Genomic DNA, 110,294 nt, shown 5'->3' on the forward strand with positions numbered 1-110,294 from the left:
ACAGGCAAAAACAAGTGCACTGTGTTTTCAAAAAATCTACATTATAAACAAAATCAAAGAAATGAAATTCTCAAAAAAGAAATAGAGCTAGCGGCATTAAAAAGAGAGCTCTATATAGATTACCAACCCCAGATAGACTTATCCAATAACACAATAATTGGAATTGAGGCCTTATTACGCTGGGCACACCCCACTCTGGGTTTAATATTACCTACTGAGTTTATTCCTATAGCGGAGCAAGCAGGGTGTATACACACTATCAGTCAATGGTTCATAGAGCAAACATTACTTGATTACTCACAGTTTCAGCAATTAAATTCAAACATTACATTGTCGATAAATGTCTCCCTAAGCCAATTAAATGACGCGAGATTTACTAAAATATTGTGTGATAGTTTATTGCTAAATCATTTAAGCAAGAGCAAAATCATTCTGGATATATCAGAGCGTATGATAGCCCCGCACTTTATTCAAATATCAAAAAAATTAAAACAAATACATCATATCGGAATTAATATAAGCTTGGATAATTTTTGCTGCCCACAAATTTCCCTTCCTGAGTTGCTGTCATTACCACTTGATTATCTCAAAATAGATAAACGATTATTAATAGGCATAGAGGGAAAAGTCAAATTACGTAAATTATTATCGGGAATAATCAATTTAACCAAAGATCTTAATATTAAAATTATTCAAAAGGGTATTGAAACGGCAGAACAGCATGAAGTGATTAAATCTATAGGATGCCAATACGCACAAGGATATTTTTACTGCAAACCTGTTGCTTTAAATGAATTACTGCCACTTATAAAAAAAACTATCCACTAAGTAATTAATAATTAAATCTTATTTTATAGCATCCAACGTAATAATCTTATAAGATTCTAACTGTCTTTTTAAAAGATACTTAGATAATTTATCGTCATAATTAATTTGCTTAAATAATTTATACAATAATCATACATTGCAATGGAAGTGACCTTATGAAGTTTTGCTTTTCCAAACGATCAAATATTTTGAATAGAATGCCTATTTTGAAAATATTTGTGCTTATTTTGTTCTTTAGTAATACAAGCCTTTCAAAAACAATCAATTATCCATGGACCGTTTCCGCCAGTTTAGGCTATGTCAATTACCAATACGTACACGAAGGCGACCACATTACCGCAACAGGTCGGTTTGCAATAGGAAGAGATTTTTTCATGAAAGGCCCTTTATTATTTGGACTCGAATTAGGTTTACAAAGTGGAAACCAGATGCGACTGCAAATGACAGAAGAAGAAGTCGATGCCCTGGGTGGGCTTTTAGTACAAACTACCATAAAACCTATGGTAGATGCGTTAGCTACAATCCGTATTACCCCTGAATTTACCGCACCCTTATTTCTACAACTAAAAGCAGGAACTGCTTACAGACAATGGCAAATGGATAGAGACACGATCAATGACATTTCTCAACTTGCGGGTGAAATAATGGCTGGATGTGGTTATACGATTACTCCGAACGCCAGTATTACCCTATCGTATCAAGGTCTGTTTGGAGACAAACCCAATTTTACTATTGATCTGGATAGTGGCATTGGGCATGTACAAAAGATTCCTGTTCAACATGCCATTTTGTTAGGTATTGTTTTAATGATTTAACTAATTTTCTGATTAAGAACAATTAGCATATTGTAGGAAGTAGAAAATGATACATCGAAATAATATCCTTAATAGCATTTTATTAATCTTATTCACATCACAGATAGTATTTGCTAAAAGTAATCCAGCCTCGCAGGCTTATGTAGATAACAAAGTATCTGAGTTAAAAAATGAATTAACTGATAAAATCAATAGCATCCCCTCTGGACCCCAAGGCCCTAAAGGAGATAAAGGCGAAGCAGGACCTCAGGGCTTGCCAGGACCCAAAGGCGACAGAGGAGAGACAGGACCTCAGGGTTTGCCAGGACCTAAAGGCGACCGAGGTGAAGCAGGACCTCAGGGTTTGCCAGGACCTAAAGGCGACCGAGGTGAAGCAGGACCTCAGGGTTTGCCAGGACCCAAAGGCGACCGAGGTGAAGCAGGACCTCAGGGTTTGCCAGGACCTAAAGGCGACCGAGGTGAAGCAGGACCTCAGGGTTTGCCAGGACCTAAAGGCGACCGAGGTGAAGCAGGACCGCAGGGTTTGCCGGGACCTAAAGGCGACCGAGGTGAAGCAGGACCTCAGGGTTTGCCAGGACCCAAAGGCGACCGAGGTGAAGCAGGACCTCAGGGTTTGCCAGGACCTAAAGGTGACCGAGGAGAGACAGGGCACCAAGGGATACCAGGACCTAAAGGCGAAGCCGGGGATGATGGTCAAGGAGTACCTACTGGAGGTGAAACCGGTCAAGTCCTTGCCAAATCAAATGACCTTGATTTCAACACGATGTGGGTTGATCCGGCAAATTCTGGTATTAAACGGCAATTAGGCGATAAAATTCTTGGCGGTACAGTGATTTATGTCAATGCATTGGGAACCCATGGACTTATAGTGGCAAACTCGGATCAGAATAACTCAAGCACATGGTGGGATGCTCATGACTCCATAACGAACCCCGCCTATTTTGACAATGATGGCAAGTTGTATTCTGACTGGAGATTACCTACTCGCTTTGAATTGAATTTAATTTATATGATGCGTAATGAGTTGGGAAATTTTTTAGAGGGTAATTACTGGAGTTCAATTGAAAAATCATCAGCAAACAGCTGGGTATTTAATTTTAAAACAGGAAAAATTACAGATATTGCTAAAAATAAAACGGCCGCTGTCCGTGCTGTAAGGGTTTTTTAAAGATGGTATAACTCAATGATTGATCAAGGATGAAAATGTTCATAAATTCGTTTTGCCAAGGGCTCGCTGATTCCCTGGACTTTGCAAATTTCTTCGAGTGGCGCTTTAGCCAACTCTCGCAACCCTCCAAAACGCTGAAGCAATGCTTGACGCCGTTTAGCACCAACACCTTCTATACTTTCAAGAGCTGATTCAACGCGTGCTTTCTGTCGTTTCTTCCTATGGGCAGTAATAGCAAAACGATGGGCTTCATCACGAATATGTTGCAAAAGATGAAGTGCTTTGGAGTCCTCTGGCAAAATAAACTCCCTGTTTTCATTAACTAATATCAATTTCTCCCAGCCAGCCTTTCGTGAAGGCCCCTTTGATATACCCAATAGAGTAATATCTTCCACACCCAGAGACGTTAAAACTCTTTTTACAACAGAAACCTGGCCTTTACCTCCATCAATAATCAAAACATCTGGTAATAATTGGGCATCAATCAATCTTTTAAAGCGGCGAGAAATTGCCTGTTCCATTGCCGCATAATCATCCCCTGGAGTAATGCCTTCAATATTAAAACGTCTATATTCACTAGGGCGAGGACCTTCTGTATCAAATACAACACAAGATGCAATCGTTGCTTCACCTTGAGTATGGCTAATATCAAAACATTCCATTCGCTCTATATTTTTATCAAGGGAAAGCAATTGCTTTAACACCTCATATCTTGATCTTATAGTGGTGTGTTTATTGACATATTCTGCTACTGAAATTCGTAAATTGTTCACTGCAAAATCCATCCATCTCGATTTTATTCCTCTTGGATTAACTTGAATCTTGCAAGATTTACCCCGTTGCTGGGATAAAATACACTCTAATGAGCGACTCTCTGTAATCGGCTGATTGGTAATTATCAAATCTGGAATTCTTTCTGATGTATCCAAATAATAAAAACTAATAAAGGCTTCAAAAGTCTGCTGCCATAGTGCATTGGGCTCCAATTCTTCGTTTAATACGGTATAAGGCACTGTTGGGAAGAAGCTTTGACTATTCAGTACCTGCCCTTCACGAATAGTCACACACTGAATACATGCGAAACCAGGACGTACTTCCATTGCAATCACATCAGCGTCACCACGCAACTGGACAACTCCTTGTTGTTCTTGAATCAAGCGCAAGCTTTTTATCTGATCACGTAAAACAGCAGCTTCTTCAAAATTTAATTGACTCACGGCTCTTTTCATTCGTTCAGCAAGTTCATCCAGAATTATCTGGCATTTCCCTTGTAAAAATCTCATGGCATCGTCTACAGACAGCTTGTAGTGTTCAGGAGAAATATAATGAACGCAAGGCGCTGTACAACGTTTTATTTGATATTGTAAACAAGGGCGAGAACGGGTTTTAAAATAGCTGTCCCTACAATTGCGAATTTTAAATACTTTTTGAATTGTTACTATCGTTTCTCTTACAGCAGCAACACCAGGATAGGGGCCAAAAAAATTACCAGAGGGCGGCTTCTTTTTACTGCGGTATAGTTCAATTCTTGGAAAATCTGGATGATTTGATAGATGAATATAAGGATAAGATTTATCATCGCGCAACAAAACATTATACTTAGGCCTCAATGCTTTAATCAAATTACTCTCTAATAATAAGGCCTCCGTTTCTGATCTTGTAACAGAAATTTCTATGGATTTAATTTGGCTTACCAGTGATCGTGTCTTAACTCCTGTATTTTGTTTACTAAAATAACTATTGACTCTTTTTTTAAGATTGGATGCTTTCCCCACATACAGAACAGTACCCTCTTCGTCCAACATGCGGTATATGCCCGGATCACTGGGGAGTTTGGTTAAAAATATAGCGAGTTCAGCGGGAAGCTGTGAGTCATTCATGAAATTAACATCTAATCATCTTGTGATAAATCATTGGGGTGCTCAATAATGCGGTGCTTCATAGCCAAATAAGTAAGCTCCACATCATTTTTAATTCCCAATTTTTCAAACATCCTGTATCGATAACCATTGATAGTTTTACTACTTAAAAATAATCTATCAGCAATGTCTTGTACATTCATGCCGCTTGTGATCATCAACATGACTTGCATTTCTCTTTCAGACAATAAATCAAAGGGGGAATCCTGAGACTCCTGGAGGCTATTAATTGCCATCTTTTGTGCAATCTCGGCACTAAGATATTTCTCACCTTTAGCCACTTTACGAATTGCAGCGGCCATTTCCTCAGCCCCGGATTCTTTAGTAAGATATCCCATAGCACCTAATTGCAATACTCGAGTGGGAAGAGGGTCTGAGCAAATGGCTGTAACGGCTATGACTTTAATATTTGGGTTTGTTTTTTTTAAACGACGTGTCACTTCCCACCCATCTATCCCAGGCATTTTCATGTCTAATAATACAACATCAGGGGAGTGGGTTTTCACATAAGCTAAAGCCTGCTCACCGCTTTCAGCATCTGCAACAACATCAACATCCGACATATCTTCAAGCAATCGTCGAATGCCCATTCTAACCAATGCATGGTCATCAACAATTAATACTTTAATCAAATAATGCTCCTTGACCAACCAGTCAATGAACAAACTGTGTTGGTCGATGTTAACAAGACTCGATAATCATTACAATACATAGTCACTCTAATCCACAATTCCAGCTATCTTACAAAATAATAAATTAACAAGCCCTTATATGAATATTTGGATTATCCGGATCCACATCAAAATACGGTGGAAACTCGCCTAGCTCCCGAGCACGATCCATGAATTTACCCATATCAGAAAGCACAAAATCATATAAGTTTTGATAGCTGTCAATAACGAAATAAACAGGCTGTAACTGATCAATCCGATAAGGCATTCGAAAAGCCACCACTGGATCAAATAAAATTCGAACAGGAATATCACTTTCCACACAATATACTGTTTCACTAATAGAAGATAAAATCCCCCCGCCATAGGCTCTAAGCCCTTTAGGGGTTTTAATCAATCCAAACTCAACAGTAAACCAAAACATCCTTTGCAATAAAGCCCAATCCTGCTCAGGAAAAGTTAATACCTTACATGCATAATCATGAACAAATTCGGCATAGACCCTATCGGTTAACATAGGACAATGACCAAAAAGTTCATGAAAAATGTCAGGTTCTTGAACATAATCCAACTCTTCTTCACTTCGAATAAAAGTCGCCGCAGGAAAATATTTTTCTGCTAATAACTCAAAAAATTCCCGAGCTGAAATTAAAGCAGCAACTGGCGCCACTTGCCATCCCGTTTTGGCTTTTAATCGTTCACTTACTTCGGGCAGTTGTGGAATAGTCCGGGAATTAAGTCCTAGAGTCTGTAATCCAGACAGGAATTCATCACAAGCTCTACCTGGCAACAATTTGAGCTGTCTCTCAAATAAAATATTCCAAATTCTATTCTCTTGTGCCGAATAATCGACTAAACCCCGAGCATCAGGGACATGTGCGACATACCGGCTACTAAACTCCATAATCTCTCCTTCACTCATCTCATTCAAAAATCAATCACTCAGGATAATAATGTTTATTTTCATTTAAGGTTAACTTATAAAGTCAGCGAGAATTTTTACCTAAAAGTTGCTTTATTTTGAGTATACATCCTAATCAAGACACTTTTTTAGATTGGCTTTATTTATAACCCTCTAACTTGTTTTAGTAATTACCTAACAGTAAACTAAATGTCAACATGATGACCGTCATCTTTTTTGGGATGCCCTCTATATTTGACGAACAATGGAAAGCAATGAGTAACTTCCTGATGTGGCAAAAGCTACCTACTGGTGTTTGTGAGGTAACTGGGGCATCATAAAACGATAGCTTAGTCTGTTAAGACTTATATATTAATTATTACTTATTTTACAGATTCTGCTATAGATTTATTACAGAAATTACACATGGAATACATAAAATGACAATAGCTATCCTGGCTACCGGAGATGAAATAATACATGGTGATACTCTAAATACCAATACGCATTATATCGCTCATGCCCTTTGCTCCGAAGGATTACCACTCGGATTGCAAATGGCCTGTAGCGATAAGGAAAATGAGATTATAGATAGCCTGAATTTCCTGACAGAACACCATGATATTCTTATTTTAATTGGTGGACTTGGCCCCACGAAGGATGACATTACTCGCTTTGCTTTGGCTAAATTTACCAAAGAACCTCTTACCCAGCATGTTGAAGCTCTGGATCATATAGAAAAGAAGGCAAACATAGCCAAAATATCACTGAATCAAGGCAATTTGCAGCAATGCCTCTTCCCAGCCAATGCAAAACTTTTCCCTAACCCTTATGGCACAGCCATGGGATGTTCTTACACATGGAAAGGTAAAGTTTTTATTCTATTGCCTGGACCTCCACGAGAATGCCTTCCAATGTTTAATCAGGATGTACTGCCTTTATTATTGCAAACTTCCAGGCATAGCAATAAACAAATTCTGCGCTGGCGAATTTTCGGTTTGGCTGAAAGTGAAATTGCTCAAACCCTTGAAGATGCCTTGGAAGGTCTGGACTGTCAGACTGGATACCGATTGGAAACACCTTATCTGGAGTTTAAGGTTCGCTGCAAAAATGAATTGATTGAAAAGATCAAATCAATAATAGATCCCATTCTAGCTCCACACATTATCTCATCACTCGAAGCCAAAGCGTCTGATCAATTGAGAGAACTGATCTTAAAGAATAATGAACCAATAACTATTATTGATGAGGTTACAGGGGGATTGTTACAATCGATATTAGTAAGACCAGAAAACTATCATTTATTAAATTTTCATAATCTTAATAGAACCAGATTATACTTTCATTTCAGTGGATTAGAAGACTATTGGTCACAACAACCACCTCAAGGCACTAGCAAATTAATCATTCACTACAGCAATCAAATACAAGAGGGCCGAGAAACACATCAGATTCCCTATCGAAGCGCTATGGTAGTGTATTATGCAGCTGAGTGGTTAAGCTTCAGACTCTTTCATCTCATCAATCAATTGCATTAAGGCGTAACAAAGTTCTTGTGTTCCCTTGCCCTCTATGGCGGAAATAGCAAATACTTTGTTCTTCCACTCCAAACCTTTTATTATGGACTGAATTTTTTCTTCTCTTTCCTTTTCATCAGGTAACATATCTATTTTGTTTAAAACTAACCATCTGGGTTTGTTGAGCAGATCTGGATTATATTGACTTAATTCATTAAGAATGGCTTTCGCATCAGCTATGGGATCACTCTCATCCAAAGGTGCAATATCAATAACATGCAGCAGGACACAGGTACGTGAAAGATGTTTTAAAAACCGATGTCCCAATCCTGCCCCTTGAGCAGCGCCTTCTATAAGGCCTGGGATATCTGCCATGACAAAGCTCTTATAAGGAGAAACACGGACAACCCCTAAACCTGGATGTAGAGTTGTAAAAGGATAATCAGCCACCTTGGCTTTTGAACTTGAGACAGCCCTTATTAAAGTAGATTTTCCTGCATTAGGAAGCCCTAACAGTCCTACATCAGCCAAAACTCGAAGCTCCAAGCGCAAATTTCTGGACTCACCTGGACTTCCAGGGGTTGTTTGTCTTGGTGATCGATTCACACTGCTTTTATAACGGGTATTACCCAAACCATGAAAACCTCCCTGAGCAATCAGTATGGGAATACCAGGTTGACTGATATCTGCGAGTAATTCACCTGTATCAGCATCATAAACCATCGTACCAACAGGCACTTTGATGATTAAATCATCTCCTTTTTTCCCAGTACAATTTCCACCCATTCCTGGTTGTCCATTCTCTGCTTTGTATTGACGAGTGTAACGAAAATCAATCAATGTATTTAAGTCGCTGCTTGCTTCAAAATAAATACTGCCCCCATCGCCCCCATCACCTCCGTCGGGACCACCACGGGGAATAAACTTCTCTCTCCTGAAGCTTAAGCAACCATTCCCTCCCTTACCGGCCTCTACTTTAATAAGTGCTTCATCAACGAATTTCATGCCTAACCTTAAGACTAAAATAGATCTTACGCACAAAACTCCAAAATCGGGGCAAAAAATGTTTTAAATAAGGAATTTTAGAATAAACCAAGTGACTACATTAAAAACATTTTTTAACAAAGAGATTGGGATTTTGTACAAGTCTGTAAAAAAAAACCCCGTTACCGGGGTTAAACAAAACGAATTATGATGCCATTGGATAATAGCATTGTTACAGCTTAACTCGCAGCTTCTTCTCGTTGCTCCGGTAATATAGTGACATACTTGCGATTTTTCTCACCCTTGGTAGTAAACTGCACCAAACCTTCTACCAACGCATACAAAGTATGATCTCGACCACAACCAACACCAGGTCCAGGATGAAAACGCGTGCCACGCTGCCTTACAATAATTTCACCAGCATTTACAAATTGACCACCAAAACGTTTCACACCGAGGTACTTTGGATTCGAGTCGCGGCCATTCCGAGTACTACCACCTGCTTTCTTATGAGCCATTGCTATCTCCTCTTATTTACCTATCGCAGTGATTTTAACTTGCGAATAATACTGTCTATGCCCCATTTGTTTCATATGGTGCTTACGTCGACGAAATTTAATAATCTTAACTTTTTTGTGACGGCCATGATCTAGCACTTCGGCCTTTACAGTTGCTTTAGCAACAAAAGGTGTGCCACAAGTCACCTTGTCACCATCCACCAACATTAATACTTCCGAAAATTTTATTTCGTTGCCAACATTTTCAGGCAGCATTTCAATTTTTAAAACGTCACCTTCTTTCACGGTATATTGCTTACCGCCAGTTTTAATTACCGCATACATAACTATTCTCCAATTCGCCTGATTGGCTATCACAATTCCAACAAAGTGCCATATTCTATGAAATTATGACTATTACTTCAAGTTCATTTTAAAATATTGTATACTTCACCACCCTTTACTGATTGACTTAGTGTTTTTGAGGCTTTCGAGTAAATTTTAATCTGGTCGCGGATTAATTAGGAGCTATCGTCATTTTCAATAGCGCCTAGAGGGAACCCTTAAATTTTTGGAGTTTTTATAATGTCAACTATTCAACTAGAAGCACAATCAAGAACGGATATGGGGAAAGGTGCGAGCCGCCGCCTACGTCGTCTTGAAAATAAAGTCCCTGCTGTCATATATGGTGGAAGCAAAAAACCTATGGCCATTCATTTTAGCCATAATAAAGTGATTAAAGCATTGGAAACAGAAAGTATTTACTCCAGTGTTTTTGACATCACAGTAGATGGTAAAGTAGAGCATGTTATTCTGAAAGCCTTGCAACGGCATCCCTACAAACCAATTGTGTTACATATGGATTTACAACGTGTTTCCAGTAAAGACATTCTGGTTAAATTAGTACCCATTCACTTCATAAATGAAGAACAATCTCCTGGAATTAAAGCTGGCGGTATTGTTCAGCATACTATGACTCAAGTTGAAATACGTTGCCAGGCAAAAGATCTGCCTGAATTCATTGAAGTAGATATGTCAAAGGTAGGTATGGACGATGTGGTTCACTTATCGGATTTAAAACTTCCCAAGGGTGTTCAGCTGACGGTGGATGTGACTGATGGCAGTCATGATGCCCCTGTAGTGAGCATACACGCTGCTAAAGTCAGTTCAACTGAACTGGAAGAAACACCTGAAGTTCCAGCATCAGCTGTACCGACTACAGAACAAGGGGAAAGTGCTGAATAAGTACTTCTCTTTATATATGTTTATGCAAATATCCGGAACTCAATCCAGGATATTTGCATAAAATCCAGTGCTAGAATATTCAACACAAACCCGCTTAATTCAATTTTTGATAGAAAATCTATGGCCATTAAACTTATTGTCGGTTTACGCAATCCCGGATCGGCTTATGAACAAACCAGACATAACGCAGGTGCCTGGCTAGTCACCGCCCTGGCTCAAAGACATAATTCGCATTTTAAGATTGACAAAAAGATGCAGGCTGAATTAACTGAAATTGATATTAACAGCCATCCATGCCGACTGGTGCTTCCATTAACTTTTATGAATCATAGTGGCCAAACAACAAGAATAATCAGTCAATTTTATAAGATTGAACCAAGTGAAATATTAATTGTTCATGATGAATTGGATTTACCTGTTGGACGAATCAAATTAAAAACAGGTGGTGGCCATGGTGGGCATAATGGTTTGAGAGACATAACGGCTCAATTGGGAACGGGCGAGTTTCATCGATTACGTATAGGGATAGGTCATCCCGGGCATAAGGATTTAGTCCATCAATACGTACTCAGCAGACCTTCCATGTACGACAGGCAACAAATTTATGATGCAATAGACAGAGGTATAGCGATAATACCTATGGTATTGTCTGGGGATATAGCCCGAGCAATGAATCAAGTAAACGCTTAACAGAATGAGGTATGACTCATGGGATTTAAATGTGGAATAGTAGGATTGCCAAATGTAGGGAAATCGACTCTTTTTAATGCATTAACCAAGGCTGGAATAGAGGCAGCCAATTACCCATTTTGCACCATTGAGCCGAATGTAGGCATCGTCACCGTCCCCGATTCAAGACTGGATACTTTAAGCGACATAGTCAAACCCCAGCAGGTGATTCATGCCACCATGCAATTTGTTGACATTGCAGGATTAGTAAAAGGCGCCTCCAGTGGAGAGGGCTTGGGAAATCAGTTTTTGGCCAATATTAGAGAAACAGATGCTATTGCTCACGTCGTTCGCTGCTTTGACAACTCGGATGTTGTGCATGTGGAAGGGCGAGTTGACCCCTTAAGTGACATAGAAGTAATAAATACAGAATTGGCATTAGCGGATATGGAGACATTGGAAAAATCGCTATTAAAAGTAGGAAAAAACAGCAAAAGTGGAAACAAGGAAGCCATTTTTGAATTAAAAACTCTGGAAAAAATTAAAGCACATCTTGATGCCGGATATCCTGTAAGAACACTTGAACTTACCCTTGAAGAAGAACAGGTAAGCAAACGTCTATTTCTGTTAACGGCCAAACCGGTACTTTATATAGCCAATGTCGATGATAACGGTTATGAGAATAACCCTCTCCTTGATAAAGTCCAGGCCTTAGCTGCTCAGGAACATGCCAGCATAGTAGCTCTTTGCGCAGCAACAGAAGCTGAGTTGGTTGAGCTGGATGAAGAAGACAGGCAGGAGTTTATGGTGGATTTGGGGCTTAGTGAACCTGGATTAAACAAAGTGATCCGAGCCGGGTATGAATTACTGGGATTGCAAACCTACTTCACCGCAGGAGTGAAAGAAGTAAGAGCCTGGACAATACGCAAAGGAGCTACAGCACCTCAGGCTGCCGGGGTAATTCATACTGATTTTGAGAAAGGGTTTATCCGTGCAGAAGTGATTTCTTACGATGATTTTATTCGCTTTGGCGGAGAGCAAGGTGCTAAAGAAGCAGGGAAATTGCGACTTGAAGGCAAGGAATATGTTGTATGTGATGGTGATGTCATGCATTTTCGTTTTAATGTTTAATAATTGGCATTCTGTAACTGGTGATTTATTAAGAGTTGGACTAAAGAGACTCCATCATAGTGATCTTTGGCCAAGTCATTCAAATCAGAAATTGAAATGATTGGCAATCACAAGGAAGTGCGGCTCTTCTCTCCCCCTTGCGCATAAAATAGCCATTGTTTTATTTGCAACAGCTTTTCTTGCATTCCTTATTCTGTCCAAGACTCATGCCCTGACTAACACGAGATTGAGCACAAAAAAGCCTGAATGAACAAAATTCACCTCTTATTTAATCTATAATTGAATTAATAATAGAAATTAGTCCTATTATTTACCGAATGAGAGATTGAGGTAGGTGATGTCATTATTAAAGAAAACAAAAGAGCGGGATTACTCAATCCTGGTGACAACTCAAGACCAGCAAAGAAAGCGTCATTTAATTAGTACTATTTCCATAGAACTTATCATCTTAGGTATTTTATTATTAATAACAAATTTTTATTTACTAAGAGTATGGCTCATAATCAGTATGTTAATCACTGGCATTCTTATTCTGCTCGGAAATTTAATCCTAATAAAAAAGAATTACAACCTGACCTTTTGTGGACACATTTTGAATATTCTTGTGTTGTCTATCATCATTGGAGGCAATCTTATTGTTGGAAATAATACCATGTCTTACCTCGGATGGTTCTATGTTTCTCCTATTATTGCTTTTGCAACCCTTGGCTTAAATGGGTTAATTATCTATGGTCTGCTGGCGATTTGCGCGATGATTCTTTTTGTATTTGAGTTCTATATTCCCATCTATTCCATTTCTCAAGAATACCTATTCCTTCTGGACAATACCAATCACCTCTTTATTTTTGCCCTCATTTTTACTGTCCTTTATCATTTTCTCATTCAAAATTCACAATATGAATTGCTCTTAAAAGAGCAAAATTATTTACTTATCGCCGACAAAGAAAAATTCCATTATCTTTCACATCACGATTCATTAACCAATCTACCCAACCGTTCCTACTTTCATGCTCATCTCCAGACCCTCTTGGAGAATACCGACACGAAAAAGGAAGCGATTACTCTTTATTTTATGGATTTGGATAAATTCAAACCCATCAATGATGAATACGGTCATGAATTTGGTGATCATCTTTTACTTTTAACCAGCAAACGCTTGCAATCCTGCTTTAGAAAAAATGACTTCATAGCCCGGCTGGGAGGCGATGAATTTACTGCGATTATCGTTCATAAGCCCCATGATCAAATTGCTGAAGCTCTAACCCTTAGAGTTGAACAGGAATTTAAACAACCTTTTCTCATCAATGGCCAGACAGTTCATTGCAGTATAAGCGTTGGGTTAGCCAATTACCCACACAATGCAAACAATGCTGAAGACTTGTTAAAATGCGCTGATAAGGCAATGTATGACAATAAAAAGAAAAAATATCAAACGCTTAAACAAACTACTTAGTCAAATTTCCGGGAGTATTATCTGTTTTCATTCTATCATTCTCAGGATTCAGCAATCTCAGGGTAAAATCAGACTTTGATTATATAAAGCAAAATTTGAGTCATTCCCGCGCAAGCAGAAATCCATTTCTGTAGCAAACTATTGTATCTTGCAGGATAGTGCACCCATGCAGGAATGACAAAAATATGCTCAAATTTATAGGGTATCACGGCTCATAATCAACTTAAATTGGTATGATCTTGCCCTGTCAGCAATCTGACATTCACTTGACAATTAACTTTTACAACTTTAGCATTCATTGATTAAACATCTGAGGGTAAATGAATGACTATTGACCGTATACGAGCGCTGGTTAGTGATGATTTTAACGCGGTTAATAATTTAATTATTGATAAAATTCAATCTCAAATTGATTTAATTCATGACTTGTCACAACATATAGTCGAAAGTGGCGGAAAACGTTTACGCCCTTTGGTTGTCCTGTTAGCAAGCAATGCCTGTGGATACAAGGGAAAGGACCACATTTCACTTGCTGCCATGGTTGAGTTTTTCCATACTGCTACCTTGTTACATGATGATGTGATTGACGAATCTACTTTAAGAAGGGGACGACAAACCGCGAATAGCATTTGGGGTAGTAAAGCCAGTGTGCTAGTTGGTGATTACCTCTTTACTCAATCCGTACAATTAATGGTAGAAGTCGGTATCACAGGAATTCTCAATCTACTAGCTGATACTTCACACCAAATTACTTGTGGTGAAGTCAAACAACTGGCCAATCGCCACAATCCTGCCCTTAATCTTGATGACTACTTTGATGTCATAAGAGCCAAAACAGCACTCTTATTTGCTGCTGCTGCCTGCATAGGTCCTATACTCACTAATGCACCTGTTGAGGTTCAAAATAGTTTATACACATACGGCTTACACTTGGGAAATGCCTTTCAATTGATTGATGATGCCTTGGATTATTGCTCAGATGCTGCCACTTTAGGCAAAAATATTGGTGACGATTTAGCCGATGGGAAAGCCACTTTACCACTAATTCATGCGTTACAACATGGAAATGCAACGCAACAACAACAAATAAAAGAAAGTTTAATGAAAGGTAGTCTAAGTTATCTGCCTGAGATTTTAATTGCTATTGAGCAAACGAAAGCCATACCGTTTACAAAACAAATTGCTGCCCAAGAGGTAGATTCGGCGCTATCTGCCCTGGAAATACTGCCAGACTCTGTTTATAAAGAGGCTCTAGTTGATCTGGCCAAATTTGCCTTGGAAAGGAACTATTAACCTGATAATTGCTAATTATACGATCGATTGATAGTAATCCGGAGGGGTGCGGCATTTAAAGCAGGCCGTTTTGCAATTAGACCCTCCTTGACACTTCCTTATTGCACCTTTCCTAACCCATAAATCCAGCATAGGTTGTAATGCGGTCAGATCCAAATGAAACGCCCTGCTCAACTGTTGAGTGCTGACAACCCCTTCCCGATAGATAAAATCACGTATTTGCAGCAGCATTTTGCTTCTCCATACTCAACTCGCTGTAACGAAACACAGCTAAAACAAAAAGCAGGTTCAGTGACATAGCAAAAATCCAGGCCATACTCTGTTGAGGATGCTCCAGGAATTTAGCGCCTTGATAAAAAACAACGGCACTGGCATATGCCACGACAAATGACCAAATAATGGAAGTCCACATAAACCGCCTATTCGCTTCCTGGCGAATTACTGCCATAGTCGATACACAAGGGATATAAAGCAAAACAAAAAGCAAATAAGCATAGGCTCCTACCGCTCCATCAAAACGTTGCGACATAATCCCATAGACGGATTGGGATAACTCACTATCAGCCGCACTGGCGGAAACAGGATTCCACAATGCCGAGCCTAACTCTGATAAATTGGCGGGAATAGACCAAAAAGCGTCTTTGATACCGCCCCAAAAATCAAAATGAGCAGCTGCAATTTCTCCCAAATGACCTACTTGAGCATACAGAGAGTTTAAGGTGCCAACCACCACCTCTTTAGCTAGCATGCCAGTTAATAAGCCGACCGTCGCAGGCCAGTTATCTTGATGAATCCCCATTGGGACAAAGAGTGGAGTAATCCACTGACCTATTATTGATAATAAAGAATCCGTATTGGCTTCTCCGGAGCTAACCCCTCCTCCTAAAGTAATTGCATTTAATCCTCCCAGAATCACGCAAATGGGAATAATAAGCTTACCCGCACGAAAAACAAAAAATCGCAATCGCAAGGAAGTTTCTCTAAGCAATCTTCTGAGTGAGGGCCTATGATATGCGGGTAACTCCAAAATCAATGGGGATGCGTGTCCCTTCAACGTGGTTTTTCGTAAAATAAACCCGGTAAATACGGCCATGAAAATGCCAATTAAATACAACGAAAAAACAACATTATGCCCGCCAGATGGAAAAAAGGCCGCAACAAATACTGCATAAATAGCCAATCGGGCACTGCAAGACATAAATGGACTCATCATCACAGTTAATAATCGATCGCGCTCAGAATCCAGGGTTCGTGCGGCCATAATGGCAGGAACATTACATCCAAAACCTACAATCATGGGTACAAATGATTTTCCAGGCAACCCCATAGCTCGCATCGCTTTGTCCACGACAAAAGCAGCCCTGGCCATATAGCCAGAAGTTTCTAATAAGGACAAAAAGAAAAACATAGCAGCAATGACAGGGATGAAAGTAATAGTGGTATTAATTCCCTTGCCTACCCCATTGGCTACAAGCGCAATTACCCAATTTGGTGCATGGAGTTGTTGCAACAACCAACCACTACCCTGAACGAAGATCGTCTCTGTACTAATGTCAAAAAAATCCTGAAATGCCCCCCCAATGTTAATAGCAAACAAAAACATCAAATACATCATCGCAAAAAAGATAGGCAAAGCTAAAAAACGATGTAAAACGAGCTTATCCAGTTTCGCAGTGAAATGCTCGCTGGCATCACTATTCTTTTTTTGAACCAAGGTGACAATTTCATGAATTTTTTGATAGCGGGCATCCGCCAATAACACATCAAGATTTTGATCTGTTTCTTTAAGCTTTATAAGATTCTCGGCAAGCGTTTTATCTCCTATCAAAGTATCTCCTTCAGCAATCCTGCGAGAGAAATAATAGGCAAGCGAATTGTTATACCCTTCTGAGAGCAAATGATTTTCCAGGTTATCCAAAACATGTTGCGCAACTACGGATAAAGAAAGTTCTAAAGGTTTGCTCTCTTGGGAGCAATGAAGCAATGATTGCTTAAGTGCCGGAATACCAATGTTTTTATGAGCCTGGATTGGAATAACAGAACATCCTAACAAGTCCTCGAGTTTCTTTATATCAATAGAAATACCCCGTTGATCGGCAATATCCATCATGTTAAGCGCTACAATAACGGGCTTACCTAACTCAAAGAGTTGGCTGGTTAAATACAAATGTCTTTCAAGATGACAAGCATCTATAACATTAATGATACAATCGTATTCCAAATCAATAACAGACTGGGCAGCAATTTGCTCATCCTGGCTTATTCCTTCGGCATTCGCAACCAGCGAATAGACGCCTGGCAAATCAGTGATTTCAATTACATGCTCGCCAAATAAAAATTCACCTGTTTTTTTCTCAACAGTTACTCCGGGCCAGTTACCTACTCGTTGATTGGCATGGGTCAAGGCATTGAATAAGGTGGTTTTACCACAATTGGGATTTCCTATTAATAAAGCATGAGTCATAGATGCTCCAACACTAATTGACCGGCTTCATCTTTACGCAAAGTTAAAAATGTTCCTCTTACTTCAATTTCTACTGGACATCCTAATGGCGCCATTCTTACTACAGAAAACTCAACCCCACAAGTAATACCCAAGGATAAAAGCCTGCGTCGATACTGCATATCAGTCGTACCAAAACTGACCAATCGCACTTTATCTCCTTGTTTTAATTCACTAATCTGCATAATATGTAAACAATAAGGTAATTCATTTAATTAATTTTAACACAAACGATATCGAGAATCATTCTCAATTAAGAAATTTTATACCACATTACAGCATTTCCTTTACCAAACGTCGAGGATGACGACTCAAATAATCGACCGATTGCATCTCAATTAGGCGGCTCAACGTTCTTTTAAAGGTTTCCTTCATTTCACCTTTGACGTACAACTCTTCTGCAGGAACATCTGCTGAGATAATGAGCTTAATTCCCCTGTCATACATAACATCTATAAAATGAATAAACATAATCGCTTGTGCCGTGTGGCTCTCGGTAAGCTTATAAACATCACTTAGGAACACAATATCAAATCGGTCAGCGATTTCTAAATAATCCAATTGGCTACGTGGAAAATTACAAATCACATCAAAAGCAAACCAAATGGACCGCGCGCCGTATTTAACATAAGGAATATCCCGATTTTGTACTGTTATAAAACCCTTCCTGTCTTCTTCCCGGCTTATTGCAGCAAACTGTTTTTCCATCGCTTCTTGTGTTCGCTCGTTTAAAGGATAGAAATAAGCTTCTAATAAGGGTTGTCGCCCTAAACGATAATCTCGTTTTTGATTAAGATTCAGAACCTCACAATTCTTTTTAATAATCTCGATAGCTGGGATAAATCGTTCTCTATGCACCCCATTTAAATACAACTCATCCGGGTGAGTGTTCGAAGAAATAACCAAAACAACGCCGTATCGATGCAGTGCCTGTAATAATTCAGCCAAAATCATTGCATAAGCCACATCATGAACTAAAAATTCATCAAAACACAGTAAGCGAATCGATTTGGCCATTTCTTTGGCGATATACAGCAACGGATTTTTTTTACCTTGTAATCGTCTTAATTGAGCGTCAATTTGCTGCATAAAATGATGAAAATGAAATCTGGCCTTTTTTTCTTCATCAATATGCTGATAAAACAAATCCACCAAATAAGTTTTGCCAACTCCTACAGGACCATAGATATAAAGCCCTTTAGTGGGGTGCTTCTTTCTCCAGGGAAACCAAGAGACATTCTTCTGCAAATCCTCAGCAAGCCTTTGCATGTGCTCCAGGATTTCTCTCTGCTGCGGATCTCTGTCTATTTCACCCCTTTGAATGGCGGCTTCATACTGCGCAATCAAATTCATGACAGGCAAACCTGATCACGAACAATACCTATCAATTTTTCTTTTAATATTAATAACTTACCATGAAAAAAATGACCTGTTTCATCAAACTCAATGACCGGCAATACTGGCGATGCTTGCCTGGCGAATTCACTCACCAATTCAAATGGAACCACCTCATCTTCTTTGCCCTGTATAATAAGCCAGGGATGAGGAGCGGGTTCAAATTCTTTGTAATGATAATGATGCACAGGTGGAGCAATCGTGATTAAAAGAGCATGCTCACAACGAGACGCCGTTCTATAAGCCACGTAAGATCCAAAGGAAAAACCCGAAAAAATATTTTTGGCTTGCGGTTGTTCGGAGTGCCATTGCCGGACAAGATGGCACATATCCTCACTCTCCCCAATACCGTTATCATAATGGCCTCCCGATTGCCCTACACCTCTGAAATTAAACCGTACTGAAGGAATACGTAATTCTTTAAAGGCTCTGGCCATCGTAGTAACTACTTTGTTATTCATTGTCCCACCTTGTAATGAATGTGGATGACCAAGAAAAGCGACATAACGAGTATCCGCATTTTCAGGAACAGTCAGTACCGCTTCCAGTGAGCCAACTAATCCCTCAAGCATTAATCCATGCTCTCCTGGGGTATTTAATTTGTCGGTAAATAACATAACAACCCTGCCAATTTAAAGGTAATAACTCTGATCAATATAGATTTAACCAAAAGACTTAGGATATTATAGCAATGGATGCGTTGACCCCCAATAGACCTTTCGTATATCTGGTTTATTTTGTTGGCAGCGACTTTTATTGACCTTCTGAGGAGGACTTGATCCATGAGACAGGTACCTGTATTAGCATCATTCTTATCCATTCCAGGCCAATTTCCCTATTCAGGGAGAGCAGCATGAAAGTACATGATTTTAAGCTAAAAAAACAAGAACAAAGTAAGATTTCCATGCTGACCTGTTATGATTACCCTTCAGCATGCATAATAGCAGAATCAAATATCGATTGTGTTCTAGTGGGTGATTCAGTGGCCATGGCAATACACGGTCATCCTACAACCATCATGGCCACTATTGAAATGATGGAATTACATACCCAAGCAGTCGCTCGGGGTTTAGGTAAACAATTTTTGATTACTGATTTACCTTTTCTAGCGCATAAATCATCTCAAGGACATACAGTAGAAAATGTAAAAAGGCTATTACAGGCTGGAGCTCAAGCAATAAAAATCGAAGGAGCTGATAAAGACACCTGCCAAACTATTTCCCATTTAGTTAATGCTGGAATTCCTGTTATGGGCCATATCGGTTTAACTCCTCAATCCATTCATCAATTAGGCGGTTATAAAGTTCAGGGGAAAAATAACGAACAAGCAGAAACTCTATTAAGGCAAGCTTCCGCTCTGGAACAAGCTGGTTGCTTCGCACTTGTCATTGAGTGTGTTCCACAGGGCTTGGCAAAAACAATCACTGACTCGTTGACTATTCCTACTATAGGAATCGGTGCAGGCCCAGGAACTGATGGGCAAGTCCTGGTCTGGCATGACATGCTGGGTTTACAGACTTCATTTAATCCTAAATTTGTAAAGAAATATTTTAGAGCCAAAGACCATTTTATTGAAGCCTTAAACACTTATGTCCAGCAAGTACAACAAAGGCATTTTCCCGCTAATGAACATTCTTTTTAGGAAAATCATCCATGCAAATTTTTCACAATTTAAATGAGTGGATTCGCTTTAGAAACACCCTGTCCCCTGATTTATCCCTGGGGTTTGCTCCAACTATGGGTAACTTGCATGCCGGGCATGCTTCACTGTTTTTAGCCAGTAGTAAAGAAAATCACTATACTGCCTCCAGTTTGTTTGTTAACCCGACTCAATTTAACAACCCCGATGATTACACTCATTATCCACGCACACTCGATGCTGATCTTGAATTAATGACACAGAATGGGGTTGATTTTTGCATACTTCCCAATGAAGACGAGATCTACGCCGATGGCTATACTTATCAAGTCCAAGAAAGTCAGCTGGGGCAATTGATGGAGGGGAAACACAGACCGGGCCATTTTAACGGAGTCTTGACCATTGTCATGAAACTCTTTAATTTGGTCAAGCCAAACCGCGCCTATTTTGGTGAAAAAGACTACCAACAACTGTTATTAATTCAAGGAATGGTAAGAGCATTGTTCATGAATATTGAAATCAAATCTTGCCCAACAGTAAGAGAAAAAAGTGGCTTAGCCTGCAGCTCACGCAATAACAGGCTTACGCTAAACCAAAGGGAAATCGCAGATAAATTCGCAAAAATTTTTCATCAAAACAAATCCTCTGCCATGATAACCAAAGAATTGGAGGCTCTTGGAATAACTGTAGAATATATTGAAGAATTCCAAGGTAGACGATTTGCGGCAGTAAAAATTGGCGATATCCGCCTCATTGATAATTATTTGATATGATTCAAACCAATTGGTATGTGATTACAGGTGGACCCTCTTCAGGGAAAACCACTTTAATTAATCATTTGGCAGAGTTGGGATATAAAACTGCGCCAGAAATAGCCAGATTTTATATCAACCAACTTCTGTCTCATGAGAAAAAAACTTTGCAGGAAGTAAAGCATGACATCCTTTGGTTACAAAGAAAAATTCTTAATATCATGTTAAGACGAGAAAGAAATCTGCCTAAGGACGACTTAATATTTTTTGACCGAGGCACCCCGGACAGTATCGGCTATTTTCGTTTTCATCATTTAGATGAGGCTCATGTGGTTAGAGCTTGCCAATATTTACGCTATAAAAAAATTTTTTTCTGTCATCCATTGCCTGTTACCCCTGATAGCATAAGGGATGAAGATGATCTGACTGCGAAGAAAATTAGCGATTGCATTTATGATGCCTATGCCGGTCTTAACTATCCTGTCATAGAGCTGCCAGCAATCTCGGTAAAAGAACGCTTGGAAATTATTTTATCACATATTGATGTCTAGAAAGACAAGCTCGCTTTAGGTTTTATGCAAAGCGATTGCTGCTGCAATAACGGCTGCCTTGTGTTGAGGCAAGGCTTTATTCGAATACCTTAACCATTCAGGATGTGCCTCTACTAAACCGGTATTGAATACCCCCTTCTGAAACTCATCCGATTTTATCATTTCCAGATAATAAGGAATGGTAGTTTTTACTCCAAATATGCGCATTTCCTCAAGAGCTCGGTACGCCCGTCTAAGAACAGAGGGCCAATCAAGCGCCCATACGGTCAGTTTGGCACACAAGGAATCATAATCAGGCGGAATTTGGTAACCAGTATAGATTGCGCTATCTGTCCTGACACCAGGTCCTCCGGGCGCGTAATATCGGGTAATCCTTCCAAAACTAGGTAAAAAATCGTTTTGAGGGTCTTCTGCATTAATACGAAATTCGATGGCAAAACCATTGTATTTAATTTGATCTTGAGAGAGGGAAAGACGCTCACCGGCTGCAATTCGAATTTGCTCCTGGACTAAATCAATGCCGGTAATCTGCTCTGTAATTGGATGTTCAACTTGTAAACGAGTGTTCATCTCCATGAAGTAGGGTTGATTCTCTTTATCCAAAATAAATTCAACGGTACCGGCATTGGTGTACCCTACCTCCTTGGCTGCCTTGACTGCATATTCCAAAAGTACTTTACGCGTAGCCTCATCCAGCTGGGGAGAAGGCGCTATTTCAACCAGTTTCTGATGCCGTCTTTGTATTGAACAATCCCGTTCAAATAAATGAAGTACTGTTCCATAATGATCCGCTAAAATTTGTACTTCGATATGACGTGGATTCGCAATGTATTTTTCCATGTAAACATGCGAGTCTCCAAATGATTTTTCCGCTTCAGATTGCACACGAGCAAATTGTTGTTTTATCTGACTGGCATTATGGCATAACCTTATTCCTCTACCACCCCCTCCAAAAGTTGCTTTGAGCATTACAGGATACCCCAGAGTTTCTGCACAGCATAAAGCGTCCTCTACAGTTTCCAAATTCCCTTTGCTTCCTGGTATGGTGGGAACCCCTGCTTTTATCATCGCTTCTCTTGCTGCAATCTTGGAGCCCATTGTGGCTATGACTGGAGCAGAGGGGCCGATAAAAATGATCCCCGCCTTATTGCAATCCTCGGCAAATTCGGCATTTTCAGATAAAAAACCATACCCGGGATGAATGGCTTCACAACCTGCCACCTTGGCACACTCAATAATGCGTCGTCCGTTAAGATAAGCTTCCAGAGGTTTTTTACTCAGGCAGTGAGAATGAGAAGCTCTCTTTACATGCAAGGCAAATCTATCCACCTCACTATGAATAGTGACTGCTGCTATCCCCATCTCCTTGCAAGCGCGTACAATTCGCAGTGCTATCTCACCACGATTGGCCACCAGAATTTTTTTAAACATTAAAAATCTCTTGTAAAAAGAGCTTCATTGCTTGCCATGAACGACGCGCGGCAACCTCATCGTACATGAGTCCTAAATTTTCATCATGTGCTTGAGGATTAGTGAACGCATGTTGTACCTGTCCATACATATGCATTTGCCAATCGACATTAGCTTCTGTCATTTCCTGACAAAAATCATGTACTTGTTCTGGTTTCACCATAGGATCATCATAACCATGCAGCACCAGAATTTTTGCCTTAATTCTTTCTGACGTGAGATTTTCAGGTTTATTAAGCAACCCATGAAAACTTATTGCCCCTCGGATATCCACACCACTCCTGGCTAAATCAAGTGCGCACAACCCGCCAAAACAAAACCCGATAATGGCTATGCGATTGCTATCGACCACTGATATCGATTTAATGGCTTCAAAGGCGGCATGTAATCTTCTCCTAAGCAAAGAACGATCACGATAAAAGGGTTGCATTAATGCCATTTTTTCATCATTGTTAGAACCAATTTGTCCTTGCCCATACATATCCAAAGCAAAACCTATATAACCCATCTCAGCAAGTTGTTTTGCTTTAAGGCAGGCAAACTCGCCTCTTCCGCCCCAATCGTGCGCGACTATTACTGCGGGCCGAGATTGCTTGATTCCCTCTTCATGCGCTAAAAATCCATGCAAATCCAGATCACCATGCTGATAAATATAATTCGATGAATACATAGAATATCTCCTAAATTATTTAAAAATAGTCTAGGGCAATCTCTGTAAAAGTCCAGTAATTACATCAGATTAGAGTAATGCTGTTCTTCGTCTTTGTTTTTTCTGGCTAAATAAAGTAATAGAGCCACCTAATATAATGACCAGGAATTGGATTAGCATGATACTCTAGCACTTTCAGACAATACATGAGTCAGCAAATATCAACGTGCCCACTAATTAACTCAAATTATGGATTTGGTCTAAAATAAAAATAAACTGTGTAAGGAATATTGCCATGATGACTGATTCGCTAATACACATAAGGGATTTGTTACATGCTCAATTTTGCTACCAAATGTTTATTACCCCTATTCATCTTCCTATCGATAAAAAATACAGGGAATTTGCCAAAATGGCCTGTGAATTCATAGAAGGAAGAAGGGATGAAATCATACACAGAGAATATCCTCGCCATCATGTTTTACATCGATTTACCCCTGCAAACAAATCAAATAACAAAAAAATATTGATTACACATGGCTGGATGTCTCGTGCTGCCTATATGGTACGCTTAATCAGGCTTCTTCATAAAGAAGGATATGAAGTCTACGCTATCGATTTTCCTGCTCATGGTGAAGCCAAAGGAATTCAGCTTCCCTGGACTGATGCCATTGCTATTATCAAAGAAACGATTAATCAATTTGGACCTTTTTATGGAGTGATTGGCCATTCTTTTGGTGGTTCTATGATCTTAAATACTTTGAATCTGGCCGGCCAACTTCCAGAATGGCAATTAAATTACAAGCCAGAAAGAGCCATTTTAATTGCATCGCCCACACAAATGCGAACTCCTGTAAATAAAATTGCCAGACGTTTTAAATTAAGCGGGCATGCTTATTTACAACTTCGCCAATTAATCCGCCAACAAGCATCAATCGATCCTGAAAGGATTCGGTTAAGCCATTTTATTTCCCAAGCCCCTGATACCTATTTTCTATGTATCCATGGAGAATTGGATGCCACTATTAACCCCAAAGAATCGATAAATTTTTGCAAAAATTACAAAAATGCCAGCCTGTCTCTTTTACCAGAAGCTGATCATGTGAGTGTATTAATGGATGAGCGTGTTGAACAAATTGCTTTGGATTTTTTAAATCGTTAACAGGGCAGGGTAATTTGATACACATGGATTACGGTTTTACCAAATCCAGATGTATCCATTACAACAGCAGATGTAACTCTTCATGGGGTATGAACATTTTTCTGCGTGTAAGCCTATTTATTTGAGTTGTCTTTCCCGCGGAGGCGGGAATCTATCCATAAAGTTAGCATATAGGTTGATTTTTAGATGGATTGCCGCCTCCGAGGGAAAGACAGAGGAATTTGCTTCAAAATTTTATAATTAACCTTCCATGTATTGACGAATTTTCTTCATGGCATTTTTTTCAAGCTGTCTAACCCGCTCAGCAGAGACACCATATTTTTCCGCCAAATCATGTAACGTGAGTTTTTCTTCAGCAAGCCAGCGTTGTTGTAAAATATCCTGACTGCGTTCATCAAGTTGTTCCATAGCAAACAGTAATTTTTCGCGTCCCTGATCACCAGTATCTTCATTCTCTAACAAGACAGCGGGATCATCGTTCACATTAAACAAATAACGTTCAGGCGCTTTGTAAGCATCATCATTATCATCAACGTCTGGCGCATCATAAGAAGAATCCATAACGTTTAAACGTTGTTCCATGATCAACACGTCTTCTCGACTTACTCCCAAATCTTTGGCGACAGCATCGACTTCTTCATTGCTGAACCAACCCAATCGATTTTTCATTTGGCGCAAATTAAAAAATAATTTACGTTGAGCCTTGGTTGTAGCAACTTTAACGATTCGCCAATTACGCAGTACAAACTCATGAATTTCCGCTTTAATCCAATGAACAGCAAAAGAAACAAGACGTACTCCCATTTTGGGGTCAAAACGTTTCACTGCTTTCATCAAGCCGACGTTACCTTCCTGAATTAAATCACTTAAAGGCAATCCATACCCCAGATAACCACGGGCTACACGAACTACATAGCGCAAATGGGCAAGAACTAATTGTCGAGCGGCTTCTATATCTCCTTCAGAATGAAACCGCTCGGCGTATGCAATTTCCTCTTCCAAAGTCAGCATTGGAATTTGATTTACTCGATGGATATAAGAATCAAGACTACCAACAGGTAGATTCATTGCAGCAAGTTGCAACTGTTGACTCATACTACTTCCTCCGGTCATTAACACTAAAATAGTATTAAAATTTACATCCTATTAGCTGATAGGATTCACCAAAATGAACGCTAAGTTATAAATTTTCAAAAACTGCAAATTAAGTAAAACTTCATAACTTAGCACCCACTTCGTAATGTTTCAGTTTTAGTCATTATTTCAGCAATCCTTGGCATGTTCTATAAATCGTTAAATCTCTTAATAAAGGGGTTTGTACGGTTTTATAAGCACATCCCAAGCTGTCCAAATACTGACCAAAACAAGTGCTTTATCAATACTATTATACATTATTTGTAGGGCTCTATAGAAGCTAACTGTCGTTTAACAGACAATAAGGCTCCAAGCCACCCGAGTATAATAGCAAATAACACAAGTAGCAAGATTTGCCGTAATGATAAACAAGCTAAAGGATAGTGCATTTGATAAACATTAGCCAACTGATTCACTGCAACACCTAAGGTTAGAATAAAAATATTAACCAGAAAAATGGCTAAAAGAGCGCCAGCTACCCCATACCAAACACCAGAATATAAAAAAGGACGAATAATATAGGGATCTGTTGCGCCAATCAGTTTTAAAATTTTAATTTCTTCTTGTCTATTATGAATATCCAAACGCAAGGTATTGCCAATAATAAAGACTACTGCCAAAGCTAATAACGCCATTAAAGCATTCGCTGCCTTGCCAGAAAAGCCTAAGATAGCATGCAATCGATTAATCCATTCCATATCCAGTTTCGCCAGCGCTACTTGCGGAAAAGCCTGAAGTTTTCGAGATAATAAATCTAATTTTGCAGGAGAATCTATAACTAATGCAGGAACTACTTCAATCACTGCAGGCAAAGGATTTTCAGGAAGATACCGCATAATATCCTGCATGCCTTCTTGTTCAGTTAACTCAGATAATCCATCTGCTGCGGATTTAATATTTGCCTGGCCCACTCCTTCCGTAGCACGTACTTTTTCAAGTAACAATGTTTGCTCCGCTTCTGGCAATGAAGGTTTCAAAAAAAGAGAAATATGTCCTCCGCGCTGCCAACGATTGGTCAGTTCACTTAAATTGTCAGTGAATACCCAAAAAAGCGTTGGTAACGCCAAGGCGATAGCAATAACAATGACTGTCATCATAGTTGCCAAAGGTTTACGACAGAAAAGATTCAAACTATTCGTTGCGGCTTGCAAATGATAGGCAAGAAGAGATTGTGATCGTTTTAACACAGCCTTCCTCCTTTCAGCATGACGATGCGGTGTTTCATTCCCGCTATTAAAGCCAAATCATGTGTTGCAATTAATATGCTAACCCCAACCTGATTAAATTGCTCAAAAATTTTCATTATCTCAGAAGAAAGTTTTGGGTCCAGGTTACCGGTAGGTTCATCTGCCAATAATAATGCAGGTTTATGAACTACAGCACGAGCAATACCGACTCGTTGCTGTTCACCAACAGACAGGTGCACTGGTAACATTTTCTCCTTACTCAACAATCCAACCATATCCAAAGCGGCATGTACCCTTTTGGCAATCATGGGATAAGCAACTCCTTGAATTTGCAAAGGCAGGGCAACATTATCAAACACAGTTCGGTCATTCAGCAGCTGAGGTGATTGAAAAGTAATGCCTAACTGGCTGCGATGGGCGGCAACATCTCGCTTTTTAAGATGATTTAATTTCAAACCATTGACTGTTAATTGACCCGATGTCGGCCATTCAAGAAGAGCAATCAACTTGAGCAAGGTGCTTTTGCCAGCGCCTGAATGGCCTGTAAGAAAGGCCATTTCTCCCTTTTGCAAAGAAAAATTAACTTGGCTTAATGCCTCAAAGCCGCCCGGATAACGTTTACTAACCTGGTCAAATGTGATCATCATCGAATATTGCACTAACAAATTGCGCTGCGTCAAAGGGCCTCAAATCTTCAATGCCCTCCCCCACCCCTAAATAACGAAATGGTATCCCCAAATCATTCGCTATAGCAAATAATATCCCGCCTTTGGCTGTTCCATCAAGCTTGGTCATAGTAATTCCAGTTAATTGTACTGCTTCATGAAACTGTTTTGCCTGGGCCAAGGCATTCTGCCCGATACTCGCATCCAATACCAACATGGTTTCATGAGGTGCTTTGGGATCGAGTTTCTGCATCACTCTTTTCACTTTTTTCAACTCTTCCATTAAATTGCTTTGTGTATGCAAACGCCCGGCTGTATCAGCGATTAAAACATCTATTTTTCTCGCTTTGGCAGCCTGAAGGGCATCAAAAATTACTGAGGCACTGTCAGCCCCGGTATGCTGGGCAATAACCGGTATGCTATTTCTTTCGCCCCACACATGCAATTGTTCCACGGCAGCAGCACGAAACGTATCACCAGCAGCTAACATCACTTTCTTTCCCTGTTTTTGGAATTGTTTGGCTAATTTACCAATCGTGGTTGTTTTACCGGCGCCATTGACACCAACCATTAAAATGACAAAAGGAGAACCATCTTCTGTTTCTATGGAAAGCGGTTTCTCTTCTTGACTCAAAATCTTTTGCAAATTTGCCTTTAGAGTCTGATAAACTGCTTCACCATTAGATAGTTGCTTTCTTGCCAGGCCTTCATTTAATTGCTTCAATACTTCTTGCGTGGTATCCAAGCCCAAATCAGCACTAATCAATAAGGTCTCGAGTTCTTCGAGTAACTCCTGGCTGATTTCTTTTTTACCTAATAGCAGCCGACTTATGCCTTCCCCCAATTGATGGCGCGTTTTGCTAAGACCTTTCTTAAAACGAGCAAAAATACTTTCTTTTGGAGAAGGCTCTTTGACAATCGCCTCCCGAGGCTCTTCAAGCCCGGATTCCACGCTGTTTTCGGCATGAGCCTGTTGTTCTTCAGTGTCCAAACTTGACTCGGAATTTTGATTTCGTTTAAACCATTTAATCATTTTAGTGTACAATTCCTTAAAAATATGAAATTCTATCATCTTTTTAGCTTTGAGGTGACATTGTGCACAAATTACTCATTTCTCTTATGATGCTACTCTCATTTCAGGCTTTTAGCCAAGTCCAGGAATATACGTTAAACAATGGCTTAAAAGTTCTGGTGAAAGAAGATCATCGAGCTCCAGTAGTAGTATCCATGATTTGGTATAACGTGGGCTCAGCTGATGAACCTGTAGGCATTACTGGTGTTTCTCATGCCATAGAACACATGATGTTTAAAGGAACCTCAAAATATCCAGTAGGGGTATTTTCTAAAACAATTGCCGCATTGGGAGGGCAGGAAAATGCGTTTACGAACAACGATTATACCGCCTATTATGAAAAACTAGATGCTGCCCATCTGGCTACAAGCTTTGAGTTGGAAGCCGATCGCATGAATAATTTACTGCTTAATAGTGAGGAATTCGCTAAAGAAATTAAAGTCATTCAAGAGGAAAGGCGTTTACGAACGGACAATAACCCGCAGGCACTCGCTTTCGAGCGTTTTCTGGCCACAGCGCACCTCACAGCACCATACAATCACCCGGTTATAGGGTGGATGAATGACTTGAAGCAAATGAAAGTAGAGGATTTAAAAAAATGGTACGAAAATTATTATGCACCAAATAACGCCACCTTGGTAGTAGTAGGTGATGTGAACCCAGAGAAAGTACATGCCTTGGCTCAGCGATATTTCGGTTCAATAGCCAAACGCCCTATAGCAGCCCGTAAACCCCAACAAGAACCCTCAGCACTCGGTAAAAAAATGGTCTACATTAATGCGCCAGCGAAATTGCCATTACTGTTAATTGGCTATACTGTACCTGGAGTAAAAACTGCTAAAAATAACTGGGAGCCATATGCCTTGGAAATTATTGCCGGGATACTCGATGCGGGGGAAAGTGCGCGATTTGCTAAACACCTGGTGCGAGGCAAGCAAGTAGCCACTGGCGCAGAAGCCTATTATAACCTCTATTCAAGGTACCAAAGTCAATTTATTGTCTATGGAGCGCCTAGCCAAGATCATCAAATAAAAGATCTGGAAAAGGCATTAATTGCGGAATTAGATTCCTTAAAGAAAGCGCCTGTTAGCAACCAAGAATTGCAAAGAGTTAAAAATCAAATCATAGCACAAAAAACTTTTGAAAAAGATTCTATTTTTGGCCAGGCCATGGAGCTGGGATTGTTAGAAACAATAGGTCTGGGATGGAAAAATACAGAAACATACACCAAAGCCATCAATGGAATAACCCCAGAGCAAATTCAGCAAGTCGCGCAACGCTATTTTCAGGAAAATAATATGACTGTTGCGGAATTAAAGCCAATCAGGCAAGAAGAGGTAAGACCATGAGTGTTTTAAGAACTTTTATCCTTTCGTTTATTGTAATTTTTTCTCACAACCTATTCGCCAATTCATTCAAAACCGAGAAATGGCAGACTAAAAATGGGGTGCGCGTTATATTTTATCAAGCTATGGAAGTGCCTATGCTTGATATCAGTTTGGCATTTGCTGCCGGCTCTGCCTATGACGGCAAGTATTTTGGTTTAAGCGCATTAACGACCAATTTGATTAATCAGGGTAATTCCGGTAAAGACGCAACGACTATTGCGGAAGCTTTAGCGGACACCGGGGCACAATTCAATGCGGAAACGAGCAGGGATATGGTTGTCCTTAGCCTGAGAACCCTTACCAGCAAAGAAGCTTTGGAACAATCTACAAAAACCTTTAGCCAAATTATCAGTCATCCTGATTTTCCTAAAGAAGCCTTCGCAAGAGAAAAAGATCAACTTCTCATGGCTGTTGAGCAAACAGAAGAATCTCCAGATGATGTAGCCATCCAAAACTTTTTTAAAACCTTATATCAAGAACATCCTTATGCTCATCCTGTTCATGGGACAATTGCGTCACTGAATGCTATTAATCAAAATCAAGTCATTGATTTTTATAAAAAATACTATGTTGCTAAAAACGGTATATTAGTCATGGTTGGCGCTATTGACAGTTCTCGAGCCCATCAGTTGGCAGAACAACTAACCCAGGACTTATCTGAAGGAGAGCCAGCACCGACGGTCCCTAAAGCCACACAACTGGCTGATGCAGAAAAAGTTAATGTCCCATTCCCTTCTTCACAAACGATAGTTCGCTTGGGACAAATAGGGATAGATCATCATAATCAAAATTACTTTCCCTTAATGGTTGGGAATTATATTTTAGGCGGAGGAACATTAGTTTCGAGGCTGGGTACTGAAGTAAGAGAAAAGAGAGGTTTAACTTACGGGATCGATAGTCAGTTTGTCCCTATGTTAGGCGAAGGACCTTTTATCATTAGTTTATCAACAAAAAACTCCGAAGCCAGAAACGCGCTGAACATTACCCAGGACACACTGATAAAATTTATCCAAAATGGGCCTAACCGCGAAGAGTTAACTTCAGCAAAACAATACCTGACAGGTAGCTTTCCTCTCTCGCTGGGGAGCAATACCAACATTGCAAACCTCTTGTTAAGAATGGCATTTTACCATTTACCTGATAATTATCTGGACACCTATGTCGCTAAAATTAACGCAGTAACTGATGCTGAAATCAAGCAAGCATTCAAACAACAGGTGAATCCTGAAAAATTACTCCTTGTAACGGTTGGACAGTCTTGAAACAGGTAATACGGATTATTGGAGGATTGTATCGGGGAAAAAAAATTCATTTCCCCGATGTAAATGGTCTAAGACCAACTCCAGACAGAGTTCGGGAAACACTCTTTAATTGGTTAATGAATGATATTAGAAATGCCCGTTGTCTGGATGCTTTTGCGGGTAGTGGGGCATTGGGATTCGAAGCCTACTCCAGAGGGGCATCTCAAGTTGTTTTTATCGAGCAGTCTCCCAAGGCTCATGCCAGTTTGCAAAATACCATTCGTCAATTTGATAGCCCCAACTTACACCTTATAAAAACAGATACGTTAAATTATCTTAAACAAAGCACAGAGCAATTCGATCTGATTTTTTTAGACCCCCCCTATACTCTCAACTATGTTCCTCAATGTCTTGATAGTATCATAGCAAATAACCTTCTTGTTAAAGGAGGGCTTGTCTATGTTGAATCATCAACCCCTGTTGAAGTAAAAACAGAACTTTGGAAACAACTGAAATTAAAACAAGCCGGTCAAGTCATTTATGGATTATTTGAAAAACTCTAGCCAACAATGTCTTGACAACAAGCCTTCCTCCTGTTTCAATCAAACTAATATTTCCAAATGGTAAAGAACATTGAATGAACAACAATAAGATTGTCATAATGTTTATTTTTTCAGCTCTTCTTGCCAGTTGCGCTGGGACAATGAAATTTAAAAAACCACCTATCAATAATCCAAGTGATGATGCGACTATTAAGTTAGCGGAAGCTGCCGTTTCGGTCAGTGATTCAATGCTTGAAATGGCAAAAGTTGAAAAAGTAATTACTCCACCAAGCAAAGACAATACTTTAACTATACCGAATGCTTATAACTTGCAAGCAAGAGCCAGTGTCGATTGGTCTGGTCCTGTTGAAGAGTTGACTGCACGTATAGCAAAAGCAGCACATTTCAGATTTCGTGTTTTAGGACAATCCCCGTCAGTTCCAGTTTTAATCAGCATCAGCACCAAAGATGAGAGTCTGGCGGAGATCCTTAGAGATATTGATTATCAAGCTGGAAAAAAAGCCAGTATTCATGTGTATCCTAACAGTCAGGTTGTAGAATTGCGCTATGCGAAAATTTATTCTTAGTTTATCCATTTTGCTATCAGCTCTCCTGGTAGCCTGTTCTTCTCGTAATCATTATGGGGATACCGGCTCATTGGCAGGGCTTCAAGCCATGGCTGATTCAAAATACACTCGAGCCCAAAAGAAACAGAAAATGGGTAAAATTCGCGAAATGGCCCTCAAGGAAACGGCTCTAAGTGTTGGCGCCCAGGCAGGATTAGCCTGGAGAGCCAAAATAATTGATGAGCAGTTAAACAAACAAGCAAGAAATCTTGATGCAATTTATGATTTTAATTCCCTGGTTTTAGAGCATAATATTTTACCCCCTGTATTGCTTGAGGGAAGGAATACTTTGAACCTTGCCGATGCTCAAAGTATCCGTATTTCAGATCGCACCTATAAAGTCGCAAAACAAGCTCATTTTATTACTACCCCACCTACCTGGCGACAATATTTGTGGATGGATTATGTGAAACCGGAAGCACCCAATGTGACTTTGCTTCCAAAAACCAAAGCTGAAAAAGAAATATGGTGTATCTATACTGAAAGAGGATGGAAAAATGGTATAGATCAGGCAAATACCATTTTGGAAGAAAACATTGCCCGCATTAAAGAAGATTTCGGCGGTATGATTCTTTATAGAAAACTACTGGCTATGAACATGGTATCACCTCCTTATGTTTCTCATACTGACTTGGGCGTAACTGGGGATGGTTCAGAAATTCATATTGATGACAGAGTCTTGCGCATCACGGCTTTACCTGAACTTAATGTCAATAGTGCGGAATGGAGAGCAGCGGTAGCCAAGGATGAAAATGCTCTTGAGCGCTTCAAAAATATGGAAAAACTGGCAAATCAGGCTAAAATTGTTATAACGAACAAATCCTGGCAACCTATTATAGCACCAGTAAGTTAATGTCTATGGATAATATTAATTTAATGCCCGATGAGCCAACTCGCTTTACTCCTGTATTCATGGACAGAATGCTGGAGCATGCAGAAAGCCTGAATGCTTCAGATATTACAATCCAAACTGGAGAACCCATTTTTGCAGAGGTTTATGGAAGACTCCTTAAAATTACAAATCGACGTCTTTCCAATACAGAGTTAGGCGATCTTATTAATTCCATTTATGGTCCGAATGCCACGACACAATTACTTTCCGGTAAGGATATAGACACTCATTATGAGTTTCGTCCTAATCGTGGTGTTCGCTATCGATATAGGGTTAACGCTACTGCCTGCCTGGTTGAAGGTCATGATGCCATTCAGATCACATTAAGAACTATTCCAACCACACCACCCAAACTCAGTACCATGAACCTTCCTGATAATATTATTGAAGCGATTGCGCCTCAAGAAGGAATCGTGTTTATTACAGGCGCTACTGGTTCGGGTAAATCGACATTGTTGGCTTCCATTATACGAGAACTTATTGAAACGTCAGACTCAAACCGTAAAGTATTAACTTACGAATCCCCGATAGAATTCGTCTATGATGAAATTGAAACAATTTCCGCTGTAGTAAGCCAATCAGAGATTCCGAGACACTTACCCAACTTTGCTGATGGAGTAAGAAACGCATTAAGACGAAAACCGAGATTAATTATGGTGGGTGAGTGTCGTGATGCAGAAACCATCAGTGCCGCCCTTGAAGCAGCTTTAACTGGTCACCCTGTCTACACAACCCTGCATACTTCCGGTGTTGCAGAAACGATGCGACGTCTGGTCACATCTTTTAGCGGGGAAGAGCGTTTGGGCAGAACCATCGATATTCTTGAAACGATTAGGCTTTGCATTTGGCAAAAACTGGTTCCTACCGTTGATGAGCGACGAGTAGCTCTCAGGGAATATTTGGTATTCGATGAAGAAGTGAGGGATATTCTGTTGGAGGGCGACCCCAACGAAGTGACTTCAGCCACTCGTAAATTAGTGAGGCAAAAAGGGCAATTAATGACTTGGGACGCAAAAATGAAGTTTGAACAAGGGATTATCAGTGAACGAGTTTACAAATTAATCATTGCCGGAGCCAAAGAATATCAACAATAATCAAAATTAATCTTCTTGTGCTTGTAATAGAAAAATCGTTGATATACCTCATAGCAAAATAATCAAGATCAAGGATTCGATTCATGATGTTTCATAGGAAAAACCTATACCATTATTTTAATTTATTTATTTTGTTAATCAGCCTTTTAGGCTCTTCTCTGAGCTGGGCCTCCGCCAATCAACAAAGCGCTAATTCGCCAACCCTCAACATAAAAATTTTAGGTATCAACGATTTTCATGGTCAAATCAGTAGTGGAAGAACCGTAAAAAATGAGCCTGTTGGCGGGGCAGCTGTTCTGGCTGCCTATCTTAAAGAAGCTCAATTGGGAATGGAAGATCGGGCAATCATCACCATCATGGGTGATTTGGTTGGGGCATCCCCTCCTTCTTCAGGACTGTTGAATGATGAACCCACTATTTTATTCATCAATAGCTTGGGAAATAGTCAATGCAAGCCCGAATCAAGAATGAATCCGCTTTGCAATATCGTTGCCACTGTAGGTAACCATGAGTTTGATAAAGGACAAAAGGCCATGTTCGATTTAATTTATGGTACCAATAATCCACCAACCGATTCATGGATCTCATTACCCAATTATCCAGGCTCCTCTTATCCCTATGTTTCTGCGAATATCGTTGACGCCAAGTCAGAACAACCTCTCTTCCCACCCTACACAATTAAACTGATACAAAATATTCCCGTAGCGTTTATTGGCGCTGTTTTAAAAGATGCGGCAGACTCCATGTTTCCTTCCAATGCAGAGGGGATTAAATTTTTAGATGAAGCAGAAAGCATTAATCATTACATCCCGGAAATTAAAGCGCAAGGAGTCAATATTATCATTGTTCTGATTCATGAGGGTGGAAATCAAACTCCTTATGAGGGAGATACCCAAACTGCCTCAACAGTTGAAGGTCATATTAAAGAAATCGTCCATTCCCTTGGTGATGAAATCGATGTTGTTATGGGAGGACACACCCATCAGTTTCTCAATGCGTTCCTTCCTAATCGCAATGGACACAAGATCCTGGTTACACAAGCGAATAGTTACAGTGCAGCTTTTGCTGAAGTCACACTCGAAATCGATGCCAAAAACCATACAATAAAAAACAAATCAGCCAAAATTATTACAACTTATGCTAATCGATGGCCTGGAACAAATCCGGATACTCAAGCCTTGGAAATTGTTAAATTGGCAGAAGATAAAATTGGGTCAATAATAAGTAGCCATGTAGGCACTGCAGAATATGATCTGCTAAGGAAACAAAATGAAGATGGGGAGTCGAGCTTAGGAAATCTGGTCGCAGATGCTTATAGAACCGTCATGAATACCGATCTGGGCATCACTAATCCCAGCGGACTTCGTGATGATTTAAAAGCAGGAGAAGTGAACTGGGGAAATGTCTATTCTATTTTGCCCTTTTCCAACAGGATAGTCACAATTACCTTAACTGGAAATGATATTTATGACTTGTTAGAGCAACAATGGATGGGGTCTTATATCAATATGCTACAAATTTCCGGGTTTACTTATAGCTATGACTCACATCAACCTTTGGGACATAAAATAATTGAGATTAGGCATCAAAACAAACCATTGGTTAGAGAAAAAATGTATACCATAGCCACTTCAGATTTTTTGGCCAGCGGGAATGGCGTTTTTTCAGTTATGAAAAGAGGAAAAATAATCCATATTGGTCAAAGTGATCATGACACGGTGATTGCTTATATTAAAAGCTTACCTCAACCCTTTCACGCGTCCATTGAGGCAAGGATAAAAGAATTGGAAATTGTATCAAAAACAGGGGTTGGCTAGATGTCATACAGCCCGCCCCCTGTTTTTTATTATTTATTCATTACGTTTGGCTATTATTCTATGCATTCTAATCCAGCACATCGTAGAATTTGTTTTCGCCAAGTCCTCAAGCTCATCATGTAATTGTTCAATTTCCTCTCTTTTAGCTATACCAAGCTCTAAAAGCCGAGGGGTCAAATCATCAAGCGCCATGGAATAGATTAGCTTTTCCTTGTGAGTTCTGAGTAAGGGTTGAAATAAGGAACAATGCTTTATTTCAAAACCACAGGATGAAAACTCTTGCTCTAATCGGTGGGCAACCTGAAAATCCCGATTGCTTTTGCTAAAACATGATTTAGCCCACTGAGTAAACTGGTCATAGGCTAACGAGGAAGGTGAACAAAATGTAGAATCAAATAGAGAAGGTTCTTCACATACAATGAAACCACCAGAATTAAGACAATTTTTCATTTGAAGAATAACAGAACGGGCATCAGCTACATGATGCAAAACCATTCGGCAATATATCAAGTCAAACTTTTCCCCAAGATCTGCAAGATGATTAACATCCCATAACTTGAACCGTATATTGCTGTAGGCTCTGGTTCGTTGTTGGGTATAATCTAATTGATCCGGACTCAAATCCATCGTAAGTAAAGTGCCCTCCGGGCCAATTAATTTGGCTAATTCGAGCGTCATATCACCGGAGCCACACCCTATCTCCAGAGCAGTCATTTTCCTTGGAAGCCCAATCTCAGCAAGCAAATCCAGGCTGTTTTTGGCATACAATTGATGTTGCAGTGAAAGGCGCTCTCTTGCCTTATCATTAGTATTTAAAATGTAAGTGCTGGGCATAATATATCCTTATATTGAATGAAAAAATAATTATTGTTCTTCAAAAAGAGTGTGATTGGATTCTTTTTTCCTTAAAAACTCATTTAAGTATTGGTTTAAGTGTTTTGCCTGCAATTGAAACATCTGGTTTAAATTTTCTTTAGTTGAGCTGCCCATATGCGGTGATAAGACGACATTATCAAGCTGCCTTAAAGCCAAAGGAACCTCTGGCTCATACTGGTATACATCCAAACCAGCACCAGCTATTGCCCTGCGTTGCAAAGCATCGATAAGCGCATTTTGATCCACAATGCTGCCTCGAGCAACATTAATCAAGTATCCTTCTGGCCCTAAATTATCTAAAACCTGCTTGTTAATTATATGTTGTGTTTCAACACCACCGGAACAACAAATGATTAAAAAATCACTAATAGATGCTAAACCTGCTGCAGTTGGGCAATACAAGTAAGGACTATTTTTTTGACTTCGAGCTGTATAAGCAATTTTTAGCCCGAAAGGCTCTGCAAATTGTGCTATTTTTACACCAATTTGGCCAAATCCAACCAATCCCAATTGTTTCCCCAATAAATGATTGCCAAGGAAACGGGGCTTTTGCTCAACCCAATCATTATTTCGAGTATAACGATCATTTAGAATTATTTTTCGAGTCAGTGTTAACAATAAAGCAATTGCAAGTTCTGCTGTATCATGAACACCCGCATTAGGTTGTGAATGGAGAATGATATGATTTTGCTTTAAAAAATGAATATCGATATTGTCCGTTCCTATTCCCAGGTGACTAATAATTTTTAAGTTAGGAAATTGTATTAAAAACGAATGGTCAATCTGATCCCATACCGTTGTGGCTAAAGCCTCAACCTGGGAGTATTCCATTCCTGCAGCCATTTTCCAACCATGGATAATGTTCCAGTCAGGAATCAGCATAGGAGTGATTGGCTTGAGAAATTGATTAGTCAGGTAAACAGATGGCTTCATTAAAATGTCCTATTTTTCAGAATAAAGATTCAATATGTTGCCCATGAACTACAAGCTATTTTCTGGTGATTTAGTATCGTTAACCATTCTTTCTCATCCAGCTGATATGTAAATAAAACCGGGGATAAAGTAAACGTTCTAAAGCAGAGATGTATAGCGATTTTTACAGTTATGATACTATAGTCTTCTACTATTGCATTTGATTATTCCAGGGAGACGTTACCATAGAGAGGAATGCACAGCAATATTTTGAAAGCGCGAAAGAATTGTTCTTGCCAGTAATACCCGTCGAGGAATTTGATGGTTTTATACTTAAATTGGGTAAGAATAACTACCATTTTTGCAAAAATGAAACTCCTTTTAATAACAGCTGCAGTGCCAATATTGCTATTGATAAATATTGCACCTCTAAACTATTGGAAAAAGCCGGTATTCCTGTTCCTAAAGCGATTTCTTTAAACGTTCGTGAATTCCAGCAGAATTTACATAAAGATAAAATTGCACAATTAAACTTTCCCTTGGTCATTAAACCAATAGATGGTTCGCTGGGAATCGGTGTTTTATGTAATATAAAAACATGGGAAGAACTGGAAAATTATTTAACAAAATATTTTTCCTCTTATCAGTGCTTAATAATAGAAGAATTCCACGGAAAACTAAACTCTTACCGCGTATTGGTTTTTAATCAGCGTATCCTTGGCGTAGTACAACGTTATCCAGCCACTGTAACTGGCGATAGGGTACACCCCATACATGAGTTAATTAAACTGGAAAATATAAACAGAAAAAGAATCAATGAAGCCCTAGGTGAAATTACTTTAGATGAGGAAGCACGAATTAAACTTCAAGAGCTTGGGATAACAGAAAATTATATCCCCTCCTTTGGAGAACAAATTGTTTTATGCTATACAAGCAACGCAACAAGAGGTGGCTCCTACGTCACCTTAAGCAAGAAGATGTGCAGACAAAATCGTAAATTATTGCTTCAGGCAGCTAAAGTACTTGATTTGCAATTGGTTGGGATAGATGTGGAATGTTCGGATATCATCAATATTCCTATAGAACAATCAAATGGCGTCATACTGGAAGTGAATCATAAGCCCAGTATTCGAATTCATGAGTTCCCAATGAAAGGGGCTCCTCAAAAAGTAACAAAAAAAATTATGCGCAGTTTTATAAGCCGCCACCCCTGGGCTTATTTTTATTCTATTTACAGCAACCAACCTACCGCTTTTTATGTCCGTAGTTCTATTCTTATTCTCATTATGGGGTTAATTCTTTTAGCTATATGGTAATTTCTCACACCTCAGTCTCATGCTATTGAGCAATTGTTATCTGTTAGTCATCACACGGAGATTGCTCGGTTAGAAATTTATTTCTAAAATCAGAAAGAAATAAATTTAAGGTTGATCTACTTAATAGAACAGCACATTGTTCATGCTCATTTTGCAAGTGGTCTATTAAAGTTTATACTTAATAATAATGAGGTGAAATTATTAATAAGAGGTATTAAATGAATCCTGTATCGATTTTAGATGCCTCATTAAGAGACGGTGGACACAGAACTAATTTTCATTTCAAGGATGATGATTTAAAACAAATACTAGTTCCTCTTGATAATTCGGGTATTGAATACATTGAAATTGGCTACCGCAATGGTTCTCTTCACCCTATTGAAAATATAGGGAGAGCCGGGATGTGCCCTAAAGATTATCTCCTTTATTGTCAATCTCTAATAAAAAAAGCAAAAATCGCAGTGATGGTTCATCCTCACAATGTAAACGAACAGGATCTTTTGGAACTAAAGGATTGTGGTGTGCGATTAATAAGAATATGCATAGCAAAAGATGAATTCGCATACGCCATCCCCCTGATTAAACTGGTTAAGAATTTGAATTTGGAAACCTCAGTGAATATCATCCATATTTCATATTACACAGAGAATGAACTGGATAATTTGATTGAAGAAGTAAGCAAACATAAACCTGATATGATCTATTTTGCTGATTCCAATGGTAGTTTATTTCCCGATAAGATAAATACTCTATATAAAAAATACACTAGTCGATATAAAATTTCTTTTGGATTTCATGCTCATGATAACCTTGGTTTGGCACAAGCCAATGCTCTTGCAGCAGTAAACACAGGGGTTCATTTTATTGATGCTTCACTGGCAGGAATGGGTAAGGGAACTGGTAATCTAAAGACTGAATTTTTTATCGCTTATTTGCATGCGAACAATATAAAAAAATACAATTTGGAAGATGTGTTGACAGCGGCTAACTTTGTAAGATCCGCTTTGAAAATAGGGCAGGAACCCATTGAAATGAATGAATTCATAAGAGGAATTTCTGATCTGTCTACAGCGGATCTCAAAAGCTATAAATCAGGCAACCTCTAGGGAATATGGACATTTCTGATATAGGAATAGAGGGCTGAGACACCTTGATTCCCCAAGATTTCATACTCCTCAAAACAAAGTATTTTTTAGAGTAAAGCTGGAAATTCATAATCCATCCAGGGACAAATCGAGAGTAAAATGGCAAAAAAAAGATTATTGATTATCGGCCCTGTTTCACCTCAAATCTCTAATTTGAGGCTCTTAAGCCAAAATTTATATTTCCTTAATCCTTATTACTCCATTGAGTGCCTTGATCCCCTTGCCACGATGCAAGAGTGTCCCGATGAAGAATATTATGGAATTTGGCAAAATCAATTAAAACAACTCATCAAAATTTATGATGCATTTGTTGGCTTTTCTTTTGGTGGCGTTATCCTTCAACAATGTTTTTCCATATTGAACGGGAGAAAAAAACAAATTATTCTTTTTTCCACACCAACATTTGCCGATTCCTCCTTAAGAGAAAGACTTGAAAAAGTCATCTCGCTCTGTTCTCAAAATAAATTGGAAGAGGCTTTGTCTTCACTCTATCAAGCAGTTTACGCTCCTCATTCCATTCCTGTTACTTCACTGCACTATTTAAATAGGGAACTTGCGATCAAAAGGCTTATTTTTGGCTTAACCAAAGTATTGAAAACAGATTGCGTGTCGATTTTGAAGAATTGTAATGTGAATCACCTTCACTTAATAGGTGAAAAATCACAATTGGTTAATACCAATAACGTAATAGAACCATCATGCGGCCAATTGATTGTAGTTCCAGAAGCAAGTATGAGAGTTCTGGAAAGCAATCCCTCTTTTTGTAAAGAAGTCATATTAAAGGCATTGAATCATGAAACCCATTGACCCCATAACAATTGCTTTATTACCAGGTGACGGCATAGGGATTGAAGTGACTGAAGCTGCGATTCCTGTTTTTGAAGTCCTTGATGTACCTGCAATCTTGAATTATGGTGACATTGGCTGGGAATTTTGGAAAAAAGAAGGCACAGCAATACCCTCCAGAACATGGCAATTGATAGCTTCCTCTGACACCGCATTACTAGGAGCGATTACCAGCAAACCACAACGCGAGGCCAAGCAGGAATTAGGCAAAACACTTAGAAAGAGTAACCCATATTATGTTTCTCCTGTCATTCAATTAAGACAAGGCTTGGATCTCTTTGCTAATGTTCGTCCCTGTTTTTCCATCAATGACCAATCAAAGCCGTTTAATTTTTGCATCATTAGGGAAAATAGCGAAGGACTGTATTGCGGATTTGATTATTTCCCTTTACCAAAAACAATACATAGCTTATTAGCAGAAAGCCAACATTGGCAAACGATCCCAGCTGAAGAAGCAAGTTGTGCATTAAGATTGCAATCAAAATACGGTTTAACTCGTTTATTTGATTTTGCCTTTAATCATGCCATGCAAACTGGCATGCATAGAGTAACTTTGGCAGATAAACCAAATGTTCTTAGAGAAAGTGGCGAATTTGCAAGGAAAATTTTTGAGAATACAGCCCAAAAATACCCGAAAATCCAGGCGGACATACTCAATGTCGATGCCGTTGCATTGTGGTTGATCAAAAGCCCAGAAAAATTTGGAGTCATCGTCGCAGAGAATATGTTCGGTGATATTTTATCCGACGTCGGAGCTGGGGTCATGGGGGGATTAGGCCTTGCGCCTAGTGCCAATATTGGCGATAAAGGCAGTTACTTTGAGCCGGTGCATGGAAGCGGACCAAGAATGAAAAAGAATTGCGCCAATCCATCAGCTATGTTTTTAACGATTAGCATGTTACTGAATCATTTTGGTTATCCTGATCGAGCAAAAATAATAGTTAATGCCGTGACGCAAGTCATAAAAGAAAAGCGTTTTATTACTTATGACCTGGGTGGGCATGCCACTACGACAGATATGGCGAATGCCGTGATTGAACATTGCGAGCGCTTAATGGCTTCTTGTTTATCAACAGAGTTTAATCCTGCCCCTAAACAAAATTTAATTGAGTCTGATACTACGCGCAACTTGCTTCAGCAGTTAATGCATTGTAATTCAGCAGAAATTTCTGATGCCCTGGACGCTTGTGGAATCGAGGGTGGTTTATTGAATATCAAACCGTTATCACCAGGAATGAAAATGGTTGGGCCTGCTTATACTATCCAATATTTACCCAGAGAAAAAAAAGAAGCAGCCTTCCATAATGCCGCAAACTATATTGATAAGGTTCCCAGACATTCGGTAATAGTCATTGACAACAATGGTCAAACTGATTGCACCGTTTGGGGTGACCTGTTAACACATACCGCACTGAGAAATAACATCATGGGCACTGTTGTGCATGGGGCGGTGAGAGACGTCGAATCAATCCGCTCAACAAACTATCCTGTTTTTTGTACAGGAATTTACATGCGCTCTGGTAAGAATCGCGTTTACAAAGCGAATGAACAATGTCCTTTATTCATCAATGCAGTCACAATAAATCCTGGCGACATTATATTTGCTGATGACAATGGAGTCTTGGTGATCCCGAATGATCTCCTTCAGGAGGTAGTGAATAAAGCCCTTGTCATAAAATTAACTGAGGAACGCATTAAAACAGCTATTGAATCAGGCTCCACACTTGAGCAAGCTCGAGAAGATTATTACTATGAACAACCTTGGTTAGGTATTAATAAAAATAGAGAGCCATAGTGTTATCGCTTAAAAAATTGAAATTCATAGACATACACTACCATGCAACGCCTGATCTTTATATTCGTCGCAGAAATGCAATTGAAGCGGGGAGGTTGTATCACTCTTTACATGGTGCGGTCGTTTTAAAAAGCCATATTGGCAGTACTAGTATTCAGGCAACTATTGGGCAAGAAATGGGTTTGCCCATTTTTCCTTCCGTTGTGTTAAATCATATCAATGGAGGAATAAATTATAGAGTAGTTATCCGTGCCTTGAGTGAATGTCAACCTCTTTTTTCGGGTAAAATGATTGTGGATTTCCCAACCATCACAGGCCGTAAACTTCAATCAAAACTATCAAGAGAATTAACTCACGATAATTTAAAACAATATACTCAACAGGTGGAAACATTGTTCGGATCAAAGCAACAGCTACGTAAAGAAGTGATAGATATTTTAAAAATGGCCAGGGACTACCCTATTGTTTTAACTTCAGGTCATGCCTCGAGAGATGAAATTTATAGACTGATTGATGCCTGTAATCAATATGATGTTCCTTCCTTATTATTGAGCCAACCATCGAATCCTTTAACCGGTTTAAAATTTCCAGAACTCAATGAACTGCTTAAAAATGAATGGTTATGGGTGGAGCAAACTGCCTTAACCTTTATTCTTGGGCACCAGGACAAACAAGATTTCTCTCAAGTATTAACTCATCTCCCTCGAGTCATTTACAGCTCAGATTTGGGACAACCCAGCCAAATGGATATTCCAGAGTGGCTGCATTTCTCAAAAAAAATGTTTCATGAATTGGATTTATCTGAAAAACGCAAAGAAGAGTTACTTCTCTCCAATGCCATCGCATTACTCAACTTATAAAATTCCAATAGATCTCTTGCATAACCCTCCTCTTTCATTCTATTCCTGCAGTTCTCATTTACTGCATGTAAACTCCACTTTTCAAAAATTTACGTCTCGCCCAAAAACAAAATAATCAGCTTATGCAAAAGGTCTAATGTCAATAAATCATCAGGACTTACGAAAAACCCCAAGGTCGAGACAAAAAATGTTTTTAATGACCGAATTAAAAACATTTTTAAACAAAGAGATTGGTGTTTATCGTAAGTCCTGATCATGCAAATAAGTCTTGCAAAAACAATTGAGTGCTTTGCCAGGAACGTTGATCCGCTAATTTATTGTAATGCAGCCCCATTTCATCATCATTCGCATTAGGGTCAGTAAAGGAATGGGCTGTTTGGCCATAAACATGGACCTGCCAGTCTACTTTCCTTGCCGTCATTTCCATAGCGAATTGGTTAACTTGCTCAATGGGTACCAAGGGATCATCATAACCATGCAATATCAATACTTTCGCATTTAATGGCTCAGTACTTTCACCATCCAAAGGTGATAATACCCCATGAAAACTGACAACCCCTTTAAGTGGTGCCCCGGAACGTATCAAATCCAATACGCACAACCCACCGAAGCAATAGCCAATAGCAGCCACTTTCTCGCTGTCCACCCCAGGCAATTGAACCACTTTGTTGAAAGCAGCATTAATACGAGTGATTAACTTCCCTCTATTTTGCATGAAAGGGGTCATTAAAGCTCTTTTTCCAACCTTATCCTTACCTAGCTTGGCGTGTCCATACATATCGATAGCAAATCCAATATATCCTATGCTAGCAAGCTGGATCGCTTTGCTACAAGCTCCTTCTCCACGCCCTCCCCAATCATGAGCAACCATGACACAGGGCAATGGTTTTGAGACACTATGTTGATAGGCAATAAAGCCTTTGCACACAGTATCACCATCCTCGTACTCTACTTCCTCAGTAACTAACATATTAATCCTCTTTTTTAAAAGCTGTCCTAAACAGCATTCATACTCACATGTTCAGAACTTGTATATTGAAATGAACTGCCCATAAAAAGAAAGGCTCCTGCGAGCCTTTCTTTTATCGTATTGTTTTAGAATGTTATTCGGGAGGCGGAGTGCTGGTTGGGGTACCACTGTCTGAGCCGCCCAGTTGTTGACCTGTATCTGGTTTGGAACTTGGTCCAGTTTGACTACCACCACTGTTTTTACCTTTCCCTGAAACATCACCCGCATTTTCTGAAATCTTTTTAGCTTGAGGCCCCAAATTGCCAAGCATGGATTGCCCTTTAGCACCCAACTTGTCACCAATAGCTTTCTCAGCTCCATAAGTTTCCTTACCTGCCTCCTGGACTTTACCCTTGGCTTCTTCACCCCATTGCATGGTTTCTTGGCCGAAAGATTCTGGACTACCGCCTATCCATCTCAGCACTTTATCTGGCAAGTGGGCTATCAGCGTAAAGGCTTTTTGTACAATAATCAAATACATGCTGGTATAAATTAAGATGGAGAAGAAGAAAGCATATACTCCGGCCCAACCCGTATACCCACCTTCTAATGCAGTCGATTGATAATCACCCGTCAATTTATCTTTAAAATTATCCCACTGAGATGTATCTGTTTTGAATCCGCCCCATCCTTTTCCTGAAGTATCTTTGCCCTGATCACTTTGAATATAGCTTATCGCATGGTCAAAACCTGCATTCAAAATCCAGACACCTACATAGGACAAGGCAATCGCGGCAATATATCCTATTATCATCAGAGAAGGTCTTAAAAAGACATTCACCAAAATCATAATGGCAAATTCACCTTTACCAAAAGCCTCATTACCTTCTGGATGTGTAACACCCAAGGCGACAATAGGTGCGGCCACCATAGCCTCGATAACGGCTATCAGCCAGGCAAATGATCCAAAAGTAAAAATCATATAAGGTAAAACAGGTATATAATATGCTGTGACAAATCCTATGGATACCATGGTTCCTATCCATGCCATCAACAAAGGCATAGCCATCATAATCAAGGCAAAAATAAAGATACCAAAAAGTGGTATTAGTGAGCTGACCACTGCCATATTCAGCAAAGTTAACCACAAAGTGCCAGAAAAATTAATGTACATGGTTCCCATATTAGCCAATGCTACAATGGGGTTCACTCCAGGTTGCGTAAGAGTTTGAACTCCCACTATGAAAATATCTTTCATACCTTGTAAAGGAATCATTAAAAAGGCCATGACTATAGAATTAATCATTTCCCCGAATATGGCCAGAAAGAAGTTATACACGTATCTGAAAACATAGTTATAAAATAAATCGCCCATCATTCGACCAAGGCAAAACGAGAAGAACAAAATCTTCACCCTGCCGCAATCAAAATCCTGGTGTTTCATGTAATAAAGCGAGGTATCCACTTTAAAATTAATCAGGTTAGCAAAAGTCAACGGCTTTATTCCTGGCTGACCTGGCAATTGAATCATCATGGAATTGTTGACAAATCCATAGACTGTTGAAGACAATGGCCCACCCACAGACTGTCGTTGAGGATTATCACTAAGATCAGGTTGCTTGACCCCATCCTGACCTAAAGCGGGTACGCCATCGATTAGTGACTGGATTTGAACCAGCTTATCGTTCTTGTTTTGAAACCAGGTACACAATAATGCATAGGGAGCCTGACACGTTTTTCCAAAGGGTTTGGTGAGCTGTGTTGGATCAAAACTACTCTTATCGAGACCTGTTCCTGTATCAAATTGGTCAGCAAACTCAGTTGCACTTCCATTGAGTTTTACCAAATCAAAAAAGTAAGAGCCAGCCATGATCCATCCTTTGGCATTGGCTTCTGCAATAAAATCACGGGATTTCTTATCAAATTCTTTAGACGTAGCTTGTCTTATCAGATTGAGAGTAGGCATCATAATGCCATTATAATCACTGATTGCCCCTAAAAATTCTGTGCCATTAAACAATACGCCCGTAGTAGATCCGGTTGAACTGGGTACCGACCCCCATGTTTGGCAAACTTGTTGATACTCAGTACAGGCCTCACCGTTTGCTTTATAAGGAACCCCAAACTGCTGTTTGGCAATATCGGAAAAATCATTTTTTGAATTTCCGGTAGATGAGGTTGTTGAAAAAGCGGGATCATTATTAACCATCACCTGGGCTACCGTTGATAAAGTCACGTACATTTGCTGTATAGCAATCGCGCGAGACAATCGGGCTGTTTGCAATTGAGAAGAAGTTATATTTAAGCTGTTAGCGCCCATGGATGAATTGGATCCAGCCCCTCCTACTGTCACAAGCCCTGCACTGTCATCTTGTTTAGTTGAGTTCAAAGCGGAAATATTATTCCATTTGACTGTGCCGCAAATCCCGTTTAAGAAAGAAAATGTTGAACTTTTATCGAAATTTGGCATGTCCATCTCAAAGGAAGCGGGCTGGTCTGCCGTTATATCTTTAGGCGTGTCATCGTTTTGTTTCTTGACAAAATTCACCGTACTGATGAAATCAGGAATCGCTGTACGGCAAAAAGTATTCATTTCATCAGTAGGATTACCCCCACAAGGTGGACTCTTGCTTTGACTCAAATAAAGATCTCTTTGCGCTTGTAATTGTTTTTGTAAACCCAACATGCAGACTTGGCCACTCAATATAGTTAGCGCTCCCTTTGCAACACCGGAAGACGAAGATCCAGCTGCTTGCAAGCTCTTGGTTGGATCGGCCTGTGCCTGTATTATCACACCACCCCGATTAAGATAACTCAAGGCAGCTTCCCATATTTTATCAGCAGCACCAACGCCTTGCACAATAACCCACATAAAGAATACCTGCATCATACAATAACCAGATGCCTTAGGTATTAACAAAGCCAAGCCGAAGGTGGAGCGAAGAGGGATCCAGATTGAGGACCATTTTTGCCCAAGCATTTGCCCTTCATGGGCCGTGTTCATGGTGGAAACCATAAGGGTATACATGATAATGATGCCACCCAGCGCAAGGACAGCAGAGTTAAAGACAGCAAACATGTTGCCCATTATCTGGCTTCCGGAGCCGTGCAATACCCCATCGACTACACCAAACAAGTTACCTAAAAAAACGACGGACAAGTCACTTGCCGGAGGAGCGAAACTCAAGGCTCCATTTTCAGCCAGTGCAAGCGCAGGAAAAAAGCAAAGGAGGACCGTAATAGCTAATTTATTCATTCTTTCTCACCCAATAACCCTTGCCTGTACCATTCTTTAACAGTACATCCCAATTTACGTTGTTTAATCTGGTAGTACCAAAAATGATAACGAAAGGCCAGTACCAAAGCGATCATCACCACAACCAAGCTTATTATTGTAGCTTTCCATGAACCATATAAAAATTGATAACCCGTATAAATAAATATCATAAAAGCAGCAATAACCATAATTATGCTTAGTCTAAGCAAGGCTTTTTGTTTGATTACCAAGTCAGCCTCACTCAGTTTTAACTTCTTGGCTGCTTCATCAAATGATTCGACATGGGTTGGTTCCTGAGGTATGAATAAACGTTTAATGCCATTCACCAAATACAAGGTTAATGACCTCATTCTGTCCCAATCGAACCATTTACGAACATTGATAATCCTTGTAAAAACTCTTACGATCCTTGATCCCGATTTCTTTTTCATATTTTTTACTTTTTCACAATTTTAAGTAATGGACTTTTATATATCATAATATACTATAGTATTAAGTAGTTGTTTCGTCTATCAACGTATCTCAGTAAAAAAAGAGTAAATAATGCCTGATTTAAGCCATGAAGCCGCCGCAAAGTACTGGTTTGAGTACCTTGACCCCATGATTTACAGGGTTATCACTTTTATGGAAAGTGTGGAAAACTGGACTCTTGATGGCAATCCGGAACTGGAAGAAGCAATGAAACAGTTAGGGCAAGAACTTGATGATATTGAAAAAATTGACTTGGGCTTGTTAGCAGAAGAAGATAAATTTATTCGTATCGTTGGAAATATCAAATCAGGAAGAGGTTTACGTTTGTTACAGGCGATAGACACAGTCCATCCTGGTAGCGCCTCCCGGGTGTTAATCCATGCGGAAGAAACCAGTTTAAGCAGCAATGACCCGGCAGGTTTTTTTCTAAAACGCAATATTGTATTTGAAAGACTAAGGTTATTATCGCGAGTTTTTTGCCAATACCGTCTAAAACTCGTTTTACGAGCACTCGAAGGGGATGAATAATGAAAGTATTACCTAAACTGGCCTTGGCCAATCTGTTTTGTTTTACCACTTTATCTGTTTTTGCTCAACAGGGTTATGACCCATCTGGTCAACAGACAAGCACCAACACGTCCAACCTGGTGACCTACCTGACTAATCTGGGAAAATATTTAGGTTATGATATCACTCAATCCAACAAAGCCCCTAACCCGCCTTATTCGCAATTATTCAATTCCAATGTTGCACAACTCATTCAAAATTACGCCTATAATACCTTTTTGGGAGCTATCCCTGTCGATGCCATGTCCCAGAGCTTAATGAATTTTGTTACCGATAAGGTACAAGGAAATTCATTAATTAATAATTTGGCAAATACTACTTTTAAATATCAAAATTTCAGCGCCCCATCCTCCGGCGCAGATGGGAAAATTACAGCGAACGGTTTAATAGATCAATCAACAGCTAGTGCCCAAACACCCACAACACCTGGCATTTTTTCAGCGCCTCAAATCACAACCTCCGGGACATACTTAAATGACCCAGTCAGTCAGGCAGTATTCAATATTCTGGGCACCCCGGATTACAGTTTTTGTATGGACAATGAACAAAAGAACTGGTTACCCAATTGTAACCTCATGTATCAAAATCTGGTCATGCAAAATGTAATTGGCACTTTGCCGCCAGCACAAACCTCTGGCTCGACGCCTGCTTTTTATTCCTACAAATACAATCAACCGCTTATAAGTCAACTGAACAGTAACTCTTTGATTGCCCCCTTACTGATGGATACCTCTGCGTCACAATCTGGGCAAGATTCTGGATTAACGGCAAAAAGCCAAGCCCAGCAAGCGCTTAATTTTATTAGATACGCAAGCGCTCAAGTCACTCCTCCTTCCTTACCCAAGTTGAGTGCTTACAGTGAGTTATGGAATCAAGCCACTGCAAAACCCAATTCTGCAGGCTATAATGAAGTCCAGCAAAAACAAGCAGCCGCAACATTAAGCAGTTATTTTAATAATTTACGTGTTTACGCAGCGCAAACTTCTGTGGGCGTGAGCAACCTCTACTATATTTTATCCAAAAGGTTACCTCAAAATATGAGTGCAGACCAAAGTAATGCTAATATCACAAGCCAAGCTCTGAATGAATTTAACATGGCTACTCGACGATTATTTGATCCAACCGCCTCCAACACTCCTGGACAACCAAACCAACAATGGATTAAACAAATCAATGATGCATCCCCTGCCACAGTTCAAAAAGAAATAGCGGTATTGCTGGCCGAAATCAATTATCAAATGTATTTGGATAGACAAATACAAGAACGGATATTATTAACCAATAGCATTATGCTATTGCAAAATTTAAAAGCCGCTCAACCTACCGCAGATTTTTCAAGCCAAGGCTCCGCATCTGAGCAATAATACTTAATCACTTTGGCTCCTGGGATTCTAATTCCAGGGGCTCATTGTACCCAGGCTTATTAGCACGCTTAAAAATTTGATAAACAAAATCAATCATTTTTTTCCCTTGCGGTTGATTTTTGTTTAAATAAAACCCTGAACTTAACGTACTGACCAATTGATAATTATTAAAAAAATTTTTTCCATCTAACAAATCTGTTAAATAATCGCCACGTGATTCCATAGGGTAGTAATTGGTGATCACCCAATCAGGCTTCACTTTAGAGTTGAGATAGTCGGCGTAAAGACTTAAATCGTTTTTAAATGGTTTTTGGGTTAAATCGCTATTATTCAAACATTGCGCGTCTATGAATCGAATGTCTTCTCGAGAAAAAAACGGAATAATCCCGCAATCATCCAACAAAACACTGTCGCCTTTTTTTGCTTTTCGATTGAGTAAATCAGCAATATGCATTCTATTTTGAGTGCGCTCATTATACTCTGTCACTGTTTTGGATAAATGATTTAAATCATTCCCTGGCACAAAAAACCAGGTAATAAACAACATCAATACCACAATTGGGTATTCAGGATCCCATCTAAAGGATTTAAAATATTGTATAAATTGATTAAGTCCTAAAACAGGTAATATGGAAAAAAGAGCGAATGGACTTAAAAACAATCTTAAACCATAGGTGACAACTGGATTTGCTTTCCAAAGCAACAAACTATATAAAACAGAAGGCAACCAAAGTAAAACGTGGCGACAATCTTTATTAGCAGATAATAAATAGGGTACCGATAATACAAGTAAGGGTGTGATAAAAAGAAAATAATCAAAATCTACTGCTAAAAATTGCCCATAAGCTATCGCTTTGCAACGATAGCTATTAGGAATCCAATGACCAAAATAAATTAATCTCCAAATAAAATACACAAGATAGGGCAAGATAAAGCAAACAAAAGTAATTGAAACCCATAAGAACAATCTCTTATGATCTTTAAAAATCAGCCCCCGCTGATCTTTCAAATATTGACATCCTATAAAAACAAGCAGAGGAATTATCCAAATGATCCCCTCAAATCGTGTTAAGCACAACAATAACAAGAGAATATTGCTTATTACCCAATGATTGGTTGAGTAAAGGGAAAATCCATTTGGCCATGGCCTGTCATTAACAGTTTGATAACCGAATGCCAAGATAAACTGCCATATCAATGCCAAAGACAGGGCACAGTAAAATAAGGTTTCCAATCCACTGACCGCCCACCAAGCCACTCCTGTATAATGACTAAATAAAAAAACGGGTAATATGGATAACAGAGGACTACAAAAAAGTCTTGCCAATCGATATAAAAACAGTAGCGACAATCCCAAGCTACAACAGGAAATAACCTTCATACTGCTAACTAGAGGTAATTGCAATTTAATGACCAATGCAGCAATCATGAGCCATAAAAAATTGGAATACCCCTCTACTGGAGGCAGAGTCACATGCCAAAATAGCCCTTTCCCACTTACTACCTGTCGCGCGTAATACCAGCTGATGTATGCGTCATCTGTTGTGAAATCCCAAGCTGTATACACGGCGACTATCAGATCGTAAGCGCAATAAATAGCTATTAATAGCACCAGAATTGTTTTTGTTCTTGATAACAGGGAACTCAAAATGTGGTCTGCTCCAGAAAATTTTTTTTATAACCCAATCCACAATAGCAATATCACAAAACATCAACAAGTTCTAAAATCATGATGCCAAAAAAATATCGGGTATGATATGATTTCAACCCAATTTAAAAAAGCTGTATCCTCAATGGAATAATACGGGACTTACAAAAAGCACCAGGAATCTGGAATATTGGGGTAAGGAAATACCAAAATATCATTTCAATGGCAGTAGGCTTCATCCACTACGCTTAAGATGATAGGTCTTGACTTAAGTAACTCCGACTCAACAGTTGGTGCTGATTGATAACTCCAGTATAAAATTCTCAGGATGAGTTAACCATTTAACTCAGCGAGCTATTATGTCCAAACCTTATTTTTTTTATGTCAGCGGAATGAATTGCACCAGTTGCAGCAATGCAATAGAGTCCTTTTTAAGAAACTCAAACTTAATCAAAGTAAATACATTCCATGCGGACATGAGCACAGCAGATCCGAAAAAAATTGTGATATCCCTTTCTGAAGAAAAAGAAAATGAACATGAAAGCAACTGGAACACAATTAAAAAATTAATTGATGAGACGGGGTTTACTTGCGAAAATTACGAGTTCCCCCCGGTTAAAGAACAGAACCCTGCTACCCCTCTCGAAAAAACTCAATCAACACCTCAACAAGAGGCCAGTAAATTATCCGAAATACTTAACAGCGCCAAAAAAATAATCACTTCCCATTGGTTGCTTGGAGGATTGGGTTGTATCACCGGTGTGAGCTTGATGATCCTGACTATGGCCTTAGGAGGATTACCCCTAGCGGTTATGATTCCTTTAGCGGGTTTCAGCATTTTATTAACCATTGCCCTTGGTGCCCAATCTTATTACGAGGCTTGGAAAAAGTTTATCCAGTCTCGCACACTCACAATGGATACATTATTTTCAATTAGCACCATTTCTGTTCTTGCAGTATCAGTTACCTCATTCTTTGTACCTTGGCTACCGATGATGTTTGAGGCGGGATTGCTTATTTATGGATTCAGGCATATTGGTATCGCTATTGAAGACACTATAAAAGAAAAAATAAGTTCTGCCAAATTTCAGGACAGAGCCCCGCAAAAGGTAAGATTATATCGTCAACGTGATTTTAAAAGCACCAGGATTGAGGAGGTTCAACCCAACGACATCATACAAATCAATCCCGGGGAACTAATTCCATTGGATAGTGTTTGTGAACAAGACACTCTCATTTACCCCACTATCATTACTGGCGCTATTATACCCAGGCAATTTCGAAGTGGTGAAAAGGTACTTGCCGGGATGCGTCTGGCTAATGACGCAAAACCACTCACCCTCCGCGTTCTAAAACCGGTAAAAGATTCATACCTTGCCCGTCTTGATGAAAGCATAGCCCAATCTGTACTTGAAAAAGCACCTATAGAGGTAAAAACAGGACAGCTTCTCACCTATTTTATACCTGCCATTATTGCCATCTCCATCCTTTCAGGAATAGTCGTTGGCCTGATTTCTACACCAGCACTTGCGATACAATGTGCGATTTCAGTACTGGTTTCTGCCTGCCCTTGTACTCTTGGTTTAATTATTCCTCTCGCTGTAAAAACCGGAATTCATAAAGGAGCAGAACATGGCGTCCAGTTTAAAAACTCCAGAGTATTACAATTAGCGGAACAAATTGATGCAGTCATTTTTGACTTGAATGGCACTTTAACAACCGGAGTTCCTGTTGTTAAAGAATATGCTGTATTAAATGATGCTGATCTTTCTTCCGAGCAATTTCTGAGTATTTGCAATGCATTGGAGGAACAATCAAAACATCCTTTTGGGAAAGCAATACAATCGTTTACCAAAGGCATCAGTAAACAAAAATTCAATATTACGAATTTGGATCAATCCAACCATTCAGGCATTTCAGCAGATATTAATGGTATTCAATACACCATTGGCAGTAAAACCTTAATGCAGGAAATAGGAATTTCTACATCCTCGATTGAAAGCCAAATGAATCTTGTTGCAGGAGATAGCCTCGTCTTTCTGGCCAAAAACAAACAACTATTGGGTTATCTGGTCATCACCGACCCCTTACGAAAAGATGCAAAACAAACGGTTGAAGCTTTAATTAAAATGGGCAAAGAAGTGCATCTGTGTACTGGAGCAGATGAAAAAACTGCTTATCGCTATGCGCAAGCTCTTGGCATTAAGAAAGTACATGCTAACTGTGTCGCCACAACCATCAACAAAGAGGACAAATCCAAACCAATTTATATTAAATCATTACAAAATCAAGGGCTAAAAGTAGCTATGGTTGGAGATGCGGCCAATGACGCAAACGCCATTGCTGCGAGTGACTTCGGTATAGCAGTACTGTCTCAGGACAGTGATGAAATTACTCAGCAACACGCCTCAGCCATTATACAAAGCGGAACTCTATTGCCTATAGCCAATGCCTTTGCCATATCACAACAAACGGTAAATAACATCAAACAAAATTTGTTAATCAGCTTGGGGTATAATTTGGCAGCAGTATTAATAGCAGGTGGTTTATTAGTTGCGGCTGGTTTTATCTTAAATCCTGCTGTTGGTGTGGCATTGATGGTAACTCAAGCTTGTTTTGTCTTACTTAATGTATACCGCTTTAAAGAACAAGCCTTGCCACATTTGCAAGACTCCCCTCAGAAAAAAGCAGAACCCGCTCCTTCGTCTTATGAGGTCATGAAGAAACATACACCAAATTATCATACGGACCCTGGGCTTAATCATAAGCAGAACATTCAAGCCGAAAAACAGCCGCCCCATAAGAATAAATCACCTTCCTTTTGGAGTGATTATTTCCCTGAATTATTTGAGGAAGAGAAGGACACAAGCACTGAACACCTAATGAATAACAGCTTAGGATAAGCTCCAAATAAAACTTGACTGAACTTGGAATGAGGAAGGACTATTGCCTTCCTCAATCATAACAATCAATTTTGTAATGAAAATCAAGTGAGAAATGAGATAATCAATAATGCATAAGCGTCATTATATGGACAATAAATCAATTATGTGGTCAAATTGGCATAATTAATTAACTTACATTTTAAGAAGCCCCATGCCAACAACCTTTGAAGATAAAACATCCAAAGTTCCCAGTTTAAAATTCCTTGCAGCTAAAGTTATTGAAAAAACCAATGCGAATCTTTTTTTTAGGTTGCACTCACTTGAAACACCCCCTGAGATAAAAAAAGAGTTTATAGACAACAAACTAGAGGCATTAACTCATGAATTAACAGAAGACTATCAAACACAAGTAGACGCCAGGAAGGAAAAAATAGAGGAATGCAGTTCCAATCTTAGCTCTAATGAATGTTTTGTAAAAGGCTCAGCTTTTACGCTCACTACATTGATGGCCGGGGTGCATGTCGGTATTTATTACATTCTGAAAGCAGCAGCCGTCGATTCATCAACGCAAATCGCTTATCTTTCAAGTATTCCTGCCACGATTTGTTTCTCTATGTGCGTCGGTGTCTGCTTGAATAGGCAAATTACCAAATGCCTGGCTTCTTGTTTTACGCCAAGTGTCCCCGATAAAATCACTGTTGATTTGGATGAGTTGGGTAGACAATCCCATGTTAGTCCTTAAACTGCTTTCTGGATTCCTTGAAAGAAAAAACTGGAACTGGCTATTTGAATTAAATTTATCCAAAGTATTATTCACTTCCTGCTAATTGTTAGAAAATAGGGTGTGGTTTCATACACCCATTTTCCATCGTATTTTTTTTGACAGTATGCATCAAAAAACAGCACCATGCTGTTTACAATATCCTGGTACATTTTATCGGGAAGATCCTTGAATAATGGGGCGCCGTGTATAAAATTTTTAAATGACTCGAGGTCAGGTAATTCAACCTGGCAATGTTCAACAGCAAAGGAAATGTTTTTAAAAGGCAAATTATCCAATGCCTTTCGGCATTGAACAGAATAATTCTCCCTCATCATTTTAGATTGAGCGACATTTTTAGCGATATCAGGGTAACGATTTTGAAATTGCAGGCTGTTTAGTACTTCAAACAATGTACTTTGTTTGCCGGAAGAAAAAATGGCATAAATTTTTCCGTCTGGTTTTAAAACATGATATAAATTGGATAAGGATTTTTCCAAATCAGTCCAGTGAAGACACCAAAATGATACAATATTATCAAATGGCCCGTAAATTATAGGTTCTTGAATATCCGCTATATCGAAACGAATGTTGATACTCTTATAATGTTTGTTCGCATAATCAATCATAGTTTTTGATCGATCCACACCGAGAACATATCCATCAGGAACCAAACTGGCTACTATTTGAGTGAAACTGCCATCGCCACAACCGGCATCGAGTAAGTAATCATGACTGTGGATAGAAATTTTTGAAAGAAACTTGCTGGAGATCTCTCTTAGAATATAGTTACCTTTCGCATAATTAGTTGCAGACCAATTATTTAATATGGCAAGCAAACTTTCATTATCCATTCAGGATCTCTTCCAAAATGATTTACCCAAGAGTCTCATGTAAATTATAGAGTTCTCCAGCGCAATTTTCTAAACATTGGAAATTGTTGATACTTTATACTCAAAATAGCGATGTCATAAACAGGGGATCCCATTCGGCCATTGCAGCCAATTATTCTCGGGATAAGGTGAAGAAATATCAACCAAATGCAAAGTATAGGCATGCCTGGATTGATCAGAAAAATTAGCCTGGCTTTTATGCGGGACTCTGCCATGCAGTATAATCAATGCACCTTTTTTAACGGGTAAAGGGACACTCTTTTCTTCTGGCCAAGGATTTGAATCGTAGTTTTCGAAATAAATTTCGTTTTCTCGGCGAAACATCCTTTGTTTTAAGGGGGTGTTACAAGGACTTGGAATCACTTCCAGACAACCATTCTCCAAAGTAGCATCTTCTATTGCAAACCAAAATCCTAAAGCATCACTATTCTCGCCGAAAATATAGGTACTATCTTGATGGCAAAGCACTTCAGCCCCTATTCCCGGCTGCTTGAATATATACATGGATTGTACCAACCCAAGTGTTGTTAACCCAAGCTGATGTGCTATCTTTTTAATTCGATCATCTCGGGAATATTGCCTAAAAACAGGATCCAGTTCATGTAAAGCATGTCCAATTTTATTAATTGATTGCTTAAAAGGACGAATACAATCACCAGTTTCATCAAAGGCACCCGGCTCAAAAAAATAATGAATTTTATCTCCGGAATCCAGGAAATATTGTTTTTTTGCATGCTCATTGGTTTGCGTGGAAAAAATGGTTTTAGGTATCTTTGTTTGATTATTTTCAAGCAATGTTTCTATGCGTTGCTTTAAAAGATCACAGACAGATTCTGACAAGAAATCATTAATTACCAAATATCCATTTGTGAAAAAAAAATCACATTGCTCAAAAGAAAGTTGCATCCTATGCTCCTTAAAAATCAAAATCAGGGCTTGGGAAAACCTCCAGGGTCAAGGTAAAAAAGCGTTTCATGAGCATGAACTCGATGATCGAATTAAAAACCTTTACCACACAAAGATCGCGGATTTTTCATAAGCCCTGAAATATTTCAGTTAATTTATCCATTACATCATCTACGGTAATTAATTTCATGGCTTCATATCCATGTACCTGCGTACCCCAAATATTTTTTTCTGGGCTCACTCCTAATACAGTTTGGATAGCTTGCGAATACCTATTAACTACTAAATGTTGAAAAGTGTAGGGACCAGAAATACAGGGATTAGTTACCGCATGCAAAGCCACAACAGGAGTACCTACCGCTGCAGCCATATGAGAAGGCCCTGTATCAGGGCACAATACTGCTTTTGCTTTACTAATCACAGCCAACAATTGTTTAGGTTTAGTCTTTCCAACTAAATCAATCGCCGGGATTTCTTTCGCTATTTGCTCAGCTAATAATTTATCATGGTCACCAGGCCCCCCAGTTAAGACAACCTTGACATTCCATTTAACTTGCGCCCGTCTCAGAACCTCAATGTATCGCTCAGCCAACCAGCTGCGCTCAGGCTTACTGGCTGCGGGATTGACTACTAAAATCGGCCCGTCCTGTTCTGGTAAATGATTTTGGGCCCATACATAATCTGCCTTGGTAATCGGTAAATCCCAGTGTATTATTTTTTCAGTGACACCTAAAGGCTCTGCAAACTTTAAAAAACCTTCAAGCGTATGGTCCAAGCCAGGAGTAATACTTTCCTTTACAAACAGACGATGACCATCATTAGCTCTGTGGGAATCATAGCCGATTTTGCGCTTAGCCTTAATAAATGGAATAAGGCAATTAGTTCTTAAACTGGCTTGGGGTGCTAACAACACATCAAACTGGCGAGGTGACATTTGTTTTCTAAACCGCCAATAGTCAGCAAGCGTTTTAGGTTTATCAATAACGATAAACTCTACACCTTCCATACCTTCCACCAAATAAAAAGCGGGTTTTGAAATAACCCAAGTCAATTGAGCGTTAGGCAATTTATTTTGCAGGGTCCTAATCAGTGGGACCAACATCAAAACATCACCTAAAGCTGAAAGCCTGATAATGCAAATCGATTTAATCATTCTGCAATACAAAACGAGACCCGCAATAAGGGCAGACCTCCACCCCCGTTTTTTCTATAGGCAAATAAACCTTAGGATGAGCATTCCATAACTCCATCTCATCTGTTGGGCAACTCAATGGTAATTGATGTCTATGTACTACATAATTTTTTTTAGCGCTAGCAGGTTCTTTTGTTGTTTTCCTCATGTTGTTCCTTTGCGGCATGATGTCAATTAGAGACAGTATTATCTAATATTTCCCTTATTTTCGCTATAATATCTGTACTAAATCCCTCGTTTTGCGAATCATAGAATAAAGCGCCCTGCCAATGCCTCAACCAGGTTAATTGCCGTTTGGCCAATTGCCTGGTTGCAGCTATGCCTTTTTCCCTCATGGTCTCATAATCATAATGCCCTTCAAGATACTCCAATATTTGCCTGTAACCAACGCATCGCATGGAAGGCATGCTGATTTGAATAGGCCATTTTTCTTGCAATTGTTGAACTTCTTCTATAAATCCCTCACTAAGCATCGCGTCAAACCGTTGTGCGATCCGCTCATGCAGCCAAGATCTTTGTTCAGGAAAAAGAGCAAGATTAACAAAATAATAATCAGGCTGTTCAAGAGGCTCAGCCAAATAAGCCGATAAGGTTGAACCCGTTAAGTAATAAACTTCCAATGCTCTTTGAATTCTTTGTGTATCATGTGCATGAATACGAGCAGCTGTTAGAGGATCTAATTGGCTTAACCTTTGATAAAGAAAATCCCAACCTTGTGATAATGCTTCCTCCTCCAATCGCTTACGAACTGCTTCATCAGCTTCAGGCAAAGTGGCCAACCCTTTTTGCAAGGCATTAAAATACATCATAGTTCCGCCCACTAACAAAGGAATATTTCCTCTCTTGATGATTTCCTCACACAAAGACAAAGCATCTGTACAAAACTGGGCTGCTGAATAAGATTCATCTGGATCTTTAATATCAATTAAATAATGAGGAGCTCTCTGTAATTCGTGGATTGAAGGTTTTGCTGTCCCAATATTCATATCTCTATAAATCATTGCGGAATCAACACTAATAATTTCAAAAGGGAAATGGGTGACCAACTCACATGCTAACCCTGTTTTTCCTGAAGCAGTTGGTCCCATTAAACAAAACACTACCTTATTCATGCAATAACATCCGACAATCATCAATAGTTAATGCTTTATATGCATTATGTTTCTCTTCTTTAAGAAACAGTTCCAGCAACAATTGATTCATTTCAATACGCTCTTCAACTGTTAATTGTTTTGGGTCAAACATTTGAGAGCGGCTAATTAACGCTATCAACTTATCAGTATGGGCAAAATCCAATTCGCTGAGAAAATTAAAAAAAAGTCGAACATCCAAATAGGGCGCACTCAAAGGGATACTGCGAATTAACAATTCATCAGTATTAGGATATTCAATTTGTATCCCAACACGAGCCAACTCATGCTTTAAGTGATCCAGCTTATGTATCCATTGTTTTGGTAATGGATAACGAATTGAGATCAATAAAGGCCTGCTCTCCAAAGGTAATGCCTTTTTCATTAGCTGCTTTTCTGTCGATTCTTGAAACAGTGCTACCAAATCCACAAGGTAAGGCTGTTGCTTTATAAAAACCAAAATGAACCGCTCATTTAAGACAATCCACTGGGAATCTGTTTCAGGATGATATACAGTGCTGGTTTTTTTATACCCTTTGTTGGTTATAGATGATGATAATGAATTGGCACCCCGGTTAGGGAATAAATCACTTGATCCGCCGTTGGTCTCTATATGATTACGGGAATGGGCGGGTTCGGCAATAGCGTTTTGCCGTTCATTACAAGAAGCAAGAGGATATGCGTACTCCCTTGTATCTAAATCGGTAAGATTTGAGTGCAAAGCTTTAGTTAATTGAGAAGTAAAAAAATCATGCACCAAACGAGGCTGTTGGAATCTCACTTCATGTTTTGTAGGATGGACATTCACATCCACTTCAGATCCAGGTAGAGTAAAATATAACAAACAGGCTGGAAATCTGCCAGGATGCAGCATGCCATCATAAGTTTGTTTTACCGCATGCTGGAGTAATTTGTCCTTTACCATGCGTTGATTCACATAAATCCACTGTCTATCATTCTGACTGCGTTGCAAACGCTGGTTACTTATCCAACCATAAAGACGCATACCACTGTGTTCCACATCAAGAAAAATCGCTTCTCTCATGAACGTATTGCCCAAAATGCGGCTCATACGAATGGCCTTGGCTTGCTCACTTAACGCCGGAGGTAATGAAAAAATCAGTTTCTTATTATGCTTAAACGTTAATGCAATCTGGGGGGCACTTAATGCAAACCGTTTCACAACCATTTCAATAGCCTGAAATTCCAGTTTTTCATTTTTCAAAAAACGCTTACGAACTGGTGCATTATAGAACAAATCAGAAACATCGATGGTCGTGCCAATATTCCGCGCGCAAGGAGAGAGAGTCTTGTTCTCTCCCTCAACTCGCAACTTCATCGCATTGTCCTGTCCCTCAGGCTTTGAAATGATAGTCACTTTGGCTACCGAGGCAATACTTGCCAATGCCTCCCCTCTAAAGCCCATACTATCAATGGAATATAAATCATTAAGTGTTCTGATTTTACTGGTCGCATGAGCTGCAATTGCTAAAGGCAAATCGTCTTTGACGATTCCAGAACCATTATCACTAACCGTAATTTGCAACAACCCACCATAATTGACTTCGACACTAATCACACTGGCACCAGCATCTAAAGAATTTTCCAACAGCTCTTTAACGACTGAAGCAGGTCTTTCTATGACTTCTCCCGCCGCTATCTGATTAGCTATTGCTGGCGGGAGTTGATGTATCCTTAAGACCATGTGCTAGGTATCACTAATTTTTGCCCGGGCATAAGTCTTGCCCTTGCTTGAAGACGGTTAATTGATTGTAATGCACTCACAGATACTCTATACCGAGCAGCGATAGCAGGAAGCGTTTCTCCTTTTTTAACGATATGAAAATTAGGAGAAATCATAGCCTCAATTCGAGTTCCATGAGGGGGATGATCCCAAAAATAACTTTTTAGTCCTTGGAATATCGCCTGGCTCAATCGCTCCTGATAGGCAGGATTGGTTAAATTTCTTTCCTCGCGGGGATTTGAGATAAAACCGGTTTCGACCAAAATAGAAGGGATATCTGGAGACTTCAGAACAACAAAACGGGCTTGTTCCACTTTGTTATTATGCAAATTAGTAAAATTATCCAATTGGCCTAATACTTTTCCTCCCATTTCCAAGCCAGCATTTATCGTCGCAGTTTGTGATAAATCGATCAAAACAGAGCGGACTACCCCGTTACTGTCATCTAACTCTCCTAAATTCACCCCGCCTAATTCAGAATAATTCTCTTTTTCTGCTAACCAGCGTGCCGCTTCACTGGTAGCCCCTCTTTGTGACAAGGCGAATACTGAGGCGCCATTGGAGTGAGGATTATTGAATGCATCAGCATGGATGGAAATAAATACATCACCATTATACTTTCTGGCAATGTCCAGGCGTTGTCTAAGCCCAACATAATAATCCCCTGAGCGCGTCAGAACTGCGCGCATACCTGGTTGCCTGTCTATCAATCGTTTGAGTTTTAAAGTAATGGCTAGCACAACATCCTTCTCATTACTGCGGCGCGGACCTCTCGCGCCGGGATCTTTGCCCCCATGCCCTGCATCTAATACAACAACAACATCACGCAAAGGTTTTTTTGATGGATTATGAGAAGCTTGAATAGGCGTTTTATGTGTTGTTATTCGTGGTTCTGATGGCTGGCTGGATATTTTCGGTTGGCTTTGTTGAACTGGAGCTTTAATCGTTTTAACAGATGTACTCAACTGACTATGATTATTTATAACTAAAGGAGTAGCATTAACGAGATCAATTCTGATCCCATTAAATTCCCCTTTCGGTTTCCATGAAGATGAGCGCACCTTGACCGGTTGTTTTACATCCATGACAAGCCTTAGCGTGTTCTTGGAGGGGCTGCCACTTCTTACCTGCTGGATAAGAGAATTGATTAAACTTAGTTGACTGAGATTGACAGCTAAATTTGTATCACTTAAGTCTAAAACCACGCGATTAGGATGACTTAAAGTAAATAGTTTATGGGTAAATGAACCTTGTATAGTAAGATAAAGCGACGTGACAGTTGATTGCTGAGATACTGAAACATTTTTTAATTGTGCAGAAAATACAGCAAAAGAACTTGGTATATATAATAACAGGCTTAAGACCCACGCTCGCATCATCATCATTCACCCGCCAGGCAAGCTAAAATTCGTTTACCAGCGTCACTTAATGCAGTTATTTGCATTAGGCGCCCAGTCCCTCTAATTATTAAATTAAACTGAATATCGACTGGAGGCAATGTTTTTCCAGCATGTTCAGGCCATTCAATACAGCAAACACTATGATTGGAAAAATAGTCCCTAAAACCCAGATAATCCAGTTCTTCTTCCTGGTGAATACGGTACAAATCAAAGTGATGAACATGAAATTCACTACAACTATAACTTTCAACTAATGAAAAAGTTGGACTCTTGATGGCTGAGATTACCCCAAGTGATTTTAGCATAGCTCGGATAATTGTTGTCTTTCCGGCTCCTATATCACCACTTAAAGTAATCACCAAAGGGGCTGTTATACAAAACGCCAATTTTTCTGCAAATCTTTTGCTCTCTTGTTCACTAACCAAATCCAAAGTTATGAAATTATCATTATCTTCAATAGTCATATCGAGAACACAACATAATGTATCTGTTTAGAAAAAGCCTGTCAGCCCAATCCTGTCATAAACAAGCATTGAAAAAGAGCTTGTTATCCTATTCAAGGCTCAGACTACCTTCTTAATGACTCATCGCACTAGATACAATTCAAAATGCTTGGAATTTCATCAAGTAAATCGCTCGCCAATAATCCAACCTCACCTGATCTCTCAGCAACCTTGTCTCCAGCAACAGCATGAACCCACACTCCTAATTTCGCTGCATCGGATAAGCTAAACCCCTGGGCACAAAAAGCCGCAATAATGCCACTTAAAATATCCCCCATGCCTGCTGTGGCCATGCCAGGATTCCCTTTAGGACAAACAAAGATATTCTTTTCCGTTGTCTGAATAACCGTACCTACTCCTTTCAGTACCACAACACCACCATATTGTTTTTGTATAGCAGATGCCGCATGGTATCTATCCATTTGAACACCTTTTACAGTACAGGAAAGCAAACTGGCAGCTTCTCCAGGATGGGGTGTTAAAATCCAATTGTCATCCATTTGGGGATGTTGAGAAAGTAATCTTAGCGCTGAAGCATCAATGATCATAGGTAATTGGGTTGTAATTGCCCTTAGAAACAAGGTCTTAGCCCAATCACTATCACCAAGACCAGGCCCAATGACACAAACCGTAGCTTTTGCTAACAGAGGCATTAACTCTTCTGCTGTTTTAATACCCCAAACCATCGCTTCAGGAATTAATGGTAAAGTGCCCTTCGCATAATCCGGCCAAGTTGCAACAGTGGCTACGCCTGCTCCCGTTCTTAGTGCTGCTTTGGCTGCCAAACTCACTGCTCCAGGCATTCCTGGGCCACCACCTATCACTAAAACATGCCCATGATCTCCTTTATGAGAATTTTTTTTTCTGGCAGCAAGGGGCAATGGTAAGGTGGAGTCTCTCAGCAGAGAGGCAAATCGGCTTATTTTGGTCCTACAGGCGTCCAGGTTTAAATCGCTACAATGAATCACACCACAATAATCTGGTCCGTCCAAAGTATACATTCCTGTTTTAAGTCCGATAAATGTAATTGTGGCAGTCGCATTGACACAAATATTCTCGACTAATCCTGTATCCGCATTAAGACCAGATGGGATGTCAATCGATAATACCGGTAACCCACTGGCATTGATTTGATGAATCGCATTGGCTATTACCCCATGCACTGGTCCTTGTAATCCAATACCCAATAATGCATCAACAATTAATTCGGCATCACCGTCTAATGGTTCATCTACTGATTGACAATTTACTCCTGATGCCAAAGCCAAGCGTGCGGCATTCCTGGCAGCAGAAGGTAAATCTTCCAATGATTTACATTGATATACAGTAACTGAGAATCCTTGTTCATGAGCTAATCTGGCCAAGACATAGCCATCGCCTGCATTGTTGCCAGCACCACAGAAGACTGCTAGATGCCTTACATGGGGGTAAAGTTTCTGCAAGAAAGAAAATGCCTCTGCACCTGCCAGAGCCATTAGTGCATTTTCGTCTTTTTGATACAAAGTTACCGCCTGCTGTTCACAAGCTCTAATTTGATCACAACGATATAGAGCATTTTCTAGCTTGTTCACCGGTTGGCTCCAAATTAACGTAAATTCGATATAAGAACCACAAAATATTTTATTTATATCGCCAAGCGAAGATCACTTTGTAAAGGGCACTGCTTCTTGGCCAGGCTTCAGTTAAAATAAACTACGCCCTCTATTTTACCAATTTTAGCGATGGCTTATTTTTTGTAGCACTTTCAGAGGAAGAAGAGGTTTTAGGTGGTGGCTCATCATCTTCATCAACTGAAAAAGCAATTCCTCTACCATTTTCTTTTGCATAAATCTCTAGTACTGCATTTGGAGCAACAAAAATTTGCTCTGTTTGCCCTGAAAAGCGTGCCGTAAATACAATACGATCATTTTCCAATAAAAGTCCTCGTGTCGCTGAGGGAGAAATGTTTAATACAATTCTATCATGCTGGACATGTTCCCTTGGAACCTGCACATTCGGATTTGATGCATCTACGAGAATGTAGGGTGTTAAATCATTATCAACAATCCAATCGTAGAAAGCACGAATCAAGTAGGGTCTGTTTGATGTCATTGCCATAATTATGCTGCTCTTATTTGTCTCTCAGCGTCAGTCAAACTTGTTTGAAAAGATTCACGTTTAAACACACGCTGCATATAGGAAATTATTCCTTTAAAATTAGGCGCAATTTCCAACCCTAATTTAGGTAACCGCCATAATAAAGGAGCCAAAGCGCAATCCAGGAGTGAAAACTCATCACTTAAAAAATAGGGTTTATCTGCAAATACAGGATCTAAACTGGTTAAACTTTCAAGTAAATTAGCTCTAGCTTGCTCTACCGATTCCTCCCGCAAAATAGAGTTCATTAAATAATACCAGTCTTGTTCTATTCTATGCATCATTTTACGAGTTTCAGCACGAGCTACCGGATAAACTGGTAATAATGGAGGATGAGGGAAGCGTTCGTCCAAATATTCCATAATGATTCTTGCTTCATATAATACAAGTTCCCTATCAATTAATGTAGGAACGGTTCCATAAGGATTAATAGACAATAGGTCAGCTCCAGGCTCATCTTGCTTTACTGCAAGAATTTCAACATTAACTCCTTTTTCTGCCAGAACGATACGAACTTGGTGACTATAAACATCATCTACATCAGAAAATAAAGACATTATGGTGCGCTTTGCAACGATTGCCATTACTTACTCCTATCAATTCATTTAAGCCTGTTAAAATGGCTTTTTATATTCTACTGTACAAAGGGTGCTATTCTATCACATTTTTAATCTTCTGGGTTACTTTGAGCAAATCTTCTTATTTTAGCGTGAATTCGATACAAGAAACCAGATATATTTTCTTGTACTGAAGGTAACCATTTGAGATTAAACCCTGTATAAAAAGTAAGAAAAGGCAGTACTTTTTACAAAACCGATTGGGTTAGTAATCAGTTTATTCCTATTTTAATTGTTTCCAATAAGCTTTCTTCAGAGAATAAGCTGCGATAAGGAAAATACCGAAGAACAGAAGAACAAAGACCCCTAATTTATAACGAATTAACTTGGCAGGCTCACCTACATAAACCAAAAAATTCACCAGATCCCTTAATGCGCTATCAAACTGGCTTTCAAACATCTCACCTCGTTTTACCACTAATAAATCATTCGCATGTGCGCTTTTGTTTTTGACCAGAATAACTTTTCCAATCAATGGTTCTAAAACATTAGGCATAGCAACATCTGGCATCAGTAAATTATTAGCACCAAAAGGCCTGGAAGGGTCACTGTAAAAACTTTTCAAATAATTATATATCCAAACAGGCCCTCTATCCCGCGCGCTTAAAGACAGATCGGGAGGCACCATACCAAACCATTGTTTGGCATCCTCAGGTGACATGGCTATTTGGATAGGATCATAAATATTGGCCTGAGTAAAAATTAAATTATTTTTTAATAAATCTTCAGCGACCTGACCATCAAAAGTAGTTAATCCAAGATCCTGGGCCATGCGGTTATAACGCATGTATTTGAGGGAATGACATCCAGAGCAATAATTCATAAACATTTTTGCCCCTCTTTGCAAACTCTCTTTATCATTTATATCAACCGAGACATTCTCCATTGCTATATTTTCTGTAAATGCCATGTTTGACATTAAAAAAGCTAAGGTAGCTACTAACAATACCTTTATTTTCATCATTTTTCACCTATCCGTGTAGGTACTGGTCGAGTTTTCTCAAATCGACTATAAACAGGCATCAAGATAAAGTAAGAAAAATAAATAACCGCAGCAATTCGAGCTAAAACTAACCTCACTGGTGTAACTGGAGTTGTACCCAAATACCCTAAAAGCAGCAAACTAAACGCAAACAAAGTAATACTTATTCTGGAATACATACCTTTATATCTTATGGAGCGAACACTACTTTTATCGAGCCAGGGCAAAAAGAAAAGCAATATTATGGCAGCAGCCATGCACGCTACCCCAATCAGCTTATCAGGAATAGCCCTTAAAATGGCATAAAAAGGAGCGAGATACCAAACGGGAGCAATATGGTCCGGGGTCACCATTGGATTAGCCGGGACAAAATTGGCATGCTCTAGAAAATACCCACCCATCTCAGGAGCAAAAAAGACCACCGAAAAAAATAAAATTGAAAAAACTATGATACCTACAAAATCTTTCACCGTATAATAAGGATGAAAAGGTATTCCATCCAAAGGCTTACCATCCTTATTTAAAACCTTCTTTATATCAATCCCTTCCGGGTTGTTTGAGCCTACTTTATGCAAAGCTACAATATGCAAAAACACGAGGATGATCATTAGAATGGGTATTCCAATAACATGTAGAGCAAAAAATCGCTGCAAAGTCGCATTTGCAACAGAATAATCCCCCCTCAACCATACGACAAGCCCTTTACCAATGTAAGGTATAGCGCCAAACAAAGAGGTAATCACTTCGGCACCCCAATAAGACATTTGTCCCCAAGGTAATAAGTAACCAAAGAATGCTTCTGCCATTAACAAGAGATATAAAAACATCCCCAATAACCAAACCAACTCCCGTGGTTTCTGATAAGAACCATAAAGCAGGCCTCTAAACATATGCAAATAGATAACAATAAAAAAAGCAGAAGCACCTGTGGAATGCATATAACGGAGCAGCCAACCAAAATTGACGTCACGCATAATAAATTCAACTGAAGAAAATGCCTGTTCTGCATTTGGCGTATAAAACATGGTTAACCATAAACCGGTAATGATTTGATTAACTAAAACAATTAGAGCTAAAGAGCCAAAAAAATACAGGAAATTAAAATTTTTAGGTGCGTAATAATTACTGAAATGTGCTTTCCATGTACTAACAAGAGGGAAACGTTCATCTAACCAATTGACTAACCCATTCATGCCTTAATCCTTATTTTGCATCCTCACCTATCACAATGGTGTGTTCATCTAAAAAGTGATGAGGTGGTACTTCCAAATTGATAGGGGCAGGAACACCCTTGAATACTCTACCTGAAAGATCAAACGTTGACCCATGACATGGGCAAAAGAAACCGCCCGGCCAATCTGGTCCTAATTCACCAAGATTAGGTTTGTATTTTGGTGAACAACCCAAATGAGTACAAATCCCTATTAAAACCAAAAACTCAGGATTAATGGAGCGATATTTATTTTGCGCATATTCCGGTTGTTGATCCACCAAAGAATCCGGGTCTCTTAATTGAGACTCATCTTCTTTTTGCAATTGGTTAAGCATGTCTTTGCTTCGTTTAATTATCCAGACTGGTTTGCCACGCCATTCAATGATAGCTTGTTCACCAGGCTCCATTCTACTGACATCAACTTTCACTGGGGCACCTGCTGCCTGGGCCTTAGAGCTTGGTAACCAGGAGGTAATAAAAGGAGTTAAGGCACATGCCGCACCTACGCCACCCAGGACACAGGTCGTATGTAATAAAAAACGACGTCGTTCTTCATCCAATTGTTCGTCTTGATTGTGATTACTTACATCCTGATTGAGATCAGTCATTTCACCCACTGCTTAATCATCCTGATTATGATTTATGAACTGGATTCAGTTCGCCTAATTATATAACTCACGTTAGTTATAACAAAGAATAACAATTTTTCAAACGGTTGGATAACTTATTTCTTAGAAAATAAAAAGCCCCATATAAAACGGGGCTTGGAAAAAATAATAAAATTAGCGCTTGGAGTACTGAGTAGCTCGACGTGCTTTGTGCAATCCCACTTTCTTTCGTTCTACACGTCTGGAATCACGAGTTAATAAACCGCGTGCTCTTAGCTTGCGACGGAACGAATCGGGACTTGCCTCAGCTCCTTCAGCCAAACCATCTTCATCATAGGCAACTAATGCTCTGGCTATTCCCAAACGAACCGCTCCTGCTTGGCCAGATATACCACCACCAGTTACAGTGATGTATACATCAAATTTATTAAGAAGGTCAACTGTTTCCAAAGGTTGCATTACGATCATGCATGAAGTTTCTCGACAGAAATATTCCTGCAAGGTTCTGTCATTTACTTTTATATCACCTTTTCCGGGACGTAAAAAAACTCGCGCAATTGAACTTTTTCTGCGGCCGGTGCCATAATATTGCTTTATTTCAGCCATTATACTTATTCCTCAATCTCAAGTTGCTTCGGTTGCTGCGCAGTATGTGGATGTTCGCTGCCAGCATATACCTTCAACTTGCGATACATCTCTCTACCTAACGGGTTTTTGGGCAACATGCCTTTTACAGCAATCTCAATAATTTTTGTAGGATTTTTATCCTGTAATTTTTCAAAGGAAGTGGATTTGATCCCTCCAGGAAACCCTGTGTGATGATGATACATTTTGTTTTTAAACTTGCGACCAGTCACAATAACTTTTTCTGCATTAGTGACTATAATGTAATCGCCAGTATCAACATGGGGGGTATACTCCGCTTTATGCTTGCCACGTAAACGACGAGCAATCTCTGTGGCTAAGCGACCCAAAACTTTTTCACTGGCATCGACAACAAACCAGTCACGCTTGACTTCATTGCCTTTTGCACTAAATGTCTTCATTAAATAAACTCCGAACCGCCTCAATTGGTAATCTTTCTATCATGGACGGGCGATTTTAACCAAAACAGAAACAACCTACAAGTAAAATGGATAAAAAAATATATACAATTAATCAAATCTCAATAAAAACATCGGATTAATGACTCAATGTGAAATATTTTTCATCTTATTGACGTAAGCTCATACTGAATCAACAGAAAACCCTGATACTCATTTTCATCCCTTTGCTTAACCAGGAGAGACTGGGCTTGACTACTCGAACAGCATTAACCAACGCTTAATTTTATTAAAAACCTTTGGGTACCAAGAAAGCACAAAAAGGTTTGCTCCCTAAATAATTATCTGTCTAGCAGAAGTGGCTCTACTAACTCACCATCAATTAAGTGGTTCTTGATAATTTGTTCAATATCTTCAAAGGAAGAATAAGTATACCAAACTCCTTCTGGATAAATAACGATGCAAGGACCAGAGCTGCATCGTCCAAGACATCCTGATTTGCTGACCCGGATTTTTCCAGGGCCATGTAAATCAAATTCTAACAATTTTGATTTCATGAAATCAAAAAATTCTTCTCCGCCAGAATTAGCACAGCACTGCTTGCCCGGTGCTTTCTGATTCGTACATATGAATACATGCTTGGTGTAATGAGATAACAAACTACTTTCCTATTTTTTCAATTTTCGTTTTTAATTTTAAACCCGGCTTAAAAGTAACAACTCTTCTGGCTTCCACAGGAATTTCTTCACCCGTCTTTGGATTGCGGCCTGGTCTTTGTGGTTTATCTCTTAAAGTAAAATTACCAAAACCGGATAATTTCACATGCTGTCCATTTTCAAGTGCATGACGTAATTCTTCAAAAAAATTTTCAACCATTTCTTTGGCAACTGGTTTATTTAATTTTAATTCGTCACACAACGTTTCTGCCATTATTGCTTTGCTTAGTGCGTTCACGATCATTCCCTCAAAAGGATTGAAAATTCATTTTCCAGTTTCTTGATTATAGCACTAATTACTAAATTGATCTCGGCATCAACTAATGTTCGAGTGTCATCCTGAAGCGTCATGGCCACAGCTATGCTTTTTCTATCTTCTGGAATACCTTTACCCATGTACACATCAAATACGTCAAATGATTTTAACCAATCCTCTTTTACTGTATTTCTAATCACACGCTCAATCTGCATAGCACTTATCTGTCTATCAACCAGGAAAGATAAATCTCTCCTTATTTGCGGATATTTGGAAATGGGCTTATACAGAGGGATAGTCGGATTGATTAATGATTCAATATTCAATTCAAACAAAATCACATCCTGATGAAGATCAAAGGCATCCGACAAGCGCGGATGCAACACGCCTATCCATCCCGAATGCTTGCCATTAATCACAATCTGGGCTGATTGCCCGGGGTGAAGAGCGTGATGAGATGATTGAATAAATTCAACATCATCCAGCTTCAATGACGCAAACAAGGATTGTAAATCCCCTTTTAAATCATAAAAATCAAATAAACGGGTAGGCTCACTCCAGTTCAAATTACCTTGCTCACCCATTAACAGGCCAGCAATACATGAGCGTTCTTTTAATTGGCCTCCGTCAAGATCAAAAACCACGCCTATTTCAAAAAACTTCACTGCTGTTTGTTGTCTGTGGCTATTATAAATCATAGATGCAATTAAACCTGGCCACATTCCAGCGCGCATTTGTGATAATTCAGAGGAAATTGGATTTAGCAATTCCATAAATTCTTTTTGCGGGTAAAGTGCTTCCTGCAGCTCGGGGTCGACAAAACTATAACTGATGGTTTCATGGTAACCCTTGGCACTAAACCACGATGAAATTTGCTCAGCAATTTTCTCCTTGGCACTGATTAAACCGGCTTGTACTGATGTTTGCATTGGCTGAGCCTGCAGCTTGTCATAGCCATACAAACGAATAATTTCTTCAACCAAATCAGCATCTTGTTGCAAATCTACGCGATGAGAAGGAATGGTAACCTCAAAAAAATGATTTGTTTCTTTGGTAATGACAATACCTAATCCCTCCAGTAAATTCTTCATTTCGCTTACAGGGATGGACAACCCCGTTAATTTTTTCACTTTTGTCGTATCAAATAAAAAGGAAACCGTACCTGGTAAAAACTTTTTGTCAAAAGACTCTATCACCGGCCCAGCTTCACCCCCTGAAATAGATAAAATTAATTCTGTCGCTCTTTCAAGCGCTTTCGATTGCAAACAGGGATCCACTCCCCGCTCGAATCGTTGCGATGAATCACTAAATAAACCATATTTTCTGGCGACCCCGGCAATTGTTACCGGATTAAAATAGGCACTTTCCAGAAAAACATGTTGGGTGTGCTCTTGGACCGCGCTATTAGCGCCGCCCATTATTCCAGCCATAGCCAAGGGGCTTTCTTTGTCAGCAATCACCAATACATTGTCATTTAAGACAACTTCTTGCCCATCCAATAATTCTAATTGCTCGCCTGAAGTACTATAACGTACATTAATTTCACCGTTAATTTTTGACAAATCAAAAGCATGCATGGGTTGCCCAAGCTCAAGCATGACATAATTCATCACATCCACGACAGGGTGCAACGTTCTAATACCGCCACGACGTAAGCGCTCAGCCATCCATAACGGTGTTTTTGCTTCAAGATTCAAATTACGAATAATTCGACCACAATAACGGGGACATGCTTCGGAATGGATTAAATTTACTCGCAGGCCATCATCAATGGCTGGTGGCACTGTAGTTATTGGCTGTTCAATTAAAGGTAATTTATTGAGGACAGCTACTTCCCGAGCGACTCCTAAAATACTAAAGCAATCCGCACGATTAGGAGTCAAATCGATATCAAAGACATGATCATCAAGAGCAAGGTACTCACGCAAATCCATTCCAATGGGCGCATCATCACTCAACTCCATTATCCCCTCGGAATGTTCTGCCAATCCCAATTCTGTTGTGGAACACAACATGCCCTGAGATAATTCCCCACGTAATTTGGATTCCTTAATTTGCAGACCGCCAGGCAAGTGAGCTCCAATCATGGCTAAGGCAACCTTCAAACCAGACCTCACATTAGCCGCGCCACAAACAATTTTCAAAGGTTTGTCTTTATTGATATTCACTTCACATAAGGTTAATTTATCCGCATCAGGATGAGGCTTGGTATTTAGAACTTCAGCAACAATGACATGAGTGAATTGGCCAGCCACAGGGTTTACTGCATCAACTTCTAAACCAGCCATGGTCAATTGCTCAGCCAGCTCTTGTTCAGTTAATGAGAAGTTAACCCATTCACGTAACCATAACTTACTTACTTTCATTTAAAGTCCTCATCTCTGTAACTGTTCATTTGACTCAAGATTTCCATCTATTAATTTCACTCTGTATAAGAGATAAAATTACTGATAACAATTTGCCCATATTAACCATGCAATAAAATATTATTTCCAGTATTAACGGGGATTATCCAGGAGTACCATTTAGTCTAATCTGAACCCTCTAGGCGCGAGAGGCAAAGTAATCAGAAGAAACATAAAAATAAAATCCAGGACTAATTATTTTTATAATATTCAAAACTGTCGCAAAAAGGTTAAATCATTTTCAAATAACATGCGCAAATCATCTATGCCATAATAGAGCATTGCTAATCTGTCCATACCCATACCAAAAGCCCAGCCGTGATATTCATTCGGATCAATATTAACTGCCATCAAAACGTTAGGGTGGACCATGCCACAACCCAACACCTCAAGCCATCCGGTAAATTTACAAGAACGACAACCCTTGCCATTACATTGAGTGCACTCTATATCGACTTCTGCAGAGGGCTCGGTAAAAGGGAAATAGGATGGCCTGAATCTTAAAGCCAACTCCCGGCCAAAAAAATAAGCGAAGAAATCTTGCAACAAGCCCTTTAACCCGGCCAAAGTCGCTTGCTTATCGATGAGTAACCCTTCTACCTGATGAAACATAGGAGTATGTGTTACATCCGAATCACAACGATAAACTCTGCCAGGGGCAATTAAACGGAAAGGAGGCTTACGTTGTTCCATTGTCCTGATTTGTACAGGGGAAGTGTGTGTTCTAAGCAAGCGCCCGTCTCCAAAATAAAACGTATCGTGCATGGCACGTGCCGGATGATGGCCAGGAATATTCAATGCTTCAAAATTATAAAATTCTGTTTCAACTTCAGGACCTTCAACAATATCAAATCCTAAACGACTAAAATAATCATTAATTCTATGCTTTACTTGAGTAACAGGATGTAAGGAACCTGTGGAATGATTGCGACCAGAAAGAGTTACGTCGATTTGTTCCGCTGCCAGTTTGGCTAATAATTGTTTTTCTTTTAACTCGATCATTTTTGTTTCAATCAAAGCACTAATTCCTTGCTTTGCTTGATTGACCAATTGACCTACCTTGGGTTTTTCCTCTGCAGACAAATTGGCAAGGCCTTTTAGCAACTCTGTCAGTTTGCCTTTTTTGCCCAAAAAATCAACGCGAATTTGTTCAAGAGCAGCTACATCTTTAGCTTGTTTGATTGCATCCGAAGCTTGTTCTTGTATGGTGTTTATAGTTACCAGCATAGTTATACCCGCAAGTAAAAAGGAGGCCTTAGCCTCCTCAATAATTTTTTTACAACCTGCCTTTATTTAAGATTGCTATTCCGAATCAAGATTTATAGACGAAAGAGAACAATCAATAAAGCAGGCTGAAAATTAACCAGCTAAAGCTGCTTTGGCTTGTTCTGCAATAGCAGCAAAGGCAACTTTATCATGAACTGCCATGTCAGCCAGGATTTTCCTATCCAGCTCAATGGAGGCTTTTTTCAAACCATCAATCAAGCGACTGTAGGATAAACCACATTCACGAGCTTGAGCATTGATACGAGTAATCCATAAAGCACGGAATTGTCGCTTTTTCTGCCGTCTATCCCGATATGCGTATTGACCGGCTTTAATTACAGCCTGTTTAGCAACTCGATAGGTACGACTACGGGCGCCATAATAACCTTTGGCTTGGTCTAAAATTTTCTTGTGACGCGCTTTTGCTGTCACACCACGTTTTACTCTTGGCATTGTTCAATCTCCCCGTTAACTACCGTGCAACATACGTTCAGCCAAACGCGCATCGCATGGCTTCAAAGTACCTGCTTCTACACGCAAATGACGCTTTTGCTTAGTAGATTTTTTAGTGAGGATATGATTTCTATAAGCGCCGCGACGTTTAATCGCTCCACTCGCTGTCTTTCGGAAGCGTTTAGCTGCTCCACGATGTGACTTTAACTTCGGCATAACAATATACTCCGCATTCGTTACTTGGTTTTTTTGGGTGATAATACCATCAGTAATTGTCTTCCTTCACGTTTTGCATGCTGCTCCACTATGGCTACATCAGCCGTGTCGGCTTGCAAACGTTCCAAAATCTTCATACCGAGTTCTTGATGAGCCATTTCACGACCACGAAAACGTAATGTGATTTTGACCTTATCACCATGATTGAGGAAACGGATCAGGTTGCGTAGCTTGACCTGATAATCTCCATCTTCCGTCGTGGGACGGAATTTTAATTCTTTGACCTGAATTTGTTTTTGCTTTTTTCTTGCTTCAGCTTGTTTTTTACTCAGTTCAAAGAGAAACTTGCCATAATCCATAATACGACAAACAGGAGGCTTGGCTGTTGGAGATATTTCCACCAAATCCAATCCGCTTTCTTCTGCTGCCCGTAGCGCTTCTCGCGTTGATACAATTCCTGCCTGGTTACCATCGACATCAATTAAGCGTACCTCAGGTACAGTGATCTGTTCATTAATTCGTGCGCGATCATTTTCACGCTTAGTTGGTGCACTAATGGTTTAATCCTCCAGTTCGTTTATATTGATCCTTTACGGATAATTTCTTGCGTTAAGGTATCACAAATTGTATCTATTGTCATCACACCCATGTCAACGCCATCACGAGTGCGAACAGCTACCTGACAATGTTCAACTTCTTTATCACCTACCACCAATAAATAAGGGACTTTTTGTAAGGTATGCTCGCGAATTTTAAAACCAATCTTTTCATTTCTCAAGTCAAAATTGGCGCGAATCCCTCTTTTTTGCAAAGTTTTACTCACTTTTTCGGCATACTCATTCTGCTTCTCACTGATAGTGAGCACAACTGCCTGCACAGGGGATAACCACAATGGCAGTTTACCTGCATAATGCTCGATTAATATCCCCATGAATCGTTCGAGAGAACCCAAAATGGCTCTATGCAACATAACTGGTGTTTGCTTGCTTCCATCTTCAGCAACATAACTTGCCTCAAGGCGCGCAGGCATAGAAAAATCAACCTGAATTGTTCCGCACTGCCAAATTCTGCCTAAACAATCGGATAGAGAACACTCAATTTTTGGTCCATAAAATGCGCCTTCACCCGGTGCATCCACCCACTCAATATTTCTTCCCTGCATAGCCAGTTTGAGCGCGGTTTCAGCCTTATCCCAAACATCATCTGACCCGACGCGTTTTTCAGGACGCAAAGCCAATCGATATTTTATTTCAGTAAACCCAAAGTCTTTATACACCGATTGAACTAATTCGAGCATCATAGCCACTTCAGATTGAATCTGATCCTCGGTACAAAAAATATGAGCATCATCCTGCACCATGTTGCGCACGCGCATTAAACCATGCAATGCACCGGATGGCTCACAACGGTGGCAATTTCCAAATTCAGATAACCTGAGAGGAAGATCCCTGTAGCTTTTTAAACCATGATTATAAACTTGAACGTGACAGGGACAACTCATAGGCTTTACTGCATAATGCCGATTCTCTGTTTCCGTAACAAACATTTCATCTCTAAAATTCGCCCAATGACCTGACTTCTCCCACAGCGATCTGTCCACTAATTGCGGTGTTCTAATTTCCTGATAGCCAAAATCTACCAGTCGATTTCGCATGTAATGCTCTAGCTCTTGATAAATAGTCCATCCTTTGGGATGCCAAAAAACCATCCCCGGAGCAATATCCTGGAAATGAAACAAATCCAAGGCTTTACCTAACTTACGATGATCGCGTTTTTCTGCTTCTTCCAAACGAAACAAGTATTCTTCAAGGGATTTTTTATCAGCCCAGGCAGTGCCGTAAATTCGCTGTAACATTTCGTTGTTTGAGTCGCCACGCCAATAAGCACCAGCTACTTTCGTCAATTTAAATGCTTTTAAAAACCCTGTGGAAGGTACATGTGGACCTCGGCACAAATCTTCAAAATCACCTTGTTTATAGAGAGAGAGAACTTCATCTTCGGGGATATCCGCAATAATTTTTGCCTTATATTCTTCTCCTAATCCCTTAAAATATTGTATTGCCTCATTTCTAGGCAATTCTCGACGAGTGATTGCAAGATTAGCCTTTGCCAATTCATGCATTTTCGCTTCAATTAAACTCAAATCATCGGGAGTAAATGAGCGCTCAAAAGCAAAATCATAATAAAACCCGTCTTCTATCACAGGACCTATAGTCACTTGAGCTGATGGAAATAACGCTTTTACAGCCTGGGCTAATAAATGAGCGGTAGAATGCCTGATTATTTCAAGACTGTCTTCATGTTTCTCAGTTACAATGATCAATGAGCAGTCTTCTTTTATAAGATAAGATGTATCCACCAAGCGGCCATCAACACGACCTGCTATTGCTGCCTTAGCTAATCCAGGACTAATGTGATGTGCCACATCATAAATGGTGAGAGGCGCTTCAAAATGTTTTACATTTCCATCTGGTAATTTAACATTTGGCATAATCTTATCCGTCTTCCCATCTTTCAGGTTCTTGTTTAAAAAAAAACCCTGCATGGCAGGGTTGAAACCTTTAATAATTCAGTGCAGTAGCTTACCAATTAGAGATTCTACTAGAAATCCAAGTATTATGGTAGGCACGAGTGGGATCGAACCACCGACCACCACCATGTCAAGGTGGTGCTCTACCACTGAGCTACGTGCCTATAATTCAACCTGAATGAAAATTGGCATGAATTATACACACAAGATTCCTGGAAATGCAATCATCCAAGCCATATCATTTTTATCGAATGCAAAAACAAGATAAGATGGTCTTAAAGTTTTTGATGATCTTGGCATATCAATCTTGCCTTTTAGCACTTTTCTAAACGCTGCCAATCTCGACCAAACTACAAAATACTTGCGTACTCCCATCAAATGCTTAAGAGCAAAAAGAATAACCCACGACAAATGTCCATTCCAACTCTCTTGAGAACAAGGTAAAATTATAAGCCTCCTTCAGCTTATAAAATATTATGTGGTTTAAAATAATAGATCCCCATGTAGAAATAGCTATTTATGCCAAACCGAATGCCAAGAATACACAACTTATGGCTATTACTGATGATAGGCTACATATTGCGCTTCATGCCAAACCACATGAAGGAGAAGCCAATAAAGAGCTTTTATTCTTTATATCCCAATTTTTTAAAATTCCAAAAACACAAATCGACCTAATTAAAGGAAAAAATAGCCGTCATAAACTCATAAGGCTACCTTTATCAGAATCCGTAATCTGTTTTTTAAATAATCCAACAATCCAGGAAATGTGATCCCTTAAAACGTAGAAAGGCCTGAATAAAGGGGTTTATTCAAGCCATACAATGCGAAGTTAGCCGCTATGGTTAAACCACTTTTCCTATTGATTGGACTGTCCTGTAATACTTGTTCCTTCAAGTAAAATCAGCGTCCGACGTTTGGACTTTAAGAAACGCATTAAGACGCTTCCGTATCTATTATAATCATAGGACAGACTTAGTCAATATTTGATTTCTAAAAGAAACTTTTTGTTTCCAATTGATGGCTGTATTTGCAGGTTTAACTGCCCTTTGTTACAATTTTGCCACCCCAATATTTAAGAGTATTACCCCGGTATGGAGAAAGTTAATCTAACGAAACAGTTTGCTTACCGTTTGCGTGATGCGATGATTGCAGCAGGTCATAATTCTCAACGCTCTCCATCAGGAGTATGTATTCATAAATTAGCTGAAATGACCGGTTACTCTTTGCAAATATGTAGGAAATACCTTCGTGGAGAAGCCATTCCCGACGCTGTCAAGCTGGTAGAAGTTGCATCGAAACTAAATGTTTCTCCAGGATGGCTTTTGTTTGGTGAGGCTCATAATGATTCCGGAACATCTCACGAATGCATCACGATAAGCAAAAATTTACTCCATCATATTTTCACAAAAGCAGCTTGCCTATATAATCACGATCTCGTGGAAGAGGAAGTCTCTTACTTTTTGATAGATTTGATCAACGACATTAGTTTAATCAATGCCACTGAAGAACAGTCTAAAAAAATTATTGATTTGGCTATCTCTTCTGTGAGCCATTTCAGACACTCACAAGGAACGTAAAATAAGAAATTTTTATGGAAAATAGCCACAGAGAGGTAGTGCTCCACTCTCAATTTTTAGAGAGTCTATTCGCTTTTAGAAAGAAAGTATCCAATGTCTTTAGAGACGTATTGGGCATACATGACATTCATCATATTGCCTTAACACGTATTAACAAACACAATCAATTGCTGACCCTATCCTCTACTCCGGCAATGGAATTTAATTTATTTAACAGTTTTCTTTGGAAATATGACCAGACGTATAACCCCAAATGGTTTAAATTATGTACTCAAGACGATTGGAAAACCCTTTATAATAAAGAACGCTATGATGAGTTGTATTATCTTAAACAAATTAAACACGGTTTACCTCTTGGTTTATCCCTGGCTACCAAGATGAATGAACATTATGTGATTTATTCAATAGCAAGCCACAAATCCTGTGCCTTCACTCGTGAGTTATTTTCTACTCATCAAGAAGATTTTTACAAAATAGGACAATACTGCTCGAATCTTCTGCACCCATTGTTTAGTTATTATGAAGAGTTTCCTTCACAACATTTAATTATTAACTCAGGATGAAACGGAACTTCCAATAGGACTTTTGGCTATCACAGCCCAAACTGCATTTGGAGAATCGGTCATTTGTCCGGGGACACCTGATTAGCAATAAAGACATTCTGCTCTAAACTCAACGAACCAGATACGGCTTTTGGTTTTCCAAGCAAACTTAGTTTTATTAAATTCTCGCTAATTTTATAATCACGAACATCTGTTAGTGAGCCGGATAACTTCTTAGAGGTTTTTGGTTTCAAAGTGTATTCATCTGAATCCAGCACTTTATACCTTGATATATCGCGAAGAAGACTTTCACTTGCAGTTTTATCCACTTTGGTGTGTCGATTTTCAGTCAAAAACTGAAAGGCCCTGTTAATTTGCTCTTCCTCATTTTTTCTCGAATACTTTCCACACAATGTATCCAAATTGTATACATAAATTAATTGACTTTGGAAAGGATCATGTCCATGAACATAAGCAATAGAATAACCATTGTGTCTTCCAGGTCGAGCGTTCTCCACTTCTTTGCTTTCATTCCAGCGATTCCATATTAGATAAATTAAGGGCCATGCTTTTCTTTCTTCATCCGTCATATTGGTAAGATCGTTGATTTCATTACTCTCAAATAACAAATGAAGCATGTTATTCTTCATATAAATTTGCAATTGGGTATTCATTTGATCTATGGTTTCAGCCAATGCTTCTTTGGTCGAATCATCATAAGAGACACCCAACTGAGCAGCGGCCCACCGAATACTATCAAATCGTATGGGAGCATGGCTATACAAGGTAATACCGTCTTCACTTAGAGAGTAATCGATAATTTTTAAAATTGGTTTATAAGTTCTCTCGACTAAACCTTTCAACTCCTCCTGGGTAATAGCACTTTGCTCCAGTAACAATTGAATACCCCAGAACGATTTAATTTGTATATCCCCAATATCACCTTTGGGTTTAAATGGTTGGTCGATTACAAGTTTTTCATAGGCATGAATAAACTCGTACCCATGATTGGATAAGACTATATTGATTGCTATCTGATTTTGATAAAGAAAGTCCAGTATTTTTAAAGTAAAATAATCACAACTCCCTCGATCTGCAACTTCATCGCCTAGCAATCGAATAAGCGTTTTAATATCATGGATTTCTATCTGCTCCATGAACTTATTAAATCGCTCAATACATGATGGCAACCTTGCTTTCAAACTACTTAATTTTTCTTCAAGGTCAGCCTTATTGATTTCGGCTATTTGTAAATTGGCCTCCACTGGCTTCTTAAGTTGCAATAACGACTGAGAAAGCTCTTTCTCATTGTCTGTGATGAGCGATATTTTTTTATCAATATCTAAAATTCTTTGCTTTGCGTTCGTTATTTTTATTTGTATCAATTGAAGAAGAGTACGAATTTCCAAATATTCTTGAACGATATCGTCATATTGTTCATAAATTATTACAAATTGCTGATAAGCTTCGTGGAAATTGGTAATTTCTCGTTTAAATTTAATTATTTTATGACGGAAAAGAAAATGGATAAGCTTGATTGCGTTGCCATGCAAATCCCCCAGTGAAATCGAACCTAAATTATCCTCTAATTCATTAGGATAATTGTATATATCAATATTCTTATTTATAAGGCGTTTGGGCATCTGCTGCTCCATGCAATGCTTTCAAAAGCAATAAAAAACTGAAGTCGACAATAGCAAATATTCACTTCCCATGTAATAACATAAAAGTATTAAATTAATGCAATTAACCCCTCCTCTATTGCACCAAAATAGTAGTAAATAAACTAAATTATTGATCGATTTTTATAAGTTTGGGGAAATATAAGCCTTGGCATCTCTTTCCAATGAACAAGCATCTACCTAAAAACCTTATCTGCTATACTTAAACAAGGAAAGTAATAGTCAGAGAAAGGAATGAGATTATTATCTTTTAAAAAATCCAGAATTGTTTCAATTGGAACTGAATTGGAATTTCAGATTATAGATCGCAATTCACTATCTTTGGTTTCTCGCTCAAAAGAGTTGATGAGATCCCTAAAAAACATGCGTTACCGCGACCAAATTAAGCCCGAAATTACGCAAAGCATGATTGAAATCAATTCATCAATTCATCAATCAGTTAAAGCGATGTATGACGAACTGTTAGAGCTACAAAACATTTTAATAGAAACCGCTGCAAGCATTGATATTGCTTTTTGCGGAGGAGGGACACATCCATTTCAACAATGGACCATGCAAAAAATTTTTCCTTCGAAACGATTCAAAAAAAAGTTTAACCAATATCGTTATCTTAGCAAGCGTGCTACTGTTTTTGGCCAACATATTCATATTGGTTGTCCAACAGGGGATGATGCCATTTATTTAACTCATGCCCTGGCAAGATATGTTCCTCACTTTATTGCGATCAGCGCTTCATCACCTTTCTATCTGGGTATTAATACAAATTATTGTTCATCACGCTCAACTATTTTTAATGCTTTTCCATTAAGTGGCGTCATTCCCTATCTGAAAGATTGGCAAGAATTCTCGGAGTATTATCGCAAAATGTATCGTTGGAAGATCATTGAAAATATGAAAGATTTTTATTGGGATATTAGACCAAAGCCAGAACTTGGTACAATTGAAATAAGAGTCTGTGACACCCCTTTAACTCTTAGAAAATCGATTCTTATCACTGCTTATATTCAAGCATTGGCACTCTATCTCCTCGAAGAAAAACCTGTCCAGCTGTCTCACGACTTATACTATGTCTATAATTACAACAGGTTCCAAGCCAGCAGACATGGTCTGGAGGGAGAATTAACCATCGCAGATAAAGACCAGCCTATGCCTATCATGGATGACATACTTGAAACAATAAAAAAAATTGAACAATACATTAATAGGCTTGGAAACAGTGAATATATTGAGGAACTGTATAGGGACGTCACCAACAAACAAAATGATAGCGTTCTCATAAATAAGATCTATAAACAAGATGGTTCATTTACCAAACTGGTAGCCGCAGAATGCGAACTATGGTTAAGTGATTCTAAGGATAGGAAATGGATAACACAACCTTCTTAAATACAAAAGAAAAAATCCTGGAAATCAAACCATTAATGGAAAGTGCTTTCGGCAATATTCTAGGATACCAAGAACTCGAGAATATGTTGGCAATCTGTACGCTTGTACCATTCTCCATTAATCAAATCGTGTTTAATCAAGGGGATAGAATAAAAGGTATTTATATCATTGTGACAGGAACTGTTGATCTGATTGCCAGAACCTTAGGCAAAGGAATAACCAAGATAGAAACCTGCCTTGCCGGTGATTTTTTGGGAGAAACGTCCTTTCTCCTCAATGAGCCGAGTGCCACATCAGCTATTGCCAAGAATAATGTGAAATGCTTATTTATTCCTTCAGCCTATTTTGAACTGATGCCTGCATTTTCACCTGAAGCCAAATATAAAATCATGAAAGCAATTGGTTATCAGGCTTGTAGTCGTTTAAAACAATTACACGACAAAATCATTGGTTTTATTTCTCATTCTGATATGCAAAGCTTATCTTTTTTTGGACGCGTCATTCAGACTTTCACTCAACCTAAAACACATACTCTGGAGGAAAGTGGAGTTGATAAAGATCAAATTTATAAAAATACATTATTTCACTCTTTTACTCAAGATGAAACCGATGAATTGCTTGAACACGCGATACCTCTAACTGCCAATAAAAATTGTGTATTGATTCACGAGAATGAAACCATACCTGTATGTTATATTGTAATTTATGGAGCGGTTCAGTCCAGTGTGATACAAAACAGTAAAATTGCCAAATTGTCTGTTATTGGCCCTGACTCGTTGTTTGCCAGTACGGCCTGTTTTCTAAGTGACATTAAATTTTCAATTACATTTATTACCTGCGAATCAGCTGTTCTATTAAAGATATCTGAAACTGAACTTCAATATTTCCAAAAAAATAATCCCATGATCTGGTACAAATTATTTAATTTGATATCTGGATCTATCATTTCCCTTGCTCGTTCCTTAAAAAAATTGGACGTGCGACTGAACATAGAAAAATATAATCAGTGAGGTGCTATGTGCAGGATATTGTCTTACCTTGGGCAACCCACAGTGGTTGAAGAGCTACTTTATAAACCGGATAATTCTTTTATTAAACAGAGTTATCATCCAAAATATTTGCCTTATTTGTTAAATCTGGCGGGTTTTGGTATGGCCGCTTGGGATAGGGATTCGATTAACCCCTTACAAGCCTATGTCTATAAAACATCAAAGCTCCCTTTTTACGATGAAAATTTACATAATTTGGCAGAAAAAATAGCACCACACTGCCTTCTCGCCCATCTGCGTGGCGTTTCCTATCATGATAAACAAGTAGTTACAGATCAAAACGTGCATCCATTTCTCTATCCAGTAACCAGCATTGCTTTAGCACATAATGGCATGCTTTATAATTTTGAAACCATGCGCTATGATCTGCTGAAGTATGTTAAAACTGAATACAGAAAATACATTAAAGGAACTACAGACAGTGAGTGGATCTATGCAGTTTTTCTTTCTCAATTAGAAAATCCCAAGGGGAATTTCGAAGCTGCTGAAATAATAAACGCTGTAATTGCCACTTTAAAAATTTTAAAGTCAGTACGCCAACAAAACGACATTGTCATTAACTCGCCTGTTAATCTCTTTTTGACCAATGGTGATTTTATCGCTGCAACCCGATTTTGTTTGGATTACGGCTGGAAGCCCAAAGACGCTCCTCAATCCACACATTTCACCTATCATTCTTTATGGTACACCTATGGAGAACGATATGGATTTTATGAAAATGAGTACAAAATGAAAGGGGGAACCATTAACTCAAGCATTATTATTGCGTCTGAGCCATTAACGGAAAATACAACCACCTGGCTTGAAGTCCCCGAATATACTTTGATTTTTGCCAATCAAGTCGATGGTGAAATCAAAATTACTTCCCAAGATATAAACATTTGATAATTTTCTGGTAATACAGAAAGCAAGGGTAATTTAATACCCTGCTCAAGTAACTAAAATAACGTATCCAACATTCTATTCTCATAAGGTATAAAATCCGCATTCAACTTGATACGATTCATTAAATCAGGATTAGCAATAAACGGTCTTCCCAAAGCAATTAAATCATATTTTTTATTTTGAATATCTTTTCTTGCATGGTCCAGCGTGTAGCTACCGCTAGCAATTAAGGTTCCTTTAAAATGAGTTCGCATAAACTCAGTCATGGTTTTAAACCCTAATTCTTTGAACTGAATGCCGTCATCAAAATTACCCGTATGTACATAAGCTATTCCATAGTCACTCAATTCTTCCAATAAATACTGGAACACCATAGCATCTCGCTGATCTCCAACAATTTCATTAAGATAAGCTCCGGGAGAAAGGCGCAATCCTACAGACTGCCCTCCTATTTCATTGATACAGGCTTTTACCACTTCCAGAGCAAATCGCCCCATATTCTCTGGATACTGTCCATAATGATCATGACGGTGATTGGTATGGTAGTGTAAAAACTGATCAATCAAATAACCATTGGCACCATGAATCTCTAGGCCGTCAAACCCCGCTGTCATCGCTCTTTTTGCAGCCAAGGCATAGTTTTGGATTAACTCGCTGATTTCCTCTAATGTAGCTGCTCTTGATTTTCCATAATAAAGATCATCGGCACGCCTGACCTTACCTGTCATCATGGTTTCTGAAGCAGAAATCGGTAATCTGCCATTTAAAAAAATCGGATGAGACACTCTGCCGACATGCCAAATTTGCAAAAATATTTTGCCTCCTCGTTCATGCACAGCATTAGTTACCATTTTCCAACCGTCAATATGGGTTTGTGTAAATATTCCAGGAGCATTACTATAACCTTGACCATCCGGGCTAATAATAGTGCCTTCGGTAATAATCAATCCAGCATCAGCCCTTCGAGCATAATAATCTGCCATCTGTTTTGTTGGACTGAAATCATCGTTAGCCATATTACGAGTCATAGGAGCCATAATGACTCTGTTCTTTAGTGTAATTTTCTCATTAAGCTGATAAGGGCTTAAAATTAAATCGGAGTTAAACATGATAAATCTCCTGTATGTCATAACAATATATTGGAATATCGCAAATATTCGATTTATTAAAGCAAAATTTTTTAAATCATAGCTTTCAATTCTTTTATAAATTCATTAATGAGGTTTGCATTCGCTTTACAATAGGTCCACTGACCTCTGCGTTCGGTGAATATCAAACCAGCTTGCTGTAATTGCGATAAATATTGAGATACTGTGGATTGAGATAAACCAGATTTCTTTTCTATTAAACCAACACAAACCCCATCTTTGCTCACATCACAATGCGGCGAGCTAAAATGTTTATCTGGCTCTTTTAGCCACCTGACTATCTGTAATCGCTTTTCATTAGAAAGCGCTTTTAATATATTTATTACGTTCATATTTTAATTATATCGTATTATTGCGATATATCAATATAATGATCATTCATCATCAGTGGTGTTAAAATTTCAAGTAAACCGATTAATATTAATACTTAAAATAAGACGAATGGGAGAAATAAATGCTCAATAGGGATATTTTGAATATTAACCCTGAAACCGTGTGTTTTATCATTAACAATGCAAAGGAATTTCATGCAAAAGAAGAGGTCACATTCAGTGAACAAATTCCTGACTCTGAATATGAATACGACTGGTCGCAAATTTTAGCTGATCATGCTGATGATCTAACCTATATAGAGGTTAGAAATGTGATAGAAAATCTCGATCTAAATCAGCAAACTGACTTGTTGACATTAATGTATGTAGGAAGGGGCGATTTTGATATTTCAGAATGGAGCAAAGCTCATAAGGAGGCTAGAAATAATTTATTACCCAATTTAACAAATTATTTGTTTTCAAAACCGCTCATAGCTTATTATTTAGAAAAGGCATTAGAATTATTAGATTATTCCTGCGACAAATACTATGGCAGAAGAGAGTGTTCATTTAACTGTTTTACACTCTCAACATTTATTTTAAGAGTCTTTAAAATCTATTTTCATTCAGGCAATTTATCAAAACTTTTTAGCACGGATTCATTAAACTCTTTCATTACATCACTTTCATAAAAATCTTTTTTAAATTCTTCATCCTGAATATCAACCATTTTAAACAAAGCGTTCAAGCTTTTGATCGCTTCATTTATTTCTTCAGAGAGTTTTGATAATTTTTGAAAATAACCCTCTTTATCATCCCCATTATATGAAGAGGGATCGCTTAATTTCATCTCCACTTCGCTTTTCATTTCCCTGAGCTTTCTATCTAATTGAATGATGCTCTGAGGTGTATTTTCGTCAAAATGAGTTAACTCTTCTTGTGATTGATTATCGCTCGCATTATTCATCAATTTGCTCCCGCCAAAATAATTGGAACCTTACTATTAAATTCTAGTCGAAGTACAGCATTTCTTCATTTGTACTATTAGTGTTATCATTGTCTTTTTAAGCGACAGCAAATTATATGTTACTTCATTATCTTTTTATTCTGGGGATTTGTGTAGAAGCGATTACAGGAGCATTAGCCGCGGGGCGTAAAAAAATGGATTTTTTTGGAGTCATGCTTATCGCTTCTATCACTGCTTTAGGAGGAGGTACCGTCAGGGATACATTATTTAACACTTATCCACTAACCTGGGTAGCTCACCCTGAGTACCTTTTATATACCTCGGTATGTGCTTTTCTAACCATTTTTATTGCTCATTCACTGGTTAGAATAATGAAAGTATTCTTAATTCTTGACGCCCTTGGCCTCTCAACGTTTGTTATTATTGGCACACAAAAAGTTCTAGCCCATGGCATGTCGCCAAGCGTTGCGGTACTCAGTGGCATGATTACCGGGATTTGCGGGGGAATGTTGCGAGATATTTTATGTAATGACATTCCTTTGGTTTTAAGAAAAGAATTATATGCTGTTATTGCCCTGGCTGGCGCACTGCTGTTTATAACTTTAGACTTTTTTCATGTCCCACATAATTTAAATATCATTATCACTTTGTTATGCATTTTTACCGCCCGTTTATTGGCTATTTTTTTTCATATTGAAATTCCAATTTTTGATTACTCAGAGAGTATAAAGAAGCGAAAAAAATAACGTGATTTTTCATTAAGAATGCTTGGTATTCATGCTAATCTCAACAAAGATGCCTCCCATGACATCTTGTTCCTGAAAAATCTCACTTTTTTGCGAATGTAGCTCCCCGAGTGTATAACGAAGATCCCTTCTCCACGCCGGGGATGCAATGAAAGAAAAAATCCTTCTTTTGCCATGGAAAACCTATACTATTTCAGCAGTGCATTTTCTCACTAAACCAATTCTCTCACCTCAATGATGCTTATCTCTTCTACAGGGACATCAGCATGACCATTTCGTTGACCTGTTTTCACTTTAGCAATAGCGTCAACCACATCCATCCCTTCAACTACTTCACCAAACACGCAGTAACCATAACCTTGTGGATGCTCGCCGCTGTAATTCAGAAAACCATTATCAGCAACATTAATAAAAAATTGAGCTGTCGCTGAATGGGGATCCATAGTTCTAGCCATCGCGATGGTTCCGCGTTTGTTGGGTTTTGCTCTTTTTGCTTCATTTTCAATTGGAGAGGCCGTTGTTTTTTGCTCCATATTTGCATTCAAACCGCCACCTTGAATCATAAAACCATCGATAACACGATGGAAAATCGTGTCATTATAAAAACCTTTACGCACATAATTCAGAAAATTTTCTGCAGTTAAAGGCGTATTTTCTGTATCTAATTTAATATGAATATCTCCCTTGGATGTAGAAATTAAAACCATTATTTCACCTCTTAATATTAAATAATTTAGGAATTTATTATCAAATGACGCATTTGATTACAAACATCATGCAGAACATGAACATTATGGATACTTGCCAGAGCAGTAAATAAATTAGCTTTTTGTTTTGATAAATGATGCAAATAGGACCTTGAATAATTAAGACAAGTATAACAAGAACAACTCTCCATAACAGGTGCCAAATCATCAGCAAAACATGATTTTTTTATTTGAATTCGTTCATTTTCATGTTCACTTTGAAATTTTAGCCAATTCCCTTCTCTTACTAATTTACCACAATACAAAGCACCATGCCGGGCATTACGTGTTGGTGCGACACAATCAAACATATCGATACCTTCTGCCACCACATCCAACAGATCTTGAGGCGACATTCCAACCCCCATAGTATAACGTGGCTTATTGTCCGGAAGATACTCATGCACCCAACGAATGACTTCCACCGTAGTATTCATATCAAAACCTACGGTTTCTCCACCTATTGCAATTCCATCCGTGTTCATTGCAGAAACAAAATCGGCACTTTCCCGACGTAAATCTTGAAAAACTCCTCCTTGGACAATACCAAATAAAGCTTGTTTATATCCGTATCGAGAGTTTGGATATTGCTGATGATAGTCAATCGATTGTTTTAGCCATCTATGGGTACGCAACATGATTTGACTTACTTCATCTTTGGAGCAGCTATCCGGGGTACACTGATCAAACGCCATTATAATATCGGCACCAATTATTTTCTGGGTCTCAAGAGACATTTCCGGGGTCATATGGATAATGCCTTTACTGCCAGGCAATTTAAAATGAGCACCGGATTCATCTATAGAACAAATTTCCTTATTCTTGGACAAACTAAAAACTTGAAAACCACCACTGTCTGTTAACATAGGGCCATGCCAACCCATAAACCGATGCATCCCTCCGGCATTTTCTATTACCTTCATGCCAGGAGCACATAGCATATGATAGGTGTTACCCCCCAGAATAATTTGAGTGCCCGCAGCAGATAGTTCTGACGGCATCATATTATTGACCCCTGCACGGGTTCCAACTGGCATAAATACTGGGGTTATAAATTCACCATGTGGCGTAACCACACGTGTAACACGAGCTTTAGTACCCGAATGCTGGTACAATACCTCACATGAAAAAGTATTCATTCGCAGAAATAACTAAATAAAACGGGGAATGATAACGAAAGCGCGCATTTAATACCAGGAATTAATTAATCGTACGAGTTCGAAAAAATAAAAAAAGCCCCATTATCGCCATAAAAATAAAATACATGGCAGCCCATCCAGGCATAGAAATACCAAACATAGTCCACGTCACTTCAGCACAATCCCCAGCTCCCCAAAATAGGGCTTTAGCAACTGTTTGCCATGGAAAATACTGAATTAATACGTCAAGACCAGGCATGCAAGCAGGGGCTTGTTCGGATGGTAAAGATTGCAACCACAATTGTCTTGAAGAGAAATACAAACCAGCACAAGCGACTAGAAACTGCATCAAGCTTACTATATGCGCTTTTTTCAAGGTTCCCAGAGACAACCCCATTAAACCCAACAAAATAAACACACAAATTCGTTGCATCAAGCACAAAGGGCATGGTTGTAATCCGACCGCATACTCAAGGTAAAATGAAGCGAATATTACAAATACTGTAATAATCGCCTGCAAAGATTGTATTTTTCTGTAAGTAAGCTTTTTCATGATTTCGGTAACATATATTGTATCGCGGCTTTTAGCTCAGCATCAGTACAGTCCATACAAGTACCTTTTGCTGGCATAGCATTCAACCCCTTAATTGCAGAAGCGAGTAAATCATCTATTTTTTTACCTGCCAAACGAGGTTTCCAATCGGCCTCCGATTGAAATTTAGGTGCCCCTGCCAATCCATCCCTATGACATACGGAACAGTATTTATCATATATCTCTTGGCCTGGTTCTTTTTTATTTTTGGAGTCAACAGCAGTTGTTTTAGTGGCATCAACTTCTACGTTATTACCCTGCTCCTCTTGAACTCTAACTTTACCGACCGGTTGAATTCTTTGTAAAATTTGTTGCTCATCCATCTCGTCCATTGCAAAAAGCATGACTGAAAAAAAAGACAAGATCAGCGCAATATTCAACCTCATATTTGTCCATCTCCTAATAACCAATTTAAAAATCATACCGATAAGTGACTTTTTTTTCCAGAAAGATTTTAATCAGCCCAACGATTTATAACATCAGGACTTGTATATTGAAATTAATACCTGGACTTTTACTGAAAAGATCCTTTCACTATTAACCATTGTGCTACACTGCGAACAAGGGAAAAGAATCTGAGTTATGGATGAGCAATACAGAATACCTGACAAGTGATAACAAAACTCAATATGTCAATGGAGAAGAAGAACATCAACGCCATGCTTATCCTGAGTTCATCAGCATTTCCATGGAAAAATATTACGAGGATCGAGTCAATAAATCCTGGCGAGGGAAACACATACTCAACGGCAAAACTCCAACTGCAAATTCACTGATTTTTTCGAGCAATGATTATTTAAACATCAGTCAACATCCGCAATTAATTAACGCTCAAATTGCAGCAATGCAAAAATATGGTAATGGTCAAATGCAATCCGCCGTATTTTTAAACAATGATTCTTTCTTGCTCACACAATGTGAAAAAAAATTCAGTTCCTTTTTAAATTATTCTGCAGCCTTGCTAACTCAATCAGGCTGGAGCGCTAACGTTGGTCTCATACAAACCCTGGCTAAGTATAATACACCAGTGTACCTGGATTTTTATGCCCACATGTCTTTTTGGTCTGGAGTAAAAGCAGCGAGAGCCAAACCCATACCTTTTCGGCATAATTCAATCGATTCACTAAAAAAACGGATTGAACACCATGGACCAGGAATTATTGCGGTAGACTCTATTTATAGTACGCTAGGCACAATTAGCCCATTGGCTGACTATGCGGAAATTGCAAGAAAATTTAAATGCTTGCTCATCGTCGATGAATCTCATTCATTAGGGACTCATGGGCCGCAAGGCAAAGGGATGGTTGCTAAACTGGGATTATCAAGCCAAATAGACATCTTAACAGCAAGCCTGGCCAAAGCCTTTTCAGGACGAGGAGGACTCATTACAGGAGATAGGAAACTTATAGAATATATAAGATATTCCTCTCTACCTTCCATTTTCAGCTCGGCTTTAATGCCTCACGATTTGGCAGGATTTGGCACATCATTGGAAATTATTACGCAAGAAGAATGGAGAAGAAAAAAATTACAAACGAATGCTGAATTTTTACGGGAAGCCTTATCATGCCAGGGAATTAATATTGGGGGTAGTGAATCGCAAATAGTCCCTTTAGTAACTGGAAGCGAGGATAATACGCTTTGGTTAAGGGATGAGTTAGAAAAAGAAGAGCTCTTTGGAGCGGTATTCTGTTCACCTGCCACCCCCAAAAATAAATGTCTGATTCGTTTATCTATCGGCGTACATCACGAAAAATCGGATTTGCTCAGAGTTGTTGAGTGCCTGGCCAATCTTGCAAGAAAAAGACCCGAAATGCCTTTGTTTAAAGGGAACTAACAGGATTTCCAAATATTGGCTGCTCATTTTAAACAGTTACTATTTAAAATAATAATTATGTGACCTTTATATGGAATTCATATTAATTCAGAAACATTTCCTCTGCATCCAACTCTTCCAGGTATTGATGATAGGAAAGAATTTTATCCAACCGCACATCAAACAAAACAGCCCCCTGCACATAAGCATAAAAATAGGTTTCATCAGAAACAAATCGATTGGCAGGAACCAAACAATTCGACCATTCATTCCATTGAGGTGTCACTAAATTAGATTGCCAAAAACAGGGAATTTTTTCTCCGTTGTACAATTGATCCAATACATCCCCGCTCGCTCCATTATCTAAAGCCAAATCATAATGTAATTGCATATCTGCTTCGTTTTTCACGATTAAAAAACTGATATTGGCATCATCATCCAGCATTAAAAAGCTGCCTGAATTATCGGCTAGATAAAATTCAACAACTCCTTTTTCTCTGCACAAACGCCAGAATAGCTCAGCATATTTTTTGTCATGTAAACAATTAGGGGATGTCACCGAGAGCATCCGTACAATCATGTCAGACATGCTTTGAAAATATTGTAACTGCAAATCATGGATGCTTTGAGTAATAAGACTGGCGACATCCGGATCACTTTTTTTAATGTATCTATGAATTAATCCTTCATTAAAAGCAGCGATTGCGAGCTTCTCATCTGCTTGCCCAGTTAATAGTATTTTTTTAATATTAGTATCTTCAATTCGCCTGCAAAATTCTAATCCATCCATACCTGGCATTGCGTAATCAACAACCACGACGGAAATTTCAGAAAATCGTCGAGAATTATATACTTCTGCATGAATAGCAGCCAAATCAAGATTAATGGTATGATTGGTTAGCGGGCAATTTTTGGCTTCTGTGTATTCACTGATGCAACGTTCGCTTAATAATTCAAGTTCACAGCGCTTTTGTTTAATACAATCTAAAGCATCAAAAGGCGAATCAAATACACGGTAAGCCAAACCCTCATCAAGCTGCAATACGAAATTAAGCAAGAAATCCCGACTGTCGTCGACAAAAACCGTAGTACTTGGAAAGTAACAGGTAGGTATTGAGAAATGTTGCATAGCTCCTCCTGAGCAAAACGTTCCAAAGTTATATCCTTATCTATGAACTTCTAATAGCCAATGACCCTATCATCAAAGCCTGGCTAATTTGTGAATAAAGTATCATGATTGTTTATTATAACCAAATTATTTACGTTTTATATACATTGGCTTTTTTTGCAGTGAATATTCAAGGGAAACATTCTTCAAACCAAAGCTCAAAATTAGACAATTTATTGAATATAAGTCTATATTATTAAATAAGCACCTTATCTCAGCTAAGCAATCAAAAAAAGGATATTGATATGGCTAATTCACAAGAATTTTACCAACCTCCGGTGAATCAGTTAAAACGTAACTGGGGATGGATTTTAGGATTTGGAATATTCTTTCTAATTCTAGGCTGTGTGGGTCTTGGAATGGTGGTTGGCCTAACCTTGGTAAGCATGTTCTTTTTTGGTGCCTTATTAATTATTGGGGGAATAAGTCACATTATAGACGTGTTTAAATACAAAGAATGGAAAGGAATGATATGGCAAGCGCTCATTGCAGTATTGTATATTGCAGGGGGGTGTATTGTCTTGTATGACCCCTTTTTAGCATCCACTCTAATCACAGCATTTCTGGCAGCAGTGCTGATTGTCATTGGGCTCACTAGAATGATTATGGCTTTTGCCTTAAAAGACTCCAAGGGTTGGGGATGGTTATTATTGGCTGGAGTCACCGCCATTATTCTTGGAATATTAATTTTAATGCAATGGCCTGTTAGCGGGCTATGGATCATTGGACTTTTTATTGCGATTGAATTGATTGTGACCGGTTGGACATACATCTTTATCGCCATCTCGGTAAAAACTGTCAAACTCTAGCAGAACAGAGTCACAGGGATAACCCACTTTAAACTGAACCTGGAAAGCTCAGTATAAACAAGGCATATTCCCCCTCTTTGGATTCACAAACAATATCACCGCCGAACGCATTCATAACCAATTTACAAAAAGATAAACCAATGCCTGTTCCCATAAAGGTAGTGGTGTAAAAATGATTAAATAATCGGTTTAATTGTTGTCTGGTCATTCCTTTTGCCGTGTCTTTAAAATACAAATAATGATATTTATCACCAGACTCAGTCCAAATATTAATCTCTCCACGCTGGGCCATAGCGATGACATAAAGTGCGTTTTTTATTAAATTAAATAAAATATGCTGCATTAATAACTTGGAGCCTTTAAATTGAAAATCACCAGTCCATGTGATTAATGTTCTTTCCCTTGGTGACTGGAATGGGTATCTGGTGATAGCTTCAGACAAACATTCCGCGATAGAGCAAGTTTCTAATATACAATTTTGCAAAATATTATCGCGACTTGCCTTGACTAATAACATATCAATGATCGTATTGGCATAATCAATTTCACTGACAATGCGATTGCTGACTCCTCCAAGCTGCAACAACAATCTTTCACGCAAAGGAGAAGAAATTAACCCTTGTTTTTTAGCTAATTGATAACCCTCAATTAATCTTGGCAGGTATTGGACTAAGGCTTGAGCACCGCTCTTTATTCCTAACAATGGTGAACGTAACTCATGCGCAATCATACCAGCTGCTGCAGCCATACCTGCCAGTTTTTGTTGCTGTAACATGGCTGTTTTATAATTTAAGGTAGATCCCGCAATAATGGTAAAAATAATCACCAATGTCATTTGTATGTGTTCTTCTCCAAAATACATTTGCGGGGAATAGAGATAATAACTTACAAGGGCCAAACTGAACCCCAGTATCAGCACAATAGACAAACTCAATAAATCAACAAGCAATACAAGTAAAAATACACCACACAACAAAGACATCGCAGAAATAACGCTTGCTTGATTCATTAAAAATAAAAAAGTAAAAAAATAAGGCAACGTAAACAAAAGAGTTAGAAACCAATACCAGGATAAATATTGCTTCCACTTTAATGGCCAATAGGGAGTAAACATCAATCCCAAGCCTAACAGGCTTCCAATGAGACGGAGTGGAAGGTTTTCATAAGGTTGCGGTAACCAAAAAGCCCAAATAACATAAAATAAAGGAAATCCCACAAAAGCTATTGCTCCAACTGCAACTAATTGATGAGCGGAATTAGACAAACTACGCTGCATTGATTCATCTAAATGTTTCACTATTTTTTTAAATTGTGACATTCCTTATCCTTAAATCAAGCTAAAAAACTCCCCTGATTTTGGCTACCTTATATATTGGAAAAGCCTAACATAAAATAGAGGCGTTATGCATGAGCTATGATCTAATTCTCAAATCAGTATGAAATGCTCACATTAAAATAAATGTTCTGACAAGATTTGCGTATCTATTATCTTAATGGGGTTCTTTTTGAATTAGAATCAATGTTATGATCTTTGTTCATAGAACAAATACCGTCTATTCCATGAGCTCAAAAATCATACGAATTGCAACGAGGCAAAGCCCGCTCGCACTATGGCAGGCTAATCATGTACGGGAAATGCTTTTAAAGCAATGGCCAAATCTAAGCATTGAGTTATTACCCATGATAACCTCTGGCGATCGCTTTCTTAAAGATAAATTATTATCTGCAGGCGGGAAAGGGTTATTTGTTAAGGAGTTAGAAGAAGCATTATTGGATAAAAGAGCGGACCTGGCAGTTCATTCGACTAAAGACATGCCAGCCCAACTCCCGGAAGGCCTCTCATTGGCTGCCATTTGCAAAAGGCATAACCCTTTAGATGCTTTAATAAGTCCCCAATTTAAGACTCTGGATGCCCTTCCCAAAAACGCAATTATTGGTACATCAAGTCTTAGACGCCAATCTCAATTATTGGCTTACAAAACCAATTTGCAAATCAAAACATTAAGAGGAAACATCAATACAAGACTCAGCAAGCTGGAGTCAGGGGAGTATCAAGCCATTATTCTTGCTGCTGCAGGCTTGGAAAGAATGGGGTTAGCACATCTCATCACGCAACTCCTACCCGATGACATTATGCTGCCTTCCTGCGGTCAGGGCGCTTTATGTATTGAATGCCGAACTGACGATTTGGAGCTCCAGAAACTGATTCATGGCTTAAATGATCCGATTTCTGCTCTTTGTGTCCACACCGAGCGGCGAGTCAACGCCAAGCTAGGTGGCAATTGTCATATACCCTTTGCTGTTTATTGTACCGTTACCGCGGAAAACCAACTCCTTTTGAAAGCAAAAGTACTTAATCTCAATGGTTCTCAAATCATTGATGACAAGCAACAAGGGAAAATCGAAGAAGCTGAGCTTATTGCAGACAGATGTACTCAAGCATTAATAACTAAAGGAGCAATGACCTTACTGAGTACGATACCATCATGACCAAATCACTTAACGGTCTTCGCATATTAAACACAAGACCAAGAGAGCAAGCACAAGCACTTAATAAAAAAATTATCGAGTCTGGAGGAATCCCCGTCAACTGCCCCTCGATGGACATAGTGGCATCAGAAACCAATTGGATAAATAAATTACCTGATTTGATTTCAGTAAATCAGGCCATTTTTGTCAGTCCAAATGCAGTTCGTTATTTCATGATGGAGCTGACTTCAAAAAGAATCAATTGGCCAAATAGCATCCGAGTAACTGCTATTGGTAAAGGCACATCAAGGATGCTCAATGAATTCAATATCCAGGTTAGCGATATCCCCGACTTACCTGACAGCGAGCATTTATTGACTCTCAATTCGTTGCAACAAATAAAAAATCAGACGATTCTGCTTGTGAAAGGCGAAGGAGGGCGGCAACTGATTGAAGAATATTTAATGCTTAAGGGCGCCAGGTTATGTATTCTATCAGTCTATAAGCGAGTCATGCCAAACATCGACCAAGAATTTCTTAATTCTCTGTGGCGCGATGACCTGGTGGACATTATACTGTTAACAAGTGAGCAGTCCATACATAATCTTTTTAAAATGTTTAGCATAGAGGGGCAAATGTGGTTACAAAACAAACCTTGCCTGGTCATTAGTGACCGACTTGCAAAGGTAGCTTCTTTACTTGGAATTAAAAAGATTCTTATTAGCCATCCTGAAAGGATGATAGGTACGTTATTTGACTATAAGGATTAATCCATGGCCAATAGCAATGAAGAACAGAAAAAGACAATTCAAACACAACAAACTGCCGAAGTTGAGCCCAACATCAATCCACATGAGAGAGCCCCTTTCTTTGGTAGTAAATACCTATCCTTAATAATCAGTGTGACATTGCTTTTGGCTGTCCTCGCTATCATCACTTCTATTTATTCCATTCAATTGGACAAACAATTTCAAAACCATCAGCGTATTGAAAACAAAAAGTTAACCGATGAATTAGGTAGAATAAAAGCAGATCAAGAGGCAGTCCAAAAGCTCATAGATAACAATGCCAACCATCTTCGGCAAATCCAGAGTAATTTAACAAATAAAATGGATAGCTTGAATAAAGAGTTACAAACCGCTATGAAGCAAAAACTGTATCAAAATAATGATTGGCTTCTTTTAAAAGCGCGTTATTATCTTGAATTAGCCCAAATTAATGTTCATTGGAGTGATAATTTTAATACCTCTGTCGCACTTTTACAGCAGGCTGATGATCTGCTGAAAGGTATGAATATTCCCAAAGTATTTACCATTCGCCAGACAATTGCCAAAGAAATTGCCCAACTAAAATCAATTTCTGTTGTTGATATTACAGGGATCTTAAGCCAATTGGACGCATCTCAAGCGGCTATCAATAATCTTTCCATTCCATCATTGGTTCAGCAACAGGAAGTGCCAAACCATATCGCAACTTCTGATGAGTCTGGCAAAACCGGATGGCGAAGTCGACTGCAAGACAGTGTGAATTTTCTGGAAAAATTGGTAGTTATTCGTCGTCACAATGAGAATATGCAACCACTTATCTCTCCTTTATATGAATCTGCAATAAAAGAAAGTATCCGGCTTAATCTTCAGGAAGCACAGTGGGCCGTTCTAAATAATAATTCCGCAGTCTACCAGTTCGCTTTAAATCAAGCCATTACGAATCTTAAAAGAGTATTTAATGCATCTTCCCACAACACAGCCGTTTTGGTTAAGCAACTGCATGATCTGCAAAATATAAAATTAACTCAGGAAAAACCTGTCGTAGGCCAAGCCATCCCGCTAATCAATCAAATGATTGACAATAAAGAATTACTGATCGATGAAGCAAACAGTAAAAAAGGAGAAAATAAAGAATGATACGAGTCCTGTTTGCTTTTATTATTTTACTACTCTCCGTATTCCTTGGTATACAACTCAATAAGGATCCGGGTTATGTATTAATATCTATTAATAACTGGACTATAGAAACCACCTTATGGGCTTCTTTTTTTGGTTTGTTTTTTCTGTTTTTTTTAATCTATGGCCTAGCTCAACTTTGCAATAAAATTACAAGAATGCCAGGTATGATAAATAAATGGCACTCACGACGCTTGGCACAAAAAGCTCAAGCCACGACTCGAAAGGGACTAATAGAATACAGTGAGGGCTATTGGCAAAAAGCAAAAAATCATTTAATACAAGCCCTGCCAAACACCGACACGCCTTTACTTAATTATTTAACTGCAGCGAGAGCTGCTCAAAAAATGGGGGATAGCAAGCTTCGTGATCATTATCTTAGGGAAGCACAACAGTCTATGCCCGAAGCGAAAATTGCTGTCGAGTTAACCCAGGCACAATTACAATTGGCTAATCACCAATGGGAACAGGCACTTGCCACATTAAAACACCTTCAAGATTTGGCACCACGCCATCCATATGTCCTAAAATTATTAATGAATCTTTACGAAGAAATAAAAGATTGGCAACAGTTGATTGCTCTTTTGCCTGATTTAAAAAAGAATCATATTATTTCAGATAGAGCTTTTGAACAATTACAACGAAATACTTATTTGCAAGCCATGATTGATTTGGCAAAACACAATCAATCAGAAGGCATTGCCAAATTGTATCAGACTCTGCCTAGGGCACTAGTTAACGATACAGCGATTACCGCAGAATATGCCCGTTTCCTGATTAAGAATCAGAATTATGATCAAGCAGAATATCATCTAAGGCGATGCCTTCGCAAAGAATTGGATAACAGGTTAATTGAGCTTTATAGCCTGCTTCCTTGTGAAGAAAATCAATTGTTATTTGCTGAATCCTTACTCAAAAAAAATCCTCACTCAGCCACTTTATACTTATGCTTGGGGAGGATGTGCCTTTCTCGACATTTATGGGGAAAAGCCAAACATTATCTTGAACAGTCTATTGAACTAAACCCTACCCCTGCAGCATTCATAGAGCTTGGCAAACTCCATGAAAAACTAAACGATCCCTTATCCAGTGGCTCTTGCTATAAAAAAGGTCTGGAGTTGATAACAAAAGATGAATTATCTTAAACAATTAGAAACTAAATGACCCTGGGAGGCTCCTAGCCTGCACCCATTAAATGATTATCCTGGGATTATGACATGCGTCATTGCATTCCGTTTCTGTTTTTTCAACCTGAATAGTGACGTGTTGAATGCTGAAATCATGCTTTAATTTTTCAACCAGCTCTCTACGCAAGTCATCAGATAATGGTTCCTCGGGCATAAATAAATGAACGGATAGTGCGTTTTCTTTCGTACTGATTGCCCAAATATGTAAATCATGAATAGATTTTACGCCAGGTATAGCCAGAAGAAAATCACTGACTTTAATCCAGGATATATCGCGGGGAACACCATCAATAATTAATCTGAAACTATCAGCAAATAATGACCAGGTTCCCTTTAAAATCACTAAGGCGATTAATAGCCCAACAATGGGATCTATCCATAACCAACCTGTCATGTATAACAAAGCCGCTGACAAAACAACGCCTACCGAGATCAATGCGTCATAAAACAAATGCAAATAAGCCCCTCGAATATTAAGATCATCAGAACCCCGTAAAAACAAGAGCGCTGTAGAGAAATTCACGACTATACCAATACCAGCCACTATCATCACAGAAACAGCTTGAATTTCTGTTGGTGAAAATAACTTATACATTGCATCTGACGCTATAATCCCGCAAGTAAACACCAATAATGTGCCATTCGCCAATGCCGCTAAAATAGAGGTTTTTTTAAACCCATAAGTTGCCTTATGGGTAGGTTTTCGTTTCATTAATCCCGTTGCTATCCATGCCAAAATCAGTCCTACTACATCACCTAAATTATGAAAAGCATCTGCCAGCAAACTGGTAGAATTCGCTAAATAAGCAAAAATAATTTGCATCACAACAAAAAGTCCATTCGCGGTGATTGCAATTATAAAAGCCTTATCATAGGTCACTTCTCCATGATCATGATGATGGTGTCCTCCATCATGCGAATGCTTACTCATAATTCTCCTTCGCCCTGACTTTTAGAGTAATAATTAATTCCAATTTTAATGCGATCTCTTGTATTTTGTTTGCGCCATGCATTCGTATCTCGTAAAGAATAAACACAACCACAATATTCTTGTTTATAAAACGCTTCTCTTTTGGCAATTTCGTACATTCTTTCAGAACCGCCATTCTTACGCCAATTATAAGTCCAGTAGATTAAATCAGGATAATGACTTGCTGCCCGTACCCCGCAATCATTGATCTGGTTCATGTCTTTCCAACGGGAAATACCCAGAGAGCTACTGATAACAGGAAAGCCATGCTCATGTGCATAAAGCGCTGTTCTTTCAAATCGCATATCAAAACACATTGTGCAACGCTTGCCTCTTTCTGGCTCCCACTCTAATCCTTTGGCTCGTGAGAACCAATTTTCTTTATCGTAATCGGCATCAATGAAGGGAATATTATGCTTTTGGGCAAACTTAACATTCTCTTCTTTTCTTATTTCATATTCCTGGAGAGGATGAATATTGGGGTTATAAAAAAATATAGTAAAGTCAATCTCAGAAAAAATTAGCGCTTCCATCACCTCACCTGAACAAGGAGCGCAACAGGAATGAAGTAATAATTTTTTAGCACCATCAGGTAATTCCAAACGTTCTCTAATTGTCATTTTGTACTTCCGGCAAATGAATAAAATGTTGTCGATAATAAATCAGCTCATTGATTGAATCTTTTATATCATCCAAAGCAAGATGTTTTGATTCCTTAACTACTCCATTCATTAATTCTGGGCGCCAACGTAACACCAGCTCTTTCAATGTGCTGACATCCAAATTCCGATAGTGAAAATAGGCTGCTAACTCAGGCATATATTTATATAAAAAACGCCTATCCTGGCAAATACTATTGCCACACATGGGTGATTTCCCCTTATCAATATATTGCTTTAAAAATTCAATCGTTAATTGCTCCGCTTGGGATTCACTGACATCGCTCTCTAATACTCGCTTCACCAATCCTGACTGATTATGTTGCTTTGTATTCCATGCATCCATACTGTCAAGAAGGGTTTTAGGTTGAGATACTGCTATGACTGGCCCTTCTGCGAGAATGTTAAGTTGTGGATCGGTTACAATCGTAGCCATTTCTATAATTCTATCTTGTTCTGGCTCAAGGCCAGTCATTTCCAAATCAATCCAAATTAAATTTTGATTATTTTTCATTTGATTTCCAAGAAGTCAAAATTCGCTTTACACAAGCCACACGACTTTGATGCATGGCCTCCTTAATCGCTTTACCTTCATAACCTTGTGCAATAAAAGGCTGTGGCGTCACTTTAACACATTCAGATAATATTTCATTCCATAATTGAGTTTGGCGATAGACCACTGTTTTACCACAACTCTCGGCATCAGCTTGGCAAGCAATTAATAATTTATGAAATAATTGAGGTCGTCTAAAAGCATCTACCTGCTCTAAAAGCTTGACTATTGTGTTTGGACGCAATTCGCATACCCGATGAATATTCAAATGAAAACGTGCCACTGTAACAGCCAAATCGCGATAATCATTAGGGATGCGCAAACGAGCACATAAAGCGCGAATCAGTTTGCTACCTTCCTCTTCATGTCCATGATGTTTAGGCCAAGCTTGAATTGGTGTCGATGCTTTACCCAAATCATGAACCAAAGCAGCAAATCGTATTAATGGTTCTTCGCTCAGGTCAGATGATGCCCTTAATGACATTAATGAATGTATACCGGTATCTATTTCTTGATGATATTGATGCGGATTAGGCACTCCAAATAATGAGTTAATTTCTGGCAAAACCACTCTTAATGCATCACAGGATCGTAAAGATAGTATAAAATGTTCGGGATTCTTTTCTTCAAGACTCTTTTGCCATTCTTGCCAAACACGCTCAGGAATCAAATGAGCTAATTCACCTCGTTTAACCATAGAATACATTAATAAACGGGTCTCATTTGCTATTCTAAATCCAAGATGATAAAACCGGCTGGCAAAACGGGCAACACGCAAAACTCGAACAGGATCTTCTACAAAAGCGGGGGACACATGACGTAATAATTTCTCTTCCAGATCTCGCTGTCCCTGATAAGGATCAATTAAATGCCCCTGCTCATCCATAGCCATTGCATTAATCGTTAAATCCCGTCGCGCCAAATCCTCTTCTAACGTGACAGACTTACTAAAATCACAAATAAACCCATAATATCCTGGAGCTGATTTACGCTCTGTTCTCGCTAAGGCATATTCTTCTTTTGTTTCAGGATGCAAAAAAACAGGAAAATCCCGGCCAACTTGCCTATATTTTCTTTTCAATAATTCTTCTGGTGTTGCTCCAACGACGACCCAATCCCGTTCCTGGACAGAAATTCCTAATAATCGATCACGAACTGCACCACCCACCAAGTAGACTTTCATTAAATATGATTTACCTTCATACTGTATCATTAATCGCATCAATTATAGTATAGATTGACACTATGAGTAAAAGACGAATCAATAAACAACAATCTGCTCGTATAGCTAAAATCCAGAAAAACTACCATGAAAGCAAGGGAAATAACTCCGATAACCTGGCTGATGGTTTAGTCATTACCCGATTTAGCAGGCATGCAGAAATTGAAGACAATGAAGGAAAGCGAATTCTTTGTTCTATCAGGCCTAATCTTGACACACTAGTTGCTGGTGATAGAGTAATCTGGCAGATAGAAGGTGAGAAACAAGGGGTTGTTGTGAGCCTCTATCCCAGAGGAAGCGTACTGGCAAGACCCAGTCAGAAAGGGTTAAAAAAACCCGTTGCAGCAAATATCACTCAGCTGGTTGTAGTTGTTGCCCCAAAACCAGAGATCAGTTGGCCATTACTTGACAGCTATTTGATTATGGCAGAGATACTTCAATTGCACGTAGTCATTGTTCTCAATAAAATTGATCTTGCCTGTCAAACACTTCAGGATCGACTCATAACAGACTATCAATCGTTAAACTATCCCGTTATCATGGCCAGCAATCAAATTCCAGATACAATACTACCATTAAAACAAGCATTAAATAATCAAATCAGTGTTTTTGTTGGTCAATCAGGGGTAGGGAAATCCTCATTGATTTCAAGTTTATTGCCACATGAGCAAAATATTGCAATCGATAAGATATCGATGGTTTCAGAATTAGGCAAACATACTACAAGAAATTCACGCTATTATCATCTGCCTAGTGGCGGCGCCTTGATAGACTCACCAGGAGTTCGGGAATTCAGCTTATGGGATATTGATTGCTCTACGATTGCTCAAGGATATAAAGAATTCAAACCTTATTTGTCCCAATGCAAGTTCCGCAACTGCACACATATTGATACCCCCCAATGCGCGATCATTGACGCGCTAAAAAAAGGGAAGATTTCAACCCAAAGATATGAAAACTTTATAAAATTATGTGCGCAATTTAATAGTTCAAAAGAGTAAACAAAAGTCCCTTCCTCAAATAGGTAAACAGTCATCAACGCAGGGCAGCACTTGTTGTTGGGGCTAAAGCAGGATTCATAGCGTTTTGTGCATTCCCCGCTGGTATTCTAATTGATATGCAACAGCAGTAGTTAATAATTAAGTCAGGTTGGAGCACCGATATAATCTATAACTCGTGCTGATTCTTGCGCTTCTTCTATTTCCGCCACCGTCAATATAGGGCGACTTATATTTCGCAGATAAATGAGCATATTTTCCAATTGATCAGGATTACAACGCTCTTCTAACGAATGAAGCATTTCTTTAAAAGCTTCTAAAATAGCGCTCACATGCCTTAAATCTGTTTTACTAATTAATAATTTCTTACTATCCATGCATTGATAAGTGCTAAAAAATTTAGGGGAGCTGTCTGACTGATGCATACTAATTTGACTTAATCGATTTGTCACATAATTAACGCAGTTTGTTAAAAATTTACTTTTGGCATCGGCAGGATCATACAATGACAAAGTTAAAATTAACTTTCGTCTCTGCTGCTCATCCAAACTCCTCAAGAACTTGGAAAATAAAATATTGACTCTTAGTTGAATTTGCAGCTCATTATTATTTTGAGCATAGGTATGGATTAATTCATCTAAAAAATGAACTATTTTTTCGCCTAATGATTTATTAATCAACCTAAAATGGACTAAAACATGAAATAATAACTCCGGCTCAAACCAATAAACATCCATTTTAGATAAATCACCCATCTCAACAAGATGGTACCAATCCAGGGTTGATTTGTAGTGTGTCAGCCATTTATAAATGTGTTTATTCTTTTGACAAGGGATAATATGCTCATCTATTGTCTTCTTATAAATTGAAATTAAATTGTCTGACTTATTTGTCATCAAGAAAGGGGCAAATTGATTATAGATCTCTTCTCCTTCTGAAAAAATTACATTTTTAATATCCCAAAAACTGATTGTTTTGCCTGAAAAGGGAAAAATTTCGAATGGGATAACAAATAGAGAAAGCAGAAAAGTTTTAATACGATACATCAAGTTATCTTTTCTGGTTTCTACCCCTTCTTCTAAATGTATTTTTAACTGCCTTTTTGATTCCAATTCCGTATATAAAGGTAATAATTCCTTATTTACAGCTTTTAATGTTGGATTAAACTGATACAACCAACTCGCTATGGCTTTTAACTGTTCATCTACATCATAAGATTGCGCCATATTTATTAAAATAAAAAGTTCTGATAGATAAACTTCTTTCCCATGATATGGAACTCTAACTCCATAGAGAAAATTAATATTCTCTAATTCAAACTGATATAATATTTTAAAAAATTTCTGCACCTCAGCTGTAAATAATTTAATATCTTCACCTGAAGTTTTTAAATGATAGTAGCTTTCAATTAGCATAAGCAAGTGAGGTATTACTTCTAATGGAATTTGACCTTTCGATTGCATTCGAGGAAAAGTTTTTTTACATAGAAAATCCCAAAAATTATCAAACTTTTCTTTATCAATAGAAAACTCCCCGTTACAATATTTCCCTCTATACAACCTTGTTAATTCTTCAATAGTAATGAACTCAAATTGTTTGGTTTTTAGCGTTCTACAGGTGGATAACTCAAACTGATTATTAAGTAAATGCTCACATAATCCTCTTTTTCTATATAGAGTTTTTCCATCATATCCAAGATAAAAATTTTCCAATCGAACAGTTTCAGTCAGTGGAGTTAAATTATTAAAATCAAACTGATTAGTTATATGGGGTAGTAAGATTTGCAAATAATTTTTATCTGTTAATGGCTCTATCTCATGGGCCAATTTGACCCAAATCTGGTTTGCCCGAGAAGGATAAAGCAGATAATCACTCTCTGAGTCAGCAATCCATCGCTCGCCAAAACATTGCAAAATAAATTGAATATCATCAGAAGTTAACTCTTCCTGACGTTCTCTATGGGAGAAACGCTCTAGTAAAATAGTTGATAATCTTTTATCGCAGGGAAGAATAGGTTTCGATTCCCTCAATTCATCAAGAAACCTACGAATGTCTTGTACTAACATTAAAGTCTGCAGCCTATCCTTAAACCAAAATTGAAACAACAAGCACTCTCTATCAATACTATTGAACTGGAATACCTCAAAATGATGTTATGCTTACTAATAGAAAAAGGATTATTTTGATATCAGATTGTGGTTTGGTCAATAGAGTATTTAATTAATAGCAGAATAATTGCATAAGGAGGAAAAAGCGGCATAAAAGCCGCTATAAGGAATAAAACCCTGGCGATGACCTACTTTCACATGAGGAAGCCTCACACTATCATTGGCGCGGAAATGTTTCACTTCTGAGTTCGAGATGGTATCAGGTGGTTCCAAATCGCTATAGTCGCCAGGAAAACTGGTTTACCTGAGGCTTTGATTGCTATCGATTAAGCCACAGGTTTGGTAAAGAGTCCGAGTTTACACGATGCGTTGTACGCATTCAATTCAATTTTATATTCTGAAGTGACTCAGATTATATGGTCAAGACAATCAGCCAATTAGTACAAGTTAGCTTCACACATTACTGCGCTTCCACACCTTGCCTATCAACGTCGTAGTCTTCAACGGGCTTCATGGGAAAACTCATCTTGAGGGAGGCTTCCCGCTTAGATGCTTTCAGCGGTTATCCCGTCCGAACTTAGCTACCCGGCCATGCCACTGGCGTGACAACCGGTGCACCAGAGGTTCGTCCACTCCGGTCCTCTCGTACTAGGAGCAGCTCCTCTCAATTTTCCTACGCCCACGGCAGATAGGGACCGAACTGTCTCACGACGTTCTAAACCCAGCTCGCGTACCACTTTAAATGGCGAACAGCCATACCCTTGGGACCTGCTTCAGCCCCAGGATGTGATGAGCCGACATCGAGGTGCCAAACACCGCCGTCGATATGAACTCTTGGGCGGTATCAGCCTGTTATCCCCGGAGTACCTTTTATCCGTTGAGCGATGGCCCTTCCATTCAGAACCACCGGATCACTAAGACCAACTTTCGTTCCTGCTCGAGCCGTCACTCTCGCAGTCAAGCACCCTTTTGCCTTTACACTCTTGGTACGATGTCCGACCGTACCGAGGGTACCTTTGTGCTCCTCCGTTACTCTTTGGGAGGAGACCGCCCCAGTCAAACTACCCATCATACACTGTCCTCATCCAGGATTACTGGACCAAGTTAGAACCTCAATAACAACAGGGTGGTATTTCAAGGGCGGCTCCATGAGAACTAGCGTCCTCACTTCACAGCCTCCCACCTATCCTACACAGTCATCATCAAAGTCCAGTGCAAAACTATAGTAAAGGTTCACGGGGTCTTTCCGTCTAGCCGCGGGTACACTGCATCTTCACAGCGATTTCAATTTCACTGAGTCTCGGGTGGAGACAGTGTGGCCATCGTTACGCCATTCGTGCAGGTCGGAACTTACCCGACAAGGAATTTCGCTACCTTAGGACCGTTATAGTTACGGCCGCCGTTTACCGGGGCTTCGATCAAGAGCTTCTCCGAAGATAACCCCATCAATTAACCTTCCGGCACCGGGCAGGCGTCACACCCTATACGTCTTCTTACGAATTTGCAGAGTGCTGTGTTTTTAATAAACAGTCGCAGCCACCTGGTCTCTGCGGCCCTCTCCAGCTCTGAAAGTAAATCCCATCACCAGAAAGGGCGTACCTTCTCCCGAAGTTACGGTACCATTTTGCCTAGTTCCTTCACCCGAGTTCTCTCAAGCGCCTTAGTATTCTCTACCTGTCCACCTGTGTCGGTTTGCGGTACGGTTCTCTATAAGTTATGGCTAGCAGCTTTTCCTGGAAGCCGGGCATCAATGACTTCTCTGTACCAAAAGGTCAGAACCACTTCGCACCTCAGAGTTATGGAAAACCGGATTTGCCAAGTCTTCCCCCCTACATGCAAGTACCAGGACAACCAACGCCTGGCTCACCTAGCCTTCTTCGTCCCCACTTCACCACTTATAAAAAGTCCAGGAATATTAACCTGGTTCCCATCGACTACGCTCTTCAGCCTCGCCTTAGGGGCCGACTCACCCTGCTCCGATTAACGTCGTGCAGGAAACCTGGGACTTCCGGCGTGTGGGCTTTTCACCCACATTATCGTTACTCATGTCAGCATTCGCACTTCTGATACCTCCAGCAGACTTCTCAATCCACCTTCTTCAGCCTACAGAACGCTCCCCTACCACGTGCGCCTTCGCGCACATCCGCAGCTTCGGTGACTAGTTTTAGCCCCGTTACATCTTCCGCGCAGGCCGACTCGACCAGTGAGCTATTACGCTTTCTTTAAAGGGTGGCTGCTTCTAAGCCAACCTCCTGGCTGTCTATGCCTTCCCACATCGTTTCCCACTTAACTAGTACTTGGGGACCTTAGCTGGCGGTCTGGGTTGTTTCCCTCTTCACGACGGACGTTAGCACCCGCCGTGTGTCTCCCGTGATTCAATTAGCCGGTATTCGGAGTTTGCATCGGTTTGGTAAGCCATGACAGCCCCCTAGCCGAAACAGTGCTCTACCCCCAGTAATCATTCACGAGGCGCTACCTAAATAGCTTTCGGGGAGAACCAGCTATCTCCGGGCTTGATTAGCCTTTCACTCCTAGCCACACGTCATCCGATAATTTTTCAACATTACCCGGTTCGGACCTCCAGTTGGTGTTACCCAACCTTCATCCTGCACATGGCTAGATCGCCCGGTTTCGGGTCTACTCCCAGCGACTATCGCCCTATTCAGACTCGATTTCTCTACGGCTCCCTTATTCAGTTAACCTCGCCACTGAAAGTAACTCGCTGACCCATTATACAAAAGGTACGCAGTCACACCTCCGAAGAAATGCTCCCACTGCTTGTACGCAAACGGTTTCAGATTCTATTTCACTCCCCTCTCCGGGGTTCTTTTCACCTTTCCCTCACGGTACTGGTTCACTATCGGTCAGT

General features: G+C 39.1%; 106 protein-coding genes, 1 tRNA gene and 2 rRNA genes (2 of these 109 only partly in view). 44 read left to right on the forward strand and 65 right to left on the reverse strand.

Annotation, left to right across the window (positions count from 1 at the left end):
• From EL201_RS13715 to lcl, 3 genes are all read left to right on the forward strand, one after another.
• Positions 1-828: the 3' end of an EAL domain-containing protein gene (locus EL201_RS13715; protein ID WP_027222793.1), read on the forward strand. 1,680 nt of this gene lie to the left of the window's left edge; 828 of the gene's 2,508 nt are visible here — the last part of the coding sequence; its start codon lies beyond the left edge, outside the window; the stop codon is at positions 826-828.
• Between the two features lie 155 nt (positions 829-983).
• A complete protein-coding gene (locus EL201_RS13720; RefSeq protein ID WP_027222794.1) occupies positions 984-1,643 on the forward strand; it encodes a hypothetical protein in 660 nt (219 codons plus the stop codon).
• A gap of 46 nt (positions 1,644-1,689) precedes the next feature.
• Positions 1,690-2,811, forward strand: a complete 1,122-nt coding sequence (lcl, locus tag EL201_RS13725) for a collagen-like adhesin Lcl (RefSeq protein ID WP_061773165.1) — start codon at positions 1,690-1,692, stop codon at positions 2,809-2,811.
• Between the two features lie 23 nt (positions 2,812-2,834).
• On the opposite strand, the gene uvrC is transcribed toward lcl, so the two are convergent.
• From uvrC to phhA, 3 genes are all read right to left on the reverse strand, one after another.
• Positions 2,835-4,691, reverse strand: a complete 1,857-nt coding sequence (gene uvrC, locus EL201_RS13730; RefSeq protein ID WP_027222795.1) for an excinuclease ABC subunit UvrC — start codon at positions 4,689-4,691, stop codon at positions 2,835-2,837.
• Between the two features lie 11 nt (positions 4,692-4,702).
• Positions 4,703-5,362 carry a two-component system response regulator LetA gene (gene letA / locus EL201_RS13735; protein ID WP_011216518.1) on the reverse strand — a complete coding sequence of 220 codons (660 nt, stop codon included), beginning with the start codon at positions 5,360-5,362 and terminating at the stop codon, positions 4,703-4,705.
• A 124-nt stretch (positions 5,363-5,486) separates the two neighbouring features.
• The gene (gene phhA, locus EL201_RS13740; protein ID WP_027222796.1) at positions 5,487-6,305 is read right to left on the reverse strand and encodes a phenylalanine 4-monooxygenase; all 819 of its coding nucleotides are present in this window, start codon (positions 6,303-6,305) and stop codon (positions 5,487-5,489) included.
• A 437-nt stretch (positions 6,306-6,742) separates the two neighbouring features.
• Here phhA and EL201_RS13745 point away from each other — a divergent pair, with 437 nt between their 5' ends.
• Positions 6,743-7,840 carry a competence/damage-inducible protein A gene (locus tag EL201_RS13745; RefSeq protein WP_027222797.1) on the forward strand — a complete coding sequence of 366 codons (1,098 nt, stop codon included), beginning with the start codon at positions 6,743-6,745 and terminating at the stop codon, positions 7,838-7,840.
• Here the strand turns inward: EL201_RS13745 and cgtA are convergent.
• The 3 genes from cgtA to rplU all read right to left on the reverse strand — a co-directional run bounded on the left by cgtA (position 7,799) and on the right by rplU (position 9,645).
• Complete coding sequence (cgtA, locus tag EL201_RS13750) at positions 7,799-8,824, reverse strand: Obg family GTPase CgtA (RefSeq protein ID WP_027222798.1); 1,026 nt, start codon at positions 8,822-8,824, stop codon at positions 7,799-7,801. The genes EL201_RS13745 and cgtA overlap by 42 nt on opposite strands.
• 218 nt (positions 8,825-9,042) lie before the next feature.
• Positions 9,043-9,321 carry a 50S ribosomal protein L27 gene (gene rpmA / locus EL201_RS13755; protein WP_010948350.1) on the reverse strand — a complete coding sequence of 93 codons (279 nt, stop codon included), beginning with the start codon at positions 9,319-9,321 and terminating at the stop codon, positions 9,043-9,045.
• A 12-nt stretch (positions 9,322-9,333) separates the two neighbouring features.
• Positions 9,334-9,645, reverse strand: a complete 312-nt coding sequence (rplU, locus tag EL201_RS13760) for a 50S ribosomal protein L21 (protein WP_010948351.1) — start codon at positions 9,643-9,645, stop codon at positions 9,334-9,336.
• A 240-nt stretch (positions 9,646-9,885) separates the two neighbouring features.
• On the opposite strand from rplU, the gene EL201_RS13765 reads away from it, so the two are divergent.
• The 5 genes from EL201_RS13765 to EL201_RS13785 all read left to right on the forward strand — a co-directional run bounded on the left by EL201_RS13765 (position 9,886) and on the right by EL201_RS13785 (position 15,091).
• The gene (locus EL201_RS13765) at positions 9,886-10,545 is read left to right on the forward strand and encodes a 50S ribosomal protein L25/general stress protein Ctc (RefSeq protein WP_027222799.1); all 660 of its coding nucleotides are present in this window, start codon (positions 9,886-9,888) and stop codon (positions 10,543-10,545) included.
• Between the two features lie 120 nt (positions 10,546-10,665).
• Positions 10,666-11,235: an aminoacyl-tRNA hydrolase gene (gene pth / locus EL201_RS13770; RefSeq protein ID WP_027222800.1), complete on the forward strand. Its 570-nt coding sequence runs from the start codon at positions 10,666-10,668 to the stop codon at positions 11,233-11,235.
• 18 nt (positions 11,236-11,253) lie between these two features.
• Positions 11,254-12,345 carry a redox-regulated ATPase YchF gene (ychF, locus tag EL201_RS13775; RefSeq protein WP_027222801.1) on the forward strand — a complete coding sequence of 364 codons (1,092 nt, stop codon included), beginning with the start codon at positions 11,254-11,256 and terminating at the stop codon, positions 12,343-12,345.
• 337 nt (positions 12,346-12,682) lie between these two features.
• A complete protein-coding gene (locus tag EL201_RS13780) occupies positions 12,683-13,798 on the forward strand; it encodes a GGDEF domain-containing protein (protein WP_027222802.1) in 1,116 nt (371 codons plus the stop codon).
• Positions 13,799-14,122: 324 nt separating this feature from the next.
• Entirely contained in the window at positions 14,123-15,091 is a 969-nt protein-coding gene (locus EL201_RS13785; protein ID WP_027222803.1) for a polyprenyl synthetase family protein, read from the forward strand.
• Between the two features lie 15 nt (positions 15,092-15,106).
• Here EL201_RS13785 and EL201_RS13790 read toward each other — a convergent pair whose 3' ends face one another.
• The 5 genes from EL201_RS13790 to EL201_RS13810 all read right to left on the reverse strand — a co-directional run bounded on the left by EL201_RS13790 (position 15,107) and on the right by EL201_RS13810 (position 19,606).
• Positions 15,107-15,322 carry a FeoC-like transcriptional regulator gene (locus EL201_RS13790; protein ID WP_027222804.1) on the reverse strand — a complete coding sequence of 72 codons (216 nt, stop codon included), beginning with the start codon at positions 15,320-15,322 and terminating at the stop codon, positions 15,107-15,109.
• Positions 15,303-17,555: a Fe(2+) transporter permease subunit FeoB gene (gene feoB / locus EL201_RS13795; RefSeq protein ID WP_027222805.1), complete on the reverse strand. Its 2,253-nt coding sequence runs from the start codon at positions 17,553-17,555 to the stop codon at positions 15,303-15,305. The genes EL201_RS13790 and feoB overlap by 20 nt, the downstream gene beginning before the upstream one ends.
• Positions 17,552-17,779 (reverse strand): ferrous iron transporter FeoA, encoded by a 228-nt coding sequence (feoA, locus tag EL201_RS13800; RefSeq protein ID WP_027222806.1) that lies wholly within the window; start codon positions 17,777-17,779, stop codon positions 17,552-17,554. The genes feoB and feoA overlap by 4 nt, the downstream gene beginning before the upstream one ends.
• A gap of 88 nt (positions 17,780-17,867) precedes the next feature.
• Positions 17,868-18,947 carry a cell division protein ZapE gene (zapE, locus tag EL201_RS13805; RefSeq protein WP_027222807.1) on the reverse strand — a complete coding sequence of 360 codons (1,080 nt, stop codon included), beginning with the start codon at positions 18,945-18,947 and terminating at the stop codon, positions 17,868-17,870.
• The gene (locus EL201_RS13810; protein ID WP_027222808.1) at positions 18,944-19,606 is read right to left on the reverse strand and encodes an alpha/beta hydrolase; all 663 of its coding nucleotides are present in this window, start codon (positions 19,604-19,606) and stop codon (positions 18,944-18,946) included. Before EL201_RS13810 ends, zapE begins: the two co-directional genes overlap by 4 nt.
• A 236-nt stretch (positions 19,607-19,842) precedes the next feature.
• Here EL201_RS13810 and panB point away from each other — a divergent pair, with 236 nt between their 5' ends.
• The 3 genes from panB to EL201_RS13825 are packed head-to-tail and all read left to right on the forward strand — an operon-like array spanning position 19,843 to position 21,931.
• Entirely contained in the window at positions 19,843-20,631 is a 789-nt protein-coding gene (panB, locus tag EL201_RS13815; RefSeq protein ID WP_027222809.1) for a 3-methyl-2-oxobutanoate hydroxymethyltransferase, read from the forward strand.
• Between the two features lie 11 nt (positions 20,632-20,642).
• Positions 20,643-21,401, forward strand: coding sequence for a pantoate--beta-alanine ligase (panC, locus tag EL201_RS13820; protein WP_027222810.1), 759 nt, complete (start codon positions 20,643-20,645; stop codon positions 21,399-21,401).
• Positions 21,398-21,931, forward strand: a complete 534-nt coding sequence (locus tag EL201_RS13825; protein WP_027222811.1) for an AAA family ATPase — start codon at positions 21,398-21,400, stop codon at positions 21,929-21,931. The genes panC and EL201_RS13825 overlap by 4 nt, the downstream gene beginning before the upstream one ends.
• A gap of 15 nt (positions 21,932-21,946) precedes the next feature.
• On the opposite strand, the gene EL201_RS13830 is transcribed toward EL201_RS13825, so the two are convergent.
• Positions 21,947-23,362, reverse strand: coding sequence for an acetyl-CoA carboxylase biotin carboxylase subunit (locus EL201_RS13830; protein WP_027222812.1), 1,416 nt, complete (start codon positions 23,360-23,362; stop codon positions 21,947-21,949).
• The gene (locus EL201_RS13835; protein WP_027222813.1) at positions 23,355-24,071 is read right to left on the reverse strand and encodes a dienelactone hydrolase family protein; all 717 of its coding nucleotides are present in this window, start codon (positions 24,069-24,071) and stop codon (positions 23,355-23,357) included. The genes EL201_RS13830 and EL201_RS13835 overlap by 8 nt, the downstream gene beginning before the upstream one ends.
• A 274-nt stretch (positions 24,072-24,345) precedes the next feature.
• Between EL201_RS13835 and EL201_RS13840 the strand changes: the two genes are divergently transcribed.
• Entirely contained in the window at positions 24,346-25,212 is an 867-nt protein-coding gene (locus EL201_RS13840; protein ID WP_027222814.1) for an alpha/beta hydrolase, read from the forward strand.
• Positions 25,213-25,452: 240 nt separating this feature from the next.
• Here the strand turns inward: EL201_RS13840 and rpoH are convergent, their stop codons facing one another.
• The 4 genes from rpoH to ftsY all read right to left on the reverse strand — a co-directional run bounded on the left by rpoH (position 25,453) and on the right by ftsY (position 29,231).
• Positions 25,453-26,307 (reverse strand): RNA polymerase sigma factor RpoH, encoded by an 855-nt coding sequence (rpoH, locus tag EL201_RS13845; protein WP_027222815.1) that lies wholly within the window; start codon positions 26,305-26,307, stop codon positions 25,453-25,455.
• A gap of 296 nt (positions 26,308-26,603) precedes the next feature.
• Positions 26,604-27,533 carry a permease-like cell division protein FtsX gene (gene ftsX / locus EL201_RS13850; protein WP_027222816.1) on the reverse strand — a complete coding sequence of 310 codons (930 nt, stop codon included), beginning with the start codon at positions 27,531-27,533 and terminating at the stop codon, positions 26,604-26,606.
• Entirely contained in the window at positions 27,527-28,177 is a 651-nt protein-coding gene (ftsE, locus tag EL201_RS13855) for a cell division ATP-binding protein FtsE (protein WP_027222817.1), read from the reverse strand. Before ftsE ends, ftsX begins: the two co-directional genes overlap by 7 nt.
• Entirely contained in the window at positions 28,164-29,231 is a 1,068-nt protein-coding gene (gene ftsY, locus EL201_RS13860) for a signal recognition particle-docking protein FtsY (protein WP_027222818.1), read from the reverse strand. The genes ftsE and ftsY overlap by 14 nt, the downstream gene beginning before the upstream one ends.
• 62 nt (positions 29,232-29,293) lie before the next feature.
• Between ftsY and EL201_RS13865 the strand changes: the two genes are divergently transcribed.
• From EL201_RS13865 to EL201_RS13895, 7 genes are all read left to right on the forward strand, one after another.
• Positions 29,294-30,619 carry a M16 family metallopeptidase gene (locus EL201_RS13865; protein ID WP_027222819.1) on the forward strand — a complete coding sequence of 442 codons (1,326 nt, stop codon included), beginning with the start codon at positions 29,294-29,296 and terminating at the stop codon, positions 30,617-30,619.
• A complete protein-coding gene (locus EL201_RS13870) occupies positions 30,616-31,920 on the forward strand; it encodes a M16 family metallopeptidase (protein WP_027222820.1) in 1,305 nt (434 codons plus the stop codon). Before EL201_RS13865 ends, EL201_RS13870 begins: the two co-directional genes overlap by 4 nt.
• Positions 31,917-32,462 carry a 16S rRNA (guanine(966)-N(2))-methyltransferase RsmD gene (rsmD, locus tag EL201_RS13875; protein ID WP_027222821.1) on the forward strand — a complete coding sequence of 182 codons (546 nt, stop codon included), beginning with the start codon at positions 31,917-31,919 and terminating at the stop codon, positions 32,460-32,462. The genes EL201_RS13870 and rsmD overlap by 4 nt, the downstream gene beginning before the upstream one ends.
• Before the next feature lie 74 nt (positions 32,463-32,536).
• Positions 32,537-33,028, forward strand: a complete 492-nt coding sequence (gene dotD / locus EL201_RS13880; RefSeq protein WP_027222822.1) for a type IVB secretion system lipoprotein DotD — start codon at positions 32,537-32,539, stop codon at positions 33,026-33,028.
• On the forward strand, positions 33,009-33,920 hold the full coding sequence (gene dotC / locus EL201_RS13885; protein ID WP_010948375.1) for a type IVB secretion system protein DotC: 912 nt from the start codon (positions 33,009-33,011) through the stop codon (positions 33,918-33,920). The genes dotD and dotC overlap by 20 nt, the downstream gene beginning before the upstream one ends.
• Positions 33,920-35,053, forward strand: a complete 1,134-nt coding sequence (dotB, locus tag EL201_RS13890; protein WP_011216546.1) for a Dot/Icm type IV secretion system ATPase DotB — start codon at positions 33,920-33,922, stop codon at positions 35,051-35,053. The genes dotC and dotB overlap by 1 nt, the downstream gene beginning before the upstream one ends.
• Positions 35,054-35,136: 83 nt before the next feature.
• Complete coding sequence (locus EL201_RS13895) at positions 35,137-36,870, forward strand: bifunctional metallophosphatase/5'-nucleotidase (protein ID WP_027222823.1); 1,734 nt, start codon at positions 35,137-35,139, stop codon at positions 36,868-36,870.
• Between the two features lie 33 nt (positions 36,871-36,903).
• Here EL201_RS13895 and EL201_RS13900 read toward each other — a convergent pair whose 3' ends face one another.
• Together EL201_RS13900 and EL201_RS13905 are read right to left on the reverse strand one after the other, a co-directional pair.
• On the reverse strand, positions 36,904-37,704 hold the full coding sequence (locus EL201_RS13900) for a class I SAM-dependent methyltransferase (protein ID WP_027222824.1): 801 nt from the start codon (positions 37,702-37,704) through the stop codon (positions 36,904-36,906).
• A 30-nt stretch (positions 37,705-37,734) separates the two neighbouring features.
• Positions 37,735-38,679: an NAD(P)-dependent oxidoreductase gene (locus tag EL201_RS13905; protein WP_027222825.1), complete on the reverse strand. Its 945-nt coding sequence runs from the start codon at positions 38,677-38,679 to the stop codon at positions 37,735-37,737.
• Between the two features lie 272 nt (positions 38,680-38,951).
• Between EL201_RS13905 and EL201_RS13910 the strand changes: the two genes are divergently transcribed.
• The 5 genes from EL201_RS13910 (at position 38,952) to EL201_RS13930 (ending at position 44,620) form a co-directional block, all read left to right on the forward strand.
• A complete protein-coding gene (locus tag EL201_RS13910) occupies positions 38,952-39,974 on the forward strand; it encodes a sugar-transfer associated ATP-grasp domain-containing protein (RefSeq protein ID WP_027222826.1) in 1,023 nt (340 codons plus the stop codon).
• A 218-nt stretch (positions 39,975-40,192) separates the two neighbouring features.
• Positions 40,193-41,080, forward strand: a complete 888-nt coding sequence (locus EL201_RS13915) for an aldolase catalytic domain-containing protein (RefSeq protein WP_027222827.1) — start codon at positions 40,193-40,195, stop codon at positions 41,078-41,080.
• A 138-nt stretch (positions 41,081-41,218) separates the two neighbouring features.
• Positions 41,219-41,926 carry a hypothetical protein gene (locus EL201_RS13920; protein WP_027222828.1) on the forward strand — a complete coding sequence of 236 codons (708 nt, stop codon included), beginning with the start codon at positions 41,219-41,221 and terminating at the stop codon, positions 41,924-41,926.
• A complete protein-coding gene (locus tag EL201_RS13925) occupies positions 41,913-43,760 on the forward strand; it encodes an isocitrate/isopropylmalate family dehydrogenase (protein WP_027222829.1) in 1,848 nt (615 codons plus the stop codon). The genes EL201_RS13920 and EL201_RS13925 overlap by 14 nt, the downstream gene beginning before the upstream one ends.
• The gene (locus EL201_RS13930; protein ID WP_027222830.1) at positions 43,760-44,620 is read left to right on the forward strand and encodes a DUF6282 family protein; all 861 of its coding nucleotides are present in this window, start codon (positions 43,760-43,762) and stop codon (positions 44,618-44,620) included. The genes EL201_RS13925 and EL201_RS13930 overlap by 1 nt, the downstream gene beginning before the upstream one ends.
• Positions 44,621-44,873: 253 nt before the next feature.
• Here the strand turns inward: EL201_RS13930 and EL201_RS13935 are convergent, their stop codons facing one another.
• The 3 genes from EL201_RS13935 to icmV all read right to left on the reverse strand — a co-directional run bounded on the left by EL201_RS13935 (position 44,874) and on the right by icmV (position 49,277).
• Positions 44,874-45,590 (reverse strand): dienelactone hydrolase family protein, encoded by a 717-nt coding sequence (locus EL201_RS13935; protein WP_027222831.1) that lies wholly within the window; start codon positions 45,588-45,590, stop codon positions 44,874-44,876.
• Between the two features lie 133 nt (positions 45,591-45,723).
• Positions 45,724-48,825, reverse strand: a complete 3,102-nt coding sequence (gene dotA / locus EL201_RS13940) for a type IVB secretion system protein DotA (RefSeq protein ID WP_027222832.1) — start codon at positions 48,823-48,825, stop codon at positions 45,724-45,726.
• Complete coding sequence (gene icmV, locus EL201_RS13945; protein WP_027222833.1) at positions 48,822-49,277, reverse strand: type IVB secretion system protein IcmV; 456 nt, start codon at positions 49,275-49,277, stop codon at positions 48,822-48,824. The genes dotA and icmV overlap by 4 nt, the downstream gene beginning before the upstream one ends.
• Before the next feature lie 112 nt (positions 49,278-49,389).
• Between icmV and icmW the strand changes: the two genes are divergently transcribed.
• Positions 49,390-49,845, forward strand: coding sequence for a type IVB secretion system protein IcmW (icmW, locus tag EL201_RS13950; protein WP_027222834.1), 456 nt, complete (start codon positions 49,390-49,392; stop codon positions 49,843-49,845).
• Positions 49,845-51,248: a type IVB secretion system protein IcmX gene (gene icmX, locus EL201_RS13955; protein ID WP_027222835.1), complete on the forward strand. Its 1,404-nt coding sequence runs from the start codon at positions 49,845-49,847 to the stop codon at positions 51,246-51,248. The genes icmW and icmX overlap by 1 nt, the downstream gene beginning before the upstream one ends.
• Positions 51,249-51,255: 7 nt before the next feature.
• Here icmX and EL201_RS13960 read toward each other — a convergent pair whose 3' ends face one another.
• Positions 51,256-52,896 (reverse strand): DUF8728 domain-containing protein, encoded by a 1,641-nt coding sequence (locus tag EL201_RS13960; RefSeq protein ID WP_027222836.1) that lies wholly within the window; start codon positions 52,894-52,896, stop codon positions 51,256-51,258.
• Positions 52,897-53,255: 359 nt separating this feature from the next.
• Here EL201_RS13960 and EL201_RS13965 point away from each other — a divergent pair, with 359 nt between their 5' ends.
• Together EL201_RS13965 and EL201_RS13970 are read left to right on the forward strand one after the other, a co-directional pair.
• Positions 53,256-55,799 carry a heavy metal translocating P-type ATPase gene (locus EL201_RS13965; protein WP_027222837.1) on the forward strand — a complete coding sequence of 848 codons (2,544 nt, stop codon included), beginning with the start codon at positions 53,256-53,258 and terminating at the stop codon, positions 55,797-55,799.
• 193 nt (positions 55,800-55,992) lie between these two features.
• On the forward strand, positions 55,993-56,523 hold the full coding sequence (locus EL201_RS13970; protein ID WP_027222838.1) for a hypothetical protein: 531 nt from the start codon (positions 55,993-55,995) through the stop codon (positions 56,521-56,523).
• A gap of 71 nt (positions 56,524-56,594) precedes the next feature.
• On the opposite strand, the gene EL201_RS13975 is transcribed toward EL201_RS13970, so the two are convergent.
• The 25 genes from EL201_RS13975 to EL201_RS14095 form a co-directional block, all read right to left on the reverse strand.
• On the reverse strand, positions 56,595-57,395 hold the full coding sequence (locus EL201_RS13975; protein ID WP_027222839.1) for a class I SAM-dependent methyltransferase: 801 nt from the start codon (positions 57,393-57,395) through the stop codon (positions 56,595-56,597).
• A 114-nt stretch (positions 57,396-57,509) separates the two neighbouring features.
• Positions 57,510-58,367: a phytanoyl-CoA dioxygenase family protein gene (locus EL201_RS13980; protein ID WP_080273158.1), complete on the reverse strand. Its 858-nt coding sequence runs from the start codon at positions 58,365-58,367 to the stop codon at positions 57,510-57,512.
• 100 nt (positions 58,368-58,467) lie between these two features.
• Positions 58,468-59,493, reverse strand: coding sequence for a glycosyltransferase family 9 protein (locus EL201_RS13985; RefSeq protein ID WP_027222841.1), 1,026 nt, complete (start codon positions 59,491-59,493; stop codon positions 58,468-58,470).
• The gene (locus EL201_RS13990; RefSeq protein WP_011216566.1) at positions 59,486-59,680 is read right to left on the reverse strand and encodes a zinc-finger domain-containing protein; all 195 of its coding nucleotides are present in this window, start codon (positions 59,678-59,680) and stop codon (positions 59,486-59,488) included. The genes EL201_RS13985 and EL201_RS13990 overlap by 8 nt, the downstream gene beginning before the upstream one ends.
• Positions 59,681-59,702: 22 nt before the next feature.
• The gene (gene miaA, locus EL201_RS13995; protein WP_027222842.1) at positions 59,703-60,644 is read right to left on the reverse strand and encodes a tRNA (adenosine(37)-N6)-dimethylallyltransferase MiaA; all 942 of its coding nucleotides are present in this window, start codon (positions 60,642-60,644) and stop codon (positions 59,703-59,705) included.
• Positions 60,637-62,367, reverse strand: coding sequence for a DNA mismatch repair endonuclease MutL (gene mutL / locus EL201_RS14000; protein ID WP_027222843.1), 1,731 nt, complete (start codon positions 62,365-62,367; stop codon positions 60,637-60,639). The genes miaA and mutL overlap by 8 nt, the downstream gene beginning before the upstream one ends.
• Positions 62,358-63,788, reverse strand: coding sequence for an N-acetylmuramoyl-L-alanine amidase (locus EL201_RS14005; protein ID WP_027222844.1), 1,431 nt, complete (start codon positions 63,786-63,788; stop codon positions 62,358-62,360). The genes mutL and EL201_RS14005 overlap by 10 nt, the downstream gene beginning before the upstream one ends.
• Positions 63,788-64,270 carry a tRNA (adenosine(37)-N6)-threonylcarbamoyltransferase complex ATPase subunit type 1 TsaE gene (tsaE, locus tag EL201_RS14010; RefSeq protein ID WP_027222845.1) on the reverse strand — a complete coding sequence of 161 codons (483 nt, stop codon included), beginning with the start codon at positions 64,268-64,270 and terminating at the stop codon, positions 63,788-63,790. Before tsaE ends, EL201_RS14005 begins: the two co-directional genes overlap by 1 nt.
• Before the next feature lie 128 nt (positions 64,271-64,398).
• Entirely contained in the window at positions 64,399-65,880 is a 1,482-nt protein-coding gene (locus EL201_RS14015; RefSeq protein ID WP_027222846.1) for a bifunctional ADP-dependent NAD(P)H-hydrate dehydratase/NAD(P)H-hydrate epimerase, read from the reverse strand.
• A 130-nt stretch (positions 65,881-66,010) separates the two neighbouring features.
• A complete protein-coding gene (locus EL201_RS14020) occupies positions 66,011-66,406 on the reverse strand; it encodes a ClpXP protease specificity-enhancing factor (RefSeq protein ID WP_027222847.1) in 396 nt (131 codons plus the stop codon).
• A gap of 2 nt (positions 66,407-66,408) precedes the next feature.
• A complete protein-coding gene (gene sspA, locus EL201_RS14025; RefSeq protein WP_027222848.1) occupies positions 66,409-67,029 on the reverse strand; it encodes a stringent starvation protein SspA in 621 nt (206 codons plus the stop codon).
• A gap of 256 nt (positions 67,030-67,285) precedes the next feature.
• Positions 67,286-68,026, reverse strand: coding sequence for a cytochrome c1 (locus EL201_RS14030; RefSeq protein ID WP_027222849.1), 741 nt, complete (start codon positions 68,024-68,026; stop codon positions 67,286-67,288).
• Positions 68,023-69,237 carry a cytochrome b gene (locus tag EL201_RS14035; protein ID WP_027222850.1) on the reverse strand — a complete coding sequence of 405 codons (1,215 nt, stop codon included), beginning with the start codon at positions 69,235-69,237 and terminating at the stop codon, positions 68,023-68,025. Before EL201_RS14035 ends, EL201_RS14030 begins: the two co-directional genes overlap by 4 nt.
• Positions 69,238-69,247: 10 nt before the next feature.
• Positions 69,248-69,865 carry a ubiquinol-cytochrome c reductase iron-sulfur subunit gene (gene petA / locus EL201_RS14040; protein ID WP_027222851.1) on the reverse strand — a complete coding sequence of 206 codons (618 nt, stop codon included), beginning with the start codon at positions 69,863-69,865 and terminating at the stop codon, positions 69,248-69,250.
• Between the two features lie 174 nt (positions 69,866-70,039).
• Positions 70,040-70,471, reverse strand: coding sequence for a 30S ribosomal protein S9 (gene rpsI, locus EL201_RS14045; protein ID WP_027222852.1), 432 nt, complete (start codon positions 70,469-70,471; stop codon positions 70,040-70,042).
• Between the two features lie 5 nt (positions 70,472-70,476).
• Complete coding sequence (gene rplM, locus EL201_RS14050; protein WP_027222853.1) at positions 70,477-70,911, reverse strand: 50S ribosomal protein L13; 435 nt, start codon at positions 70,909-70,911, stop codon at positions 70,477-70,479.
• A gap of 338 nt (positions 70,912-71,249) precedes the next feature.
• Positions 71,250-71,567, reverse strand: a complete 318-nt coding sequence (locus EL201_RS14055; RefSeq protein ID WP_027222854.1) for a (2Fe-2S) ferredoxin domain-containing protein — start codon at positions 71,565-71,567, stop codon at positions 71,250-71,252.
• Position 71,568: 1 nt separating this feature from the next.
• On the reverse strand, positions 71,569-71,862 hold the full coding sequence (locus EL201_RS14060) for an integration host factor subunit alpha (protein ID WP_011216576.1): 294 nt from the start codon (positions 71,860-71,862) through the stop codon (positions 71,569-71,571).
• A 2-nt stretch (positions 71,863-71,864) separates the two neighbouring features.
• Entirely contained in the window at positions 71,865-74,246 is a 2,382-nt protein-coding gene (gene pheT / locus EL201_RS14065; protein WP_027222855.1) for a phenylalanine--tRNA ligase subunit beta, read from the reverse strand.
• A gap of 249 nt (positions 74,247-74,495) precedes the next feature.
• The gene (pheS, locus tag EL201_RS14070) at positions 74,496-75,512 is read right to left on the reverse strand and encodes a phenylalanine--tRNA ligase subunit alpha (RefSeq protein ID WP_027222856.1); all 1,017 of its coding nucleotides are present in this window, start codon (positions 75,510-75,512) and stop codon (positions 74,496-74,498) included.
• A gap of 132 nt (positions 75,513-75,644) precedes the next feature.
• A complete protein-coding gene (rplT, locus tag EL201_RS14075; RefSeq protein ID WP_010948412.1) occupies positions 75,645-76,004 on the reverse strand; it encodes a 50S ribosomal protein L20 in 360 nt (119 codons plus the stop codon).
• A 15-nt stretch (positions 76,005-76,019) separates the two neighbouring features.
• Positions 76,020-76,220: a 50S ribosomal protein L35 gene (rpmI, locus tag EL201_RS14080; RefSeq protein WP_011216579.1), complete on the reverse strand. Its 201-nt coding sequence runs from the start codon at positions 76,218-76,220 to the stop codon at positions 76,020-76,022.
• Between the two features lie 20 nt (positions 76,221-76,240).
• Complete coding sequence (infC, locus tag EL201_RS14085) at positions 76,241-76,777, reverse strand: translation initiation factor IF-3 (RefSeq protein ID WP_011216580.1); 537 nt, start codon at positions 76,775-76,777, stop codon at positions 76,241-76,243.
• A gap of 20 nt (positions 76,778-76,797) precedes the next feature.
• Positions 76,798-78,711 (reverse strand): threonine--tRNA ligase, encoded by a 1,914-nt coding sequence (thrS, locus tag EL201_RS14090; RefSeq protein WP_027222857.1) that lies wholly within the window; start codon positions 78,709-78,711, stop codon positions 76,798-76,800.
• Between the two features lie 128 nt (positions 78,712-78,839).
• A tRNA-Val gene (locus tag EL201_RS14095) sits at positions 78,840-78,914 on the reverse strand.
• Between the two features lie 312 nt (positions 78,915-79,226).
• Here EL201_RS14095 and EL201_RS14100 point away from each other — a divergent pair.
• The 3 genes from EL201_RS14100 to EL201_RS14110 all read left to right on the forward strand — a co-directional run bounded on the left by EL201_RS14100 (position 79,227) and on the right by EL201_RS14110 (position 80,893).
• Entirely contained in the window at positions 79,227-79,523 is a 297-nt protein-coding gene (locus EL201_RS14100) for a DUF167 domain-containing protein (RefSeq protein WP_027222858.1), read from the forward strand.
• Between the two features lie 321 nt (positions 79,524-79,844).
• Positions 79,845-80,330: a helix-turn-helix domain-containing protein gene (locus EL201_RS14105; RefSeq protein WP_027222859.1), complete on the forward strand. Its 486-nt coding sequence runs from the start codon at positions 79,845-79,847 to the stop codon at positions 80,328-80,330.
• 14 nt (positions 80,331-80,344) lie between these two features.
• Entirely contained in the window at positions 80,345-80,893 is a 549-nt protein-coding gene (locus EL201_RS14110; RefSeq protein ID WP_027222860.1) for a hypothetical protein, read from the forward strand.
• A gap of 59 nt (positions 80,894-80,952) precedes the next feature.
• Here the strand turns inward: EL201_RS14110 and wip are convergent, their stop codons facing one another.
• Positions 80,953-82,515: a Dot/Icm T4SS effector Wip gene (gene wip, locus EL201_RS14115; protein WP_027222861.1), complete on the reverse strand. Its 1,563-nt coding sequence runs from the start codon at positions 82,513-82,515 to the stop codon at positions 80,953-80,955.
• Positions 82,516-82,788: 273 nt separating this feature from the next.
• On the opposite strand from wip, the gene EL201_RS14120 reads away from it, so the two are divergent.
• From EL201_RS14120 to EL201_RS14130, 3 genes are read left to right on the forward strand one after another with little or no spacing between them, the layout of a single operon-like run.
• Positions 82,789-83,940, forward strand: coding sequence for a YbdK family carboxylate-amine ligase (locus EL201_RS14120; RefSeq protein ID WP_027222862.1), 1,152 nt, complete (start codon positions 82,789-82,791; stop codon positions 83,938-83,940).
• Positions 83,919-84,950, forward strand: coding sequence for a Crp/Fnr family transcriptional regulator (locus EL201_RS14125; RefSeq protein WP_027222863.1), 1,032 nt, complete (start codon positions 83,919-83,921; stop codon positions 84,948-84,950). Before EL201_RS14120 ends, EL201_RS14125 begins: the two co-directional genes overlap by 22 nt.
• A gap of 6 nt (positions 84,951-84,956) precedes the next feature.
• Entirely contained in the window at positions 84,957-85,874 is a 918-nt protein-coding gene (locus EL201_RS14130; protein ID WP_027222864.1) for a class II glutamine amidotransferase, read from the forward strand.
• A gap of 53 nt (positions 85,875-85,927) precedes the next feature.
• Here the strand turns inward: EL201_RS14130 and EL201_RS14135 are convergent, their stop codons facing one another.
• On the reverse strand, positions 85,928-86,983 hold the full coding sequence (locus EL201_RS14135) for an alkene reductase (RefSeq protein ID WP_027222865.1): 1,056 nt from the start codon (positions 86,981-86,983) through the stop codon (positions 85,928-85,930).
• Between the two features lie 71 nt (positions 86,984-87,054).
• Positions 87,055-87,354 (reverse strand): ArsR/SmtB family transcription factor, encoded by a 300-nt coding sequence (locus tag EL201_RS14140; RefSeq protein ID WP_027222866.1) that lies wholly within the window; start codon positions 87,352-87,354, stop codon positions 87,055-87,057.
• 122 nt (positions 87,355-87,476) lie between these two features.
• On the opposite strand from EL201_RS14140, the gene EL201_RS15940 reads away from it, so the two are divergent.
• Complete coding sequence (locus tag EL201_RS15940) at positions 87,477-88,025, forward strand: DUF3775 domain-containing protein (RefSeq protein WP_032828935.1); 549 nt, start codon at positions 87,477-87,479, stop codon at positions 88,023-88,025.
• Here EL201_RS15940 and EL201_RS14150 read toward each other — a convergent pair.
• On the reverse strand, positions 87,956-88,300 hold the full coding sequence (locus EL201_RS14150) for a hypothetical protein (RefSeq protein ID WP_027222867.1): 345 nt from the start codon (positions 88,298-88,300) through the stop codon (positions 87,956-87,958). The two genes, EL201_RS15940 and EL201_RS14150, sit on opposite strands and share 70 nt — an antisense overlap.
• 116 nt (positions 88,301-88,416) lie before the next feature.
• Here EL201_RS14150 and EL201_RS14155 point away from each other — a divergent pair, with 116 nt between their 5' ends.
• Positions 88,417-89,046, forward strand: a complete 630-nt coding sequence (locus tag EL201_RS14155; RefSeq protein ID WP_027222868.1) for a trimeric intracellular cation channel family protein — start codon at positions 88,417-88,419, stop codon at positions 89,044-89,046.
• Positions 89,047-89,258: 212 nt separating this feature from the next.
• On the opposite strand, the gene EL201_RS14160 is transcribed toward EL201_RS14155, so the two are convergent.
• The 4 genes from EL201_RS14160 to EL201_RS14175 all read right to left on the reverse strand — a co-directional run bounded on the left by EL201_RS14160 (position 89,259) and on the right by EL201_RS14175 (position 91,909).
• Entirely contained in the window at positions 89,259-89,753 is a 495-nt protein-coding gene (locus tag EL201_RS14160) for a peptidylprolyl isomerase (protein ID WP_027222869.1), read from the reverse strand.
• A 26-nt stretch (positions 89,754-89,779) separates the two neighbouring features.
• On the reverse strand, positions 89,780-90,931 hold the full coding sequence (gene tgt / locus EL201_RS14165; RefSeq protein ID WP_027222870.1) for a tRNA guanosine(34) transglycosylase Tgt: 1,152 nt from the start codon (positions 90,929-90,931) through the stop codon (positions 89,780-89,782).
• A gap of 61 nt (positions 90,932-90,992) precedes the next feature.
• The gene (locus EL201_RS14170; protein ID WP_027222871.1) at positions 90,993-91,484 is read right to left on the reverse strand and encodes a disulfide bond formation protein B; all 492 of its coding nucleotides are present in this window, start codon (positions 91,482-91,484) and stop codon (positions 90,993-90,995) included.
• On the reverse strand, positions 91,481-91,909 hold the full coding sequence (locus EL201_RS14175; RefSeq protein ID WP_027222872.1) for a c-type cytochrome: 429 nt from the start codon (positions 91,907-91,909) through the stop codon (positions 91,481-91,483). The genes EL201_RS14170 and EL201_RS14175 overlap by 4 nt, the downstream gene beginning before the upstream one ends.
• Positions 91,910-92,109: 200 nt before the next feature.
• Between EL201_RS14175 and lqsA the strand changes: the two genes are divergently transcribed.
• On the forward strand, positions 92,110-93,360 hold the full coding sequence (lqsA, locus tag EL201_RS14180) for a quorum-sensing autoinducer LAI-1 synthase LqsA (protein WP_027222873.1): 1,251 nt from the start codon (positions 92,110-92,112) through the stop codon (positions 93,358-93,360).
• Between the two features lie 82 nt (positions 93,361-93,442).
• Here the strand turns inward: lqsA and EL201_RS14185 are convergent, their stop codons facing one another.
• Positions 93,443-94,468 (reverse strand): response regulator, encoded by a 1,026-nt coding sequence (locus EL201_RS14185; RefSeq protein WP_027222874.1) that lies wholly within the window; start codon positions 94,466-94,468, stop codon positions 93,443-93,445.
• Positions 94,469-94,752: 284 nt separating this feature from the next.
• On the opposite strand from EL201_RS14185, the gene EL201_RS14190 reads away from it, so the two are divergent.
• On the forward strand, positions 94,753-95,316 hold the full coding sequence (locus tag EL201_RS14190) for an HdeD family acid-resistance protein (protein ID WP_027222875.1): 564 nt from the start codon (positions 94,753-94,755) through the stop codon (positions 95,314-95,316).
• A gap of 28 nt (positions 95,317-95,344) precedes the next feature.
• On the opposite strand, the gene EL201_RS14195 is transcribed toward EL201_RS14190, so the two are convergent.
• A complete protein-coding gene (locus EL201_RS14195; protein WP_027222876.1) occupies positions 95,345-96,634 on the reverse strand; it encodes a sensor histidine kinase in 1,290 nt (429 codons plus the stop codon).
• Between the two features lie 242 nt (positions 96,635-96,876).
• Here EL201_RS14195 and hemC point away from each other — a divergent pair, with 242 nt between their 5' ends.
• From hemC to EL201_RS14215, 4 genes are read left to right on the forward strand one after another with little or no spacing between them, the layout of a single operon-like run.
• A complete protein-coding gene (gene hemC, locus EL201_RS14200; protein ID WP_027222877.1) occupies positions 96,877-97,806 on the forward strand; it encodes a hydroxymethylbilane synthase in 930 nt (309 codons plus the stop codon).
• Positions 97,803-98,555, forward strand: a complete 753-nt coding sequence (locus tag EL201_RS14205) for a uroporphyrinogen-III synthase (RefSeq protein WP_027222878.1) — start codon at positions 97,803-97,805, stop codon at positions 98,553-98,555. The genes hemC and EL201_RS14205 overlap by 4 nt, the downstream gene beginning before the upstream one ends.
• A gap of 3 nt (positions 98,556-98,558) precedes the next feature.
• Positions 98,559-99,689 (forward strand): uroporphyrinogen-III C-methyltransferase, encoded by a 1,131-nt coding sequence (locus EL201_RS14210; RefSeq protein WP_027222879.1) that lies wholly within the window; start codon positions 98,559-98,561, stop codon positions 99,687-99,689.
• Positions 99,686-100,873, forward strand: coding sequence for a heme biosynthesis HemY N-terminal domain-containing protein (locus EL201_RS14215; RefSeq protein ID WP_027222880.1), 1,188 nt, complete (start codon positions 99,686-99,688; stop codon positions 100,871-100,873). Before EL201_RS14210 ends, EL201_RS14215 begins: the two co-directional genes overlap by 4 nt.
• A 46-nt stretch (positions 100,874-100,919) precedes the next feature.
• On the opposite strand, the gene EL201_RS14220 is transcribed toward EL201_RS14215, so the two are convergent.
• From EL201_RS14220 to EL201_RS14235, 4 genes are read right to left on the reverse strand one after another with little or no spacing between them, the layout of a single operon-like run.
• Positions 100,920-101,846 (reverse strand): cation diffusion facilitator family transporter, encoded by a 927-nt coding sequence (locus tag EL201_RS14220; RefSeq protein ID WP_027222881.1) that lies wholly within the window; start codon positions 101,844-101,846, stop codon positions 100,920-100,922.
• Positions 101,843-102,505, reverse strand: coding sequence for an epoxyqueuosine reductase QueH (locus tag EL201_RS14225; RefSeq protein WP_027222882.1), 663 nt, complete (start codon positions 102,503-102,505; stop codon positions 101,843-101,845). Before EL201_RS14225 ends, EL201_RS14220 begins: the two co-directional genes overlap by 4 nt.
• Complete coding sequence (gene orn, locus EL201_RS14230; RefSeq protein WP_027222883.1) at positions 102,495-103,058, reverse strand: oligoribonuclease; 564 nt, start codon at positions 103,056-103,058, stop codon at positions 102,495-102,497. Before orn ends, EL201_RS14225 begins: the two co-directional genes overlap by 11 nt.
• Positions 103,048-104,280: a multifunctional CCA addition/repair protein gene (locus tag EL201_RS14235; protein WP_027222884.1), complete on the reverse strand. Its 1,233-nt coding sequence runs from the start codon at positions 104,278-104,280 to the stop codon at positions 103,048-103,050. Before EL201_RS14235 ends, orn begins: the two co-directional genes overlap by 11 nt.
• Before the next feature lie 62 nt (positions 104,281-104,342).
• Here EL201_RS14235 and rsgA point away from each other — a divergent pair, with 62 nt between their 5' ends.
• Positions 104,343-105,320: a small ribosomal subunit biogenesis GTPase RsgA gene (rsgA, locus tag EL201_RS14240; RefSeq protein WP_027222885.1), complete on the forward strand. Its 978-nt coding sequence runs from the start codon at positions 104,343-104,345 to the stop codon at positions 105,318-105,320.
• A 143-nt stretch (positions 105,321-105,463) separates the two neighbouring features.
• Here rsgA and EL201_RS14245 read toward each other — a convergent pair whose 3' ends face one another.
• From EL201_RS14245 to EL201_RS14255, 3 genes are all read right to left on the reverse strand, one after another.
• The gene (locus EL201_RS14245; protein WP_032828937.1) at positions 105,464-107,383 is read right to left on the reverse strand and encodes a hypothetical protein; all 1,920 of its coding nucleotides are present in this window, start codon (positions 107,381-107,383) and stop codon (positions 105,464-105,466) included.
• 217 nt (positions 107,384-107,600) lie between these two features.
• Positions 107,601-107,716, reverse strand: a 5S ribosomal RNA gene (rrf, locus tag EL201_RS14250).
• A 125-nt stretch (positions 107,717-107,841) separates the two neighbouring features.
• Positions 107,842-110,294: ribosomal RNA gene (locus EL201_RS14255) — 23S ribosomal RNA — on the reverse strand; it runs 440 nt beyond the window's last position.

It is taken from the genome of Legionella pneumophila subsp. pascullei (assembly GCF_900637585.1).
GTDB lineage: Bacteria > Pseudomonadota > Gammaproteobacteria > Legionellales > Legionellaceae > Legionella > Legionella pascullei.

Coding starts and splice junctions, on each gene's coding strand:
- rpmA (WP_010948350.1), bottom strand. CDS start 9,321: ATGGCTCATAAGAAAGCAGGTGGTAGTACTCGGAATGGCCGCGACTCG.
- EL201_RS13990 (WP_011216566.1), bottom strand. CDS start 59,680: ATGAGGAAAACAACAAAAGAACCTGCTAGCGCTAAAAAAAATTATGTA.
- EL201_RS13895 (WP_027222823.1), top strand. CDS start 35,137: ATGATGTTTCATAGGAAAAACCTATACCATTATTTTAATTTATTTATT.
- EL201_RS13810 (WP_027222808.1), bottom strand. CDS start 19,606: ATGTTATTTACCGACAAATTAAATACCCCAGGAGAGCATGGATTAATG.
- uvrC (WP_027222795.1), bottom strand. CDS start 4,691: ATGAATGACTCACAGCTTCCCGCTGAACTCGCTATATTTTTAACCAAA.
- EL201_RS13915 (WP_027222827.1), top strand. CDS start 40,193: ATGAATCCTGTATCGATTTTAGATGCCTCATTAAGAGACGGTGGACAC.
- EL201_RS13920 (WP_027222828.1), top strand. CDS start 41,219: ATGGCAAAAAAAAGATTATTGATTATCGGCCCTGTTTCACCTCAAATC.
- EL201_RS14170 (WP_027222871.1), bottom strand. CDS start 91,484: ATGAAAAAGCTTACTTACAGAAAAATACAATCTTTGCAGGCGATTATT.
- EL201_RS14100 (WP_027222858.1), top strand. CDS start 79,227: ATGTGGTTTAAAATAATAGATCCCCATGTAGAAATAGCTATTTATGCC.
- EL201_RS13830 (WP_027222812.1), bottom strand. CDS start 23,362: ATGTTTAAAAAAATTCTGGTGGCCAATCGTGGTGAGATAGCACTGCGA.
- rpoH (WP_027222815.1), bottom strand. CDS start 26,307: ATGAGTCAACAGTTGCAACTTGCTGCAATGAATCTACCTGTTGGTAGT.
- dotD (WP_027222822.1), top strand. CDS start 32,537: ATGAACAACAATAAGATTGTCATAATGTTTATTTTTTCAGCTCTTCTT.
- icmV (WP_027222833.1), bottom strand. CDS start 49,277: ATGAAAAAGAAATCGGGATCAAGGATCGTAAGAGTTTTTACAAGGATT.
- rpmI (WP_011216579.1), bottom strand. CDS start 76,220: ATGCCGAAGTTAAAGTCACATCGTGGAGCAGCTAAACGCTTCCGAAAG.
- icmW (WP_027222834.1), top strand. CDS start 49,390: ATGCCTGATTTAAGCCATGAAGCCGCCGCAAAGTACTGGTTTGAGTAC.
- pheS (WP_027222856.1), bottom strand. CDS start 75,512: ATGCTGGTAACTATAAACACCATACAAGAACAAGCTTCGGATGCAATC.
- EL201_RS13785 (WP_027222803.1), top strand. CDS start 14,123: ATGACTATTGACCGTATACGAGCGCTGGTTAGTGATGATTTTAACGCG.
- lqsA (WP_027222873.1), top strand. CDS start 92,110: ATGAGCAATACAGAATACCTGACAAGTGATAACAAAACTCAATATGTC.
- hemC (WP_027222877.1), top strand. CDS start 96,877: ATGAGCTCAAAAATCATACGAATTGCAACGAGGCAAAGCCCGCTCGCA.
- EL201_RS13965 (WP_027222837.1), top strand. CDS start 53,256: ATGTCCAAACCTTATTTTTTTTATGTCAGCGGAATGAATTGCACCAGT.
- EL201_RS14225 (WP_027222882.1), bottom strand. CDS start 102,505: ATGACAATTAGAGAACGTTTGGAATTACCTGATGGTGCTAAAAAATTA.
- EL201_RS14105 (WP_027222859.1), top strand. CDS start 79,845: ATGGAGAAAGTTAATCTAACGAAACAGTTTGCTTACCGTTTGCGTGAT.
- EL201_RS14005 (WP_027222844.1), bottom strand. CDS start 63,788: ATGATGATGCGAGCGTGGGTCTTAAGCCTGTTATTATATATACCAAGT.
- EL201_RS14130 (WP_027222864.1), top strand. CDS start 84,957: ATGTGCAGGATATTGTCTTACCTTGGGCAACCCACAGTGGTTGAAGAG.
- EL201_RS14195 (WP_027222876.1), bottom strand. CDS start 96,634: ATGTCACAATTTAAAAAAATAGTGAAACATTTAGATGAATCAATGCAG.
- EL201_RS14125 (WP_027222863.1), top strand. CDS start 83,919: ATGGATAACACAACCTTCTTAAATACAAAAGAAAAAATCCTGGAAATC.
- lcl (WP_061773165.1), top strand. CDS start 1,690: ATGATACATCGAAATAATATCCTTAATAGCATTTTATTAATCTTATTC.
- mutL (WP_027222843.1), bottom strand. CDS start 62,367: ATGGTCTTAAGGATACATCAACTCCCGCCAGCAATAGCTAATCAGATA.
- cgtA (WP_027222798.1), bottom strand. CDS start 8,824: ATGAAATTCGTTGATGAAGCACTTATTAAAGTAGAGGCCGGTAAGGGA.
- panC (WP_027222810.1), top strand. CDS start 20,643: ATGCAAATTTTTCACAATTTAAATGAGTGGATTCGCTTTAGAAACACC.
- icmX (WP_027222835.1), top strand. CDS start 49,845: ATGAAAGTATTACCTAAACTGGCCTTGGCCAATCTGTTTTGTTTTACC.
- EL201_RS14235 (WP_027222884.1), bottom strand. CDS start 104,280: ATGAAAGTCTACTTGGTGGGTGGTGCAGTTCGTGATCGATTATTAGGA.
- ftsY (WP_027222818.1), bottom strand. CDS start 29,231: ATGATTAAATGGTTTAAACGAAATCAAAATTCCGAGTCAAGTTTGGAC.
- EL201_RS13975 (WP_027222839.1), bottom strand. CDS start 57,395: ATGGATAATGAAAGTTTGCTTGCCATATTAAATAATTGGTCTGCAACT.
- EL201_RS14120 (WP_027222862.1), top strand. CDS start 82,789: ATGAGATTATTATCTTTTAAAAAATCCAGAATTGTTTCAATTGGAACT.
- thrS (WP_027222857.1), bottom strand. CDS start 78,711: ATGCCAAATGTTAAATTACCAGATGGAAATGTAAAACATTTTGAAGCG.
- EL201_RS13935 (WP_027222831.1), bottom strand. CDS start 45,590: ATGTTAGTTACTGAGGAAGTAGAGTACGAGGATGGTGATACTGTGTGC.
- orn (WP_027222883.1), bottom strand. CDS start 103,058: ATGAAAAATAATCAAAATTTAATTTGGATTGATTTGGAAATGACTGGC.
- rplT (WP_010948412.1), bottom strand. CDS start 76,004: ATGCCAAGAGTAAAACGTGGTGTGACAGCAAAAGCGCGTCACAAGAAA.
- EL201_RS14185 (WP_027222874.1), bottom strand. CDS start 94,468: ATGCAACATTTCTCAATACCTACCTGTTACTTTCCAAGTACTACGGTT.
- EL201_RS13825 (WP_027222811.1), top strand. CDS start 21,398: ATGATTCAAACCAATTGGTATGTGATTACAGGTGGACCCTCTTCAGGG.
- wip (WP_027222861.1), bottom strand. CDS start 82,515: ATGCCCAAACGCCTTATAAATAAGAATATTGATATATACAATTATCCT.
- pth (WP_027222800.1), top strand. CDS start 10,666: ATGGCCATTAAACTTATTGTCGGTTTACGCAATCCCGGATCGGCTTAT.
- phhA (WP_027222796.1), bottom strand. CDS start 6,305: ATGGAGTTTAGTAGCCGGTATGTCGCACATGTCCCTGATGCTCGGGGT.
- EL201_RS13745 (WP_027222797.1), top strand. CDS start 6,743: ATGACAATAGCTATCCTGGCTACCGGAGATGAAATAATACATGGTGAT.
- EL201_RS13790 (WP_027222804.1), bottom strand. CDS start 15,322: ATGCTGCTGCAAATACGTGATTTTATCTATCGGGAAGGGGTTGTCAGC.
- EL201_RS14245 (WP_032828937.1), bottom strand. CDS start 107,383: ATGTTAGTACAAGACATTCGTAGGTTTCTTGATGAATTGAGGGAATCG.
- dotA (WP_027222832.1), bottom strand. CDS start 48,825: ATGAATAAATTAGCTATTACGGTCCTCCTTTGCTTTTTTCCTGCGCTT.
- EL201_RS14035 (WP_027222850.1), bottom strand. CDS start 69,237: ATGAATGGGTTAGTCAATTGGTTAGATGAACGTTTCCCTCTTGTTAGT.
- ychF (WP_027222801.1), top strand. CDS start 11,254: ATGGGATTTAAATGTGGAATAGTAGGATTGCCAAATGTAGGGAAATCG.
- EL201_RS13835 (WP_027222813.1), bottom strand. CDS start 24,071: ATGTATTCATCGAATTATATTTATCAGCATGGTGATCTGGATTTGCAT.
- EL201_RS13780 (WP_027222802.1), top strand. CDS start 12,683: ATGTCATTATTAAAGAAAACAAAAGAGCGGGATTACTCAATCCTGGTG.
- EL201_RS15940 (WP_032828935.1), top strand. CDS start 87,477: ATGCTCAATAGGGATATTTTGAATATTAACCCTGAAACCGTGTGTTTT.
- tgt (WP_027222870.1), bottom strand. CDS start 90,931: ATGAATACTTTTTCATGTGAGGTATTGTACCAGCATTCGGGTACTAAA.
- EL201_RS14175 (WP_027222872.1), bottom strand. CDS start 91,909: ATGAGGTTGAATATTGCGCTGATCTTGTCTTTTTTTTCAGTCATGCTT.
- EL201_RS14160 (WP_027222869.1), bottom strand. CDS start 89,753: ATGGTTTTAATTTCTACATCCAAGGGAGATATTCATATTAAATTAGAT.
- sspA (WP_027222848.1), bottom strand. CDS start 67,029: ATGGCAATCGTTGCAAAGCGCACCATAATGTCTTTATTTTCTGATGTA.
- EL201_RS13840 (WP_027222814.1), top strand. CDS start 24,346: ATGATGACTGATTCGCTAATACACATAAGGGATTTGTTACATGCTCAA.
- EL201_RS13870 (WP_027222820.1), top strand. CDS start 30,616: ATGAGTGTTTTAAGAACTTTTATCCTTTCGTTTATTGTAATTTTTTCT.
- EL201_RS13970 (WP_027222838.1), top strand. CDS start 55,993: ATGCCAACAACCTTTGAAGATAAAACATCCAAAGTTCCCAGTTTAAAA.
- rsgA (WP_027222885.1), top strand. CDS start 104,343: ATGAGTAAAAGACGAATCAATAAACAACAATCTGCTCGTATAGCTAAA.
- rpsI (WP_027222852.1), bottom strand. CDS start 70,471: ATGGCTGAAATAAAGCAATATTATGGCACCGGCCGCAGAAAAAGTTCA.
- EL201_RS14205 (WP_027222878.1), top strand. CDS start 97,803: ATGACCAAATCACTTAACGGTCTTCGCATATTAAACACAAGACCAAGA.
- dotB (WP_011216546.1), top strand. CDS start 33,920: ATGTCTATGGATAATATTAATTTAATGCCCGATGAGCCAACTCGCTTT.
- EL201_RS14110 (WP_027222860.1), top strand. CDS start 80,345: ATGGAAAATAGCCACAGAGAGGTAGTGCTCCACTCTCAATTTTTAGAG.
- EL201_RS14150 (WP_027222867.1), bottom strand. CDS start 88,300: ATGAATAATGCGAGCGATAATCAATCACAAGAAGAGTTAACTCATTTT.
- EL201_RS13765 (WP_027222799.1), top strand. CDS start 9,886: ATGTCAACTATTCAACTAGAAGCACAATCAAGAACGGATATGGGGAAA.
- ftsE (WP_027222817.1), bottom strand. CDS start 28,177: ATGATCACATTTGACCAGGTTAGTAAACGTTATCCGGGCGGCTTTGAG.
- feoA (WP_027222806.1), bottom strand. CDS start 17,779: ATGCAGATTAGTGAATTAAAACAAGGAGATAAAGTGCGATTGGTCAGT.
- zapE (WP_027222807.1), bottom strand. CDS start 18,947: ATGAATTTGATTGCGCAGTATGAAGCCGCCATTCAAAGGGGTGAAATA.
- EL201_RS13720 (WP_027222794.1), top strand. CDS start 984: ATGAAGTTTTGCTTTTCCAAACGATCAAATATTTTGAATAGAATGCCT.
- dotC (WP_010948375.1), top strand. CDS start 33,009: ATGCGAAAATTTATTCTTAGTTTATCCATTTTGCTATCAGCTCTCCTG.
- EL201_RS14215 (WP_027222880.1), top strand. CDS start 99,686: ATGATACGAGTCCTGTTTGCTTTTATTATTTTACTACTCTCCGTATTC.
- EL201_RS14190 (WP_027222875.1), top strand. CDS start 94,753: ATGGCTAATTCACAAGAATTTTACCAACCTCCGGTGAATCAGTTAAAA.
- EL201_RS13925 (WP_027222829.1), top strand. CDS start 41,913: ATGAAACCCATTGACCCCATAACAATTGCTTTATTACCAGGTGACGGC.
- EL201_RS14030 (WP_027222849.1), bottom strand. CDS start 68,026: ATGATGAAAATAAAGGTATTGTTAGTAGCTACCTTAGCTTTTTTAATG.
- rplU (WP_010948351.1), bottom strand. CDS start 9,645: ATGTATGCGGTAATTAAAACTGGCGGTAAGCAATATACCGTGAAAGAA.
- rplM (WP_027222853.1), bottom strand. CDS start 70,911: ATGAAGACATTTAGTGCAAAAGGCAATGAAGTCAAGCGTGACTGGTTT.
- pheT (WP_027222855.1), bottom strand. CDS start 74,246: ATGAAAGTAAGTAAGTTATGGTTACGTGAATGGGTTAACTTCTCATTA.
- miaA (WP_027222842.1), bottom strand. CDS start 60,644: ATGAATAAGGTAGTGTTTTGTTTAATGGGACCAACTGCTTCAGGAAAA.
- EL201_RS13900 (WP_027222824.1), bottom strand. CDS start 37,704: ATGCCCAGCACTTACATTTTAAATACTAATGATAAGGCAAGAGAGCGC.
- EL201_RS13905 (WP_027222825.1), bottom strand. CDS start 38,679: ATGAAGCCATCTGTTTACCTGACTAATCAATTTCTCAAGCCAATCACT.
- EL201_RS13985 (WP_027222841.1), bottom strand. CDS start 59,493: ATGATTAAATCGATTTGCATTATCAGGCTTTCAGCTTTAGGTGATGTT.
- EL201_RS14135 (WP_027222865.1), bottom strand. CDS start 86,983: ATGTTTAACTCCGATTTAATTTTAAGCCCTTATCAGCTTAATGAGAAA.
- EL201_RS14020 (WP_027222847.1), bottom strand. CDS start 66,406: ATGGCAATGACATCAAACAGACCCTACTTGATTCGTGCTTTCTACGAT.
- petA (WP_027222851.1), bottom strand. CDS start 69,865: ATGACTGATCTCAATCAGGATGTAAGTAATCACAATCAAGACGAACAA.
- panB (WP_027222809.1), top strand. CDS start 19,843: ATGAAAGTACATGATTTTAAGCTAAAAAAACAAGAACAAAGTAAGATT.
- EL201_RS14140 (WP_027222866.1), bottom strand. CDS start 87,354: ATGAACGTAATAAATATATTAAAAGCGCTTTCTAATGAAAAGCGATTA.
- EL201_RS14155 (WP_027222868.1), top strand. CDS start 88,417: ATGTTACTTCATTATCTTTTTATTCTGGGGATTTGTGTAGAAGCGATT.
- tsaE (WP_027222845.1), bottom strand. CDS start 64,270: ATGACTATTGAAGATAATGATAATTTCATAACTTTGGATTTGGTTAGT.
- EL201_RS14220 (WP_027222881.1), bottom strand. CDS start 101,846: ATGAGTAAGCATTCGCATGATGGAGGACACCATCATCATGATCATGGA.
- EL201_RS14210 (WP_027222879.1), top strand. CDS start 98,559: ATGGCCAATAGCAATGAAGAACAGAAAAAGACAATTCAAACACAACAA.
- feoB (WP_027222805.1), bottom strand. CDS start 17,555: ATGACTCATGCTTTATTAATAGGAAATCCCAATTGTGGTAAAACCACC.